This window comes from Niveispirillum sp. FG148 (assembly GCF_057809655.1).
This window is the reverse complement of record NZ_JBMDKJ010000003.1, coordinates 1-114,227: the sequence shown is the minus strand read 5'-3', so window position 1 is coordinate 114,227 and position 114,227 is coordinate 1. Positions and strand designations below refer to the sequence as shown.

Genomic DNA, 114,227 nt, shown 5'->3' with positions numbered 1-114,227 from the left:
TGCGCCTTGATGCGGTCCAGGACGGGCAGCGACCAGGCCGCCGCCAGCAGCCCCGTCCACAGGGCGATCGTGACCGCACGCTCCTTGACTGTTTGTGCCATCGCGGTGAACCGGGACATTCTTGCCTCCATCCTTCCCTGGTTGCTCCAGGTCATGCATTAACTGTACCGCTTGATCTTTGCCGGCTTCTTAACGACGGGGTGCCAAACCCGCGTCAGGGCTGTGACATAGTGAGGGCAAAGGGATAGGAAGGGGTTTCCAAGTGCGGATTGTGGTAACGGCCCTGGGATCGCAGGGGGATGTGCAGCCATTCGCGGCGCTTTCGGCGGCATTGGCGGCCCGGGGGCATGACCTCGTTCTGATCACCCATGGCGAATTTGCCCAACTTGTGGACGGAACCGCGATTTCGGTCGTGTCCGTGGCGGGCGATATCCGCAAGGATCTGGGTGAGGCCGGCAAGCAGATGTTCGCCGAGGGGGCCAGCCCGCGCGTGGTCGCCAAGGCCGTACGGGACATGAGCATGGAATATGCTGAATCCTGGACTCGCACCGGCCTGGACGCCTCCCGCGGGGCGGACGTGCTGGTGCCGTCGGGGGCTTCGGCCTTTCTGGGGGCCAGCCTGTCGGAGAAGATTGGCATCCCCTATGTCCAGGCCTATGCCCAGCCCAGCATCCCGACGCGGGCCTTTCCCAGCCCGCTGGGCCCGCCACCGCCGGCCAATCCCAAGGCGTTCGGCAACTGGCTGGGGTCCTGGTTGATCGGGCTGATGTTCTGGCAGGTGTTGCGGCCGGCGGTGAATAGCGGGCGCCGGCTGCTGGACCTGCCGCCTTTTCCGTTTGCCGGTCCCTATTGGCGCATGCGCCGCGAAGGCTGGCCCGTCCTGCTCTGCCACAGCCCGTCCGTGCTGCCGCCGGCACGCGATTGGCCAGCGCAGGTGAAGGTTACGGGCTATTGGTGGCTGGATCATCCTGACTGGCGCATGCCGGACGATCTGGCACGCTTCCTGGCGGATGGACCGCCCCCCGTCTATATCGGCTTCGGCAGCATGATGCCGGGCGATCCGGCCGCGACCACGTCCATTATCCTGGAAGCGGTGCGGCAGGCAGGATGCCGGGCCGTGCTGGCCGGTGGCTGGGGTGGGTTGCGACCCGACAATCCGCCCAGGGAAGTCTTTGCCCTGGACGGTGCCCCCCATGACCGGCTCCTGCCCCACATGGCCGCCGTGGTCCATCATGGTGGGGCCGGTACCACGGCGGCAGGGTTGCGGGCGGGCGTGCCCGCGGTCGTCGTGCCCTTCCTGGCTGATCAGTTCTTCTGGGCCTGGCGCCTTGAAAAGCTGGGTGTGTCGGGCGGCACCATCCGTCACCGCGATCTGGATGCGGACACGCTGGCCGCCGCCATCCGCCGCACCCTGGACGATTGCGACATGCGCCGTCGGGCCGCCTCCTTGGGTGCCAAGGTCCGGGCAGAGGATGGCTTGGGCGAGGCGGTGCGGATCATTGAGGGAGTTGATGCAAACCGCACCTAACCTCCTGCTGACGGGACCGGACCTTTACCCCTTCTTCGCCAGCTTCGCCTTCAGGGCCAGCTTGGCGGCGCGATAGCGGCTTGCCCAGCCGGGCTTTTCTTCCTGCGGGGCGCGGCTGATGGCCAGGGCGTCGGGGGCGACGTTCCGGGTCACCACGGTACCCGCGGCCGTATAGGCGCCATCGCCGACGATGACGGGAGCTACCAGGGTGGAATGGGTGCCGATGAACACGCCTTGGCCGATGGTGGTCCGGTGCTTCAGCACGCCGTCATAATTGCAGGTGATGGTGCCCGCCCCGATATTGGACCCGCCACCCACATCGGCATCGCCCAGATATGTGAGGTGGTTGGCCTTGGCGCCCGCCCCCATGTTGGTGTTCTTCAGTTCCACGAAATTGCCGATATGGGCGCCTTCACCCACATCGGTGCCGGGGCGCAGGCGGGCATAGGGGCCGATGATGGCGCCCTTGCGCACGATGGCCCCTTCCAGATGGCTGAAGGGCTTGATCTCCACCCCGTCCTCCACCGTCACGCCGGGGCCGAACACGACATGCTGGCCCACGGTGACGTCGCGGCCCAGTTTGGTGTCTGCCGCGAAATAGACCGTGTCTGGGTCCAGCAGGGTGGCGCCATTGGCCATGGCGGCCAGGCGCAGGCGAGCCTGGAAGATCTTTTCGATGCCGGCCAGCTCGGCCCGGCTGTTGACACCGGCCGTATCCTCCACCGGGCCTTCGACCACGGCACAGGCAAACCCCGTGGACCGGGCCACGGCCACGGCATCGGTCAGGTAATATTCACCCTTGGCGTTCTGATTGCCGATCCCGGCCAGAAGGTCGGCCATCCGCGCCCCGTCAAACGCCATGAAGCCGGCATTGCACAGGGTGACGGCGCGTTCGTCGGGCGTGGCGTCCAGGAATTCGACGATCTTTTCCAGGCCCCCGTCGGCACCCAGGATCAGGCGGCCATAGGCACCGGGATCGGCCGGGCGCATGCCCAGCACGACGACCGCCGGATCGGTGTCGCCATGGCGGGCGGCGATCATGGCCGACAGGGTGGCCGGCGTAATCAGGGGGCTGTCGCCATACAGCACCAGCACATCGCCCGTGAAGCCTGTCAGCTGGCCCATGGCGGCCATGACGGCATCGCCGGTGCCCAGCTGCCGTTCCTGGACCATGGTCACATGCGGGGCGACGGCGGCGGCGACATTGTCCATGCCGGGCCCGACGACGACGACGATCCGTTCCGGCGACAGGCTTTGCGCGGCATTGACCACATGGTTGACCATGGGCAGCCCGCCCAGCGGGTGCAGCACCTTGGGCAGGTCGGACTTCATGCGCGTACCCTTGCCGGCGGCAAGGATGATGCAGGCGAGCGGACGGTGGGTCATTCGTGTCGGGCCGGTCGGCAAGGGTGGACGTGGCTGCCGCTGTATCCTACAGAACCGGAGCCAAGCCAAGCGGAAGCGATGGAGAACAGGACTGTGACCACCCGATTTCCCACCCTGATCTTCGATTTCGATGGAACATTGATCGACAGCGCCCCCGATATCGCCCTGGGCCTGAACCGCCTGCTGGCGCAGGAAGGGCGGGCGTCACTGGCCTTGCCGACCGTGCATGGCTTCATCGGCGACGGGGCGGCACGGCTGGTCGAAAGGGCTTTTGCCGCCACCGGCCCGGCGCTGGCCGCCGATGGCATAGCGGAGATGACAGCGCGGTATCTGGCGATCTATGGCGCGCTGCCTGCCGATCCGGCCTGCCTCTATCCGGGTGTGGTGGCGACGTTGGGGGCATTGCAGGCCGCGGGCCACCGCCTGGGCCTTTGCACCAACAAGCCGGAAGCCATCAGTCACGATCTGCTGGCGGCGCTGGGGCTGGCCCGCTTCTTCACGGCCGTGGCCGGCGGCGATACGGTGGCGGAGCGCAAGCCGCACCCGGCGCCGCTGCTGTGGGTCATGGACCGGCTGGACGCGGATGCCGCCGGCACGGTGATGGTCGGCGACAATGCCAATGATGTGGGGGCGGCGCGCGGGGCCGGGGTGCGGGCCGTGGCCGTCGCCTATGGCTATCCCCGCATGCCGCTGGACCAGCTGGGGGCCGATCTGGTCATCGACCGGTTCGCTGACCTGCCGGCGGCGCTGGATCGCCTGCGCTGACCTGTTCCACCTGCTGCATCCCGGTCAGGTGCAGCTTCACGGCCCCCAATGGGCTTTCCATCTCCAGCCGCACCGGCACAGGCGGGCCGCCATCGGCGACGGGGGCGATGTAGAGCATGACGGGGACATCCTTGCGGGTCGCCCCCTCCCGGTCGCGGTCACGTTGCGGCCGGGCCTGCTTCCAGCGGCCGGCCAGCGGCTTGTAGCGGACGCTGCAGGTCAGGGCGCGGCCGGCATGGATCGACAGGTCGCTGGCGTCCAGCACGGTTTCCCCGGCCGTGGCGAACACCAGATCGTAACGCTGGCGTCCGTCATAGACCGGCACTGTCAGATCGCAGTCGCCCTGCCTTGCCACCCGGTCCAGAACGGCGACGATGGCCGATACCGGGTCGACGGTGCCACGGCGCAGGTCGTCGGGCACGGGTTCACGCTCCTTCTCCGGCGCCGGATCGGCCAGGGTCAGGACCGGAAGTCCGTCGGCGTTGTAATCCACGGTGGTCAGGCGCGGTTCGTCCCGCCAGCTTCCCTGGGCGGTAAAGCGGTGCGGCCGGGGCAGGGCGCCGGCCCAGCCGCCCTGGGCCTGGATGTCGGTCTTCCAGGCGGCGAGCTGTCCCAGGATTCCGTCCGTCTGCATCGCCATGCCCGCCTGATAGCCATCGGGGCCCAGTCCCAGACGGGCGTCGGCGTCCAGCACATGGACGCCCCCCACATGCAGACTGTAGGTCAAGGCCATTTCCGCCGCGGCGGCAGGGCCGGCGGCCAGGATGGCAAGGGCCAGAAGTGTCAGGCGGGCGCTGGGCTTTCGCATGAAGGTCGGCTCCTTGGAGATGGCGGCGGCTGGCCCCAGCCAGATGGTCCGCAACAGGGGCGGCCGCAAGGGCTGCGGCAGGTGATGGCGGGAAAAAACCGGGCGGCTGGAAATTTTCCCTTTGACAGGTCCCGATTGCCCCCTTATAAGCCCGCTCCACCGACGACGGATGGGCGCGTAGCTCAGCGGGAGAGCATCGCCTTCACACGGCGGGGGTCGCAGGTTCAATCCCTGCCGCGCCCACCATCCTCCGGTCCCAAAAAGCCGCTGGCTCCTTATGCCAGCGGCTTTTTTGCTTTTGGGCCAAGGTCTTGATCCGCGCTTACGAAGGGGGCGTCTTGCCCTTGCGCGCGGCTTCCAGCTTTTCCTCCTCCTTGCGGGATCGCCATAGCCAAGGCGCCTCCACCCGCCCGGCCCACAGACCCCGGCGAAACGAGGTGGCCCGGGCTTCGATCGATACATATTCCGGCGTCAGCGCGCGGTAGGCCAGGGCGTAACCGCGTTCGACCATGGCATAGGCAAGATCGTCGCCATTTTCCGCCCGGCACAGCGCCGTCTTCGCCCCCTTGCCGGCCACCTTGTCCTGAACCGTGCAGGAGATGGTGCGGTCATTGATCAGGCGCCGCAGCATCTCCGTCGACAGGGCGAAGCAATCGTAGGAGGTCCCCCTCACATTGACGCAGGTTTGGCCCTTGTCAGGGGCGTCGATGCCATAAAGGCGGAACTCCTGCCCGTTGACGCTGACCAGATCGCCTTCGATGGCCCGGCCCGGCCCTGTGACAGGGGCGCTGGTCTGGGCGTCGGCCGTGGTGACCGACAGCAGGAACAGCAGGAGTAAGGGTGTCACGATCCTCACAGCAGGCTTCCCCCGCCGGTGGCCGCAACGGCCGGGTGCAGCAGTTCTGGACCGTCATGGCGCACAGCATTCACCGCCTGGGATACAGGTGTCAGATTCAGGCTGCCATTGGCGGGGGAGCGCATCAGGGTGTGACGCGCCGCGTCCGGCGTGGCCGGATCCAGCCAAAGGGCGATGGCGGCATCATCGGGCAGTAGGACCGGTGTGCGTTCATGGATGCGTGCCAGGTCGTCGTTGGCGGCCGTCGTCAGGATGGTGCAGGTGAACAAGGGATCCCGGCCACCGCGCCAGATATCCCACAGGGCGGCGAAGCCCATGGGGCGACCGTCGGTGCGGGCTATGTAATAGGGTTGGCGACGGTCGCCCTGCTGCGGCCATTCGTAGAAGCCATTGGCGGGGATGACGGCGCGGCGCCGCTGCCAGGCCTCGCGGAAGGACGGCTTTTCCGCCGCAGTTTCACTTCGGGCATTGATCATGCGGGCGGCACCGGCCATATCCTGCGCCCAGGATGGAACCAGCCCCCAGCGCATCGCCGTGACCGACCGGCTGCCATGGCGATCCAGGCCGATCACCCCGATCTCCGCCGTCGGCGCAATATTGAAACGTGCCTCCAGCAGTCGGGGCGGCAGGTCGGCGCGCAGCCGCGCGTCGAAAGCATCGGCCAGGTCTTTCAGGTTTTTCTGTACAAATCGTCCGCACATGGCGGCATCAATCCCTTCTCCGTCGGTCGGGCAGCTTATACCATGTCCCGGTGATCGCAACCGATCCCCGGGCTTCAATCGCCGGCGCCGCCGGCTCGGCGACGCCGCATGTACGGTGCTGTGGCAGTCGCCGCCATACCCATTCCCGATGAGACCGGCTCATCGGGAATGGGCATTGCCCGCTGTCTTTCGGGGGCGAAAGCGGGGTTAACACCATCGCGACCTTGCCCTCGCGACGGGTGTTTCCAATATGGTTCGTGAAGGAAAGGTCACAGGACGGGAATGGGAACCCGCTGGTGGACCGTCCGTTGGCGGAAAAGGGGGCGTGGACAGGAGCCGGCATCGGGCCGGCGGGAGGTCGCATTGTCATTCTCTTCCAGCATTCTCATCACCCCGGCGGAACGCGCCGCACTTCTGGGCCTGGATCGGCCGTTGTCGCCGTCGCGCAGCCTTTGGCCGCGTCATCGCGCGGCGCGTGGTACCGAACGGCAGGAGGTGACCCTGCGCCTGGATGCCGATCTGGTCGAATGGTTCAAACGCGATGGTGGCGGTCCGCGCGGTATGCAGGCCCGCATCAACGCGGCCCTGCGCGCCTATGTGGCCGACCGAGAGGATAACCAGTAGCGCGTTCGGCAACGGAAGGGTTGCCCCCGCCGCTCCATCGCCTATGATCCGGCCGGACAGCCAAGGCGAGGAGCAGGCGCGCATGACCAAATTCGGCTTCGGACAGCCCGTCCCCCGCAGCGAGGATGCCCGCCTGTTGCGCGGCGAGGGCCGCTATACGGACGATGTCCGCGCGGCAGGGCAACTGGCCGCGTTCGTGCTGCGCAGCCCGCACGCCCATGCGCGAATCCTGTCCATCGATATCGCGGACGCCGCCGCCATGCCCGGTGTGCGCCTCATCATCACGGGGGCGGATCTCACCGAAGCCGGGATCAAGCCCATTCCCTGTGTCGTGCCCCTGAAGGTGCGGTCGGGAACGACGCTGGCCATGAAGCACCGGCCCGTCCTGGCTGTGGATGTGGTTCGCCATGTCGGCGAACCCGTGGCCTTCATCGTGGCCGACAGTCTGGCGGAAGCGATGGATGCGGCGGAAGCCGTGATGGTCGATTACGATCCACTGGACGCTGTGGCGGAGGCTGGTGACGCTCTGACCCACGCAGCGCAGGTGCATGGGGATGCACCAGCCAATCTTTGCTTCGACTGGGAAAAGGGGGATCCCGCGGCGACAGAGGCTGCCTTTACCCAGGCCGCCCGTATTGTCCGTCTGGACCTGGTCAATAACCGACTGATGGCCAATCCGATGGAAGGCCGCGCCTGCATCGCCGACCATGACGGGGAGGCCGGGGTGACCCGCCTGACCGTGGGCAGTCAGGGCGTGCATGACATGCGCGACATGTTGGCCGGCATCTTTTCGGAGCCGAAGACGAATTTCCATGTCCTGACCCATGATGTCGGCGGCGGATTCGGGATGAAGCTGTTCTGCTATCCCGAATATGTGCTGGCCTGCTTCGCCGCCCGTCGCGTCGGTGCGCCGGTTTCCTGGACCAGCAGCCGGGCGGAGGCATTCCTGTCCGACGATCATGGCCGGGACAACCTGACCACCGCTGAACTGGCGCTGGATGCCGATGGCCGCATCCTGGGTCTGCGCGCCGACATCATCGCCAACATGGGCGCCTATCTGTCCAACTATGCCACCTATATCCCGACGGAAAGCCAGGTGCGCATGCTGTCGGGCGTCTATGCCATTCCGGCCCTTTACGCGCGGGTCCGGGGTGTTTTCACCCATACCCAGCCCGTCGACGCCTATCGTGGTGCGGGCCGGCCGGAGGCGGCCTATCTGGTGGAACGGCTGATCGATAAGGCAGCGCGCGAAATCGGCATGGACCCGGCGCAGTTCCGCCGGATCAATGTCATCCCGCCAGCGGCCATGCCCTATGCCACGCCCTTGGGCCATGTCTATGACAGCGGCGATTTCGCCGGCACGCTGGATGCGGCCCTGGCCCGGGCCGACCGCGACGGATTCCCGGCCCGTCAGGCCAAGGCCCGGACGCAAGGCCGGTTGCTGGGCCTGGGCATCGCCACCTATATCGAGGCCTGTTCGGGTGGCGCGCCGGAGGCGGCTGAACTGCTGGTGAAGCCCGACGGTACGGTGCTGCTGCTGATCGGCACGCAGTCCAACGGCCAGGGCCACGAAACCGCCTATAAGCAGGTCATCGCCGAGGTGCTGGGCATCGCCCCGGACCAGATCACCATGATCCAGGGTGACAGTCAGCGCGTGAAGACAGGCGGCGGTACCGGCGGGTCGCGCAGCGTGCCCGTGGGCGGTGTGGCCGTGCGCGACGGGGCCGCCAATGTCATCGATCTGGCCCGCCCCGTGGCGGCCCGCCTGCTGGAAGCGGACGAGGCCGACCTGCGGTTCGAGGTTACGGAGGAAGGCGGGGGCTTTGCTGTCGCCGGCTCCAACCGCTTCGTGCCGTTCCGGGATGTTGCGGCTGCCGCCCCGGTCGATGATGACGGTTATGCCTTCAAGGGCAAGGCCCGCTGGGCCCCGCCGGCCAATACCTTTCCCAATGGGACCCATATCGTTGAAATCTCCGTGGAGATCGACACGGGCCTGCCGCGGATCGAGCGCTATACGGTGGTCGATGATTTCGGGACGGTGCTCAACCCCCTGCTGCTGGAAGGGCAGGTGCATGGCGGCATCGCCCAGGGGTTGGGACAGGCCCTGTTGGAGAAGGTGCGGTTCGATCCCGACAGCGGGCAATTGCTGACCGGGTCCTTCATGGATTACGCCATGCCGCGGGCCGACCATCTGCCCATGATCGACTTCTCCCTGCGTCCCGTTCCCTGCACCACCAACGCCATGGGCATGAAGGGTGCGGGGGAGGCCGGTGCCATCGGTGCCTGTCCCGCCATCATCAACGCCCTGGTCGACGCCCTGTCGCCCTGTGGCGTTGCCCATGTCGACATGCCGGCCACGGCACCCGTGCTGTGGCGGCTGATCCACCAATCGAAGGCCGCAGCGGCGGCATGACGAAAGCCATCATGAATTCCGAAGATCTGGCCGGGCTGCTGCCGGCCGTGCGCGCCGCCGCCGAAAAGGCCTCCGCTGCCATCCTGTGCCATTACGAGGCTGGGGCCGAAGCCACCACCAAGGCCGATGGCAGCCCCGTAACCGCGGCCGATAATGATGCCGACGCCATCATCCTGGCCGCCCTGCGCGCCCTGACCCCGGATATTCCCGTGGTGACAGAGGAGGAGGTGGCGGCCGGCCGCATTCCGGATATCTCCGCCGGCACCTTCTGGCTGGTCGATCCGCTGGACGGCACCAAGGAATTCATCAAGCGCAATGGCGAGTTCACGGTGAATATCGCCCTGATCCAGGATGGCGTGCCAGCACTGGGCGTCGTCATGCTGCCGGTGGGCGGCACGATCTATGCCGCCGCCGGCCCCGGCACCGCCGTGCGCGGTCGCCCAGGCCACCCCGACGAGCCCATCAAGGTCCGGGCGGTACCGGCCGTGGGCATGACCGTCCTGACCTCGCGCAGTCATGCCGACAACGCCGCCGTGGATGAGTTCCTGACGGGACGGCGGGTGGCCGAACGGGTGGCCGCCGGCAGTTCCCTGAAATTCTGCCGGGTGGCGGAAGGGGTGGGCGATGTCTATCCCCGTCTGGGTCCCACCTGCGAATGGGATATCGCGGCAGGCCACGCCGTGCTGCTGGGGGCGGGCGGCAGCCTGACCCTGCTGGATGGGGAACCCTTCCCCTATGGCAAGGCGCCCACCTTCCTGAACCCGCATTTCGTCGCCTGGGGTGGGGCGTGAGGGGCTGACGGCCGCCGCCATGGCCTGCGATGGCCATCACTGATGCCCTTGCCTGGATTATGTAGAAACATTCCAGATGTTCGATTTACTTCATCAGCAGGAAGGCACCCCCCCATGTCCCAATATGATTTCGACCTGTTCACCATCGGTGCCGGTTCCGGCGGGGTGCGGGCGTCGCGTATCGCGGCAGGACATGGCGCCCGCGTGGCGGTGGCGGAGGAGCGCTATTTCGGTGGCACCTGCGTCAATGTTGGCTGTGTGCCGAAGAAACTGCTGGTCTATGGCGCGGAATATGGCCAGGCGTTCCAGGATGCAGCCGGGTTCGGCTGGCATGTGGAGAATGTCCGCCATGACTGGAACGCCCTGATCGCCGCCAAGGACAAGGAGATTACGCGCCTGAACGGCATCTATCGCCGGCTGCTGGACGGGGCGGGTGTCACCATCTTCGAAGGGCGCGCCACCATTGTTGATGCCCATACTGTGGAGGTGAACGGCCAGCGTGTGACGGCGGAGCGTATTCTGATCGCGACGGGCGGTTGGCCGGAACTGCCGGACGAGCCGGGAGCCAAGGAGTATGGCATCACCTCGAACGAGGTGTTCTATCTGAAGACCTTTCCGCGGCGTGTCGTCGTGGCGGGCGGCGGCTATATCGCGCTGGAATTTGCCAGCCTGTTCAATGGGCTGGGCGCCAAGGTCACGCAGCTATACCGTGGGGAGCAGATCCTGCGCGGCTTTGACAGCGACGTGCGCGACTTTGTGGCGGACGAGGTGCGCAAGGCCGGCATCGACCTGCGCATCCGAACCATCATTACCCGGATCGAGAAGATGGAAGGCGGCCTGCTGGCCCATCTGTCGGACGGAACCACCCTGGAATGTGATGCCGTCGTCTATGCCATCGGCCGCAAGCCGATGAGTTACGGCCTGGGCCTGGAAGCGCTGGGCGTGGAAAAGGACGCGGCCGGCGCCATCAAGGTCGATGATGAGTACCGCACGTCAGTGCCCAGCCTCTATGCTCTGGGCGACGTCACCAACCGCGTGAACCTGACGCCGGTCGCCCTGGCCGAAGGCCATGTGCTGGCCGACCGGCTGTATGGCAACCGGCCGCGTGACGTGAATTACGACAATATCCCCACGGCCGTCTTCTCCATTCCGCCCGTTGCCACGGTCGGCATCACGGAGGAACGGGCCCGTGCCACGTTGCCGGGCGGGGTCGATGTCTATCGCACCAATTTCAAACCCATGCGCCACCAGTTGTCGGGCCGCGACCAGCGCAGCTTCATGAAGCTGGTGGTGGATCGTGCCACGCAGAAGGTGGTGGGATGCCACATGGTGGGGGCCGACACGCCGGAAATGATCCAGGGTGTGGCCGTGGCCATGAATGCCGGTGCCACCAAGCAGGTGTTCGACAATACCATCGGTCTGCACCCGACGGCGGCGGAGGAATTCGTCACCCTGCGCACGAAGTCGCCCGACCCGGAGTGAGCCGGGCGGGCGCCCTCGGCCTCGTCAGCCCCACATCCCGGTATCCCGGCGCAGCTGCGGCGGGATGCCGTAGCGGTAGGCCTCGCCGGCCAGCAGCTCCGTCAGAACAGACTGGAGCTGTCCGGCCAGACCTGCGAGACCGGTCTGGCGCCGCGACGGCGGTATGGTCTGGACGAGACGAAGGGTCTGGGGCCGCGAGGCTGCCCCATGGGCCAAATTCAGCTTTTGCATTTGATGGGTTCCTTTACCCGGTAGCGGCGTTGATAGGTTCCGTTACATGTAGTCTCTGGTATTCCTGCCTGGACGACAAACGAGTAATCCCGATAGGATGCAAAAGCAGATTTGATGCATAAGGGGTTTTGCGTATGGACAGGCGTCTTCCCCCCTTGAACGCGCTGCGTGCCTTTGAATCGGCCGCGCGTCATTTGTCCTTTACCAAGGCTGCGGATGAACTGGCGGTGACCCAGGCGGCCGTTTCCTATCAGATCCGGCAGTTGGAAGAGCATATAGGCCGGGAGCTGTTCCGTCGCCTGACGCGGAAGCTGGAACTGACCCCCGCGGGTCTGGAGTTGCAGGTGGCAGTGGAGGATGCGTTCGACCGCATCCGGTCCACCATGCACAAGCTGACGGACGCGGCGGAGGACAAGGTGCTGTCGGTGACGACGCTGCCGACCTTCGCCTCGCATTGGCTGGTGCCGCGCCTGGGGCATTTCCAGCTTCGGCATCCCGATCTGGCGGTACGGCTGGACAGTTCCGTCGGTCTGTGTGACCTGAACAGCCAGTTCGACATCGCCATCCGGTCCGGCATGGGGCAATGGCCGGGCATGGTGGCGGAACCGCTGGTGGAATATACGCTGACCCCGGTTCTCAGCCCGATCCTGGCGGAAAGGGTAGGCGGCATCCGGCATCCGTCCGATCTGGCCGGGTTACCATTGCTGGATTATGCCCATCACGAAGATGTCCGTTACTGGCATCTGTGGTTTGCATTGGCGGATGTCGCAGTCGACCGGCTGCGGACCGGGCCGCAATATGATGTCCAGGCCATCACGGGGCAGGCGGCGGTGATGGGGCAGGGCGTGGCTCTGGTCTGCCCGGCCTTTTTCGCCGCTGATATCGCTGCCGGAAGATTGGTCGTACCGTTTCCGGACCTTATTCTGCGAACTGATCGGTCCTACTGGCTGGTCTGTTCGCAACGGCGCATCGACGAACCGAAGATCAAGGCCTTCCGGGACTGGATATTGTCGGAAGTGGCGGCCTGCACCGGTCAGTGCGGCGCGCTGGGCGGGATGTTGAACGTCCTGCCGCCGATCCCGCTCCGCGTCCCGGCTTGACTATACTTTCGGACAGGTATTGCATTTATATACGAAGGGGTAGTTGCGTCCTGCAATCGGCGCTGTTGCAGAAATCCACTATTCCAGGCGCCAGCCCAGGAGGACGGCCGTGCGGGCGGCAAGAATGCCGATCAGGGCGCCGATGGCGGCGGGCAGGGTGGCAACGGCGGCCGCGATCAGGCCGCGCTCGATCCCGGGCATGGAACTGCCAGGCGGCGGATGGGCCAGCAGATGCGCTAGCAGCACGCCTCCGGCCAGGCCCAGAATGCCCAGGACGGCGAGGCGCGGGATGAACAGGGCCAGCAGGAAGGCCGAGGCCGCCAGGATGGCCAGCGTCCCGGACAAGGTGTCGGCGGTCAGATCCCACAGCCCGGCACAGGCACCCATCAGGGCGGCCAGACCCGACACCATCAGTAATTTCGTCGTGGCCATCATGCGATCGGCCCTTTCCTTCAACTCCGCAATCGCCCTTCGGCGTATGGGATGAAGATGGGCGTCGATTGCGGCGAAAGCCGGTCAAGGGCCGGGCGGCGGCGGGGCGGGCCGACGGTGATGCCAAGGCCCGACCCGTTCCACCGGTCTTTGTCACAGCAGGACGGCGGGTTATTCCGCCGCCATGGCCTGCCGCATGGGTGGGGTGAACAAGGCCACCTTGGGCAGGGGACGGTCGGCATGCAGGCCGGCCATCGCTTCGCTCTGCTTCGCGGATGCGCGCGTCAGTTCGGCATGTTCGCGGACCAGGTTACGCAGCACGGCCCAATGGCGACGGATGCTGTCCTCCACCTCCCGGATTCGCATGTCCGGGGCGGCAGGTTCTGCCGTCAGGGCGGCAAGAATTTCCGAGAGACCAATGCTGGATTGGGGTTCATCCAGCAGGCGCAGCCCGGCGGGCAAGCCGTCATTATTGCTGGAGGCCTTGGAATCCTTGGTGCGCAGGAAACCGCCGGAGGACTTGCCAGCGGTGGGGCGGTGAAGTCGGTCGTGCATGTCTGACCCTCCCGGTGAAACGGATAGGGACGGGGGAAGCAAAGACCGTGCCGAATACAACCGGGCGTTTTCTGCCTCTCTCTTTCGGGTGGAGAGCGGGTGAAGTGAGGCTCAGCGCCGGCCAAACAGCCGCTCGATATCGCCCAGTTTCAGTTCCACATAGGTGGGACGGCCATGGTTGCACTGTCCGCTGTGCGGGGTGGCTTCCATCTGGCGCAGCAGGGCGTTCATCTCCTCCACATTCATGGGCCGCCCGGCGCGGACGCTGCCATGGCAGGCCATGCGCGAACAGATGGATTCCAGCTTGTCCTTCAACGCGTGGGCATCGCCCAACTCGGCCAGCTCATCGGCGATATCCTTGATCAGGCCGCGTATATCGGCGCGGTTGCCCAGCATGGCCGGTGCCTCCCGCACCACCACCGCACCCGACCCGAACGCCTCCAGCCCCAGCCCCAGCTCTGCCAGTTCCGGTGCGCGTTCGCCCACCCGTTCTGCGTCGGCCGGGTCCAGTTCCACCACTTCCGGGATCAACAGCATCTGGCGTTTCACGCCCTCGCCCAGCATCTCCTTCTTCATCCGTTCATAGACCAGCCGCTCATGGGCGGCATGCTGGTCAACGATGACGATGCCATTGTCGGTCTGGGCGACGATGTAGGTGGCGTGCAACTGCGCCCGTGCGGCCCCCAGCGGGAAATGGACCGGCGTGGCGGCGGTGGCGTCTGCCTCCTCCATGCGTGCGGCGGGGGCAAAATCGACGGGTGCTGTGGCCGCGGGGCCGGTGACCGGCTGTGGGGACTGGAACCGGAAGGCCGCTTCGGCCATCTCCCGTGCCACCGGCGGCGGGGCATGGTGCTGACCATAGGGCGTGGGCAGCCAGGGCCGGGCTGGCTGTGGTTCCCAAAGCAGGTTGGATTGCGGGGCCACGCGCGGGGTCAGGCTGGCCAGCGTGTCGGTGGCCACCGTCGTGCTGGCGCGGTGTCCGGCGGCGGCCAGGGCATGCTTCAGCGCGCCCACGATCAGGCCACGGATCAGCGCCTGATCGCGGAACCGCACCTCCGTCTTGGCAGGGTGGACATTCACATCCACGTCGTGCGGGTTCAGCGTCAGAAACAGCGCCAGCACGGGATGACGGTCACGGGCCAGGAAGTCGGCATAGGCGCCGCGCACGGCCCCGACCATCAGCCGGTCCTTCACGGGACGGCCGTTGACGAACAGATATTGGCCGGCGGCCGTGGGCTTGTTGTAGGTGGGAAGGCCGATATGGCCGACCAGCCGGACGCCGGCCCGGTCGGCATCGACGGGGATGGCGTTTTCCTGGAATTCCCGCCCCAGGACCGACCCCAGCCGGACCAGCCGGGCCGCCTCTTCATCCCCTGAACTGGCGGCCAGGCGCACGGGTGTGCGCCCATCGTCGGTAACGGTGAAGGCCACGCCGGGATGGGCCATGGCCAGCCGTTCCACCACATCGATGGCATGCTGGCTTTCCGTGCGGCTGCCCTTCAGGAATTTCAGCCGGGCCGGGGTGGCATAGAACAGGTCCCGCACCTCCACCCGCGTGCCCAGCCCGCCGGGGGCGGGGCCCACGGGATGGACGGCGCCGCCTTCCACCAGAATGGCGCTGGCATGGTCGGCATCTTCGGTGCGGCTGGTGATGGTAAGCCGGCTGACGGCCCCGATGCTGGGCAGCGCTTCACCGCGAAAACCCAGGGTGCGGATGTCTGTCAGGTCGCCATCGGGCAGCTTCGACGTGGCATGGCGTTCCACGGCCAGGGCAAGCTGGTCCGGGTCCATGCCGCAGCCGTCATCGGCGACGGACAGCAGCGCCTTGCCGCCATCGCGCAGGGTCACATCAATGCGCCGCGCCCCGGCATCCAGCGCGTTCTCCACCAGTTCCTTCACGGCGGCGGCGGGTCGCTCCACCACCTCGCCGGCGGCGATCTGGTTGACGAGATTGTCGGGAAGGCGGCGGATGGTCGGCATGGCTTGGTCATAGCACCGATGGGGGCTTCGCGCCAAGTCACCCACAAGTTATGGCATGGTCGACCGGGATGATGGTCAGCCCGGCAGCCTAAGCCCCTCCACCACCGCCAATTGTTCACGCCGGACCTTCGTGGCGGCCAGCCGGACATTTGTCAGGTCCGCCCCCTTCATGTCGGCCTGCATCAGGTTGGCGAAGGACAGGTCGGCGCCGGTGAAATTGGTCTTCACCAGCCGGGCGCCGGACAGGTTCGCATAGCGCAGCTTCGCACCGGCCAGTTCGGCCCGGACGATGCGGGTATCGTCGATCTTCAGATAGCCCAGATTGGCACCCGACAGGTTGGCGTTGGCCAGATGCGCGTCGGTCAGGTTGACGCCGCGCAGGTCGCAGCCGGACAGGTCGGCGCCGCGCAGATCCGCACCGGCCAGATTGCCAACCTGGATTTGCGCGCCCGACAGATCGACGCCATAGAGGATGGCCTGTGGCGCGTAAAGCCGGGTCAGGCAGGCGTGGGAAAGGCAGTTGGCCCCGCGCAGGTCATAGCCCTTCAGGTCCAGTGCCAGTCCCGCCTGACCCGCCGTGCCCACCCATTCGGCATGCAGCTTGATCATCTCTTCCAGCGGCCTGGGCAGATCGCTGACGGGCTTGCCGGCTGGCTTGTCGGTCAGGGCGCCCGCCATGTCCGTCCCGCCCAGTTCCGTCATGACCAGCAGGGCGTTGGTCAGCACGGCCCCCTTCAGGCTGGCGCCGCGCACATCGGCGCCGGACATGTCGGCCCCCTCCAGGATGGCGCCGTCCAGGGTGGCGTTGCGCAGGTTGGCGCGCACCAGTTTGGTTCCGCGCATCACCGCATCCGTGAAGTCGGTATGCATGGCGACGGCGCCGGACAGCTTGGCCTGCGACAGGTTGGCATTGGCCAGTTTTGCGCCCTGCATGTCGGCGGGGCTGGCGTCGCTTTCCACGACGACGATCCTCAGGCTGCCATCGGCGCCGCGTTCGGCCAGGGATCCGTCGCGCAGGTCGGCGCTGACCAGATTGGCGCCCGTCAGGTCCGCCCCGCGCAGGCTGGCGCCGCGCAGGTCGACCTTGACCATGGAGGCGCCGGTCAGGTTCGCTTCCCGCAGGTCGGCGGCGAACAGGGTGCAGCAATCCAGCGTGGCACCCGCCAGATTGGCCCGGCGCAGGATGCAGCCCGTCAGGTCGGCGTGCGCCAGATCACGACCCGCAAGGTTCAGCCCCGCCAGATCGTAATTGGCCAGCACGGCGCGGGCACCGCCCATGCGGGCATTGCGGAACATCTCGTGCCGCTTCAGCAACGCATCAAGCTGTTCCTGTGTAACCTTATGGAAGGAGCGCTGTTCGCCCACCCTGGTCTTCCCCTGTCCGTCCCGGTGCGGGACTTCATACGGGGATATTACCGGCCTTGGCCCGACAGATGAAGTCCCGCATGGGGGCTATTCTTCTGGATGGTTGGGGGGGGGGGGAAAGCCTTTGCTTGCGGCCATGCAGCGAAACCGGCCGCCCGATGAGGCGGCCGGCATGGACATTCACGATTGGAAAGGGCGTCAGGGGCTCGTCACCCCACCTTGCCGCCATTCACCAATCCGATCAGTCCGGCCGTGCTGGCATCATGCGACTTGGCCGCGTCGCCTTCCAGTTCCGGCAGGATGACCTTGGCCAACTGCTTGCCCAGTTCAACCCCCCACTGGTCGAAGCTGTTGATGTTCCAGACGATGCCCTGGACGAACACCTTGTGTTCATAAAGGGCGATCAGCATGCCCAGGCGATAGGGATCGATCGCGTCGACCAGGATGGTGTTGGTGGGGCGGTTGCCGCTGAAGACCTTGTGCGGCAGCAGGGCTTCCAGCGCCGGGCCCGCCTTACCCTCCTTCACCAGCTCCGCCCGAACTTCGTCGGCATTCTTGCCGCGCATCAGCGCTTCGGTCTGGGCCAGCGTGTTGGACAGCAGCATGGCATGGTGCCGGCCCGTCGGGTTCTGGCTGGTGATCGGGGCGATGAAATCGCAGGGGATCAGATGCGTGCCCTGGTGAATCAGCTGATAGAAGGCATGCTGACCGTTTGTCCCCGGCTCCCCGAAGATGATGGGGCCGGTGGCATAGTCGACCGCATTGCCATCGCGGTCCACCGACTTGCCGTTGCTTTCCATGTCCAACTGCTGGAGATAGGCGGGCAGGCGGGCCAGATATTGGTCATAGGGCAGGACCGCATGGGCCGCGGCACCCCAGAAATTGCCGTACCAGACCCCCAGCAGGCCCAGGATGACCGGCATATTGGCCGCCAGCGGGGCGGTCCGGAAATGCGCGTCCATGGCATGGGCGCCGTCCAGCAGTTCCCCGAACTTCTCCGGACCGACCATCAGGGCGATGGGCAGGCCGATGGCCGACCACAGGCTGTAACGGCCACCCACCCAGTCCCAGAAGCCGAACATGTTGTCGGTGTCGATGCCGAACTTCGCCACCTCTGTGGCGTTGGTCGACACGGCCACGAAATGCTTGGCCACCGTTTCCGGCGTGCCGCCATTGGCCAGGAACCAGTCGCGGGCCGTATGGGCGTTGGCCAGCGTCTCCTGCGTGGTGAAGGTCTTGGACGCGATGATGAACAGGGTGGTGGCCGGATCGACCTTGCGCAGCACCTCGGCAATGTGGGTGCCATCGACATTGGAGACGAAATGCGCCTGCAGATGCGGGTGGTGCCAGGGCGTCAGGGCCTGGGTCACCATCACGGGGCCCAGGTCGGATCCGCCGATGCCGATATTGACGATATCGGTGATGGGCTGGCCGTCATACCCGCGCCAATCCCCGTCGCGCACCTTGTGACAGAAGGCGTAGAGGCGGGCCAGCACCTCCTGCACGCCGGGCATCACGTCCTGCCCGTCCACCAGGATGGGCTGGTCGACACGGTTGCGCAGCGCGATGTGCAGCACGGCACGGTCTTCGGTGATGTTGATGCGCTCGCCCGCGAACATGGCGTCGCGCATGGCTTCCACCTTCTGCTGACGCGCCAGGTCGGTCAGCAGCGACAGCGTCTCGTCGGTGACGCGGTTCTTGGCATAATCCAGCAGCATCCCGTCGAAGGCGATCCGATAGCGGTCGAACCGACCGGGATCGGCGGCGAACAGGTCACGCATGCCCGTGCCTTCCAAAGAGGCACGATGGGCGGCAAGCGCCTTCCAGGCGGGGGATTGGGTCAAGGCGGACATGGGATGGTCTCCGGCGCGGGGCGGGCGGGTGCGGGCAAAGTGATAACACGATCCGTGGCAGGGACAAGTAATCCTGTAACGGAAAAATTCAAAAAATCCGGTTATTCTGCAACATCACGGAAAGGCATCAGAAGGCTTCCGGGTCGCCATCGAACGGCACAACGGTACCGACGCGATAGCCCTTGTCCTGGTTGAAGCGCATGCTGGCCTTGGCCAGGGCCATCTTTTCCGCGGCGGCCCAGACCAGATATCGCCGACCGACCTTCCAGGACTGTGTCACCTCCTCGGGGGCGCCGCGGGCCAGACTGTTGAAATCCGGATGGCTGATCGGGATCAGGAAGGCGGTGTCGCCGACATTCTTGCGCTCGTCAAAGACATAAAGCTGGGTGTCTGCCACCTTCTCATGGGCGGCCTGCTGCTCACATTCCTGGATGATACGGTCCAGCTCGGCCAGTTCATGCTCCATCTGCCGTGCCTCGCGCTTCAGCGCCAAGGTTCCGGCCGCTTGCTCACGCACGACACGGCTGGCGGCGGTGACACGATTCTGCTGCCCGTTCTGGCGGCGCTGGGCCATGCGCATGCGCTTGCGCACGTTGGTCATCATCTGGATGGCGACCACCCCGCCGCCGAGAATGCCGAACCAGAGGGGCAGGCTGTCGAACAGGCGGTCGGGTATCATCCCGTCACCTTTTCGTTGGCAGCGGTTTCCATGGCGGCACTTTCCAACGCGGACAACTCGTCGGCCTCGCTCTGTGGTTCAGAGATTTCGGCGATGAAGAAACCCGTGGCCGGCGGGAAAGACCGCTCTGCCAGGATCTTGGCATCCCCGATGGTGGGGGCCCAGATCACCACCTGTTGTGTGCGCGACCAACTCCGCGACAGGAACGGGTGTTCCTTCTGATCCATCTGCGCACGCTGGACATGGCGGTTCACCACATGGGCGATGAATTTCCGCGCCGGCCGCTCCGACCGCAGGAACGCATCCTCCTCTCCCAGAACGCGCATCAGCTGCGACCGGGCGATCTTCAAATCCATGATCTTCTTGTTGATCATGTAATGGCGCCGGCGGGCCGATTTTACCTTGGCATCCAGCTTCACCAGAATGGGCAGCATCTTTTCCCGTCGCGCCTGCAGGCGCTGGGCGATGATGCCCATACGCTGCATGCGCCCATCCAACCCGGCACTTTCCTGCCGTCGACGGACGGCCGTTTCCGCCATATGGGCGATGGCCGCCCCCAGCAGATATGCAATGCCGCCGATCATGAAGAAGGCGATGCCAGCCTCTGTCAGCTTTTCGAACATGGGTGGCGGCACCGGTGCGTTGCGGGGGGCAGCGATCTAGCTCGCCGCATTATAGATCGAATGACCGCCACGCGGGAAGCGACCTGGCGATGGCCTTGATGGAGGGCGTAATGACAAAGAAAACCCGCCAGCCCGGGGGCGGGCGGCGGGTCAGGGGAATGGTCGTCGGTGGTCGGAGCTTGGCTGCTTCCCCGAACACCACTGAGAGGGTGTGTCAGTCCAGGCAGGTTAATCAGGATTTTCCCGCCTGGATGTGACGTGTGTCACGCGGGGTTCAGGTCGATCAGTTCCCCATGCAGGGCACAGGCCGGTACCGTGAATTCGACGATGGCGCGTGCCACCTCGTCAGGCTGGCGCAGGGTCGCGGGGTCTTCGCCAGGGAACGCCTTGGCGCGCAGGCTGGTGGCCACGGGGCCGGGGTCGACCAGATTGATGCGCAGGTTGGTGTTCAGTGTCTCCGCCGCCCAGGTCCGGGCCATCATGTCGATGGCGGCCTTGGACGCGGCATAGGCCGACCAGTAGGCCGTGGCTTCGCGCCCGACGCGATCGGTCAGGAACAGGGCGCGGCCGGCATCAGATCGGCGCAGCAGCGGATCGGTCGTGCGAATCAGCCGCATGCCGCCAGCCACCGCCGTCCCCATGACCCTGTCCCAATCCTTGGGGTCGGAATGTGCAATGGGGCCGAGCGTGCCGAGCTGGGCCGCAGCATGGACCAGAATGTCCAGCCGGCCGAACCGCTCGTACAGGGCCGGGCCCAGATTATCGAGCTTGGCGCCGTCGGCCAGATCCTGGGGGACCAGGGTGGCAGCACCACCCAGGGCCTTGATCCGATCATCCATTTCCTCCAGCGCGCCGACCGTGCGGGCGACCAGCACGACATGCGCACCCTCCCGCGCCAATTGTTCGGCCACGGCGGCGCCGATGCCGCGCGACGCCCCTGTCACCAGGGCTACGCGGCCGGTCAGCCGCGGAGAGGGGGTTTGAGTGGAACCGGTCATGACGGATCTCTGATTGGGAACAGGCGCCGTTACCTAGCGCATTCGGCTTCGCAGGGAAAGCGACGGATCGCCGCCCCGCCGGCCATCGGCAATTCGTTTCGGCTGCAAAATAAAAAAAGGGGAGGTGCCGGAACACCTCCCCTTTCATTTCTTAACCGGAATAAGCCTTACGACTTCCGGCTCCACCAGCCACGCTTGGGCTTTTCCACGGGCGGGTTGACCTCGGTGGCCAATTCCGCGGGCGAGGGGGCCTGCTCCGGCTCGGCTTCGGCTTCCGCGGCCGGCTCGGCGGTGACGGCCGGGGCGGCTTCTGCCACGGCTTCGGTCACCTGCTCCGCCGGTGCGGCTTCGGCCTCCACGGCCTTCTTGCGGCTGCGGGTCGCGCGCTTCTTGGGGGCGGGCGCCTCCTCGACAACCGGCTCGGCGATGGGGGCGGGTGCCTCCACGACGACCGGGGCCGGCTCCGCAGCGGCAGCTTCGACCGGTGCGGCTTCGGCTTCCACGACCTTCTTGCGGCTGCGGGTCGCGCGCTTCTTGGGGGCGGGTGCCTCCTCGGCGGCCGGCTCGGCGATGGGGGCGGGTGCCTCCACGACGACCGGTGCCGGCTCGGCGGCGGCAGCTTCGGCCGGTGCGGCCTCGGCTTCCACGGCCTTCTTGCGGCTGCGGGTCGCGCGCTTCTTGGGAGCGGGGGCTTCCTCGGCGATCGGCTCGGCGGCCGGTGCCTCCACGACAGCCGGGGCTGCCTCAGCGGCTAAAGCGTCGACCGGGGCGGCTTCAACCGGTGCAGCTTCGGCCGGAGCCTGCGCCTGGACGGCGGCGGCTTCTTCGCCTTCGCCTTCACCGGCACCCTCGCTGTCGTCCTCGTCGCCGGCATCCTCGCCGTCGGCGCTGCCATCGCCCGTCAGTTCATCGCCACGACGGCTCCGGCGGCGCCCGCCACGCTTGCCGCGACGGCGCTTCTTGCGGGAACTCTCGTCCTCACCGGACTCGGGCGATTCCGCAGACGTGCCTTCGGCATCAGTGTCAGCGTCGGTATCGCCGTCCGTCTCAGGGGCAGCTTCCTCGCCCTCGGGCAGGGGTTCGCCTTCCTCATCGCCGGTCTCGTCGGCATCACCCGCCTCGGCGGAGCCATTTTCACCACGTTCGCCACGACGGCGGCGCCGACGGCGACGGCGTCCACGACCCTCCCGATCCCCATCGCGATCGCCACGGCCTTCACTGCGGGCCTGCGGCTTCTCAGCGGCGGCGGCTTCCTCCTCTTCGGTCTCAATGACCTCCGGTTCGGCTTCGGCCTCCTCGATCTCCATGGCGCGTTCGGTCTGGGCCATGACGCGTTCGGCACTGACCGGGGCGGCAATGGCCAGATCATCGGCCGGGGTGCGGGCCCGCAGACGGTCCAGACGGAAATCCGTACCCAGCATGTGATCGTCGGCCTGCAGGTAGACCCGCAGACCATGGCGCCGCTCGATATCGGCCAACGCCTCGCGCTTGTGGTTCAGGATATAGAGGGTGACGCGGGTCGGGCAGGTCATGGTGACCTCGGCCGACCGCTTGCGGATACCCTCTTCCTCCACGGCGCGCAGAACGGCCAGGGCCGCACTTTCCTGGCTGCGGATCATGCCCGTGCCCTGGCAATGCGGGCAGCGCTCGAAATTGATCTCCTGCAAGGAAGGACGCAGGCGCTGACGCGACAGTTCCAGCAAGCCGAAGGCGGAGATGCGGCCCAGCTGAATGCGGGCACGGTCCGCCTTCATGGCGTCCTTCAGGCGCTTCTCGACGGCCGCGTTGTTGCGCGGGTCTTCCATGTCGATGAAGTCGATCACGATCAGGCCGGCCAGATCGCGCAGGCGCAACTGGCGGGCCACTTCCTCGGCCGCTTCCAGATTGGTGCGCAGCGCCGTCTCTTCGATGTTCCGTTCCTTGGTGGAACGGCCGGAATTGACGTCGATGGCGACCAGTGCTTCGGTCTGGTTGATGACGATGTAGCCACCCGACCGCAACTGGACGATGGGGTTGAACATGGTCTCGATGGCGCCTTCCACCTGGAACCGGTGGAACAGCGGGATGCTGGGGTCGTTGTAAAGCTGGATCTTCTTGGCGTGGCTGGGCATCAGCATGCGCATGAAGTCCTTGGCCACACGGTACCCGGCCTCACCCTCGACATGCACTTCGTCGATGTCGCTGGAATAGAGGTCGCGGATGGTACGCTTGATGAGGTTCGCTTCCTCATAGATCAGCGCCGGGGCGACGGATTGCAGCGTCGTCTCGCGGATGCTGTCCCACAGGCGCATCAGATATTCAAGATCGCGGCGGATCTCCGGCTTTGACCGTTCGATGCCCGCGGTGCGCAGGATGACCGACATGCCCGAGGGAATGTCGAAATCTTCCAGCATCTCCTTCAGGCGCTTGCGATCAGCCGGGTTGGTGATCTTGCGGCTGATGCCGCCGCCGCGCGGCGTATTGGGCATCAGCACGGCATAGCGGCCGGGCAGCGACAGATAGGTAGTCAGCGCGGCACCCTTGTTGCCGCGCTCCTCCTTCGTCACCTGCACCAACAGGATCTGGCGGCGCTTGATGACTTCCTGAATTTTGTAGGATTTCAGCGGCCGGCGGCGCGGCTGATGCTCGCGGCGCTCCTCCACCTCTTCCTCGACGCTCTCTTCGCTCCCCTCAACCTGGGCGGCCTGGGGGCGATACCGGCGGGAGCGTTCGCGACCGGAACTATGGACGAAGGGCGAAGCCTCGCCCGTATCACCCGTTTCCCCGTCCGCGTCGCCAGCGATGGCTGCATCTTCGGCCAACACGCCTTCGGCATCGCCGGCGTCCACCACCTCGGCCACGGCGTCGATCACCAGCGGGCCGGCATTGTCATCGGCTTCCATCGGGCCCGGCGCGGCGTCGCCAATCTCTTCCGGCGCGGGGGCGACATCATCGCCATGCCCGTTATCGTCGCCATTGGCGTACACGTCCTCGCCCCGTTCGGCGCGGGCCTCCCGCTCTTCCGCCAGCTCCTGCTGCTCACGCAGCAGCGCTTCGCGATCGGCGACCGGAATGCGGTAATAGTCGGGATGGATTTCGGAGAAGGCCAGGAACCCGTGCCGGTTTCCGCCATACTCGACGAAGGCCGCCTGAAGCGACGGCTCGACCCGGATGACCCGGGCCAGATAAATATTGCCTTTCAGCTGCTTCCTGGAGGCGATCTCGAAATCAAGCTCTTCCAGGCGGTTACCATTGACCACGACAACCCGGGTCTCTTCCGGGTGCGTGGCGTCCACAAGCATACGCTTGGCCATATGTCATCCCCGTGGCACAGGGCACCGCCCCTCCGCGCGACGGGACGGAAGACGGACCTTGCCACCATTGCGGTGCGGGACGTACGGCACGGGCGGGGAGGTTCCATCGAACAGCGCCTGCCCCGGTGAAGGGGAAGCAGCCAGGACGGATCGACGCCGATGCCGGGCCCGTTCCGGATGAACCGGGCGGGCCAGCCCCAAGGTTTCCACTGCAACCGCATCCCGTTGGGGTGTCCCATGTGACAGGGAAACCTGTGACATGGGTGTCCCTTGTGGCGTCACGCCAAGGGGTGCTACAGCACGGCGATCACAGCCGGCAGGGTTCCCCAAGGGCGACGCCGAAGCCCGTTTCAGGGCCCTGGCGGGGCGCGGTTTGTCGCGACCGCCACCATAAACACTCCGCCCCCCATTCCACAATGGAAGAATTGGGTTGGCGACTGCCGTGCCGTCGATTCCCGGTCCCGGGCACAGGATGTAGCGGAGATCGCCAGGGTGCGTTTGAAGCGATTTCTGATCATATCCGTTGAAGCCACTGATTCGCTGGGGCTATAATGGTTAGATCAAATTTGATCCTTCTGAACGGATGGTGGGGCGGGGTACGTGTCGTACCGGGGGGAACCGATCGGCATCGCCGGAAAGCTGGCGTCTGTGGCCCGCGGGCTGCTGACGGTGGCGGGGTTTTGCCTGTCCCTGACCATGCCCGCCATAGCGCAGGCGCCCGTGCAGACGGCCGCCATCATCGGCGATCCGGCCGGGGGGATGGCCGCAACGACGCATATCCTGGCGGCGAGGCTGGGCGACCATGGCAATAAGACGCGGTTCGTCCTGGAACTGACCCGTGCCGCGCCATTCACGATCAACGCCGCCCCGCCGGGCCAGCCACAGGGGCTGGTGGTGGAGATGGAGGCGGCGCTGGATGTCGCGTTGCCGCCGGGCAAGGGGCTGGTGCGCGATGTGCAGCTTCTGCCCGGTTCGCGCCCCGGCCTGCTGCGGCTGGTGCTGCCGACGACGGGGCCAGTGCAGGCCCAATTGGCGGAGATCATTCCCCCGCGTGACGGCATGCCGCCACGCTTCCTCCTGGATATCGTTCCAGGCGCGGGCGGAACGGGTGGGACGGTGGAGGCGGGGCGTGCTGGTGCCGTGGTGCCGGCCAGTGTCAGCACCATGACCCCGCCTGTGCCCCGGACCAAGCCGACGCCACCTCTGCCGATGATCGTCATCGATCCGGGCCATGGAGGGCAGGATCCCGGCGCCATCGCCGTGGGCGGCGGGTATGAGAAGGCGATCACGCTGGCCATGGCGCGGGAAGTGGCGCGACAGTTGAAGGCCAGCGGCCGTTACCGCGTGGCCCTGACCCGCGATCGCGACATCTTCATTCCGCTGCGTGAACGGGTTGCCATTGCCCGTGCCAAGGGGGCCGACCTTTTCATCTCCCTGCATGCCGACAGCATCACTTCCCAGCAGGTGCGGGGCTTGTCGATCTACACCCTGTCGGAAAAGGCGTCGGACCGGGAAGCCGAGATGCTGGCCCAGCGTGAAAACCAGTCGGACGCCATCGGCGGTCTGGACCTGACGGGGCAGACGGCGGATGTTGCCAGCATCCTGATCGGCATGTCCCAGCGCGACACGATGAACCGGTCCCGCCGGTTCGCGGCAACCCTGCTGAAGAGCCTGGACCCCAACATCGCCTTGCTGCCGGGGCCCTTGCGTTCGGCGGGTTTCGCCGTGTTGACGGCGGCCGATGTGCCGGCGGTGCTGGTGGAGATGGGCTACCTGTCGCATAGCCAGGACGCGCGGCTGCTGACCAGTGACATGCATCGCAAGCGCATGGCCGGGTCACTGCTGCGTGCCGTGGATGGCTACTTTTCCGGCAACGCGGTGTCGTCGCGGCCATGACCGCGACATAATCAGCTCCATCCTGTTATGGTGAAGTGACGGTGCCATCCCCCTGGATCGGCGCCGCCTTGTTTTATGCGGCTCTGCCGGGCCGTGCGGATGGGTTGGAACAGATGAATCGCGTTGTGAAGGGCTTGTTGATCGCGGGTGTCTCGCTGGGCGTGCTGGGGGCCGCCGCGGCCGGCGGGGCCTGGGTTTATTTCAGCAAGGAACTGCCCGACCATACGACATTGGCCAATTACAACCCGTCGGTCGCGACGCGCGTGCATGCCGGCGATGGCCGCCTGGTGGCGGAATTCGCCAGCGAACGCCGGGTCTTCGTGCCCATCGCGTCGATTCCCAAGCGGGTCAGCAGCGCCTTCATCTCCGCCGAGGACCAGAATTTCTACACCCATCATGGGGTGGACTGGTTCGCTGTGCTGCGTGCCCAGGCGCAGAATGTGAAGAATCTGGGCCAGGGCCGCCGTCCCATCGGCGCCAGCACCATCACCCAGCAGGTGACGCGCATCTTCCTGTTGTCGAACGAGGTCTCCTACGTCCGCAAGATCAAGGAAGCCATCCTGTCCGGCCGCATCGAGGAAGCGATGGGCAAGGACAAGATCCTGGAAATCTATCTGAACGAGATTTTCCTGGGAAATCGGGCCTATGGCGTCGGTGCTGCCGCGCTGAACTATTTCAACAAGTCGCTGGGCGAACTGACGGTGGCGGAAGCCGCCTTCCTGGCCAGCCTGCCCAAGGCGCCGGACCGCTATTTCCGGGAACGTCACCGTGACGCCGCCATCGCCCGCCGGAACTATGTCATCGGTCGCATGGAGGAGGATGGCTATATCAGCAAGGAGGAAGCGGAGACCGCGCGCAACGAGCCGCTGACCTTCGCCGACCGTTCCAACGACAGCAATGTCCGCGCGGATTACTATGTCGAGGAGGTGCGTCGCGAACTGGCCAAGCTGTACGGTGAGCAGATGCTTTATGCCGGCGGCCTGTCGGTGCGCACCTCGCTGGACCCCGATCTGCAGGCAGCGGCATCGACGGCGCTGCGCAACGGGCTGATGGCCTATGACCGCCGCGACGGCTGGCGTGGCCCGATCACCCGCTTCGACAGCCTGGACGGCTGGCAGGAACAGCTGGAAGACGTGCGGGCGCCTGTCGGCGGCGAGGAATGGGATCTGGCGGTCGTTCTGTCCACGTCCGCCGACAATGTGGAGGTCGGGCTGGCCGATGGCAGCCATGGCCGCATTCCGCTGGCTGAGCTGAAATGGGCGCGCAAGGTCAAGGACGGCAAATTTGTCGGCCCCAGCATCCAGAAGGCATCGGACGCCCTGTCGGTGGGCGAGGTCGTGTTCGTCGAGCCCCTGGACAACAAGGCCGAGACCGTAGCCCTTCGCCAGATTCCGGAGGTGCAGGGATCGCTGGTCGCCATGGACCCGCATACGGGCCGTGTCCTGGCCATGTCGGGTGGGTTCAGCGCGCGGATGAGCGTATTCAACCGCGCCACCCAGGCCTTCCGTCAGCCGGGCTCGGCCTTCAAGCCCTTCGTCTATCTGGCCGCGCTCGACCAGGGTTTCACGCCCAGTACGCTGGTGCTGGACGCGCCGTTTGCCCTGGATCAGGGTGGTGGGCTGGGCAAGTGGAAGCCTTCCAACTACACCGAAAAATATTACGGTCCCACCCCGCTGCGCGTCGGTATCGAAAAGTCGCGCAACGTCATGACTGTGCGTCTGGCCCAGTATATCGGCATGGAGCCGGTGGTGGAGATCGCCAAACGCTTTGGCATCAACGACCATCTGCAGCCAACCCTGTCCATGGCCCTGGGGGCCGGGGAAACCAGCGTGCTGCGCCTGACCACAGCCTATTCCATGCTGGTCAATGGCGGCCGGCGGATCGAGCCCAGCTTCATCGACCGCGTGCAGGACAAGAACGGCAAGACTGTCTTCCGCCATGACACGCGCGACTGCGCAGGCTGTCAGACCGTGCTGGAGCCGGCGGTGCCGACGGCGGAAGGCACCATCCCGGTGCCGTCCACGGTCCCGGCCGTGGTGGCCGATCCGGCCAGCATGCCCCTGATCCCTGACACGCGCGAACAGATCGCCGATCCGCGCACGGTCTATCAGATCGTGTCCATGCTGGAAGGTGTGGTCCAACGCGGCACGGGGGTCAGACTGCGGGAGGTGGGTAAGCCGCTGGCCGGCAAGACCGGTACGACCAACGACGCCATGGATGTCTGGTTCGTCGGCTTCTCTCCCGATCTCGCCGTGGGCGTGTTCGTCGGTTATGACACCCCGCGTTCACTGGGGGATCATGAAACCGGGACCAGTGTGGCTGTGCCCATCGTGAAGGAATTCATGTCGTCCGCGCTGAAGGATGCGCCGGCCACCCCGTTCCGCGTGCCGCCGGGCCTGCAACTGGTCCGCGTCGATCCGGAAACGGGCCGCCCCGCCGCGCCGGGACAGCGCAACGCCATCTGGGAAGGCTTCATCCCCGGTACCGAGCCGAAAGGCAGCGAGGGTGTCCTGGATGGTGGTGACGCCGGGGCGGGCTTCGTCCAGGGTGCGCCGGGCCAGCCCGCTGTCCCGACTCCGCAGCAGCCGGCAGTCGGAACGGGTACAGGCGGCGTCTATTGAGGTCGTTCCTTCTGCGCAGTACGGACAAGAAAAAGAAGTGCTGCGCGGGGATTTGATCGCTTTCGTTGAAATCCTGTTGTTGACGGGGGCGATTTCTGGTCTGGGCGTTTCTTTCTCGTTTTCACGGGTGATTGCCGGTTGGAGGCTGGAGGGCACCTTTAGTATAGTGCCGATATATCTTTGGACTTATATGCTCTGTCCCGATGGCCACCGATCCCACCAAGCTGTCATTTGCCCGCGTGCAGGCCGTGCGAACGGCGGGTGGGGCCGATTTATTGAGGCGGACCCTCGCCGATTTATCGGATGCTGACATTCGGCATCTGGCCCGATCACTGGAGTTCCAGGCTATCCTGGACGGAGCCCAGTCCGAGCTGCTATCGCGCCTTCGGCCCCGGCTGCGGCAGTTGCGCCCGATGCGCGTGGCCTCGGTGGAGCGCATGTGCTGGCAGCCCTTGCAGCGGTTCCTCACTGACCAGCCGGAGGCGGTGGCGGGCGCTCCCTGGATCGTGCCGCGCCGATTGCTGCGGCCGCTATGGCAGCTGATCGAAAAGGCCAATGCCGATCTGGTGGATCAGTTGCGTCGCCGGCATCTGACGGCTGTATTCGATCGCGACATGCTGGAGCTGGAGCAGGTGTCCGACCAGGTGGTCGATCTGGCGGCCTTCATCTTGAACAACGCGCCGAACATCCCCGCTCGCCTGCGTCTGTCCGCGGCGGAGACGGCGACGGTCCGTTTCATGGCGCGCGTCTTGAAGTGGCATCGGCTGGTCGTGCCCAGCGTCCAGCATTTCCAGCGCCTCATGACGCGGCAGACCGACGAGGTACAGGCGCTTCGTCTTCATTCCAACTGGTTCACGGTGATTGAACAGCTGGATACGCAATTCGATCTCTACGCCCTGTACCTGTTCGAGATCATGCCGCATATGGTCTCGGTCATCGATGCGTTTCCCTTCTATTTCGATACGTTGACGGAAACGCAGGGACTGGCCGTACAGTGGCTGTGTCACCGTGTGGACCATGAGGCCGCGGAGGTGGCGACATTGCTGGGCCGGCCGCCGCGGACAGTTCCCACCGACACCCTGTTGTCATTGGCCGATCGTGTATCAGCGCTCAACCAGTTGATCGAGCGGCTGCGGCATGTGCCCCTGTTCGGCTCCGACGGGGCTGCTGCCGGGCATCTGGATGATCTGTTGCAGATGCGTCTCGGCTTTGGGGCTATCGAGCAACTTGGCCAGGGGCTCTATGAATGGCTGCACGATGCCACGATGGGAACGACGGAAGAGCGGATGGGGGCCGCTACGGTGCTGGCGCCCTTGTCCGCCGCCTTCACGACATTGCTGTCCCTGGTTGACACCGGGGAGGCGGACAGCCGCGTGGCCAAGCTCCGCCACCGGTTTGCGGAACGGGTGGTGGAGGAGGTGGAGCGCTTTCTGCGCAGCCACTCCATGGCCCCGAACGCCCGTCTGGCCACTGCCAATGCGATTTCGCCACTGCTGGCCCTATGCCATGAATTCGGCCAGGCCGACGCGGTCAAGAACCTGGAGCGACGGCTGAGGCGATAGCGGACGCCGCTGCCTCATACGCGATAGGCCAGACGCACGGCGCCCCAATGTTTGCCGGCCACGATGATGGGGGCCGAACAATCCTTCATCAGGGCGTAATTGCCATTGCCCATGTCGCGTCGATAGGCCTGCAACAGGAAGGGCTTGGCATTCTTGCCGGCAGCCAGCCCCACGCGATCATCGAAAATGCGGCGGTTGCGGCAGTTGGCAGCATTCCAGGTCGCGTCGCCGCTGCGCTGCGGCAGGCTGAACTTGCGGTTATGCGTGGGCAGATAGCCGTTGCGGTCCACCGACGCGCAGAACACCACCTTGTCCGACAGGGTCAGCGCAGGTTCCTGGATGTCTGGCAGAATCTGATCGGTCAGCGCTGTGAAACGCGTTGTGTATTGCACGGGGTCACTGCCGGGCACGGGCTTATAGTGATCGTCAAACAAGTCCGTGATGGAAATGGCCCCATCGGCCAAGGCGCGTTCGAAGGCGGCGGCGATGCGGGTCGCGACAGAGCGTGCCGTACGGATATAGGGCGTGTCGACGGTTTCAACATCCAATTCGGCGCTGTGCCCGATCAGCCGCTCGCTCAGCGACAGCAGGTTGTTCAGCCGTTCACCCGCAACCCTCAGATTGCCCGAACTGTCCTTCACGTCGACGGCCAGTCCGCCGATACGTTCTTCCACCCCGGCGATGTTCGTGGAAATGGCCTGTGCGGCGTTGTCGATGCGGCCCTGCTGATCATCCACCTCCACCATGGCGGTGGCCAATGTCTGCATTACTTCGCCGATCCGGGTCGTGTCGTTGCGCACGGCGGTGGCCTTGGCGGCCCCTGCGGCCCCCCGCGCGGACAGGGCCTTCACCTGCTCCGCCAGGTCACGCATGGTGGCATCGATCTCCTGCGTTGCGGCGGCCGTCTGGTTAGCCAGCGCCTTCACCTCCGTCGCCACCACGGCGAAGCCGCGCCCGGCATCACCGGCCCGCGCTGCCTCGATCGTGGCGTTCAGCGCCAACAGGTTGGTCTGCTTCGCGATGGTGTTGATCTCCGCCGCGACGCGGCCGACGCGGGTCAAGGCATCCGTCAGGCCGGCCAGTTGCCTCTCAATGCCATTCACATCCTCTGCCAGCGCACGGATATCGGCCAGGGCATGGTCGATCTGGCCGCGGCTGTCGGCCACCTCCCGCCGGGCCTTCGATGCGACTGCGCGCGCCGCGGACGCCGCCTCCGCCACACGCGTGTTGCCGACGGCCATGTCGTGTGCCTGACGACGCAATTCTTCGAATATGCTCGCCTGCCGGGCGATACGGGCCGATACATCACCGACATGACCGGTGATGTCGGCGATGGACACACCCAAAGTACCGACTTCCTGTGCAAGTTCGGCAATCGCGTTGCGGGTACGCTGTGCATCCAGGGCATTCTCCCGCCAAGTCGAGGCGTGGTCCATGTTCCCTCCCAACTCTTTATGTCCGGACATAGACCTTTGTCGGTCTCTGCGGATGCCATTATTTGGATTATGATCGTCCCATCGTTTCTGTACGGAAGATACCTATCCTTTAGTCGGTTATTGCCGGCTAACTTGAACCGGTGTTCAGTTGTGCCGGCACATCAGTTGAGCCGGCACAATGGCGCGCTCCGTTCAGCCATGTGCGCGGGCGGCATCTGTCCCCAGGGGCTCGCGATGGACAGGGGCGCCCGGGATTGCCATAAAGTCGGGCGACATGAACCCAAGACCCTGGACGGGGTCGCACAAAAACGGATGGTCATTCAAATGGCTGATACGCAGTTCGACCTGGTCGTCATCGGTGCCGGTCCCGGCGGTTACGTCGCCGCCATTCGCGCTTCCCAGCTGGGCATGCGCGTCGCTGTGGTGGAGAAGCGCAAGACGCTGGGCGGCACCTGCCTGAATGTCGGCTGCATCCCGTCCAAGGCTCTGCTGGTTGCCTCTGAAAAGTATAGCGAGGCCAAGCACCACCTGGGCGCCTTCGGCGTGAAGGTCAGCGGCGTAGAGCTGGATCTGGCCGGTGTGATGAAGCACAAGGACGAGGTGGTGAAGTCCAACGTCACGGGCGTGGATTTCCTGTTCAAGAAGAACAAGATCACCCGTTTCACCGGCCTGGGTTCCATCAAGGCCGCCGGCATCGTCACCGTCACCAAGGATGACGGCGCGACGGAGGATGTGGCGACCAAGAACATCCTGATCGCCACAGGATCCGACGTCGCCCCCCTGCCGGGCGTCACCATCGACGAAAAGCGCATCGTTTCCTCCGACGGCGCCATCGCGCTGGACAAGGTGCCGGGTCGTCTGGTCGTCATCGGCGGCGGCGTCATCGGCCTGGAACTGGGTTCTGTCTGGCAGCGCCTGGGGGCGCAGGTGACCGTGGTCGAATTCTTCGACCGCATCCTGCCGACCATGGATGGCGAAGTCTCCAAGCAGATGCAGCGCATCCTGGGCAAGCAGGGCATGTCCTTCAAGACCTCCACCAAGGTCACGTCGGCCGTGAGCGAGGGTGAGACGGTCAAGCTGACGATCGAAGCCGCCGCCGGCGGCAATGCCGAAACGGTCGAGGCCGATATCGTGCTGGTCGCCATCGGCCGTCGTCCCTTTACCTCCGGCCTGGGCCTGGAAGCCGTCGGCGTGGCGCTGGACGAACGCCGTCGCGTCAAGATTGACGGTCATTTCCAGACCAACGTCCCCGGCATCTATGCCATCGGTGACGTCGTGGCCGGCGCCATGCTGGCCCACAAGGCCGAGGAAGAGGGCGTGGCCTTCGCCGAGATTCTGGCCGGCCAGCATGGTCATGTGAACTATGACGCCATCCCCGGCGTCGTCTATACGTGGCCGGAAGTGGCGTCGGTCGGCAAGACCGAGGAGCAGCTGAAGGCCGAGGGTGCCGTCTACAAGGTCGGCAAGTTCCCCTTCACCGCCAATGGCCGCGCCCGTTCCATGAACGCCACGGATGGCTTCGTGAAGATCCTGGCCGATGCCAAGACCGATCGCATCCTGGGCGCCCATATCATCGGCGCGTCTGCCGGCGAGATGATCGAGGAGCTGGGCCTGGCGATCGAGTTCAGCGCATCCGCGGAGGATGTGGCTCGCACCAGCCACGCTCACCCGACCCTGACCGAGGCCATCAAGGAAGCAGCCCTGGCCGTGGATGGTCGCGCCCTGCACATGTAAGGGCGTTGGATCGCGGATTGACAGGGGGCCGGGACGGCGATGTCCCGGCCCTTTTTCTTTGTCGTGGCGACATGTTCGCTGTTGAGCGGTCCCGGCGGTCACCGCACCCTGCGCACCAGCACAGAGGAGGGATGGTATGGACCGGATCGGCATCATTGGCGGCATGAGCTGGGAATCGACCCAGCTTTATTATCGTCTGATCAATGAGAGGGTGCGGGCCATCCGGGGCGGCCTGTCATCCGCACCGCTGCTGATCCATTCCCTGGATTTCGCACCGGTGGCCGCCTTGCAGGCCGCGGGCGACTGGTCGGGGCTGACGGAGATGATGGTCGGGGCGGGGCTGGACCTCAAGGCGGCGGGGGCCAAGGGGCTCGCCATCGCCACCAACACCATGCACAAGATGGCCGACGTCGTGGCGGACCGGACCGGCCTGCCGTTGATCCATATCGCCGAGGTCACGGCGGCGTCGGTGCGGGCGGCGGGTCTGTCGCGTGTGGCCCTGCTGGGCACCCGCTTCACCATGGAGCAGGATTTCTATCGCGACCGCCTGGTGGCCGGCGGCCTGGACGTGTTGATCCCCGATGAAGCGGCGCGCAGCGAAATCCACCGGATCATCTACGATGAATTGTGCCGGGGTGAGGTACAGCAGCCATCGCGCGCTGCCTATGTCCGTATCATCAAGGTATTGCAGGAACGGGGCGCGCAGGGGGTGATTCTGGGTTGTACCGAAATCACCATGCTGGTGCGGTCGGCGGATACCGACCTTCCGCTGTTCGACACCACCGCGATCCATGCCGCTGCCATTGCCGACCGGGCGATGCGGGTCGGCTGATCCGTCGTTTTCCGTTTCCCTTCGGCCCCTTCCCGACTAGATTGCGGCGGACCCATGGAAAAGGGGGCACCCGTGCAACTGTCGGGCGGGCTGAAATTGACGGTGGCGACGTTCCTGTGCGTGATCGCTGCTGTGATATTGTCTTATGGACTGACCCTGCTCCTGGTCCTGTTCTCCTTCTTCCTGGATGAAGGGGTGCGCCACCTGGGTTCGGATTGGGCCGACATGGGTGTCTATACCGTGCCGGCCGCGGCGGGCACCGCGCCCTTCTGTGCGTGGGTCTATTACGGCATCCGCAAGCGGAGCCGGTCGCTGGCCCCCTATGCCGGGCTGGGGATGGCATTTCTGTGGGCGGTCGTGCTGAACCTGATGATCGGCGACATGCATAATTTCGACGACCAGTTCAACTGGGCCGTCAATTCCGTGGTGGGCATGGTTTTCCTGACGGACGTCCTCGTCCTGGCCGGTTTCGCCGCGTTCACCAGACGGACGCGCGGGCATGGGCACGGCCGGCATCGTCGACATCGGACGTCAGCCAGCAACCGCCCGCTGGTGTAACGCCTGCAAACTATCCGCGGGCGCGGGGATGCGCGCTCTCATAAACCGACAGAAGCTTTTCCGTGTCCACGTCGGTATAGCGCTGGGTCGTCGACAGGCTGGCATGGCCCAGCAGATCCTGAATGGCCCGCAGGTCCGCCCCGCTGCCCAGCAGATGGGTGGCGAAGCTGTGACGCAGCGCGTGCGGCGTGGCGCTGTCCGGCAGGCCCATCTGACCCCGCAGGGCCTGCATCTGCTTGCGGGCCACCGACGCGTTCAGCCGGTCGCCGCGTGCGCCCAGGAACAGGGGCGCGTCATCCGGAAGGCGCCAGGGGCAGGCGTCCAGATAGGCCGTGACGGCGTCGTGAATGGCGGGCAGGACCGGTACCTGCCGCTGCTTGGCTCCCTTGCCCAGCACGCGCACGGTCGCCGATCCGGCCGGCAGGTCGTTCCGGTTCAAGGCCAGCGCTTCTGAAATACGCAGGCCGCAACCGTAGAGAAGAGTGAACAATGCCCGGTCGCGCAGACCGATCCAGGGGGCGTCGGGCAGGCCGGCAGCCTCGTCCAGCAGGGCGGCCGCATCCGGTGCGGTCAAGGGGCGGGGCAGGGGACGCTTCACCTTGGGGCTGCTCAGTACGCCCATGGCCGGATTATGCAGAATGCCTCCCCGGTCCAGCCAACGGAACAGGTTGCGCACCCCCGCCACGCCGCGTGCCCGCGTGGCGGCACCGGCGCCATCACCCGCCCGCGCAGACAGCCAGGCCCGGAAATCCGACAGCTTCAGTGCCGACAGGTCGTTCAGCCCCGGCGCCCGGCCGCGATAATCCGTGATGAAGGTGAGGAATCCGGCCAGATCGGCATTATAGGCCCGCAACGTGGCCTTGGACGCGCCCTTTTCGGTCGCCAGCCAGCGTTGCCATTTGCCGATGGCGTCCTGAAGGTCGGCCTGCGCCGCAAAGCCCAGGCTGACGGTTACCATGCCGGGTCCAGATATGACGCGATGACCCGCTCCACCACGCCCGACAGAAACAGCAGCAGGTCCGTAGCCTGGCCGGGATGGAACATCTCCGGGTCGGCAGACCCGAAGGCCAGCAAGGCGGGCGTATCCTCCTGTCCCTCAACGCCGATGCGCAGGCGGACCAGCGCCTGGCTGCGCACCAGGCCAGCCTGATGGCCCCAGACCTCAACCGAACCCAGGATGTCGGATTGCAGGGCGACGTCGGCCCTGCCCATGACACGGTTGATGGTCCCGTGATGGGCCATGCCCAGGCCTGCCGGGCCGATGCTGGCGACGGGACCGGCAGGCTGCTCCACCACCAGGGCGGCGGCATCCAGATCCAGCAGCACGGCCAGATCGCCGGTAATGGCCTGCACCATCGCCTCCAGCCCGCGGCAGGACAGCAGGTGCAGCACGGCCGCATGGACGCGGCGAAGGTTCATCATGTTGGCGCGGGTCGTATCCACCAGCAATTGCTGCTGATCCGACAGGCGCCCAACCTCGCCCCGCAGCTTCTCCAGGATGCGCTCGCGGATATCGACGATCCCCTGGCCCCGATCCGGCCCCGTCGGGGCCAGCAGGTGACGCAGCAGGTCGGGGCGCCGCGCCAGAAAGTCCGGGTGTTCCAGCAAAAAGGCCGCCACATCATCGGCCGTCAGTTCATCCATCGGGTTGGTGGTGATCTGTCCGGGTCCGGTGCTCATGGGCGGCCTTTCTTTATTGTTATTGCTGCAAGCCCTGATGTGCGGGATCAGCCGCGCTTGGGCAGGGGCTGATCCAGGATGGACTGGCCGGTCTTGGCCCAGTCGGCGACGAACTGCGCCAGGCCCTTGTCGGTCAGGACGTGGCCGGCCAGCTGGCGGATGACGTTCGGCGGCATGGTGGCGACATGGGCGCCCATGCGGGCCGATTCCACGACATGGATCGGATTGCGGACCGACGCGACCAGCACTTCGGTCGTGAAGGCCGGATAGTTGGAATAGATCTCGACGATTTCCTGGATCAGGTTCAGGCCGTTCTGCCCGATATCGTCCAGCCGGCCGACAAAGGGCGAGATGAAGGCGGCGCCGGCCTTGGCGGCCAGGATTGCCTGCGCGGCGCTGAAGCACAGGGTCACATTGACCATGGTGCCTTCATTGGCCAGCGTGCGGCAGACCTTCAGGCCGGCCGGCGTCAGCGGCACCTTGACCGCGACATTCGGGGCGATCTGGGCCAGATAACGGCCTTCCTTCAGCATCGTGTCGAAGTCGGTGGCGGCCACCTCGGCGCTGACCGGGCCTTCGACCACGTCGCAGATTTCGGCGATCAGCTCGACGAAGTTGCGGCCGGCCTTGGCGACCAGCGACGGATTGGTGGTGACGCCATCCAGCAGGCCGGTGTCGGCCAGATCGCGGATTTCGGCAAGGTCGGCGGTGTCGACGAAGAACTTCATGGGAAAAGGTCCTGAAGGGCGATGAACGGGGTGACCGGGCGGGCGCCCGATCGTGGGCCGGAAACTACCAATATCCCGCTCGCGTCGCCAGCGCGGCCAGGGCCGCGCGCGCGCATGGGTGGGCGGCGATGCGGATTCTGACAAAGCTGCGGGTTTCCTTCAAGGGGCTGTCGCCGCCAAAGGTCAATTCAGAAGGTTGTTTTTCAAAGATGAATCCAGTCCCGTCCCCCGCATGGCCGTTGACCGCCCTCTGGCGGGCGGGCGTTCCAGCCATTATCCTGCCCGCACGGAGCAGCAGGGGGACGGATCATGGTCGGAAGCAAGCGGTTGCGAGCATTGGATGCGGAGGATCTCAAGATCATTTCCGCGTTGCTGCAGGACGCGATCATTCCCGTCGGCGAGATCGCCTGGCTGCCGGAAGATCGGCTTTTTGCGCTGATGGCCAGCCGCTTCCTATGGGAGGGCGCGCGCGACGATGGCGGTCCGACCCCCGACGAGGGGGGCGAGGCACCGGAACGGATACAGTGCGCGGTCAGCTTCCACGGCGTGGAGTCAGTGCGTCGTCGCAGTCTTGACCTGACCCGCCGCGAACAGTTCCTGTCGCTTCTGTCGATCGAATCCGTGGACGGTGCCATCCTGCTGCACCTGTCCGGCGGGGCCGATATCCGGCTGGAAGGGTCGGCATTGGAATGCCGGCTGGAGGATCGCGGTATGCCATGGCCTGCAATACGGCGGCCCAGTCACGATTCCGGAAAATAGAGGCGTTGTGGCAGCAGCAGGGCATAACTGGAATAATAGTGCGCCCAGTATTTGATGATCTCGGCAAATCAACTCAATTTTATTGAGTTCCTGCATCTCTGGCCGAAAGGTTACATATCCCATCGGCCTGCCCACACCAGTGAGGGGACTGGTTAATCTCTCTCAAGCAGAAGCTTGTGGGCGTTGCGCCCGGGGCTTTGGTCTCCACGGGGGAGGTAACGATGGGTGGAATATTCACGACGCTTTGGGCCAGGGCGAAAGAACGGGCAATTCCCGTGAAGCTCTATGCCATCGCGGGGAGTCTGATGCTCCTTGCGGGGTTCGTCGGCGCAAATGGTCTGACCACACTTCATGACGCGATGGAGACGGAGCGGATCAACTCCATCCGCCAGATGGTCGAAGCAACACACTCTTTGGCGCAAATGCTTGAGAAGAAAGTCGCGGCTGGGGAAATGACCCGTGACGCGGCGATATTGCAGTTCCGGCAACTCGCCCGAACCATTCGATACAATGACGGCAAGGATTACGTCTTCGTCTACAAGATGGATGGCACCTATCTGGCCAGTCCAAAGCCCGAGGAAGAGGGAACGAACCGCATTGGCCTGACCGACCCCACCGGCAAGCTCCTTATCAAGGCGATGGCCGATGTTGCCGCCGCGCAGGGCAGCGGGCAGGTCCCCTATATCTATCCCCGGCCGGGGACCACGGTGCCCGTGCCCAAGGTTTCTTACGTTATCGGCTTCAAGCCCTGGGACATCTTTATCGGCACGGGCGTCTATACCGACGATATCGATCAGGCTTTCCAGGACAAGGCGATGATACTGGGCGGTGTGCTGCTGGCCATCCTGGCCGTCGCCTTCCTGGTCGTCCACCTGACGGCGCGTGGCATCACCCGCCCCTTGAGCCATCTGGAACAGCAAATGACCCAGCTTGCCGACGGCGACCTGGAGGTTGCGGTGCATGGGGCAGATCGGTCTGATGAGGTCGGCCGCATGGCGCGGGCCGTGGAGGTGTTCAAGACCAACGGGCTTGAACGTCGTCGCCTGGAACGTGAGCAGGAACTGGCCAAGGAAGAAGCGGAAGCCAAGCGCAAGGCTGCGTTGATGGAGATGGCCGACCGGTTCGAAGCCAGCGTCGGGTCCATCGTCGCGGCTGTCTCCCAGGCGGCGGAGGAAACCGAAAAGGCGGCAACCTCCATGTCCGCCATCGCGGAGGAAACCAGCCGCCAGTCCGCCGCCGTGTCCAGCGCGTCGGCCGAAACATCGGTCAATGTCAATGTTGTGGCCGGTGCTGCCGAGGAACTCTCCTCCTCCCTGGATGAGATCAGCCGCCAGGTCGATGCCTCGGCCCAGATCGCCAGTGCCGCCGCCACCGATGTCACCCGCGCCACCGGCATCATGGATGCCTTGCAGGGGGCCGCGCAGCGCATTGGCGACGTTGTGGCCCTGATCAACGCCATCGCCGGCCAGACCAACCTGCTGGCCCTGAACGCCACGATCGAGGCGGCGCGGGCCGGGGAAGCCGGCAAGGGCTTCGCCGTCGTGGCGTCGGAGGTCAAGGCCCTGGCTACCCAGACGGCGCGCGCCACCGGCGAGATCGAGGACAAGGTGGACGAGATCCGCCAGGCCACGGGTGATGCGGTGACGGCCATCCAGGCCATTGCCGCTACGGTGATGCGCATCAACGGTGTGTCCAGCGCCATGGCTGCTGCCGTGGAGGAGCAGTCCGCCGCCACGCGGGAAATCGCCGGCAACGCCCAGAGTGCAGCCCGCGGCACGCAGGAAGTGTCCAGCAACATCGCCGGCGTCAACCATGCGGCGGGTGAGACGGGGCAGGCCGCGACCAACATGCGCAATGCTGCGGGCGAACTGGCCCGCGATGCCGGCCAGCTGCGCCGCGAAGTCGGGACCTTCCTGTCGACCGTGCGCGCGGCCTGATAGCCGGTGCTGCCGCCGGGCGGTGGGGCGGAGCGTCAGAGACGCTTCGCCCCCCTTACCGGCAGCAGCACCGCGTAAAGGCCTCCTGTCGCACAGATGAACAGGCGGTTGCCCCGCGCGCCGCCGAATTCAATATTTGCGACGCCTTCCGGGACCAGCACGCGGGCGATCAGGGTTCCGTCCGGCGCGAAACAATGGACGCCGTCATCCTCGGCCGCCCAGATGTTCCCCAGTTCGTCGCAGCGGATGCCATCAAACCCGGCATTGTCGGAAGCGGCGAAGACCTCGCCACCCGACAGCCCTCCGTCCTCTGCCACGGCGAAGCGCCGGATATGACAGGGCCCGTCGGGCGAATGGGTGCGGCCGGTATCGACGATGTAAATCAGCTTTTCGTCCGGAGAGAAGCAAAGCCCGTTCGGTTTGACGAAATCGCCCGCCGCAATGGTGACGGCGCCCGTCGTCGGGTCCACGCGGTAGACATGGCTGGCGCCGATTTCACTGTCGGCGCGGTGACCTTCATAATCGCTGTCGATGCCATAGGTCGGGTCGGTGAACCAGACCGAATTGTCCGATTTCACGACCACATCGTTGGGGCTGTTCAGGCGGCGGCCCTGGTACCGGTCGGCAAGCACCGTGATGCTGCCATCATGTTCTGTCCGCGACACACGGCGGCTCCCATGTTCGCAGGTGACCAACCGGCCCTGACGGTCAAGCGTATTGCCGTTGGCATAGGCTGACGGCAGCCGGAATTCACCGACATGCCCCGTCGCCTCGTCGAAGCGCAGCATGCGGTTATTGGGGATGTCTGACCAGACCAGCGTACGATGGACGGGAAACCAGACCGGTCCTTCCGCCCAGCGGCAATCACCGTGGAGCTTTTCCACCCGCGCGCTGCGGCGGATGATGGCGCGGGCGCGGACGGGGTCGTGGATGATGAAATCGGCGTCGGACATGGTCGCTTTCCTGTTTGGCGGAACGTCTTGGCGCTGATGCTACATCGCCGCCTTCGCTGCGGACCGGCGTTTTTGGTGGCGATGGCGCCGTTGCGCGGCCTTGTGCGGGAATGCGGCGCCGCTATGCTGCGATCCATGACTGAACTCGACCCCTTCGATATCGCCATTCTGGCCTGCGTGCAGGACGATGCCCGCATCAAGTCCGAGACCGTGGCGGAGCGGGTCGGCCTGTCGCCGACCGCCGTGCAGCGCCGCCTGCGCCGCCTTCGTGCCGACGGGGTGATCCGGGCGGAACCCAGCCTTCTGGCCCCTGCGAAGGTCGGCTATCCGCTGACGGCGATTGTCAGCATCACCCTGGCAAGGGGCGGCAGCGCCGCCATCGATGATTTTTCGCGCCAGATGCGGATGGCCCCGGAGGTGCAGCAGGTCTGGTACACGGCAGGGGAGGCGGATTTTGTCGCCATCGTGGTGGCGCGCGACATGGCCGATTACGACGGCTTCACCCGTCGCGTGCTGATGGACAATGCGCTGGTCCAGAAATTCTCCACCATCTTCGCGCTTTCATCGGTGAAATCCGGCCTGTCCGTTCCCCTGGCTTGACGGTTCGCGCAACCCCGCCCTTACCTCCCGGCGGTGGACGCCCGGCATCCGGCATGCCATGTAAACAGCCCGGTTTACCCCTGCTGGAGCGCACAAGGCATGTCGTCGCCCGCCGCCGCCGCCAATGATCTGCTGGTCCTGGCCCTTCCCAAGGGCCGGATTCTGGATGAGGTGAGGCCGCTGCTGCATCATGTCGGCATCGAGCCGGAGGCCGATTTCGACAATCCGAAATCCCGCGCCCTGAAGTTCGATACCAACCTGAGCCATGTGAAGATCATCCGTGTGCGCAGCTTCGATGTTGCCACCTTCGTTGCCTTCGGGGCAGCCCATCTGGGCGTGTGTGGCAGCGATGTGCTGATGGAATTCGACTATCCGGAGATCTACACGCCGCTGGACCTGGGTATCGGCAAATGCCGCATTGCTGTGGCCGAACCGGTGGACCTGTCGGAAAAGGATGACCCGTCCCGCTGGTCGCATGTCCGCGTGGCCACCAAATATCCCGACATTACCCGCCGGCATTTCGCCGCGCGCGGCGTACAGGCCGAATGCATCAAGCTGAACGGCGCCATGGAACTGGCGCCCAATCTGGGCCTGTGCTCGCGCATCGTCGATCTGGTCTCTACCGGCGTGACCTTGAAGGCCAATGGTCTGGTGGAGATCGAGCATATTGCCAACATCTCCTCCCGTCTGGTGGTGAACCGCGCCGCCTTCAAGACTCGTCACGCCGAGATCCAGGGCTGGATCGACCGTTTCCAGGAGGCCATCGGCAATGCCGGTTAAGTTCTCGACCCGCGACAGCGATTTCGAAGCCCGTTTCCAGGACCTGCTGGGCGCCAAGCGCGAAACCCAGGAAGACCTGAACAACGCCGTCACCGCCATCCTGAATGATGTGAAGGCGCGCGGCGATGCGGCCGTGCTGGACTATACCAAGCGCTGGGACCGGCTGGACCTGACGGCGGACCGTCTGGCCTTCACGGTGGCGGAGATCGATGCTGCTGTGGCGCAGTGCGATGGCGCCACGCTGGACGCGCTGAAGCTGGCGGCGGGCCGGATCGAGGCGTTCCATCGCACCCAGACCGTGGAAAGCAGTTTCTACACCGATCCCGCCGGCGTGCGGCTGGGTGCCCGCTGGACCCCGGTGGGGGCTGTCGGCATCTATGTGCCGGGCGGGCTGGCTTCCTACCCATCCTCGGTGCTGATGAACGCCATCCCGGCCAAGGTGGCGGGCGTGCCGCGCATCGCCATGGTGGTTCCCGCGCCCGACGGGGTGATCAATCCCCTGGTCCTGGCCGCGGCCAAGCTGGCTGGTGTCACGGAGATCTACCGTATCGGCGGGGCGCAGGCTGTCGGCGCGCTGGCCTTCGGCACGGCCACGATCCGGCCGGTGGACAAGATCACCGGTCCCGGCAATGCCTTCGTGGCGGCCGCCAAGCGTCAGGTCTTCGGTACGGTCGGCATCGACATGATCGCCGGTCCGTCGGAAATCCTGGTCGTGGCCGACGGGCAGAACGACCCCGCCTGGATCGCCGCCGATCTGCTGTCGCAGGCTGAGCATGACAACTCGGCCCAGAGCATCCTGATCACCGATGATGCCGGCTTTGCCGATGCCGTCGCGGCGGCCGTGGATGCCCATCTGGCCACCCTGCCGCGTGCGGACATTGCTGGGCAGAGCTGGCGTGAGCATGGCGCCATCATCCTGGTGGATGACCTTGAACAGGCCGTGCCGCTGGTCGACCGTATCGCGCCCGAGCATCTGGAACTGGCCGTGTCCGATCCGGACGCCCTGGCCGCCAAGGTGCGCAATGCCGGGGCTATCTTCCTGGGCCGGCACACGCCGGAAGCCATCGGCGATTATGTCGCCGGGCCCAACCATGTGCTGCCCACGGCGCGTTCCGCCCGCTTCTCCAGCGGCCTGAATGTGCTGGATTTCATGAAGCGCACCACGCTTGTCGGCTGTACGCCCGAAAGCCTGGGCCGTATCGGCCCGGCGGCCGTGGCGCTGGCCAATTCTGAAGGGCTGGGCGCCCACGCCCTGTCGGTTGCGATCCGGCTTGCCAACCCCGCCTCCTGACAGGCAGGGTAGTTGTCAAAGCAGGCGGCCGTCAGTAACGGCGCCACCAAACGGGGAGGGATGATGGACGCGCCGAACCACCGTATCGTCCATGTCGAGCTGGTGGAGAAGAATGTCATCCGCCGCAACATGGAGGTGGAGCATGAGCGCGCCGTCGCCCTGTTCGACCTGCTGGAGGAAAACCGTTTCGCCCTGGTGGAGACGCCGGAGGCGGGGCCCTTCCGCCTGTTCCTGTCGACGGAGGATAACCGGCTGGTCTTCGATGTGCGTCGCGCCGATGATGAGGCGCTGACCCGCATCACCCTGCCGCTGACGCCGTTCCGCACCATCGTGCGCGACTATTTCATGATCTGCGACAGCTACTACAAGGCCATCAAGACGGCATCCCCCTCGCAGATCGAAGCCATCGACATGGGCCGGCGCGGCCTGCACAACGAAGGATCGGAACTGCTGCGCGAGCGGCTGGCCGGCAAGGCCGAAATGGACCTGAACACGGCCCGCCGCCTGTTCACCCTGATCTGCGTATTGCATATCCGTAGCTGACGGTCCCGTCGATGGCAGAGACCAGCCCGACCCGGATCACCAGCGTTCTGTTCGCCTGCACCTATAATTCCATCCGCTCCCCCATGGCCGAAGGGCTGTTGAAGATGCTGATGGGCAAGTCGATCTATGTCGACAGTGCCGGCGTGCGGGAAGGGGAACCGGACCCGTTCGTCACCGCCGTCATGGCGGAACTGGGGGTCGACATGTCTCGCCATCGCTGCAAGACATTCGAACAGCTGGAAGATGACAGTTTCGACCTGGTCGTGTCCCTGTCGCCGGAGGCGCAGCACCGGGCCGTTGAAATGACCCGCACCACGGCCTGCGACGTTGAATTCTGGAACACGTTTGACCCCACCCTGGTGGAAGGCAGCCGCGAGGCGCGACTCGATGCCTATCGTCAGGTTCGCGACACCTTGCTGAAGCGGCTGAAACAGCGCTTCGTGCCCGACAGGACATAGGGTTGCGGACGTTTCAAGGCTGTTGCGGGCCTATGGCCGGTCCAGCCATGCCCTTGGTGGGGAACGCCTCTGCTTTCCTTGAAAAACACTTGACCCGGGCAGTCGACGCTATCACCTATGTGCGCGTTTTACCCTCCCGAAATCAGGAAAACATGGCCAAGGAAGATCTGATCGAGTTTTCCGGCACGGTTACGGAACTGCTGCCCAACGCGATGTTCCGCGTGAAGCTCGACAACGAACATGAAGTGCTCGCCCACACCTCGGGCAAGATGCGCAAGAACCGCATCCGCGTGCTGGCTGGCGACCGCGTCAATGTCGAAATGACGCCGTACGACCTGACCAAGGGTCGGATTACCTTCCGCTTCAAGTGAGCGGCGGGAACCGAACCATGAGCATGCGCGCGGCGGCCCCGTCCGACCCTTCCGGCATTGACCGTCCGCGCCTGATCCTGGCCTCCGGTTCTCCCCGGCGGCGGGAATTGCTGGCCCAGATCGGGCTGGTGCCGGACGTGATTGATCCGGCCGATATCGATGAAAATCCCCAGGATGGCGAACTGCCGCCCGGTCATGCCCAGAGGCTGGCACGGGAGAAGGCGGACATTGTCGCGGCGCGCCATGAGGGCGCGCTGGTGCTGGCCGCCGATACGGTGGTGGGGCTGGGCCGGCGCATCCTGCCCAAGGCTGATGATGTGGACACCGCGCGCCGTTGCCTGATGATGCTGCAGGGCCGTCGCCACCGGGTCTATACCGGCGTCGCCCTGGTTGGTGCCGACGGGAAACGCTGGGCGCGGACCGTGGAAAGCCAGGTGATCTTCCGCACCCTGTCGCGGGATGAGATCGACCAGTATCTTGTTACGGGCGACTGGAAGGGCAAGGCCGGCGGCTATGCCGTTCAGGGGCTGGCCAGCCTGTTCGTGCGGCAGCTTTCCGGCAGCTACAGCAATGTCGTCGGTCTGCCGCTGACGGAGGTGGCGGGCCTGTTGCGCGCTGCCGGGATCGACGCGCTGGCACTGGCCGCCGCGCAAAAAGCCGCCGGGGGCTGATGCGCCGGCGGCTGCTGATTGACCAACGTGGGCCGCTTCGGCGCTGCGCCATGCTGTCCGACGGCATCCTGACCGACCTTGCCATCGACCATGATGACCGGCCCGTCTGGCAGGGCGCGATCGTCCAGGGCCGGGTGATGCGTCTGGTTGCTGGCCTGGATGCCGCCTTCATTGAATTTGGAGATGCAGTTCCGGGTTTTCTGGGCGCTGCGGACGTACGCCCGGCGCGGCGCGATGCCCGTATCGGGCAGGTGCTGCGCACGGGCCAGATGGTGCTGGCCCAGGTGAAGGCCGATGCCCATGACGGCAAGGGGGCGGTCCTGACCATGGACCTGTCGCTGCCCGGCCGTTTCCTTGTCCACAACCCGTTGGGCGACGGCATCCATATTTCCAAGCGCCTGGGCAAGGGCCCGGAGGTGGCGAGCTTGCGTCAGCGCCTGTCTGACAGCCTGCCCAACCAGGGCGGATGGATCGTGCGGGCCGAGGCGCTGCATGCCGAACTGTCCCTGGTGCTGGGGGAGGCGGAGGGGTTGCTGGCTGATGCGCATCGCGCGCGTGCTGCCGCTGGCGGCACCGGACCGGCGACGCTGCTGGCCCCGCCCGATGCCATCCGCCGCGCCCTAGTGGAACTGCCCCGTGATGGGCTGGCGGAGATCCTTGTCGATGGCGCAGAGATGCTGGCGGCCGTCAAAACGGCCTGCCTGTCCCTGGCACCCGACCTGCTGCCGATCCTGTCACTGCACAAGGGTGCCCGGCCGCTGTTCGACCAATGCGATCTGGATGGCGCCATTGCCGCCCTGGCGGAACGGCGCGTGCCGTTGGGGCAGGGTGGTTCGCTGGTCATCGACCGGACGGAGGCCCTGACTGTCATTGATGTGAACGGGGGAGAGCGGGGCAATCCGCTGGCCACCAACCTGGATGCCTGCCTGGAGATCGCCCGGCAGCTGCGCCTGCGCAATGTTGGCGGCATCGTGGTGGTGGATTTCGTCAACATGGCGCGGGCCGGGGATCGAGAGGCGGTGATCCAGCGCCTGTCCTCGGCTGTGGCCGATGATCCCGTGGCCACCCATGTCTATGGCATGTCGCGGCTGGGCCTGGTGGAGGTCACCCGCGCCCGCCGCGGCCCGCCGCTGGCCGATCTGTTGAGTTGAGGTGTTTTTCCATGAGTGATGAGCCCATCGATCTGTCTGCCGCCCGCCGTCCGAAGAAGGCGGCCGGATGCCCCATCTGCGGTCGTCCGCCCGTCGCCGAATTCCGCCCCTTCTGCTCCAAACGCTGCGCCGATGTGGATTTGTCGCGCTGGCTGGGGGAGGTTTATCGCGTGCCCGTGACGGATGGGCCGGGTGATGAAGAGGTGTGAAAAAAATCGTCACAAGGCGCAATTCAATGCTTTACAGCCCCGAACGCCTTGTCTATAAGGCGCACCACACCGGGCGGCGGTGACCGAAACGCGCCGGTGGTTGTGAAGTACGATGTGCCCAGGTAGCTCAGTCGGTAGAGCAGGGGATTGAAAATCCCCGTGTCGGCGGTTCGATTCCGTCCCTGGGCACCACTTCAAAAAGATCAATGAAATCAAATAGTTAGCGGCGCAATGCGCTGGTGTTTTCCGGCGGAACGCACGGTGAACATACCAACCGGGCTTTACCAACCCGTACCAACTTCGTTCTGGTGCCGTGTCAAGGCACAAAAAAAGGCGGCACCAGGTGGGCCGCCTTTCGTGTTTCCGGCTTTGGTCATGTCGATTCGGGGTCGTCGCCATCGTCACGGCCGCCGCCATTCGCTTCCATCTTCATTCGCAGGCCAAAAGCGTTATCAGCCTGGATATTGGTCACGATGTTGTAGCGGCCGAGGATCAACGTAATCGATTTCAGGCTGTGGCCAGAGATGGCCGCGATTTCCTGCGGCGTGCAGCCCGCTTCGCCCAGCCGTGTCACGGCCGTGTGACGCAGGTGCATCATGTCCAAGGCGGCGATGCCGGGACGCAATCCCGCCGCCTCGGCGCGCACGCGGTTGAAGGCGTTGCGCATGGTGTTTTCCGTGAACGGCAGGCCATCGGCCCCCGTTATCAGCCTCGTGCTGGCAATCTCCAGCCGCCCCTGTCTGCCCGCATCCTCTTCCAGCCGTCGCATCAATGCCGGCACGGCCTGGACGGGGAGGCCGACGCGGGCGCCGGTCTTGCGCTGCGTAACCCATAGGCGCCCGCCCTTCATCATGCGGCGGTCCCAGTCCCGCACATCCGATACGCGCTGGCCCAGCCAGGCGTTCAGCCTGACGGCTGTGCCGATGCCATGCTCCCCCATCGCGTCGGCGACCTGCACAAACAGATCCACATCGTCATTAGTCCAGAGTTCGGGGAGTGCCGGCGTCGGCGTTTCGGTCTCAACAGCCATCCAAGGGTTGGTTGTCGCCAGCTCTTCCGACAGGCCCCATTTCCAGACGGTCCGGCCCATGATGATGATTTTCTGTGCGCGACGCGGCAGGCCGGGCACCGCCTCTTTCCCCTTGCGGGCTGGCAGCCCGTCGAACAGCGTCTCGTACAGCTTCTTGCACGCCTTGGGGGTCACGCCCCCGACAGGCAAATCACCGCACCAGCGGCGCAGGAATTCGCAGTCGGAGCGGTATGATATGCGCGTGGCCTCGGCCAGCTTCTGATATTTGCGGCTGGACAGGTACGCGTCGATCATGTGGGCGCAGGTGCCCGGCGGGGCCTTGGCGCGTGCCAGCCGCTTGCCGGCGGGTTTGCCCGGGGTGGCCACCAGCTTCAGGTTCAGGATGACATCCGGCACCTGCGTAATCTTCCCGTCGCGCCAGTCCTGGACCATGGCGTTGATGCGTGCGGCCAGATCCCGCGCGGCACCTTCCTTGACCTGGTTGGACATGCCCAACGGAACGGTAGGCCATCCGGCCTGTTGCAACGTGGGTGCCGGTTCCCAGCTGAAGCGTGTCAGGCCGCCAGCGGCCGGCCGGGAACGGAAGTGGGGGATGCGGTGGGTGGGCATGTTCATCCTCGCTGGGGCAGCAGCGGTGAGGGGATAGCGTAGGTCAGCTGGTGTCAGGGCGCAATGCGGGAGCTTTGCACCAGCAGTTGGCCCTTGGCGGTGGTGCGCCAGTGGACCATGGTGCGCGTCCGGCCGGTGCCGTCGGTGTCGCGTACCACTTCGTTGGCGGTGCTTTCGCACAGGCGCAGCTTGGCCAGCCGCTTTGACCGCCGGTCATTGTCCGCGCAGCGCCAATGGCCCAGGCGCAACAGGGCCAGATCGGCGGGTTCGATCTGGACGGGGGCCCTATTCGTCATCGCCGGCCCCATCAAGGATGGCGTTGACCAGATCGGCAGCCGGCGGCGCGACCGATGGCGGCGCCGGCGCGGCCGTTACCGCATGCGGGGCGAGGCAGGCCAAGTGCAAGCTGTAGATCTGGCGCAGCCTGACCGCCCGTTCGGGCGATCCCGCCGACAGCGCATCAAAGGCCGGCTTGTTCTGGCCGATCCAACCGCGCAGTTCGGCCGGGTTGGACAGGCTGGTGATGCAGCTGGCCAGGACGCAATAGAGCGACAGGTAGGGCCGATCCGGGTCGGCCGGCGCCGGGGCGTCTTCCTTCATCGGCAGGCGGCCGCGCGCCGGACGGTCATTGTCCGGCGCACCCAGGCCAAGATAGCGCTGATAGAGGCCCACCGCTTACCCCCTGTCCGGCCAGATGGCCGCCAGCAGGAACGGTCCCATCAGACAAAGACCGATCAGCAGCAGGCGCAGGCGGTGGGGCGCGCGGCGGGGCATGGCTTTATTCCGCGGCCTGTGCGGCTGGGCGAACGCCGTTCGCCGCCTCCTCCCGCATTGCCGCTTCGATTTCCTTGCCATCGCCAAAGCGGAAGATGGCGGGGATGTACGCGGCCTTGTCGGGGTACCCCGCCAGATAGCACGAGAGGCCATTACGCTTTTCCTTCTGCGTGGCCTCTTTCCAGCGGGAGCCGCCCATGCCTTGATAAGCGACTGGCATGCCAAGTTTGGCATGCACGACATCCAGCGCCGGCCCGTTCAGCTTTTCTAGGTAGCCTGGCCAGTCGATGGCGCCGGCATCATCCGCCACGGCATGGGTGAGGCCAAGCTGCTTACAGGCCGCCAACGCCTCTGCTTCATCCCCGAGATCTGGTTCGGCGTTGACGCCGTTCCCGTACCAGGAGCCAGAGCGCGACGCCAGCAGGGCCATAGCCAGCTCAAGCAGATAGCTGTCTTCCTGCTCGTACAGCGCTTCCAGCACGATTGCGCCGGTCCGTCCCTTGCTGCTGCCGTACTTGCCTTCCGGCTCGGAGCGCACGCGCACATGGGGGTCGCTGTCATCGGCCTCGGTGAACAGTTTTTCCCCTGTGGTGAATTCCAGGTTCTCCCGAAAATCGTTGATGACATCCAGCACCTCCGGATCGACGGCGCGGCGATCCGGCTGGCGATGTTCCGCGCGAACCGCCAGCATGGGGGAATTCACCAAGTTGCCTTCCAAGAGGTTCAGGCAGAGATGGGCCAGCAGGGTGCGATACCCCGCCTCCCGGAACAGGGCCCGTTGCAGGGCCATGGTGCGGCCGCGCCGTGCATGCATCTTTGCCCGGCTGGGGTAGTCTGCCAGCATATCGCCGCTGGCCTTGGCCGCCTGCTTCTTGCCGGCTGCGGTGGTGGGTGCCGCCGGCAGCTTAATCAGGTCGTCATAGATGGAGACGGACAAGTCGTTTTTCAGGACCAGCACCATCGCGGCTTGTGCATCGTGCGGTACAACCGCCAGGCTGCCCTTGCGGTAAAATCCTTCCTGACTTGCCCGATAGCTATCGGGATGCCAAACAGGGTCATCCAGGATAACCTTTACCGCATGGTGCGGATAGGCGCCGCGCCGGCTTTCGGCCCGTTCCTGCATGGCTTCGATTTGCAGTATTTTCACCATACCCAGATCGACAAAGAATACCGCGTCGCTGTCCGGGTCCTCGACCACGGGGCCGTTATATTTCAGCCGACCAAACAGCGCCTTGGTTGCAGGAAAATTGCCCGCCTGCATGCGTTCCCGTAGTTGCTTTCCGTTGGCGATATGTCCCATACGGACCAACGCCAACAGGTTCGCTTGCCGTTCAGGGCTGGCGACCGTCAGTTGCCGCGCCATTTCCTTGTTGATTGTGCCGTCGGCAAGCGCTTCCTGTACCGTCGGCGTCAACTTCTCCACCAAGTTCAGCGCGATTTGCACAAACCGTTGCCCCGACTTGCCAGTCTTGCCGATGGCGTGCGCGGCGGCCGCTGTGTCGCCATCATAGTCTGTGACCAGCTTGGCGATGGCCTTCGCTTCTTCCAGCGGGGCCACATCCGTGCGGTGCATGTTTTCGATCAGTGCGATTTCCAGATGCTCACGGTCCGACATGGCGCGGATGCGCGCGGGGATGCGGACGGGGTCGGTCCCGCGCTCCCCCAGCAGGCAGCCGGCGCGCCAGCGGCGTTCCCCCACCACGATCCAAAAGCGGCCCGGCGCATCGTCGCGGGGGCGCAGCATGATGGGTTGGATGAAGCCGTGTTCTTCGATGCTGTCCGCCAGCGTGGCGATGCTGTCGGCATCGAAGCTGCGGCGGGGGTTCAGATCGCTGCGGTCGATCAGGGCGCAATCCACAGTGGTCAGCACCTCGCCTCCGAGCGGTACGGGAAGGGCGGCGGGTTCGTCGGTCGGCGCCACCACGGGCAGGGCCAGGACGGCGGCCGGATCGGCGCCGAGGGCGGTAGCCACGGCGGCATAGATGACATCGTGGATATTGGTACGTTTGCCACCTTCGATATGGGAGATGGTGCCCTGACTGACCTGGGCGGCGGCTTCCACGTCGCGGGTGGAGCGGCCGGCGGTGGTGCGCAGCAGCTTCAGGTAAGAGCCGCGCGTATCGCCGGCGGTGGGATGAAGGAACGTGGACATGGGCGGTGTCCTTCTGGTCAGCCACCCAGCAGCGTTTCAGCGCGGGCAGCGAGGATGCGGGAGGTGGAGACGTTGGAGAGGCCGGCGGCTTCCAGAATGGCGACACCATCCAGGCGCTGGCCTGTGCTGGCCTGGTATTCCCACGCGATGATGGCGAGGGGCGAGTAAAGGCGGGTGTGCGGGATCGGCGAGGGGAACCCCTGCTGTTCCAGCGCCGGCCGGCGCCGGTAGAATTCCGTCCGGCTGATCTGGAGATGCGCGGCAACGGCCGCGCAGTTCCAGAGGGTGGCAGCCAGGGGGGCGGCGTCAGTAGGGGAGATCATAGATCATCGCCCCTCTGTGCTTGAGCGCCTCGCTTCCGCCAGCCCTATGGAACAGCATCATGCAAAAATTGGCGACGTCGACAGCGTCACCCTTGATCAGGTGATTGATCAGATATTGTGCGAGATGCTCGACGGGGCAGCGGGCGGGATCATCCCATCCGCCAGCTCCATCGGCCCGCTTCCTGGCCAATTTGGCCTTCATCGCTGCGGCGAACGCATCAACCGCATGATCATCGGCATGTGCCAATGCCCTTGCCGCCGCATCATTGAGCGTGACGGATATCAATCGGGCCCGATCCGCGGCTCCCTCATCGTCTCCGCAATCGGCAATGAAGAATTCGCCTTGGTACACGATGGCGTCACCCAAAGGACCGACGGCAACGTGATAGGGCTTCGTGGCCCCCGGATCAGCGCCGCAGTCGCAAGGGCCGGGCGGCAGGGCGGGGCCGTTGTGCATGGCGCAGTCGGAACGATGGTCAACCATTGGCCACCCCCTCCTGTCCGCCCAGGCCGGGGGCGAGCGACCAGGTGTAGGGGGTGAAGTCCGGCATGGGGACGCGGGCGATGATGGTCAGGGTTCGCGCGCGGTGCGGCAGGCGGGCGATATAGCCGCGGGCTTCCAGCCCTTCGATCAGGCGATGGACACCCGACCGCGAGCGCATATCCAGTTCCCGGCCGATTTCGGCGTAGGACGGGGCCGCGCCGGCGGCATCGGTCAGTTCCTGGATGACCTGCATGCAGGCCAGTTGCTTGCGCGTCAGGCTGTAGGCGGGGCCGTCAGACATGGGCAGGGACCTTTCCACGGGCCAGAGGGCGGGACAGGCAGGCGGGCAGCGCCGGGGCGGACGGGTCGGACGCCATGGAGCGGCCGCGCGTGCGCAGATGCATTGCGGCATCCCATTCCCGCCAGCGGCGGGTGAAGGTGGCGATCTGCGACAGGTCGGATTGGGTCAGGCCCAACTGCTTCGCGGCACCCAGGGTGACGTTGTACCCGCAATCCAGGTCGTTGAAGGCGGCGATGGTGGCGCGCAGGTCAAGCATGGCCGGCCTCCGTCTGAGCCAGTAGGCGGGGCACGGCCATCAGTTGCGGGGCCGGCGCCGGGCTGCCCTCTTCGAGTGCGTCATGAAACGCAGCAGAGAGGGGGCGTATCCCCAGCAGGTCGGCATGGGCGCGGATGGCGTCCAGCAGCGCACGGGCCCCCGGCCCCTGCGCGGTAATCGTTAACAGCAAGCTGTCCTTGTAAGACATGCTCATCCCCCTTGGGCGGTGGCGAATGACGTTCGCCATCACAATGTAGGAAAATCCTACATATCGTCAAGAGCGGATGTAGGGCTTTGCTGCGTGACCGACCATGGGGTGCGTGGTTTTGTGGTGGTGCATAAGTACATGCCACCTGTCCATATAAGTGCATTCCACAGTATGCGAGGAAGGCGATGTCCTGGCTGTTGGCGCCCGCGGGGTTTTTCGGTGGACTTTTTGCAGGATGGATTTTGTACGGGATGCTGATTGGCGGCGGGCGCCACATGACCATCGGCCGCAATCCTGTGGTGCGCCAGGTCGGGGGACTTGTCATTCTTGCCCTTGCAATCGCCGGGGCTATTTGGGGGTGGAAGCTGGGCGCATGAACCCGTTGCCACCCAAATGGGAGGAACTGGCCGGTTGGGCGATGTTGGAGGCCGAATTGCGCGGCGCCGGGAGCAGCGACGCCTTCATTGATCATGCGCGGAACCGATACCGGGCAGCCATCAATAGCCGCGATCCGGCCTATCTCAGCAATGTGACTGCGGAAATCAAGTCAAGGTCAGTAGCGTCCTCGCGCCCGCCGTCGGTGGAACCGCCGAGCTCAATTGCACCGTCTATAGCCCCCAATACCACCCCGCCCCAGGCCACCGTGATTGAGGCCGTGCCGATGGCGGGGGGCGACAAAAAGCCCAAACCGATCAAATGGGATTGGATCGGTTTGGCCATTATTTTGATATTAATCATGAGCTATTTTGGCAGCGCGGCCCAAAGATCGTACCGAAATGATAGGGACGCTTACATTATTCAAGGTATGGTATTGTGCGTATCGGTCGTGTTGGCATTCTGGATGAAAGTACATAGAAATATTTACTTTGCGCTTAGGCTAGATAGATTTGATATTTTTATGGCTGTGTCGTGGTGGATTTTTGTATCGACTTGGGCGCTTTCGATATCGTCAAGAAGTTATCGGTTCCATGATTACGTCGATAGAAACTGGTGGAAATATTTGCTGCCAGCGGTGGCCATGGTGGTGATTAGGCGTCTGTATCACTGGGCAAAGCAAAAATAGATGAAGTTGTTTCATTCTTTGGGCCGGCCGGCGGTGCCATGAAGTGTGAAGAATTGTGCTGCGGCCCTGGTGGCAGAGCGAATATCCGGTAAGCGCAGCGGTGCAGATGGGCCAGCAGATATTCGGCCATGGGCAACCAATCATCCTGTTCCAGCCGGTGGCGGTCACGTTTCACGACAGGCCAGTGCTTGCGACTGCGGGCCAGTGCGTAGGTCAGGCAGATGCGAAGATCCTGCGCATCCTGCTCTGTCAGCGGTGCGGGCGGTCGGTCAGGGTGGTCCATGGGCGGCATCCTTTCATGCCGATCATGGCTTTCTTCGTGGAACAAAACAAGAACATGCAGCGCGCGCCCCTTAGTCGCGCGCCTGGAATGACAAGCGAAGGTCGAGGGCATCCGCGATCGACATCAAGGTGGAAAGGGTCGGATTTCCCCCGTCGCCCAAAGCCTTATACAGGCCTTCGCGTGTGACGCCCGTGCGGCGCGCAAGGTCCGCCATGCCGCGCGCCCGTGCGGCGATGGACAAGGCCCGGACCAGGAATGCCGAATCGTTTTCTTCCGCGGCAGCTTCAAGAAACGCGGCGATGCGGGCGGGCGTATCCAGATGCTGGGCCGGATCGAAGGGAGAGGTTTCGGTGATTTCACCCATCGGGTGTCTCCGTCAGTTGGGAAGGCAGGTTGGCGGCCAGCTTGCGCGCCGTCGTGATATCCCTGGACTGCGTGGTCTTGTCCCCGCCGCAGAGAAGGATAACCAGAACGGGGCCGCGCTGGGTCAGATAAACGCGATAGCCGGGGCCATAATCAATCCGCAATTCCGAGATGCCGCCGCCGACCGACTTGATGTCGCCGGCGTTGCCATCGGCCAGCCTGACCAGGCGGGTGATGATGCGCGCATGTGCCCGGTTGTCCCGCAGGTCGGCGAGCCATTTGGCGAATTGAGTGGTTTGGCGGATCGTGATCATGGGAGAATGTGTAAACTATAGTTCACAGTTTGGCAAGCGGTTTTTTAGGTTGCGAGGCGCACACTATCGTAATCAGCCTAAGACTATTGGTATAATGCCCGCAAAAGAGGTGACACCCGTTTGGATGCGTCCTATTGTAGTAATAGGCAGCCGGGTCATATCAGGCCGGGTCTGCCTCCTGGACGCCAATCCAGGGGCAGCATGGGTGTTGACGCACCCAAGGGACAAGCGCGCGCTCGATGCCGGTTCCACCCGGCCCGGCCGGCATCTAAGGATATGCAGGAAAAGGTTGAAGAAAAAGACATCAAGCGGATAGCCAATGACAATCATTCAGAATGGCGCCGGGAGCGCCAAGCGGAGCTATGCGCGTTGTTGGACCAGCTATTTCCGGCGGGCAGTGGCGAAATCCGCCAGCATGGCCGCGCCGGACGCCATGGCGTCCGGGGCACGGAACCGATCATCGGTTGATGCGTGGGTGTAGAGCGTCGCGGCCATATGGGCCGCCTCGTCCGGCTGTATGCCGGTAATCCCCAGCCGCTGGAATACCGCCACCAGGCAATCGGCCAGCAGGGTGGTGTTGATGGAGGTCGTGCCGGGATCAATGCCCAGGCCCCGTAGCAGATCAACAACAGGCACCTGGAGAAGTTGGGCAGTAGGTTCCAACTGATCCAGCCTTAGTTGCTGCTGCCCATTGACGATGGCTGTTGCCTGCACCCGCACGCGATTGAGTGCGGTGGCGAGATCCTGATGGGTCAACCCCCGCTCGCGCATCTGCTCTCGGAGCCAGTTATTTTGTGTCGTCTCCATGTGTAGATAATCCGTGAGGTCGAGCTTCAAAGCATGCCGTAAGTGCCTACCGTTACAGTTGACATAAGGTAGGAATTTCCTACATGTTGGGGCCATGACGAACGATGCCCCCCTTCCTGTCGCCCGATCAGTCATCCAGAAGCTGGGTGGCGTCGGCATAACTGCGGCCGTTTGTAAGCTGAAACACCCGACGGTTTGCGCGTGGGATCGGCCAAAGGACCGCAAAGGCACCGGCGGCTTGATCCCCGCGCGCCATCACGCGCCGATCCTGGCCTATGCCCGCGCGCACAATATCCCCCTGACAGCGGCCGACCTGATCCCCGATGCGGGGGAGGTGGCGGCATGACCCGATGCGGGCTGGCTCCCTGGACGCGTGTGTACATCGCGGGCTTGCTGGCCTTGCGCCCTCGCCGCCGACGGCCTGCCCGACATCGCGCATGGGGCCAGCGGGCCATGACGCTGGCCGCAAAGCATATATGGCCCCGTCTTCGGGACCAAAATCCGTGGGTGACGCCATGAGCGCGGTCCATCCAGTCTCCATCGTCGGCGATATAGGGTCCGCGATGGTGGCGCGCGGTGGGGAAAGCGGCCGATCTCCGGGTCGTCTTTCCCCGCCGCATGCGCCCATGGATTGGATCGACGCCCGCGCCTTCGCCTTCACCCTGATCATCGCATCGGCCAAGCCGCACGGGCAGGTGTGGCACGAGCTGCGGCGTGCGCAGGGGTTCCCCGGCCGGCGACGGCGGATCGATCCGCCCTTTTCGGTGGTGCTGGACGCCGTGGCCGCCCTGGTCCTGTCCGCCAACCAGCCGGGCCCGGATCAGAGCCGTGAATTTGCCGTGCTGGTCATGTTGTACCGGCCGGCGATGGAGGGGGCGGCATGAAGCAAGCATGGTCCCCATCCGCGAAATCCTTTTTCGCCCGACCCAAGGTGGCCGGAGCGGCGATCCCCACCGCCGCCCCGGCCTTGCCGTTTGTGGAATTGCCCCGGTGCCAACCAGCGACATCCAACCGTCCGGCGGGATCAGCATCTCGCCATGGGGTTGGACAAAAAATGGGGCAGATCACCCAAGAAATTCGCGCGGCTGTTGACGCGGCGCGCCCGGAAGATATCGCCGCCCGGTGGCGCGGCTTCCTGCGCTTGCAATATGCGGAGGGCCATAGGGCCAAAGCCATCGCGCGGGATTTCGAGATCCCAGTGAAGACCGCAGAACGCTGGCTGGCCCCCGATGGCCCGGCGCCCAGTGCCGTCAACCTTATGCGCGCAGCGCTGATCTTTGGCTATGGCGCCCTGGAATGCGTCCTGATGCCGGCGGCCCAGGCAGCGCCCGCGCGGCGCACCACCATAACCGACATCGCCGCCAAGCTGGACGATCTGGCCGTCCAGATGGCGCGGATAAGGGAGGTCACATGTCCCCCATCCTGACCATATCGCGTGCCGTCAGCATTGGCGGTCGCATGGCCCTGCTGTCGGCGCCGTTCGACCGGCAAGGGCGCATCGTGCAGGGCGTCGGCATCAACCCCATGGCGCCCGAGTGGTACGAGCCGTTCCGGCGGGTCGTGCGCCTGTTCGCCGGGCTGGCCAGCACCGTGGAGTTGCCGGCCGCCGTGCGCCGGGAGGCCGACGCGGACAGGGTGGGCGCGCAGATCGCCGAGCATCTGGCCCAGATGGAGCATGCCTATCGGTGCGCGGCGATCGATGCGTACCGCGCCATGGATGCGGCGCAGGGTCCGGCCGGGGAGGGCGGTGGCCATGCCGTCCTTTGATCCCCAGGATTTTCCGGCCGATATCGAAATGATGGTTGCGGCCGCCAATTGGTGCCTGACCCCGACCCCGCAGGCGTGGGCGCGATTGTGCGCGGCACGGAATACGCCGATGGCGATGCCGGCGGACATGGGGCCGATCATCGACGCCATTGACGAGGTCAAGCGCGCGTGTGACGGGCAGGCGCCGCGCATGGCCGTGGCGCAGGCCGCCCGCGCGCGGCTGTCGGTCGCCCTGGAAAAGGCCGCGCATGATCGACGCGCGGCGAATGGCATTCGCCGGAAGCCGGTGGGGACGAAGACCGCCCGGCCGGTGTCGCCGCCTCCTCCCTCAGCTGATGCCTTTCCGGAGGATGGTGCCGGACAATGGTGGCAGCGATGAGCCAGGGGCCAACGACACAGCAGATATCCGACCTGTTGCGCGACCGTATCGCGGAACTGCCGGCGGTATGGGGCCTGTCGGGCGAGCTGCGGCACAATGATTTCGTCTGCCTGTCGCCGTTCCGCGATGACCGGCATGCCGGCAGTTTCCGCATCGCCGTCCGGGGCAAGTGCCAGGGGCTGATCAAGGATTTCAGCGAGGGCAAGCAATGGTCGGCCCTAAGCTTCACGGCCGATCTGTGGTTCGGGGGCGATGCGCGCCAGGCGGTGGCATGGGCCAAGGCCTGGCTTGGCCTGGACGGGACGGACCCCAACAGTTTCGCCCGTACCATCGCCGCGAAGGAGGAACGCGCCCGTCAGGACCAGGATTGGGAAGCGCAGGTCGAGAGAGCGCGGCGGAAGGCCCAGGCCATGTATCTGTCGGCCATGCCCCAGGTGATGGACACGCCGGTGGATGCATATTTGCTGGGACGTGGCATCGATCTGGCCCGGCTGCACTTTGCGGACCGATGGTTTCGCGGGGTGCGGTTTCACCCCGCGTTGTGGAACAAGGAAGCCGGCCGTGAGCTGCCGGCCATGGTCGCCGCCATCACCGCCGATGACGGCACTTTCCTGTCCGTCCATCGCACCTGGCTGGCGCCGGACGGCAAAGGAGGGTGGGGCAAGGCCCCCTTGGCGGAACCCAAGCTGAGCTTTGGCAGCTTTGCCGGGCGCAATGGGTTGATCCGTCTTTGGCGCGGGGTGCGCATCAATGCGGAGACGGGACAGGTTAACCGATTGCCGGCATGGCGGGACATGCGGCACGGGGAAATGGTGCATATCACCGAAGGGATCGAGGATGCCCTAAGCGTGGCCGTGGAGATCCCGGAAGCACGCTGCGTCGCCGGCGTCAGCATCGACAATATGGTCGGCCAGCAGTGGCCCGATCCCATAACCCATGTGGCCGTTTGGGCGCAGAACGATCCGCCGGATAGCCCGGCGGCCGCGCGCATGGCCATGCTGGTCAGCAAATACCGGGCGCAGGGGAAAACCGTGCTGTTGCCCCGCCCGCCGGAAGGAACCAAGGACGTGAACGACGTGCTGAAACAGGCGCGGGGTGCAGCAGTGCAGCCGGACCGCCGTGGGAGCCATGCCGCATGAGCCCGCCCCCCGATGACGGCAAGGTCGTGCATATGTCGGAAGTTCGCCGCATGCTGGACGAGGCGGAGGCGCGGTCGCCGGGCCAGGCGGACCAGCTGGCCCAGGCCCTGACCCAGCCGGGGGCGGGAGCGCCGCCGCCGGCCGAACCGCCGCCACCGCACGAAGATGACGGGGATGGCGAGGGGGATGGCCCTGTGGATTATGACGGGCACCTTCCGGCCGGGTGCCCTGTCACGGCGCTGGGGATCTATGGCGATGTCTATTGGTACCTGGACGCGCTCGGCCAGCTGCGCAACCTGAAGGCCAAGGATCATAGCCGGCTGAATATCCAGGCGCTTTTCGGGGAGGAGGCGGCCGACTACCTGCGCCGGCATTGGGCCAGCCTGAAAAAGACCGTGGTGGAGACGCCCGGCGGCCTGGTTGAGAAATGGATCGTGACCGGGTGGAAGCCCGAGCTGGTCGCCGAAGCGCTGATGGCGCAGGCGGCAAAGGCCGGCGTGTGGAGCCCACAGGACCGGGTGCGTGGTACGGGCGCATGGCCCGGCAAGGATGGCGGGATCATCCTGCATCTGGGCGACGCCCTGCTGTGTGTCGATAAGACGGGACGGCAGTGGGAGGAGGCGCCGGGATTGGTGGACGGCTATGTCTATCCGTCCGGCCGGCGCGGGCTGCGGCCAGCCGCCAAGGCCCAGCCCGCCGGTGACAAGGGGCCGGCGGCCTGGTTGAAATCGCTGTTCATGCGCTGGACGCTGGAACGCGGAGAGACAGACGCGCATCTGATGCTTGGCGTCTGTGTGGCGGCCCTCATTGCCGGTGCCCTGCCCCGACGCCCCGTGCATTGGACCACGGGCGGATATGGCACGGGCAAAAGCGCCCTGCAGGATGCACAGCGGTGGCTGCACGGCCCCGGCGGTGCCTTGCAGACAGCGGACGGCACGGCGGCCGGCATCCGGCAGGCCCTGAAATATTCATCCTTCCCGATCTGGATCGACGAGGCCGAAGCCAGGGAGGATAACCGCAAGCTGGCGGCCCTGTTGGAGCTGGCCCGATCGGCGCATACGGGCGCCATGGCCGTGCGCGGTGGGTCCGACCACGAGAACGCAACCTTCAATTTGTACTCGGTCGTGGGCTTCAGCTCGATCCTGATGCCGCCCATGAAGCCGCAGGACATGAGCCGCATGCTTGTGTTCCGGCTGGGGCCGCTGGCCAAGGGGGCGAAGGCGCCGGATATCTCGGAAGAGAAGATGGCCACCATCGGCGCCCGCCTGTTGCGACGGGTGATCGACCGATGGCCAGCCTTTCCGGAGACGCTGGCCGCCTATCGCGGGGCCATGGAGCGGGCGGGGCATGTGGCCCGTGGCCAGGACGTGTTTGGCACCACGCTGGCGCTGGCGCATCTGGCGTTACAGGACGATGAGCCAAGCGCGGAGCATGACCTGGACCCGTGGACGGCGCGCTTGCCCGCATCGGCCATCGCCGAGGCCCAGCCCGACGCGGACGAGTACAGCTGTATCACGCATCTGATGACCAGCGTCGTGGAGGACCCGCACGACCGACGACGGTTGACCGTGGCCGATTGGGTGCGCATGGCCGCGGCCGAGGCGACCAGCAGCCACACGGCCGGCGAGATGGACGACATCGCCGCCAAGATGGAGCGGGCCCAGGCCGTGCTTGGCGGCATCGGCATGCGGGTGCATCGCCAGTATCTGGTGCCCTATCTGGCGGTGGCCAACCAGTCCACCGGGCTCAACAGGCTGATGCAGGGCACGCACTGGCACAGCGCGGCCGACACGAAAGGCGTGTGGGTGCAGACGCTGGAGCGATTGCCGGGGGCGATCCGGCCGGAGCCGGGGGGCGACGGCAAGCCCAAGAAGATACGCATCGGCGGCTATCCAAGCCGCGCCTTGCTTGTCCCCGTCTCTATCTGTCTGCCGGATGGCGACAGCCATCCACACGCACAGCATCCACCAGCCGCCCCGACCCGCCCGCCGGACCAGCCACCATGGCCCGGGGCGGATGGTGGGGCCGCTGCACAACCCCGCCTGGACGTGGACCGTGGGCCGCCCGACCCCGGCCCCGACCCATGGCCCCTGGACGATGGCGATCCCGGCCCCCTTTAGCCCCGCCCCGACCCGCGTCGCGCAGACATGAATAAACGCGGGTTGGTGTTGGGCGGGATGGGTCGGGGGTGGGTGGTACGGGATAACGGTACGGCAGTGGTACGGAAAACGTCAGCGTTTTCAATGCTGTACCACCGTGCCACCGGTACCACCCGCGACGGTCAATGTATGTGCATGGGCGCGAGTGTGCGCGTGGTTGTGTGGTGGTACAGGTGGTACGGTGGTACAGATAGGTAGATATACCTTTGTTTCCAAAGGGATAGACCGTACCGCCAGCCGTACCGCCGCCAGTACCACCGCCAGGGATTAAATAGGGGGGTGATATGGGTGCTGGGAGCGAAGATCGGGTGACGGGTATCGCCGCCGCGCTGGCGGAGGTGGCGACAGGACCACTGTCCGCTCCCGCCGATGGGGGCCAGCAGGCGGACCTATGGGAGGATGGCGAGGGCGTGGGTGCGGGGCCGCTGGACGATCCCTTGACGCATCTCGGCACCGACCTATTCCAACGGCCGCGTCGGGGCGGGGGCAGGCCAAAGGGCAGCCAGAACCGCAGCACCGAGGCTTGGCGCGCGTTCTTCCTGTCGCAGCGACGTGACCCGGCGTTGGTGCTGGGGGACGTCTACAGCATGTCGGTGGAGGAACTGGCCGGGCGGCTGGGCTGCGATCGGCTCGACGCCATCAAGGTGCAGATGCGGGCGGCCGAAATCCTGATGCCCTTCCTGCATGCCAAGCAACCGCTCGCTATCAAGGCCGAGGGCAATCTACCGACCCTGCACCTGCACATGCCCTACGTCCCGGCATCGGCCAGTGGTGCCGCGAACGACGGCGGGGTGTTGGACTTGTTCGCCAGTGAAATGCAGCAAAATCAAGGGCTTGGCTTACCGCCCGCTGACCCGGTTGGTATGGCACAGTTGGTAGGCGGTGAAATGATAGAACAATATCAACATGTTACCGCATCGCCGCAGGGGATTGAACATCCGGCAGCGGGCGACGATGGGCGCGATATGATCGCGCACGATGCATCGCGCAAGCCCCCCCCGACCGCGACATGGGGGGCACCCCCCCCAGCCGATGTGCCGCCCGTCTCTCCCCTATCGGATCAGCAGGTTCACAAAGTTTGAATTCTGGTCCGGCCAGATCAACAGGCGCGGCGGGCCAGGGTAAGGGAAACTTGAAGGTCAGGATGCTGGCCACAACGGGGCGGGAAGGGGTCAGGGATGGGGTTCGAGGTCAGATATGAGGCGCCGGGGAAGGTGAGCGCGCGGTTCCTGACGGACCGCAGCTTTATCCACGGGATTATCGGGCCGAACGGTTCGGCCAAGACCACCACCGCCCTGATGAAGTTTTTCTACATCGCCTGTGAACAACGGCCGAGCCCCGTTGACGGCGTGCGCTACACCCGCTTTGTCGTCATCCGCGACACCTACCGGCAGATGGCGCGCTCCACCCTGAAATCCTGGCATAAGCGCGTGCCCAAAAGCATGGGCCACTATCAGGATGGTGGCCAGAATGGTCAGACCACCCACCATCTGCGTTTGCAGGTGCCGGGGGTGGGCATCATCGACATGGAGGTGATTTTTGCCGCCATCGGTGACAATGACGTTGAGGATTTCTGCCGGGGCTTCGAACCCACCGCCGCCTATGTGAACGAGGCGGATCGATGCGCCCGTGAAGTCATCACGCACTTGTCCGGCCGTTGTGGACGCTATCCCGACGCCCTGCATGGTGGATGCAGCTGGTACGGGCTGTGGTTTGACATGAACGCGCCCGATGTGGACCATTGGGCCTATGAGGACATTTACGACCCGGCCACGCGCCTGCCCGGATACAGCGTTCATATCCAGCCAGGCGGCCGGACGCCCGAGGCGGAGAATGTCCCCAACCTGCCCCCCGGTTACTATGAGCCGCGCAACCGCCCGGATTGGTGGGTGCGTCGCTTCATCGACAATCTTCCCGGCTATTCCCGTGCCGGCAAGCCGGTCTATGAAAAGGAATACCATGATCAGATCCATGTCGCGTCCGAGGTGATCGAACCCCGCCGCTATCTGTCCCTCTATATCGGGTTGGATCAGGGGCTGTTCCCGTCCGCCATCATCACCCAGCGCTTGCCCCAGACGGGTCAGCGCCTGGTGCTGGCGGAACTGGTACTGGAAAATGTCGGATACAAGACGTTCGCGGCCGCGCTGAACCGCTTGCTGGCCAGCGAACGGTTCCGGGGCATACGCGTGGACAAGGCCTTCGTTGACCCCGCCGGCCTGGCACGTTCCGCCGCGTCGGAGGAAGGCGGGGAAGCGCAGCATTGGGCCGCCCTGGTGGCGCGCGAATGCCGGATTACGGTGGTGGGGGCCCCCAGCAATGCCCCCGGCGTGCGTCAGGAAGCCGTGCGGCAGGAGCTTGGCACGGTGGCCATGGACGATCCGCATCGCCGCAACATGCTGATCGATCCGGTTCATTGCCCCATGCTGAGGCGTGGCTTCAACAGTGGGTACCATTACCGCAAGCGCCGGGCCAGCGACGGCGACACATACGAACCGACCGTCAACAAGAACAAGTTCTCCAATCCCCATGACGCTCTGCAATACGTCGTGTTGGGCGATGGCGGGTATGAACTGGTCAGCAAAAAGAACGGAACCAACGATAGGGCCGATGGCGACGACGGCCCTTCCCGACATGGAAGGCGGAACGGACAGCCCCCTTCCGGAAACTACAACCCCTTGACCGATTTCTGAGGTGCATGATGAAGGTGAAGACGACAAGCCGGAAGGTTGCCGACACGCTGTCCGCCATGCATGGGCGGGGCAGTATATCGCCGGAGATGGTGGAGGCGGGACGGCGTTTCCAGCAGCAATGGGACGCGGCGCACGGGTCCGCCGGCATCATGCGCTATGACCGGTTGGAACAGTGCATGGCGAATGGCGTTCGCCCACAGCATGGCGCGGCGCATGGCGGTGGCGATCCGCGCGGGCGCATCGATGCGACTATGCGGGCGCTTGGCGGGTCTGATCAGCCGGCGGGTCGTGTCGCGTGGTACGTGCTGGGCAGGGGGGAGACCGTGAAGGAATATGCGGCATGGACAAGCCAGCGCCCCCAGGACGCGGCGGCCCATCTTGTTGCGGCCTTGGGCGTGCTGGTTGCGCACTTCAATCTGGGGACGGTGGCCACGGCCCCGGCAGCAGCATAATCCCCCTTGACAGTTGCAACTCACCACCCCCATGGTTGATATGCTGGCGCGACAAGCGCCCCACCCCGAAAGCCGCCGGTCCCCACCCGGCGGCTTTCGTCGTTTCTGAGGAACCGGTGCCCGCTGCGTTCGATCTGTTCCCCTTGTCTGAGGACCTGATTTATCAGGTGGCCAAGCTCGCCCGGTCCTGTGACCAGCGGGAGATCGGGGCGTGCCAGCCGGACGGATATGACCCGGCCAGCCTGTCCGCCGAAATGGCGCAGGCCTGCGAACATGGTTTCGTGGCGACGGCCCATGGAACACCGGTGGCGGTGGTGGGGCTGTGCCCCGTCATGCCGGGCGTATTTTCCGCCGGCATGTTCGCCACCGACCAATGGTCGGACGTGGCCTTTTCCGTGACCCGCTTCCTCCGCACCATCTTCATCCCCGAACGGCGGGCGGAGGGGATGCGCCGCATGGAAGCGCGCAGCATCGACGGCCATCCGCTGTCGGGCCGCTGGTTTGAGCATCTGGGCTTCGTGCGCGAGGCGACATGCCCGGATTTCGGCATGCGGGGGGAGACGTTCCACCTTTATGCATGGCGTGCGTCCGACCACGGGCCCAGCGTCGGGGGCGCACATGTGTAAGATCATCAAGAAACTGGTGTCGTCGCCGTTCAAACTGTTGGGCGGCATCCTGGCACCCGGCGGCGGTGGCGGCGGATCGGATCAGACGCCGGTGGAACAGCAGGTGCCGGCGCGCACCGATGCCGTGGCCCAGGCCGCCGGTGATGCGGCACGCCGGCGCCTGACCAACCGTCGCGGCTTCATGGCATCCATGCTCACGGGCGGGCAGGGGGTACCCCCGATGCCGTCGGCCGTGAACACGCTGTTGGGTGGCGGTGGCTGATACCCGCGTCACCGAGGCGAAACGACGCCTCGGTGATCTGAAGACCAAACGCGCCCCGCGCGAAGCGCATTGGCGGGAACTGACGCGCCTGACCCGGCCGCTGGCCGATGAACTGTTCAGCGGCGCCGTGCGCGGTGACCGGTCCGGCCGGGCGTCGGGCGAGCTGTACGACATGACGGCGGGCCACGGCGCCACCAACCTTGCCGCCGGCCTGTGGGGCATGGGCACCAACAGCGCCACGGAATGGTTCGCGATCCAGGCGGAAGTTGAGGAATTGAACGCCGACGCGGAGGTGGGCGCCTGGTGCCGCGCCGTGACGCAACGCCTGTTGCGCGCCTTCGCGGCCGGCGGCGGCAATTTCTATGCCGAGGCCATGACCTATTTCCTGGATCTGGCCAGCATCGGCACGGCCATCATGTATTCGGACGAGGATGCGACCCAGGGCCGTCTATGGCACGCCACCATCCCCCTGTCCGAATGCTATCTGGCCCAGAACCAGCGCCGTCAGGTCGATACGCTCTACCGCGTCTTCACGCCGACCACCCGGCAGGCCGCCCAGGAATTCGGCGCCGAGACGCTGCATTCGGCGATGCGCAAGGCGCTGGAAAAGGAACCAGACCGCAAATGGCAATTCCTGCACGCGGTGGAACCCAACGACCTGTACGACCCGACGCGCCGGGGCAGCAATGCCATGGCGTTCCAGTCGCTCTACGTGGACCTGGAAAACGACCATCTTTGTGAAGAGGGCGGATATCAGGAATTTCCCTACCATGTGACCCGGTGGTGGTGCCAGGCGGGCGAGGTCTATGGCGATGGTCCGGCCGCCCTGGCCCGCGCCGACGCGCAGACGGTTAATGTCATGGCCAAGACCACGTTGGAGGGGGCACAGGCCGCGGTGCGGCCGCCGATGGCCACCACGGACGAGCTGGCCATGCGGGGCATCCAGTTCCGCCCCGGCCAGGTGATTGCCGGCGCGATCGACCCTTGGTCCGGCCGCGATCTGGTCAAACCCCTGGCCAGTGGCGGGGCCATCGGCCTTGGCCTGGAAATGGAAGAACAGCGGCGCAAGGCGATCAAGGACGCCTTCTATTGGCAATTGCTCGTCCTGCAGGCGGGCGACCGCGCCACGGCCACCGAGGTGCTGGCCAGGCAGGAAGAACAGCTGCGCCTGATGGGCCCGCATCTTGGCCGCATGAACGCGGAATTCCTGGACCCGGTGCTGTCCCGCGCCTTCCTGATCCTGTTGCGCGCCCGTGCCCTGCCACCGCCGCCCCCGGCCCTGTTGGCGGCACCGGGGCTGAAGGTCACCTATGTGTCGCCGCTGGCCCGCGCGCAGAAGATCGCCACCGCCGGCACCATCCTGCGCTTCCTGGAAGGCGCCTTGCCGCTGGCCCAGGCCAAGCCCGAAGCGCTGGACGTGATCGACGAAGATGCCGTGATGCGCGAGCTGGCGGGCGCTTACCACGTCCCCGGCACCCTGATCCGCGATCCGCGCCAGGTGGCGGCCCTGCGCCAGCAGCGCGCCGAAGCCCAGCAGGCCGCCCAGCAGGCAGCAGAGATGCAGGCAGGGGCTGCAACCCTGCGTGACCTTGGACAGGCGGCACAGGCCGCAGGGGGCAGCCAATGAGCGCCATGAACCCGGTGGGCTGGTTGATGGGCCGGTGGGGTGCGAAGCGATCCCTGCGTATCCAGGGCGCCTATCGCCGCCTGTTCCGGGGGGAGGATGCGGAACTGGTCCTTGCCGATCTGGCGGCCTTCGCCAAGGCGGGGGAAAGCACCTTCGTTGCCGGTCACCCCGATCTGTCCGCCCACTTGGAAGGGGCGCGCCGCGTCTGGCTGCACATTGCCGCGATGCTGGACCTGGACCCGCGCACCATCCCCATGCCCCCGCCCGAGGAGTAAATCATGCACAAGGTTCCTGGCTTCTGGATCGAGTTCGCCCGCAACGCCGATGATGGCGGGGCGGGTGGTGGTACGGCCGACACCAATTCGGGCGGGAATGGTGGCGGCCAGGGGGGCGGCGCAGGCTCCGGGGCGCCGCCCCCCGACTTTGATTGGGCCGGAACGCTGGGGGACCGCCATGCGGAATTCGCCCCGGTTCTGACGGCCAAAGGCTGGAAAGGTCCCGCCGACCTTCTGTCCGCCTATTCATCCCTGGAAAAGGACGCCGCGGGGCGGCTGGCCATTCCGGGCGAGGCAGCGACGGATGAAGAGCGCGCTGCCTTCTATGCGGCGTTGGGCCGGCCGGCGACGGCGAAGGATTACGGCCTTGCCAAACCCGACGGCATGCCCGACGCCGAATGGGATAGCGAGCGCATGGGCCGCTTTGGTGACGCCGCCCATGCCTTGGGCCTGTCGGCGGCCCAGGCAAAGGGGTTGATCGATTGGCTGGCCAAGGACACCAACGACCAGATTGTGGCGTTTGAGGCGGATTTGCCCAAACGCCAGGCCGAACATCAGGCCAAGGTGACGGCCGGGTTGCAACAGGCATTCGGGGCCGAAGCGCCCGCCGCCCTGGAACGGGCCAAGCGCGCCTATGCCACCTATGTCACCGATGACAGCGCCAAGGCCGGCATCGACATGCTGTCGGAAAAGCTGGGCGAGGTCACCGTCATCAAAATGTTCGCCGCCATCGGCCGCGACATCGGCGAAAGCCGCCTGAAGGGTGGTGGCGGCGGTGGCGGCTTTGGGGCGGGCACGCCAGACCAGGCCAAGGCGGAACTGGCGACGAAAATGCGGGACGAGGCCTTCACCAAGGCGCTTTTCAACACCGATCATCCCAACCATGCGAACGCCGTGGCCGAGCGCCTGCGGCTGCTTGAACTGGCCAATCCGGCCATCTGACACCGGCGTTTAGAGAGAGGGCGCAATCATGTACGACATCACCCAGGCGCAGAAAGTCGCTTTCCAGGATGGATTGACCCATGCCCTTCAGCAGAAGAAATCCAAGCTGGAGGCTACGGTTCGCGTCATTGAGCAGAAGGGCAAGGAAACGTCTATCGACCGGATCGGAGCGACCAAGCCGGTCAAGAAGACAAAGCGTTATGCCGATACGCCCTATATTCCGACGCCGTTTGACCGGCGTTGGATCATGTCGGACATCTGGCATTGGGCGGACATCGTCGATGATGACGACAAGCTGCGGATGATCCATGACCCGACCAGCGAGTTGGCGATTGCGGCCGAGATGGGCATGCAGCGCACCAAGGATGACGTGATTATCGAAGCGGCGTGGGCGACCGTGCCGGCGGGGGAAAAATCCACCGACGGCAGCGTCGCCTTTCCGGCCGAACAGGTGATTGCCCATGGTGCCACCGGCTTGACCTTTGACAAGATCAATCTGGCCCGTGAGATGCTGGACGAGGCGCAGGTGCCTGAGGACGACCCCCGTTACTGGGTTTGCACGGCGCAGCAGATCACCAACCTGATGAACGAACCCAAGGCCACGAACGCCGATTGGGTGGCCATTGGCGCCATCCAGAATGGCAAGTTCGAGGGCACTTATATGGGCTTCATCTGGATCACCCTGCCGGCGCTGAAGCTGCCCAAGACGGGGCAGGTCAGGTCCAACCTTGTCTATACCAAGCATTCGCTGGGCATGTGCAAGCCCAAGGACATCAGCAGCAGGATGGATCAGCTGCCGCAGAAATCTTATGCCACGCAGCTTTACACCGAAATGCGCATCGGCGCCGCCCGGTGCGAGGAAAAGGGCGTGCTGAGGGTCGAGGTGCAGGAACGCGCGTAACGCGGCGACCGCGCGCCCATAACCCCTGGATTGGAAAGACAGGATCATGACCGATTACAAAGGCGTCAATTCGACCATCGCCGGGCAAAAGAATGCCTTGGTGCAACATGGCATGTGGGATGCCGTGGTGCATGCGCATCACGATACCTATGTGACAGTGGGGGAGGCGGTGGCCGACCGCATCTTTGTCGGCCGGCTGGAACCCATGTCGGTGTTCCTGTCGGCCGACATCGTGTTTGAGGCCCTGGGCGCCAACACCACCCTGTCCCTGGGCGATGCCGGATCGGCGGCCCGGTACATGGCCGCCACCAGTACGGCCGGCGCAGGGGCCGTGAGCGCCCAGGCGCTGGCCGGCGTCGGTTATCGCAATGCCACGCAGGAACCCATTGACCTGTTCTTGACAGTCGGGGGCGCCGCGTTGACGGCGGCGAAGGCCATCAAGTTCACCATGTATACCGTGCGCGCGTAAGCGAACGGCATTCGCCATGGCGGCCAATGATGTGACGGTGGCGGTGTGGAACCAGGCGCTGATGTGCCTGGCCATGCCGCTGCTGACCAGCCCCGACGATGACACGGAGACGGCAGCGCGTGTCCGGGCATCGTGGTCGATCGTGCGGCCGGCGGTCCTGCGCTCCTATCCCTGGAATTGTGCGATGCGCCGTGCCGCCCTTCCGCGTCTGGTGGAGACGCCGGAATGGGGTTACGCCAATGCCTATCCCTTGCCGCCGGGCTGTCTGCGCCTCTGGGAAGTCAACGGCCAGAAGTGCGGCGCGTGGAGCGTGGAAGGGCGGCAAGTTCTGACGGACCTGCCCGGCCCCCTGCGCGTGCGCTTCGTGGCTGACATCGAAGCGCATGAAATGGACCCGGCCTTGCGCCGGCTGGTGGCGTTGGAGATGGCCACCGATCTGGCCCTGGCCCTGACCAACAATGCGGCCCTGTCCCAGCAGCTGATGACGGACAGGTTGCCACGCGAAAGGGTCACGGCGCGCGCGACCGACGCGCAGGAAGGCAATGAACGACAATCCTATGATCGGGATGACATCCCGGATTGGCTGGACGCGCGCCGATGAAACGCGCCGTCGCCTATGCCCATCTGAGTGGTGGCATCTGGTCGCCGGAACTGCGGGGGCGGATCGATCTGGCCCGTTATCCCGCGTCCGCGGCCGACAGCCTGAATTGCCTGCCCCTGACCCTTGGCCCCGTCACCCGCCGGCCGGGCACCCACGATCTGGCGGGCACGCAGGGCAATGCACCCGCCATGTTGGGGCGGTTCGTCTATAATTCCGATCAAGCCTATATCCTGGAATGGACGCCGGGATGGTTGCGCTTTTTCCAGCGTGGCGGCCTGGTCATGGCGGGGACCGACCCCTATCGGGTCGCCAGCCCCTATCAGGCTTCCCACCTGTCCGCAATCCGCGCGGCCCAAAGCGCCGACGTCATCTATCTGGCATGTCGCGATGTGCGCCCGCACAAGCTGTCACGCTATGGCCAGACGGATTGGACGCTGGAACCCATCGTGTTCCGCGACGGCCCGTATCGCGACCCGTGGCCGGAGATGCCGGCGGTCACGCTGGCGGGTGATACCTTGACGTTCGGCGCGGCGGTGGCATCCCCCGACTGGATCGGACAGTGCATCCGATATCAGGTCGACGGGTCATGGTATTGGCGCCGCGTGACGGCAGTGGCCAGCCCCACCAGCATCACGGCATTGGTGGAGCCAGGGGCCGCCGTGCCCGGCCTGACGGGTGAAACGCAGGCCAGCATCTCCGTTGTCGTCAACGCCGACGCCAGTAACGGGGAGGTCATTCCCCTGCCCGCCGCCTGGCACCCGATCTTGAGTGCCGACAATCTGCGGGTGACGGTCAATACCCTGACCCTGACACCCACCCTGCATTTCACGGTGGAAGGCGGTTCGGCGGTGCGCCTGGTGCAGCCGGCGCGGCCACATGTCACCGTGACGGTGGTCAACCTGATGCTGGCGGCAGAGCCGGTGGACGTGGAAACCGGCATCATCGCCAACTGGCGGGCACCGGCATGGGGCGGGGCACGCGGGTGGCCATCCTGTGTCGCTCTTTTTGAAGAGCGCACCTGGTGGGCGGGCACCACGGCCGAACCGCTGTCGATCTGGGCTTCGGTGACGGGCGACTATGAGACCTTCAGCCCGACGGAGACCGACGCCAAGGTTTTGGACGATAACGGCCTGTACCTCATCGCGGCGGATCAGGAGGTCAGCCAGATCCAATGGATGATGCCGGGAGACAATATCTGGCTGGGCACGGCCGGGGGCGAATATATCTGCCGTGCATCCGAACAGTCCGAGGCGTTGACGGCCGCTAATGCCAATATCCGGCCCCAGACCACGGAAGGTGCAGCCCCGGTGGAGCCGATCCGTATCGACAGTGCCGTTGTGTTCGTGTCGCGGGGCCGCAAGGGTGTGCATGCCCTGACCTACGATCCCGACAGCGACGGCATGATAACGCCCGATCTGGCCCAGCTGGCGCCGGAGGTGATGGAAGCCGGGGTGGTGCAGCTGGCCTGGTGTCGGCTGCCCAACCGCCTGCTGTGGTGCCTTCTGGCCGATGGCAGCCTTGCCAGCCTGACCTATTCCCCCCGCGACCAGGTGACAGCCTGGGGGCGCCACATCATGCAGGACGGCAAGGTTCTGTCCATCGCATCGGTGCCGGAGCCGGGCGGGGATGCCCTGTATCTGGTGACGGAACGGACCGGCCCCGACAATGTCACGCGGCGACGGGTGGAACGGATGGCCGATCGCTGGACGCCGATGCGCGGCGAAACCGACGCGCGGCGCGCCATGTTCCTGGACGCGGCGCGCAGCCGTGCGGGAGATACCGCCGTGACCAGCCTGTCTGGCCTGGACCATCTTGAAGGGCGGACCGTGCATGTGATGGCCGATGGTGCGGCCATTCCGCCGCGCATGGTCACGAATGGCGCCATCCATCTGGAGGATGCGGCCAAGGTCATCCATGCCGGTCTGCCCGTGGCCTATTTCCACGAGACCAGCGACATCGATACCGGGGGCCCGATCGGTACCGGCCAGGGCCGCAACAAGTCGCTGGCGGGCTTGGAGGTGCTGGTGCATGCGACCGTGGGCGCATCGATCCAGGTGATCGTTGACGGCAAGCCATCCGGGCGCCCGACGCCCGTACCGCTGCGCCAGGCGCAAGACCCGCTGGATACTGCCCCGCAGCTGGTCAGCGATTGGGTGCCCGTCGATATCGCCAATGCCGTGGGCAAATCCCTGCGCCTGCGTATCCAGGGACAGGACGCGCTGCCGGCCACCATCCTGTGTCTGGCCATCCAGACCAACGTGCACGAGCGCTGACATGTGCGATCCGTTGACCATCGCCGCATCCGCCGCCGCCGTGGGAACGGGCATGTCGGTCTACGGCCAGGTCAAGGCCGGCAAGGCCGCCAAGCGCGCGGCCGAGGCGGAAGCGGCCAGCATCGAACGGCAGGCCAAATACCAGGAAGGCGACATCCGCGACGCCTTCCAGCGCTATATGGGCCGCGCGACCACCCAGGTGGCGAAGTCCGGCCGGGCGATGGCGGGCAGCGCGCTGGACGTCATCGCCGACAGCGCCATTGACGCAGAAAAGCAAATCCAGGCCGTGCGCAGCGGTGCCGCCAGCCAGGCCGACGCCACGCGCACCGCTGGCCGGAATGCCAAGAGCCAGGCCTACTGGAATGCGGCCGCAACCGGCATCAGCGGTGTATCTTCCATCCTGTCGATGGCCAACAGCTGGGGCGGTTCCGGTGGCACTCAGCCATGGTCGACCGCCGCCGGGACCAGCACCGGCCGCGTGGCGGGGCCCGTCTGATGGCCACCATCGACCGTTGGACGAACCAGGGGCCCGTCCTGCCCGTGGTGCGCCAACCCAGCCCCGGCCCAGGCATCGCCGTCGCCGGCGAGGCGCTGGCCCGTGCTGGCCTCTCCGCCATGCAGGACATCAGCCAGGAACAGCGCCGGGCGCAGATGGAAGCGCAGCAGCGCGCGGAAGAGGCGCAGCGCCAGCGCGACACGTTGGGCGTGGAACGCACGGTGGCCGAGGCTGAATTGTGGGCCGACCAGACGTTCAAGGACATGGCGGCCCAGGCCCCGGAAGGGGCGGACGGGTTTGAAAAGCAGGTGGGCGAGGCCTGGACGGCGCGGCGCGGCGACATGCTGGCCAATGCACAGGGCCTGTCGCCCTATGCGCGCGATTTGCTGGCCACTCGCCTGGATACGCGCGTGGGTTCCCGCCTGTCCGCCCAGGCCGCGGATTTCGCTACGGGGTCGCGCGTCGCCAAGCAGATCAGCGATTTCGACGTCATCATGAATGCGCGGGCCAACCGGGTGATTTCCGACCCGGCCGTCCATGACGACGAAGCCGCCGATCTCGCAGGACTGCTGACCCAACTGAACCTTCCGGCCGCCAAGCTGGCCACCGTGGCGAAATCGGCGCGGGCCACCCTGGCAAAGGCCGCGGTTTCCGGCCAGATCGACCGCGACCCGGCCACGGCATTGCAATGGCTGGACAAGGGCCGGTTCGACAGGGCGTTGGACCCGGATGACAAGGTGCGCCTGCGCAACGGGGGCGAAGCCGCCTTGCGTCAGCGCGAGGGCGAAGCACGCCAGCAGGCGGCCCTCAGCAAAGCGGAGATGCGGGCGGATATTGCCGACATGCATGCAGCATTGCGCAGTGGGCGCATGGTGGATTACGACCCCGGGCGGATCATGGCCACGCTGGGGGAAAAAGCCGGTCGGGAGGCCCTTGACGGTCTGGCGGCGGCCGGCCGCTACGGGGCCGACGCCGCCGCCATCCGCTATGCCAGTCCGGACGAGATTGGCCAGATCATGGTGCAGCGGCGCGACCAGCAGGCGGCGAATGACGTTCGCGGCTTTGCCGACCGACAGCAGGAACTGGCGGCGCTGTCCGGCATGGTGGCGGAACGCAACCGACAGCTTGCCGCCGATCCCGCCGCCTATGTCGCGGAAGCCCCCGCCGTGGCCGCGCTGTGGCAGGCAGCGGCGCAGGGCGATGCCCAGGCAACGAAGGCGGCGGTCAATGCCAGTCTGGCCGAACAGGAACGGCTTGGCGTGCCGGTGCCGCTCCGGCGGGTGCTGACCAAAAGCCAGGCATCCTTGATTGTCGCTGACATTCAGTCTCCGGACGGCATGTCGCAGGATATCGGCGACCGCATGGCGCAGATGCAGGAAGCCTATGGGGCACAGTGGCACCGCGCCTTTGCGGAATTGAACGATGCCGGCCTGCCACCGGCCGCCTATCTTATCGGCACCATGACCAATTCTGGACAGGAGGCGGCCCGCGCCGCACTGTCCGATGCCATGCGCACGGGCGACAAGGCGCTGCGGTCCATTGTCTCTCCCGATGACCTGACAGACCTCCGCAAGAATGTGCAGGAGAAGATGGCCGATTTCACGGTGACGATGGTCCATGCCGATGGTGGCCGGGACGTTGCCGCCAAGTTGTCCCAAGGCGTGGAACTGCTGGCCCTGCACAATATCAGCAAGGGGCAGGACGCAGACGACGCCATCAAGAACGCCTATGCCGACGCCATCGGCAAGCACTACACCGTGGCGGACACGTACCGGGTTCCCAAGGACTATGACGCGAACCTGGTGGAAGATGCCGCCGATGCCATGAAGTCGGCACTGTCCAAGGTGGACGCCCCCCCAAGCCGTTACGGCGACATCTGGGCCAACCAGACCACCAGCTACCTGCGGTCCGTCAAGCGTAATGGCTTTTGGGTGACCAATGGCGATGAAACGGGCCTGATCCTGATGGACCAGACGGGGGCGGTGGTGACCATGGACGGACAGCCCGTCACCCTGTCCTTCGCCAAGGCGGTGGGCGCGCAATGATCCCCAGCCGTGATCCGGTGGCCACCGGCCGCCGGACCTATCTGGAGGATTACGATATCGACCTTGGCGAGTGGGTGGGGTCGGATGTCAAGACCGCCCTGCGTGAGGGACCGACAGCGGGTGCCGCCGACATTGCGACCGAAGCCGTGGCCAGCAATGAATTCACCGCCGATGAAGGGCCGCGCGCCGTGTTTGGCCAGACCGGTGCCGGGGCCGGCGCCATGGGCCTGCTGGCCCTTGCCGGGATCGACACCAAGGGGCCGGCATGGGATATGCCGGCATGGGACAATCCCGAACTGGCGCCCGACATCGCCAATCAGCGCTATGGCCATCTGGGTCTGAAATTCGCCAGGCCTGTCCGGCAGCAGGTGGCCGAACTTCTGGCCGATCAGAAGCGGCGGGAGGCGGAACGCGCATCCGTCAATGAACGCTGGCGGCGGGATGCCGGTTTCTGGAAAGGGGCGGGCAGCCTTGCCGCGATGTTTGTCGGCGGTGCCCTGGACCCGCTAAACCTGGTTTCCGCCCTGCTGCCCGTGGTGGGCGAAACCCGCTATGCCGCCATGGTGGGCAGCATTGGCAAGACCGGCGCCAACGCCGTCAAAGGCGTGGTGGAGGGGGCGGCAGGGGCGGCCGTGCTGGAACCGCTGACCTATGCCGGGGCCCAGGCCAGGGGGCAGAATTATGGGCTGGCCGACAGCTTCGCCAATATCGGCTTGGGCGGGCTGTTGGGTGGCGGGCTGCATCTGGCGGGGCAGGCGGCCGGGGCCGGCATGGATGCGGCCGCGCGGACCATTGCGGAGCGCCGTGAAGCGAAATGGCGGCAGCAGGCCAACAGCCTGTTGGACAAAGAGGCCCCGGAAGCGACTCCCGAACAGCGCGCCGAGCTTCTGGCCGCGGCCGTCACACAGATGCAGGCCGGCCGCCGGGTTGATATCGCAGCATTGGCCGAAGGCGACGGCATGCTGATCCGGCAGGCAGACCGGGACGCAGACGCGGAATTCAACGCGCTGTTCAGTGCTGTCACGGAAGAGGCATCGCGCTCCGTGACCCTTCCCGAGGGAACGCCGTTGTCGGAGGCGCCCAGCAGCCGGTGGCGGCCGGGAGAGGCGGGCGCCGATGGGCGCTATGTCGCCTATGACCCATTGCGCCCGGCCGACCGCATCTGGCTGGAGGGGGAGGTCTACGCGCTGGAGAATGCCGCCACGGGCAGCCGTTTGTTCCGGGAGGTGGATGGCCAGGGATCGACACCGGATGTCATCGGCCAGAAGTCAGAGGCACCGGCCTGGTTCCAGTCCACCAACCGCGAGGCGAAGGCCAATGCCAGCTATCGCCGGCGCAAGGGGGAGGCGGCTGCCGAAGGGTTACGGACGCGCGGCATCACCAAGGCGGAGGTACGCAAGGTCACCGACAAGCTGTTGGCAGGAGCGCCGCTGACCCGTGGTGAGGCGGACACCGCCGAATTGCTGATGGATGTGGCACGCGGCAAGCGGGCGGAACAGGCCGGGCAGCGGCTGGCCGACCGGCAGCGCCGGCGCGATGCCTACCGCCAATGGCTGGACGATTTCGCGCGGGCGGAGGCGGCGGATGGTTCGCCCCTGTCCGCCATGGAAGCGCTGTCGGTGCCGGAGAAAGTGCCGGCGCGGGGCGTTCTGGCCGAACAGGAATGGGGCCCGTTCGGGCCCGTGTTCCGGGAAAAGAACCTGGAGGCTGCCATCAAGCGCCTGATGCGCGAACAGGATGGGGAGGTGCCGGGCGCGTTGCATCACCCGGAGACGGGGCCCATCGATCTGGTGTGGGGCGAAGCCGGCAAGGGCGACAAGGATGGCCATGGCCTGGCCAAGATCATCCGCAAGCACCCCGAGGTCATGGACGATCTGCAGGGACCGTTGAACGACATGCGGGTGAAATCGGCGTCACCCAATCGCATCATCCTGGAAAGCGCCACGCACAAGGCCGCCATCCGGCTGGATGCCAATGGCAAGGCCAAGACCTGGCTGTTATCGGAATATGAAAAGAAGAGCCCGGCCGGCGGGGGCAGTACGACGAACATTGCCCCCGATGGCGGGAAGGATGGCTCCCCTTCCCCCGGCCGGGACGGTGCCGATGGCGGGGGGCGGTCTACCTACATTCCCCCCGATGACGGGGCGGCTGGCTCCCCGCCCCCCACCGGAGATGACAATCTACCGCTGATCCGAGAACCGCGCAACAAGCCGCCCCCGCCCGGTCCGCTGGCCAGCGACGCAGCGGACGCCTTGGCGGGGGCGGAAGCGCGGTTCGGCGCCGTCGCGGACGGGCTGGACGATCCCGCCATTCGCGCGGAAATCGACCGCGCCGACGCCTTGGCGCGCGTGGCGGATGGTGAACATCAGGCGGCGGAAGCGGCCGCGGCCTGCCTGCTGAAGGCCATGACATGACCAGCACGCAAGAATGCATCGCCCGCATTGCGGCGGCAGCCGGCAACAAGCTGTCGACCGAACAGGTGGCGGATTTCACCGACCGCATCGAACGGCGATATCAGCACCTGATGCAGCGTGACCAGGTGACGGACGGGGCCGATGTGATGCTGCGTGCCGCGCGGGAAGTGGCGGACGAAGCCAAGGCGGCGGCCATCCTGGAACAGCGCAACGCCCGCATCAATGCGGCCCGTGCGGCCGAACGCCGGGCGTTCCTGGACCGTATCGATGACAAGGCCATGGGCATTTCCATGTTGAATGTCGGCCGTAACCGTCCCGTGGAAGGCGGGCGTCTGTCGGTTGATGCGCGGCAGAAGGGATGGCGGCTGAAATTCCAGGGCAGCCTGATCGGCACTCTTCGCCAGGAAGGCTTGCTGGAACTGATGGTGCGGGGCAGCCGGCTACGTGACCTACTGCCGCGGATTGAAGGCGGCAGAGTGCGGGCAGGTGATGCCTTCCGCCGCAACCCCATGGATATCGAAATCGCACGGGAACTGTGGGAGATCGGGCGCGAGGGCGGCCAGCCGGGCGTGACCGGCATCCCCCAGGCGCGGCGCATCGCCGAGATTATCCAGATCCATCAGGAGGCGGCGCGTAACGCACAGAACCGTGTGGGTGCGTGGATCCGCAAGATGCCCGGCTATATCGTGGCGCAGAGCCATGACCAGACGAAAATCAGGTGGGCGGGTGGCACCAAGCTGGCCCATGACGACCCCGCGCATTTCCAGGCATGGCGTGAATTCATCCTGCCCCGCCTGGACGCGGAAGCCACCTTCGGCGACCTGCCCGCCGCAGAGGCCACCCAGATGCTGGAGGGCATCTATCACGGTCTGACCAGCGGGCTGCACCATAAGCCCGATGTCAGCGGCGAAGCCTGGATCAAGGGATTTCAGGGCCCGGCCAATATCGCCAAGAAACTGTCCCAGGAACGCGTGCTGCATTTCGCCAGCGCCGAGGCCTGGCACGAATATCATCTGCGCTTCGGCCATGGCGACGGTTTGCTGGAAAGTGTCGTGGCCGGCCTGTCCAAGGCGGGGGACGCCATCGGCCTGATGGAAGTGTGGGGCACCAACCCGCGCGCGGCCTTTGATGCGGAACTGTCCCGGCTGGGCTGGGAACAGCGCAAGGACTGGAAGGCGGCGGGAAAGCTGAATGCGGAGCTGCTGCAATGGGAATTCGCAGAGGTGGACGGCACCACGCGCATCCCCGGCAATGTCACGCTGGCCAAGGTTGGCAGCGTCGTGCGCGCCCTGGAAGGCATGACCAAGCTGGGCGGCTCCGTCGTGTCCAGCATCACCGACATTCCGACGCTGGCCAGCGAGTTGCAGTTTCAGGGCGACAACCTGGTTTCGGCCCATCTGGACACCATGGCGAATGTCATTCGCGGGCGGCGGGCCGGTGACCAGCGGGCCATGGCGGATATGATCGGCGCCGGCATCGACGGGATCATCGGGGATATCGCGTCGCGTTTTGATGCCGGTGACGCAGCGCCCGGATGGATCAGCAAGGCGCAGCGATACTATTTCAAGGCCAACCTGCTGACCTGGTGGACGGACAGCCTGCGCACCGGGGCGGGCCTGTCCATCGCCCATCGGTTGGGCCAGATCGCCGACAGGGCCTGGACCGCCGTGAATGACGAAATGGCGCGGCTGTTGCCCCAATATGGCATCGGCCCCGCGGAATGGGAGATGTTGCGCCGGCATGTCGTGCGCGACGCCCCCGATGGGCGGCGTTACATGCTGCCCGATATGGTGCAGGCCATCCCCGATGCGGAGCTTGACGCCTATGCCGCGTCGGGGATGGCCGATATCCAGGACCGCTATGCCCAGCGCATGGACCGCATGGGCCAGCGCTATGCCAATCTGGTGCAGAAGCTGGAGGCGTTCCAGACGCTGGCCGATAAAAGCCAGGCGATTGAACTGTCTGCCACTGTCCGCGCCTGGCGTCGGATGGCCGGCGTTGCGGAGACAGGCGCAGATGGCAAGCCCGTCCGCAAGGGCGGGGCATTCGGGATCGAAGCCATCCGCGACGCGATGGTGAAGGCGCGCGATGGGGAGCGGGCGCAGGGCCGCCTTGCCGGCATCGCCCAGGCCACGGGCCAGACCCTGGAAACCGTCCGCGCAGCCCATCCTGATCTGGCCCGCGCGGCCGATCTGGCCGGGACCAACGACGCGCTGGCCACCATGCGGTTCCAGCTCAATGAATTGTCGCGTGACCAGCGGGCCCTTGCGGCCAAGGCCGCAGTGCAGATCGACCGTTTGCAGCGGGAAATGAAGCGTCTGGGCAAGAACGCCGATCCGCTGGACGGGGCGGCCAATCTGATCCGGGACATTGACGAGCTGGTCAATGACGCGGCCGCCCTTCCGGACCGGATGGCGCGGGAGATGGCGACGGCGCGGGAAGATGCAAGAAGCCGTCTGGAAATGCAGCTTCGCGCCTATCTGACGGACCGGACCCATACGGCCGTGATCGAACCCGGCGCGCGCGAACGGGCCTTGCTGAACCTTGGCACCCAGCGCGGGACCGTGATGGGCGAAGGTCTGCGCTTCATCATGCAGTTCAAGAGCTTCTCCGTGGCCTTTTCCACCAAGGTGCTGGGCCGGGAAATCTATGGTCGGGGTTCGAACAAGCTGGGCCAGGCCCTGCTGAACGGCAATGGCGAGATGCTGGGCTTGGCCAAGCTGATTGTCGGCATGACGATCTTCGGCACCATGGCCTATGCGTTGAAAGACATCACCAAGGGCCGGGAGCCGCGCGATCTGGCCGATGCAAGGACATGGGCGGCCGGCTTCGTGCAGGGTGGTGGTGCCGGCATCTACGCCGATTTCATCTTCGCCGATTACAACCGCTTTGGCGGCGGCGGCATCGAAAGCCTGTTGGGGCCAACCATGGGCACGGTGGGCGATATCGGCCGGCTGTGGGCCAAGGCGCGGGAAGGCGAGGACGTGTCGGCGAGCCTTTTCCAGTTCGCCAAGAACCATACGCCCGGCGTGAACCTGTTCTACAGCCGCGCCGCGCTCGACTACCTGATCCTCTATGACGTTCAAGAAGCCCTGAACCCCGGCTATCTGCGCCGCATGGAACGGCGCCTGAAGCGCGAGAACAACCAGGAATTCCTTCTTTCGCCACAGGACCGGCTGACGCCGGTGACGGGAGACTGAACAGATGGCCATCGAAAATACGGCCAGCCAGGTCGCGTACGTCTGCGACGGTGTCAGCACCGCGTTTCCCACGCGCTGGCCCATCCTGGACGGGGACAGCGTGCGGGTCATTGAAGAGGTGGTGGAGACGGGCGCCGCCACCGAACTGACCCTGAACACCCATTACACGATATCGGTCCAGACCGACGATCTGGCCACCGGGCAGCCGGGGCCCGGCCTGGTGCTGGCCATCGGGGCTGCCCCGGCTGCCGGCCGGCGCTGGCACCTGTTGCGTTCGACGCGACCGGTGCAGCCGGTGCAATTGCCCACGGCCGGACAGGTGCCGTCCAAGCGGCTGGAACGCACGGTGGACCGCCAGGCGATGGTTGCCCAGGAAAGCCGCCGTGATGCCGGCAAGGCCGTGCGGGTGCCCGACCATGAGACCGTCGACATGGCGTTGCCCGTCGCGCGTCAGCGGGCGGAACGTCTGATGGCGTTTGATGCGGACGGTCGCCCGGTCGCCCCCAATTTCACGACCGAACAGGTCGCGGCCGTCATCGACAATGCGACCCTGCAATTGCTGGCCGGGACAAGTCACGCATTCGTGACGGACGGGACCAGCACCGTCTATCCCCTGCCCGCCGAATGGGGACTGATCTATGCATCCCTGACCTTGACGGTGAATATCGGCGGGGTGGGCGGACAGACGGCGGGATACAGCCTGACCAACGGGACAGAGCATGGCCATCCAGGCCGTACCGTCATCATCTTCACCAGCCCCTTGCCGGCGCATGTGCGGGTGGAGGTGCGCATTCCGCCGTCGGCAGCCCAGCCCATGGTTGACGACACCACGCAGATCGTGGCGCGCCGCAGCGACACGCCGCGCAGCCTGCGCGACCGTGCGGGGGATGTGGTCAATGTGCTGGACCATGGGGCGAGGGCTGACGGCCTGACAGATATTCGGCCTGCCATCCTGAAAGCCATTGCCGTGGCGGCCGAGATCGGGGCGGCGGTGTGGTTTCCGCCCGGCCCCTATATCACCTCGCCGTTTGCCACGCCGGTGTCGCTGTTCATTGACGCCGGCGCGACGCTGAAGGCGGTGAATGGTCTGACCACCCATCTGGTCACCATCACCGCGCATGGTGTCCGGATCTATGGACGCGGCATCATCGACGGCAGCAAGGCGACGGCCATCGGTGAGAATGTCAGCTGCATTGCCGCCTATCAGAAGCACGGCCTGGTGATCGAAGAGGTGACGATCATCAATGCCGGCCAGAACGGCCTGCATCTTTACGACGCGTCGGGCCTGCGTGTCCGCCGGGTGAAGGTCAGGGACAGTGCCGCGACGCCCGTCCAGATCTATGTGCAGATGGAGGACCTGTCCGATGTCCGGATCAGCGATAGCGACGCGGCCGGCGGCCCGGCCGCGTTCGTGGTGTCCAACATCAGCGAAGGGGCCAGGAAGGTCGACGACGTCAAAATCGAAGGCTGCCGGGGCACTGCGTCAGTCGCGGCCCCGGTTGTCTTTGAAATCTGGAACGGCGATGCGCCGGTAGCCACCAACTGCGTCTTTGAGCGCAACACGGCGGTCGGCGGACAGTTCCAGTACAGCTTCAATGGCGTCGTCGGCGGGCGGATGGAGCTGAACAATGCATTGGGGGGCAGCGTCATTGCCTATGAGGCCGCGTCGTCGCCCAATGCCCAGATCATCAACAACACCGTCGACACGATGGGGCTGGACGGGCTGACGGCGGTATCCGTCTCCGGGACCTCCCCCGATGCCAAGATCAGCGGCCTGCTGATGGTGAATTCAGCCGGCACTGGCCTGGCTGCCCTTGGTGTGGGCATCCAGGATGCGTCTGCCCGGGCCACCGTCGAGAATAACCGGATCATGGCCCGCGTTGTCGCCGGCATCATGGGCAATATCGTTACCGGCCTGAACGTCACGGGACGCAACTACATCCATAACGCCGTCAACGAGGCGGCCGCATTCTTCGCGTGCCCCGGGCTGCGGGTGGTCAATGGCGTCGTCGTCGGCAATGCCGGCGGCACCGCCAGCGGCCCCACCAATGGCATTTCGATGACCAGCGATGGTACGACCAACGACATCGTGATTGCGCGCAATGACCTGTCCCGCGCCGCTGTGAACCAGTACTGGACCGGCGGAACATTCGGATCGAATGTCTCGATCTTTGAGAATGAGGGGCTGCAAGATTTCCGCCAGCCGCTCTATCTGGCGCCCACGGGCGTGTCGCCCTCGCGCCAGGTGCAGATCGATGCCGTTCCGTTGGCCAACCGGTCCCTGCTTTTCGGCGGCGCCAACGCCGGAAATCCATATATCGACACGTCGGCCGGTGGGCTGGCCCTGAAGGCGGCGGGAACCACCGGCCTGCTTATCGGGACTGATGGGGGCGTAACTGCCTATGGCCCCCTGTCCGTGGTCAGGTCCAGCGATGCGATTGCAAAGCTGACCTCTACCGGTACGCAACAATCGGCGGCCCTGGTCCTGACGGCGCGCCAAACGTCTGTCGACGCCATCTGGTCAATGGTCGCGGCCGGGTCTGGATTGGGCGGGGACCGCCTGCAACTGCGGGACGGCGATTGGGCGACGGGCACGGTCCGATTGTACGTTCAACGGTCCGACGGTGCCGTGGGCCTTGGCGGACCTGCCGGCAGCGAGGCGCTGCGTGCGGTGCCTGTGGCGGCGGGCGCGAACCGGGTGGAGGTCACGGCAGCCATCGCGGCCAATGCGCCCAGCATAGCCTTTACCGGGTCCGCCGCGAATGTCGCCGGCGTGTACCTGACCAAGGGAACCGGATCGCATTACTTTTCCGCCGACGCATACGTGCAGTTCATGGTGTCGCCAACGGTGTTGGCAAACCGCAACGTCTTTGTCACCGCATCAAATGCCGGCAATCCGATGATTTCGACGACGGGGGGCAATCTGCTGCTGTCGCCGGCTGGCGGCACCGTGAACGTCAACGGCAATCTCACCGCCGATTACGTGTGCACCAACGGCAAGACGTTTGCCGATTTGCCGGCACCGGGCGCCCTGGGTGCCGGCGTGCGCGCGTACATCACCGATTGCAACACCAACACCTGGGACGCCATCGCGGCCGGTGGAGGTGCCTACAAGAAATCACTCATCAGCGACGGCACGAATTGGCGTGTCGGATAATTAGGAGAACAGCCATGGCACTCACGCTTCCCGCCGAGGACCCGCGTTGGTCCGATCCGCTGGCCCTTAAATACGCGGCCGTCACGAACTACGCTGGCGACAAGGGCAGCGGGCGCACCACGGTCAATGTGGGCCTCTGGTTTTCGCCCGCCGATCGATGGGCAAACATCGGGGAGGGGGAAACCGTGCCGCCTGCCCGGGACCGGAAGATCTATACGCTGGCCGGATATGACCTGTCCCTGGCCACCATTTACGCGTCGCTGGCCCCCCATCGGGATTGGTCCGGTTGGGTAAGCGACCTGTGACGGGGGCGGACATGCAGCCTGAATTTCTCATCCGCATCAGGGCCGGCGACGTCGCCCTGATGAGCGCGGCCATGGCGGCCCTGGGGGAGCAGATGGCCGAGTTCTCGGCCCGCCTGAACAGCCAGTTGGCCACGCAGCAGACAGGAACGCCCTCTGCCCCGGCACCGCCGGCGGAAGAGGTGATCTCCGTCATCCGCGCCGAACAGGAAAAGTGAGGATCTGACATGGCTTATCCCTGGCCCCAAATCGCTGTCCGCCCGGAGATGCTGTTGGGCGGACCGAACACGCTGGCCGGTCTGGCTGCGGATGGCACGATTGATTTTGGCCCTGTGGCGGCCGGTTCGCCCGTGGATTTCACGGTCTTCCGGGGCGTGCATGAGGTGGCGAATGATATCGTCATTTCCCGCAACATCCGGTTCGAACAGGGCGGCATGCTCCGGCCCGTGGGCGGGGCCAAGATCGAAATCAATGGCCGTATCTGGGCCGATCCCACTCAGCATATCTTCGATATCAGCGATGGCAGCGTCGTGGGGACCTTCGGCAACTGTGCCCGTACACCCAATTGGTGGGGGGCCGTCGGTGACTATGACGGCACGGACGGGACCAACAATTACGCGGCCTTGATCGCCTGTGCCCAGGCCAGCCATCACCGGGTTGGTGTGCGTTCGCGCGTGGTGGTGCCGACCGGGAACTATTTCGCGGAAGGACCGATCCTGCCCGCGGTGCCCAATCCCGCCTACGGCTTGCCGAACGAGCCGGCCAACCTGTCGGAACCCGGCATTATCCAGATGTATATCGGTGATGTCTGGGAAGGCGACAGCATGGGCGCGTCATACATCACCATCGGCAATGGTACGGCCGGCGCCGGCCGCATCGTGGCCATGGCAGGCGCCGACAGCAGCGGCCCGCCGACTGTGTTGCGCAATCTGTTCATTGTCGGGGAATTGGGCGGCGCTTACGCGGTGGCCGGCGCCATCGGCGCCTACGGCAACGGCGCCTTTGTGTCCGAGATGTGGACGAATGGCTTCGTGCAAGGTCTGCTGATGGCATCCACCGACCAATTCGTGACGCGCTGTGTCTTTGAGTACTGCACCGAGGCTGTGCGCCTGACCCGCGGGGCAAACAACCTCTCCGATTGCACGATGTACCTGTGCGGCAACGGCATCATCCATGACCCGGCGGTGGATCATGGGGAGACGGTGATTTCCGATGTGCGCATCAACAACCGCAATGGTGGCCTGCCCGGCGGATACGGTGTCATCGCCACCGGTCTGTATGCCCGGGTGAAACTGTCGAACGTGGACGTGGAGGCAGCGCCCGGCGGCGGCGAATGGACCTATGCCTTCGGCGCCTTCTATGCGCCAGGCACGCAATGGGTGAATTGCCGGGCCAAGATCATCGGCGATCATGCGGCCTATACGTTTGCCCATGTGCCAGAGGCGCAGATCGTCAATTGTACCGCCCGCCTGCTGACTGGCGTCTCCAACTCGCCGGGCCTGCATATCCATTCGGATGCCACGGCCGTGAGCGTCACGCAGTTCAAGTCGGCGGGCGCGTTCCAGGATCATATCCTTGTCGATACCGCCGGCCGCGATATCAAGATCCTCGCGGCCGATTGTTCGGGTGCCACCCGCAATGGCCTGCGCGTCCTGCGCTGCACCAGCCTGCAGGTCACCCACTCCAGTTTCGTCAACAATGGCGCTGCTGGCATCTACGACCGTATCGCCGCGGGGGAGGCCGGAACGCACCTTTACACCGCCATTACGGCAGACCGTGGCGGGGCTGGCACGCAGGCCTGGGGCATCATCACCGATATCAACGATGCCGCCGGGCGGTTCGTCGTGTCGGGCGCGTGCAGCGTGCTGGACAACGGCACGGGCGCCATCAGCCATATCGGTGCCTACAACCCCGCCAACAACAACACCAAGATCAAGATCGGCGCAGAAGTGCTGGTCGCGTAAGAGGGGGCAACAAATGACGATTCTGAGCTTTATCGCCCAGGGGCGCTATTGCGCACAGGAAGCCGGCTGCAACCGGCTGCGGTACCCGGAAGGGGCGCAGCCCCCGCCCATCATCTTGGAAGCGGCCGGCTTCGATCCCCGTACCAAGGGCCGCACCTATGTGTCGGGCTGGCCGGCCGAAACATTCGCGCAATTCGCGGTCCGCGTCGCGGGCGAGGCAGGCGAAGGCCCGCACACCGCCCGGATCAGTGCCGACGACGCGGCCCGCAATATCGCCCCGCGCCGACAGGAACCCCTGACGGCGCTGTCCGCGCTGCAAGCTGCCGGCTTCACCGTGGAGGTGATGTAATGGAGACGGCGACGCTCATTGCCTTGGGCAGCTTCGGCATCGCCGCGGCCGGGGCCGTTTGGAACCTGCACAGGCTGCTGGATACCAAGGTCGACGCGCTGTCCAAGGATCTACACGCACGCATCAGCGATCTGCGGGAGGACACGGCCAAGAACTACCTTCGGTCGGACCTGTGGCAGGCCCATTTCGGCAACCTGGAAAAGCAGTTGTCCGACATTCAGAAGGACATCAAGGCGCTGTTGCGCCAGGCAGCGGAGTGACGATCATGCAGGACATTATTACTGGCACCTTGTCGACCGTGTTGGGTACTGGTCTGGGCTTTATCGCCCGCCTGGCCCCGGAGGTCATCAAGCTGATGACGGCCAAGGGCGACCGCGATCATGAATACCGCATGGCCCAACTGTCCGGACAGCAGGCGCAGGCGGGATACGATGCGAGGCGCGATGACGCGCGCGCGGCCTATGATCTGGCCGACCTTCAGGCGCTGATCCAGGGCGCGCAGGCACAGGCCAAACGGACAGGGATCAAGATCATCGATGCCCTGTCCGCCTCTGTCCGGCCGGTCACGACCTATTGGTGGATGGCGCTCTATACCAGCGTCAAGGCAGCGTCCCTGTCGATCGCCGTGACCGACCACGGCATTACAGCGGCTGCCGTGCTGGCGTGCTGGGATGCGTGGGATCAGACGGTGCTGGCCAGCATCCTCGCCTACTGGTTCATGGACCGCTCGTTGCGGCGGGGTGCATGATGCTGACGGTCGCTGATTTCGTGCGGCCGTTCGAACAGATCCACGACGGGGACCGCTCCACCCCGGCGCTGGAACCGCAGCGGGACTTTCGTGGAACGTGGACGCTGGCCTACGGTTCTATCTATGACCTGGACGATAGGCCGGTGGTTGAGACCACCCCACCCATCACCGATGACCAGGCCGAAACCCTTTTGGCTCGCGATGCCGGCCGCGCGACGGCGAACGCCATTCGCTTGTGCGGACCGTTGCCGCCATTGTGGCAAATCGCCATCGGGGATTACTGCTTCAACATGGGCGCCGGCCGCCTCTACGGTTCCACCTTGCGGGCACTGTTGCGCCGGCAGGATCTGGACGCCGCCGCGCCTGAGCTGGAAAAGTGGGTGTTCGCCGGCGGACAGAAGGCCCGTGGTCTGGTCATCCGTCGCCGCGTCGCCCGGTGGCTGATAGAAGGCAGGATCGAACCGACAGCCGCTGCGGTGGTCGCCGCGCGATCTGCCCTGCTTCGGACGGTCAGGGTCTAAATCGCATTGCATGCGCACACGCAGCGCATATAGCGGTGCTTAAGTGTTTGATTTTGTTGTGTTACCAAGGAATTGAAAATCCCCGTGTCGGCGGTTCGATTCCGTCCCTGGGCACCACTTCACGAACCTGGATAGAAGTTGAATTTACTGGGCCTCTTCACTGATCGTGAGGGGGCTTTTTGCTTTTATACTTTATTTTGTTTCAGGTGCGCTCAGGCCCGTGCGGGGCGGGCCGGCAGGGTCATGGCGATGACGGCGGCCAGCACGCAGGCCAGACCGATCCAGGCGGTGGGTGACAGGCTTTCGCCGAGCACGACCATGCTCAGCCCGACGCCGATGGGCACGCGCAGATAGGCCTGTGCCGTCGTGCCGATGGACCCCAGGGTCTGCATCAGCCGGAAATAGATCGTAAAGGCGATGGCGGTGGAAAAGACCGACAGGCAGATCAGGGCCCCGATGGAGGCGGCCGAGGGCGTCAGGGTCCAGGGATGGTCGATGACCAGACTGGCGGGGATCATCAGCGCCGCGCCGCACAGCAGCGATCCCGCCGCGGGCATCATTGGCGACAGGCCTTTGAAATTCTTTCCATAGATGGCGGCGCCAGCATAGGAGATGGTGGCCGCTACGACGGCCAGTTGCGGGATCAGCTGGTCACCCAGCCCATGCAATGCCTCCATCCCGATGATCAGGCAGATGCCCACCATGCCGGCCGCCACGCCGAACAGCTTGCGCATGGTCACCGGCTCATGGCGGGTGATCAGGGCCGTCAGCAGAAAGGTGAAGATCGGCGTCGTGGAATTCAGGATGGCGGCCAATCCGGCATCGACCGACTTCTCTGCCCAGGCGACCAAGGTGAAGGGCAGGGCGCTGTTCATGGTGGCCTGGAACAGGAAGCGTCGCCAGACGCTGCGGTCGGCGGGCAGCCGCTGCCCGCGCCAAGCCATGACGCTTACCAGGATGAGCCCGGCGATCAGCGTGCGTACGGCGATCAGGGTTATCGGCGGGATGGTGGCCACCCCGATCTTGATGAAGGTGTAGGACGATCCCCACAGTGACGCCAGCAACAAAAGCAGCGCCAGATCCTTCAGCAGATGCCGCCTGTCGGCCATGTCGGTGTTCCGTTTTCTATTTGGTGCCAGAGACCCTGCATAGCAGGAGGCGGTGACGGCACGCTTCGGCCATGATCGAACCATGCCACGCATCCGGCGCAGGGCGGCGGCTCAGTGCGCGGCCACGGCCTGGAAGAAGGCCAGCGTCTCCATCTCCAGCGGTTTGATCCAGGAACTGGGCCAGTGCGACAGTTTCACGATGACGGTGCGGCTGGCCGGGTCGATCCAGATGAACTGGCCGTGTACGCCTTTGGCCATATAGGCGTCGCTGTCCGGCAGGGTCCACCAGAGATACTGGTAGCCCTGACTGCGCCCCGGCTCGGCGGGTTCGGTTCCCTGCGGGACGGTGGAGGCGGTGATCCAATCGGCCGGCACCACCTGCCGCCCGTTCGCCTTGCCGCCATCCAGCATCATCTGGCCCAGCCGTCCGTAATCGCGCAATGTGGCGTTGAAACCACCGCCGGCAAAGGCCTGTCCGCTGCCCGGCGGACCATCCAGCAGCCAGTATCCCGGCGTTTCCATGCCCGCTGGCCCCCACAGCTTTGCCGCCATGTAATCGGCCAGCGGCATGCCCGTGGCGCTTTCCAGCACCCAGCCCAGCACGCTGCCCTCCAGCGTCGAATAGTTGAAGAAGGCCCCGGGCGGATGGGCGCGGCCCACATTGCGGGCCAGCCCGGCGAAATGCATGTCCTGGCGGATGAAGGACTTCTCGTAGAGGTCGGCCAGCTGGCTTTTATTGTCCGTGCCATAGACCTCGCTGAAAGCCGCACCCGACCGCATCAGCAGGGCCTGGCGGATGGTCACGTCATCATAGCCACCACCCGCCAGTTCCGGCACATAGCGGGTCAGCGGATCGTCAATGCTGTGGATGTGGCCGTCTTCAACCGCGATGCCGATCAGGATGGAGGTGATGGACTTGGCGATGGACCAGGAGATGAAGCGCGTGTCGGGTCCGGCCTTGTCGCGATAGATCTCATGGGTGATGCGTCCGTCGCGGATCACCAGCAGGGCGCTGGTGAAGGTCCGCTCCAGAAACTCTGCCGCTGTCCGGCGCTGCCCGTCATAGTCGTAGGTGATGTCCAGGGGACGGATATCCGTCGGCAGTTTCCAGACGCTGCGCCCGGTTGGAACCGGGGCCGTGTCGAAAATTTCGTCCATATGGCGGAAGGTCAGATAGTTCAGCTTGCCGTCATAAAGGGCCAGCCGCGCCTGTTGCTGTGTCGGACTGACCGTGCCCTCCGCATGCACTGGAACTGCCAGGGCAAGCAGAGCCAGGGTGAGGGACAGGACAGTCAGGTCGGGGCGGCGGATCGGCATGAATGACATCCTTCGCGAAGGGCGATCCGACAGCCATAGCGCAAGGCGGCGGCGGCGTCACCAGGGGGGGATGCCATCCTCATTTCCCCCAACATGAACGAATGGACCGTTTCTAAAGCCACAGGAATCCATTACAGTAATCTGGCTAAAGGCCGTTGGAGACCCAAAATGGGCATGTTTGACTTTCTCAAAGTGGATGTCATCGAGAAGGTCAAGGTGCCCAAATTCACCGCTCACCTTAATATCGATGGTAAACAGTTAACCGTCGCGAACCTTGGGGTTGGCAGTGTTACTGTTTCCGGCGCGAAATTAAAGGTGGGGCAGTCGGTCACTTTCGATCTGTCGCTGAAAGACCCCAAGCAGAACTTGTCCCTGAAGGGGGCGGGTACCGTGGCGTCAGTGGACAAGAAGACAGCAAAGATCAATTTCACCAATTTGCCGGAAGAAAGCCGTAAGGCCGTCGCGTTGTTCCTGGCCCGTTACGCCATCAACCGGTGAGGCTTCTGCCCGTGCGTTCCCTGCTTTTGGCGATCGCGCTGATATGCGCGTCGGCTGCGCCTGCATTGGCGGATCGTCCGGTGCCTGCCCAGCCGGAGGCTGGACACGGTTTCCGCCGCTTGCCCTGGCAAAGCTGGATCGACCCGGCTGTGGCACCGCCGCGGCCGGCGCCACAGCGTTTGATGCGCATCGTCTATGCCTTTGACGCCCCGTCCAGATCGCGGATGACGGCTGATCTCACCCTGTCGAAAATGTGCCGCACCGGCCAGTTCATGCAGATCGTCAATTACCATTACCGCGCATTCGGCCCGACGGAGGAAGCGCTGGGCGTTGCCTTCGGGCGCATGTCGGTCAACCTCTATGACCCCACGCGTCGACGTCAGGAAGACACTGTCTATTTCTTCCGTGACCAGGGGACGACGCGCTGTGCGGTATTCACGGCCAAGCAGGCCGATCTCGTCCGGTTCTATATCGGGCCGTAAGGGGGCAACCGAATAATCGGGAGGTGCGTCCCGCCGAACGCATCCCAGCGCCCCAAGCTGGGCACTTCATTTCCGGGACCGACCCCTCTATATAGGCCCCTCAGCCGGGCGCCCCCCGCACCCATTGTGGAGCGGGGGGCGTTTTGCCGCGACCACATCGCCCTTTCCCGCCCGCAACGACGGTCCGACTGATCATGCCGAAACGCACCGACATCAAATCCATCTGTATCATCGGCGCGGGTCCGATCATCATCGGACAGGCCTGCGAATTCGATTATTCCGGCGTCCAGGCCTGTAAGGCGCTGAAGGAGGAAGGCTACCGCGTCATCCTCGTGAACTCCAATCCGGCCACGATCATGACCGACCCCGGTCTGGCCGACGCGACCTATATCGAGCCGATCACCCCTTCCATGGTCGCGAAGATCCTGGAAAAGGAACGGCCCGACGCCCTGCTGCCCACCATGGGCGGTCAGACGGCCCTGAACACGGCGCTGGCCCTGTTCCGCGACGGTACCCTGGACCGGCTGGGCGTGGAGATGATCGGCGCCAAGGCCGATGTCATCGAGAAGGCCGAGGATCGCCTGAAGTTCCGCGACGCCATGGACAAGATCGGGCTGGAAAGCCCGCGGTCGCGCGTCGTCAAGAATTATGACGAGGCGCTGGATGCGCTGGCCTTTGTCGGCCTGCCTGCCATCATCCGCCCGTCCTTCACGCTGGCCGGCACCGGCGGCGGCATCGCCTTCAACCGGGCGGAGTTTGAAGAGATCGTCCGTGGCGGCCTGCGCGCCAGCCCCGTGCATGAGGTCCTGATCGAGGAATCGGTCCTGGGCTGGAAAGAGTACGAGATGGAGGTTGTCCGCGACCGCAAGGACAACTGCATCATCATCTGCTCGATCGAGAATATCGACGCCATGGGCGTGCATACGGGCGACAGCATGACCGTCGCCCCGGCGCTGACCCTGACCGACAAAGAATACCAGATCATGCGCAACGCCAGCCTGACGGTGCTGCGCGAGATCGGTGTGGATACGGGTGGGTCGAACGTGCAGTTCGGCATCCATCCCGACACCGGCCGCATGGTCGTGATCGAAATGAACCCGCGCGTGTCGCGTTCCTCCGCGCTGGCATCGAAGGCGACGGGCTTCCCCATTGCCAAGATCGCGGCCAAGCTGGCCGTTGGTTACACGCTGGACGAGCTGGACAACGACATCACCGGGTCGACGCCGGCCAGCTTCGAGCCGACGATCGACTATGTCGTCACCAAGATTCCGCGCTTCGCGTTCGAGAAGTTCCCCGGCGCCGACAATACCCTGACCACCAGCATGAAATCGGTGGGTGAGGTGATGGCCATCGGCCGCACCTTCGCCGAAAGCATGCAGAAGGCCCTGCGCGGTCTGGAAACCGGTCTGACCGGCTTTGACGAGATCGACCTGTCCGACGCCAGCGGCAATCTGGATGAAGGCCGCCTGCGCCATATGCTGAGCCGCCCGACCCCGGAACGCCTGCTGATCGTTGCCCAGGCCATGCGCCATGGCTGGACGGTCGAGCAGATCTACGAAGAGTGCAAGTACGACCCCTGGTTCATGCGCCAGATCGAGGCCATCGTGAAGGAAGAGGCTTCCATCAAGGCGGCCGGCCTGTCGGGCATCGACGCGCAGTATATGGCCCGTATCAAGGCCATGGGCTTCAGCGACACCCGCCTGGCGACCCTGACGGGCCAGCCGGAATCGGCCGTTGCCGCCCATCGCCGCGCTCTGAATGTGCGCCCGGTGTTCAAGCGCATCGACACCTGCGCCGCCGAGTTCGCCAGCCGCACGCCTTACATGTACTCCACGTACGAGGGCAATGGCCTGGAGCCGGCGGAATGCGAGAGCGCGCCGACGGACAAGAAGAAGGTCGTCATCCTGGGCGGCGGTCCCAACCGCATCGGCCAGGGTATCGAGTTCGACTATTGCTGCGTCCACGCCGTCTATGCCCTGCAGGAAGCGGGCTATGAGACGATCATGGTCAACTGCAACCCGGAAACCGTCTCCACCGACTATGACACGGCCGATCGCCTGTATTTCGAGCCGCTGACGGCCGAAGACGTGATCGAACTGGTCGAGAAGGAAAAGCAGAATGGCGAGGTCGTGGGCCTGATCGTGCAGTTCGGCGGCCAGACCCCGCTGAAGCTGGCGAACGCCCTGGAACAGGCCGGTCTGCCCATCCTGGGCACCACGCCGGACGCCATCGACCTGGCGGAAGATCGTGAACGGTTCCAGCAGCTTCTGATCAAGCTGGACCTGCGCCAGCCGGCCAATGGCCTGGCCCGGTCGCTGGAAGAGGCGGAGGCGGTGGCCAACCGCATCGGCTTCCCCGTCGTCATCCGCCCGTCCTATGTGCTGGGCGGCCGCGCGATGGAGATCGTGCACAACATGGCCGGCCTGCATCGCTACATCGCTACCGCGGTGAAGGTGTCGGGTAAGAATCCGGTGCTGATCGACAGCTATCTCCAGGACGCCATCGAGGTGGACGTGGACGCCGTGGCCGATGCCGACGGTCAGGTCTATGTCGCCGGCATCATGGAGCATATCGAGGAAGCCGGCATCCATTCCGGCGACAGCGCCTGTGCCCTGCCGCCCTACACTCTGTCCAAGGCCGTGGTGGATGAACTGACGGTCCAGGCCGTGAAGCTGGCCAAAGGGCTGAATGTCGTCGGCCTGATGAATATCCAGTTCGCGGTCAAGCAGTCGGCCGATGGTTCCGGCACCGACGGTTTCGACATCTACATCCTGGAAGTCAATCCGCGTGCCAGCCGTACCGTGCCCTTCGTTGCCAAGGCCACGGGTACGCCCATCGCCAAGATCGCCGCGCGCATCATGGCGGGCGAGAAGTTGAGCCAGTTCAAGCTGTCCGGTCCGTTCCCGCCGCACACGGCGGTGAAGGAAGCCGTGTTCCCGTTCAACCGCTTCCCAGGCGTCGATATCCTGCTGGGGCCGGAAATGCGGTCGACGGGCGAGGTGATGGGCCTGGACAAGAACTTCGCCATGGCGTTTGCCAAGAGCCAGCTGGGCGCCGGCGTGACCCTGCCTAAGGAAGGCACCGTGTTCATTTCCGTGCGCGAACGCGACAAGCCGGCCATGGTGCCGCTGGCCGCCAAGCTGCTGGAAATGGGCTTCAAGGTGGTGGCCACCCGTGGCACGGCCAAGCACATGGCGGAAAAGGGCGTGAAGGTCACCCCCATCAACAAGGTGGTGGAAGGCCAGCCCCACATTGTCGACCGCATGATCAATGGCGATGTCCAGCTGATCTTCAACACGACCGAAGGGTCGCAGGCGGTATCCGACAGCTTCAGCTTGCGCCGCACCGCGCTGACCAATAACATCCCCTACTACACCACGGTGGCCGGGGCTGAGGCGGCGGTCGAAGCCATCTCGGCGTTGAAGGTCGGCGGTCTGGACGTGGCTCCGCTCCAGTCATACTTGAGCGGCTCTTACTAAGGACGGTCTGGTCTGCGGGGCGGGAAACCGCCCTGACAGGCTTATTTTATTTCTGGGCTACCTTTACTGGGATAGGGCACGATGGAAAAAGTTCCCATGACGGCTCGGGGGTACAACCGGCTGCAGGATGAGTTAAAGCACCTGAAGAGCGTGGAGCGTCCGGCCGTGATCAAGGCCATCGCGGAAGCCCGCGAGCATGGCGATCTGTCTGAAAACGCTGAATACCACGCGGCGCGCGAGCGCCAGTCCTTCATCGAAGGCCGCGTGATGGAGCTGGAGGACAAGATCAGCCGGGCCGAGGTCATTGATCCGGTCAAGCTGACCGGCAATGCCGTGAAGTTCGGCGCCACCATCACGCTGGCGGATGAGGATACCGACGAGGAAGTCACCTACCAGATTGTCGGCCAGGACGAGAGCGACATCAAGCAGGGTCTGGTCAGCATCACCAGCCCGCTGGCCCGCGCCCTGATCGGCAAGTCCGTCGGTGACAGCGTTGAGGTCACGACCCCCGGCGGCTCCAAGAGCTATGAGGTCGTGAACATCGCCTTCAAGTAAGGCGCTGCCGCAGGACCAAAGGGTCAAGAGCCTATGAACCCGCCCGGCCCACCGCCGTGGCGGGTTCGGCTTTTCTAGGGCTCTTGGTGCCGACGCGTGAGCCAAGCCGCCGGATGGCGGCGCCCGACGCGTGAGGGCTGCATGGATCAGGGCCGTAGGTTCTGATCCATGCAAATACGTATTATGCCGACGCGGCCATCCGGGGGCGGCTGAAATCCTCCAGATGGCGGCGGACAGCCTGCTGCGGGGTGTCGATCCACCCGCCGATCAGATCGCCCGACAGGAAAGTGATCTGCGCATCCTCGCACAGATGTTCCATATTGAGGTCGCCCACCCCTTCAACCGAACTGCAGAGACGGTTCTTGGCAGCCGACATGCCGAAACGCAGCAGGTCGGCGCGGTGGCGTTGAGCGCCCGCACCCGGCGGCAGCAGGATGCAGGCTACTTTGGCGCCTGCTTCCGCCACGACCTTCAGGTCGTGGTCGGCAGGGTCCACCACGACCATCGTCGTGCGCCCCAGGGGGCGCAGAATGCTGACCATTTCTGCCAGCCGCCCGACGGGAATGCCCGTCGGCAGGCCGTAGAGGTGATAGGTCATCAGCGGCCGCATGTGTGCCGGTATGGCCTGCAAACAGGACAGAAGGGCGCGGCGCCGCGCCTGGACGGCCAGGCTTTCGAAATGGATCGGGACTGACAGGAAGAAGCGGAAGCGGTTGTCATAAAGCTCCAGTGCCGTATTCACCGCTTCTTCGATGACCTGGATATCCAGGTTCAGAATCTGGTTGGGGTCTTCCGGATTCTCCAGGCATTCATAGGCCCAGAGCGGTGCCCGGCCATAGCGCTGCCGGCAGGCGCGGGCGATGAAGACGGAGACGACCTGCTGCTTCACGTCCCAGACGGGCCGGTAGCAGACCTGCAGCGGTCCCGCCTCTTCGATGGATCGTGCGGCGATGCCGGGTTGCGACGGCTCCGGCACTTCGTCCGCCGCCACCTCCTTGGACAGGGTCCGGGCCGTATCCTGAAGCAACCTGTTCAGGCGGGACGGGGCGGACAGGGTATCGGACCCGATCTGATGGACGGATGCCCGGACCTTGATGCTGTCGGTATCCGTCGAGCCCAGTAACAGGCGCTGCAGCTCCTCGACCATCGTGTTGCAGATGATTTCCGCCTGGGAGGCTGCCAGATGAGCGAAGACAACCACATAGGTGTCGCCGCTCTGCCGGAACCAGGTGTCGCTGGGTGACAGATACTGATTCAGCAGATGGATGGTCAGCAGATGCACGCGATCGGCGATAGCCGGCCAGTGGCTGCCCAGCCGGTCCGCCAGACTATCCAGGCCCATCAGGTGAATGGAACCGGCCGGCGTCGGGTCGCGCCTGGCCAGGATACGCCGCAATGCATCCACGACATTATCATCGGCCAGCGGGGCCGCGTCGCCAGTGGTGCGGGTCGCAGCGCCGATCGCGGTCGCCGCCAGTTCCCGGTCGCGGGGGGAACTGCCCCGGAAGCTGGCGATCAGCGATTCCACCATCTTGAACATGACCGGCCCCCTTTTGGAAACTTCAGGCAGCATCCTAATCCGAACATGTCACCCGTGGTCGCGAGCTTAAGGTCACATAACCGAAAGCTTAGCGCGGCTTTCCCCGCGATTTTCGCCCGCAGGCGGCAAGCGTTTCCGTACCCCCACTGCGGGAAATGCCGCCTGCCTTTGGAACGGATGCGGGACGCTTGCTGCCTGGCCATGGCAGCCCAGGGGGCGTGAGGCCATGGCCGGTCCGGCCGCTGCGGCTGGTCAAGAGCACCGCACCCGGTCATGGCGGATGTCCGGTTCTGGAAAGGTCACTCTGTTCGCAAACGGACACTGTCCGGAAATGTACAAAGGAGTCGCAGGCATAAATCCCGCAATATCAATGCGCTGGGACTTGGCATGGGCCTTGCGAAACATCCTTCCGAAAGCCGGTGGCAGCACCGGCGGACCGATGGGGACGAAGATGCGCCAGACATTCGACCAGGGGAGTGAGGCCCACGCCGATGACATGCTGATCAACCGGATCGAGGATGCGCTGCTGAGCGTGCATCCGGATCTGTGGCTGGTCGGCGTCGTGCTGGTGGCGGTGGCCCATATCCTGGGCCGGATCGCCTGACGCACGATTGGCCGGTAAAGGCAGGGGAGCTGGATATCATGGCGATGGATCGCCGCATCGAAAAGACGGGTTTCAAGAAGCACAAGAAGGCCATCATGGCGGCGGGTGTGGCCCTGCTGGTTGGTGCCGGGGGTATCTATCTGGCACTGGGTTCGACGGGCGGACAGACCGTGCGCGTGGCGCAGGATCGTCTGATCGTGTCCGCGGTCACCCAGGGCCAGTTCGAGGATTTCATCCCTGTTCGTGGTTCCGTGGAGCCCTTGACCAGCATCTTCCTGGACAGCGTCGAAGGCGGCCGTGTCGAGCGGCGCCTGGCAGAGGCCGGGCAGTTCGTGAAGGCCGGCCAGCCGCTGCTGGAACTGACCAACACCGACCTGCAGCTGGAAGTGATCAGCCGGGAGGCCCAGGTGATCGAGCAGCTTAATCAGCTGCGTACGGTCGAGCTGAACCTGGAAACCTCACGCCTGTCCAACAAGCAGGCGTTGGTGGAGGTGGAATACAAGCTGGTGCAGCTGAAGCGCACACTGGAACGCCGGGCGGAGCTGATCAAGAACAAGACCGTCAGCCAGGCGCAGTTCGACGAGGCGCAGGACGAATATGACTATCTGCTGCGCCGCCGTGAGGTGCTGCGCGAGACGCAGGTCGTCACTGACCGGCTGCGGTCCGAACAGTTTGGCAAGCTGAAGGAAAGCACGGGCAAGCTGCAGGAGAACCTGGAATTTGCCCGGCGCAATCTGGATAACCTGATCGTCAAGGCGCCGGTCGATGGCCAGTTGACCGCCCTGGAAGCAGAGGTCGGCCAGAACAAGACGCGCGGCGAGCGGCTTGGCCGCATCGACCGCATGGACGGGTTCAAGGTGGTCGCCCAGGTCGACGAATTCTACCTGCCGCGCCTTGCCACGGGCCAGACGGCCGAGGCGACCATTGGCAACGGCACGTTCACCCTGCGCGTTGCCAAGATCTTCCCGCAGGTGCGCGATGGTCAGTTCAAGGTGGAACTGGAATTTGCCGATGCCGCGCCCAAGGACATCCGTCCGGGCCAGAGCCTGCAACTGCGTCTGAAGCTGGGCGACACGACGACCGCCCTGCTGATCCCGAACGGCGCCTTCTATCAGGACACGGGCGGGGCCTGGATGTTCGTCGTCGGGGCCGATGGCCAATACGCCACCAAGCGCAATGTGCAGCTGGGCCGCCGCAATGCCCAGGTGATCGAGGTGAAGGCCGGGCTGGACAAGGGTGACAGGGTCGTCACCTCGGCCTATGGCGACATGATCCGCATGGATCGCATCCAGTTGAACTGAAACGGTTTTTCCAAGGGATAGCAAAGGGGAGTGGAAAATGTTGAAGCTGGTTGATCTGGTCAAGGCCTACCGTACCGAAGAGGTGGAGACCACCGCACTGAATTCCGTGAATATCCATGTCCGGACCGGCGAATTCGTGGCCATCATGGGCCCGTCGGGCTGCGGCAAATCCTCACTGCTGAACATTGTCGGCATGTTGGACACACCCACCGGCGGCCAATATTGGTTCAACGGAGAGGATGTGTCGAAGTACGGGGAGCGCAAGCTGGCCGATATCCGCAAGAAGAATATCGGTTTCATCTTCCAGAGCTTCAACCTGATCGACGAACTGACCGTGTTCGAGAATGTCGAGCTGGCGCTGCTCTATCACGACATCCCCGCGCGCGAGCGCAAGGAGCGGGTGAAGGCGGCGCTGGAAAAGGTGAATATCGCCCATCGCGAGGGCCACCTGCCGCAGCAGCTTTCCGGTGGTCAGCAGCAGCGCGTGGCCATTGCCCGCGCCGTCGTCGCCCGGCCCAAGATGCTGCTGGCGGACGAACCGACCGGTAACCTGGACAGCGCCAATGGCGACGAGGTCATGCGCATGCTGACCGACCTGAATGCCGAAGGCACAACGATCGTCATGGTCACCCACTCCATGCCGCATGCCCAGTACGCGACGCGCATCATCAACCTGTTCGATGGCCAGGTCGTGGCCGAGAACCTGCGCGCAGCCTGATGATCCGTGCCGGGGGGCGCTTGCCATGCTGAAGAACTATCTGATGGTTGCGATACGCAACCTGCTGAAACACAAGCTTTATTCGGCGATCAACGTCACCGGGCTGGCTGTCGGCCTGGCGACATGCGTGCTGATCCTGCTGTTCGTTCGCAACGAAACCTCCTACGACCGGTTCTTCGCCGACAGTGACCGGCTGTATCAGGTGGCCTTCCGGGCCCAGCTGCCGGGCCGTCAGGTCGATCATTTCGCCGTTTCCATGCTGCCGCTGGCTGCCGCCATGAAGGAAGGGCTGCCGGAAGTGGAGATGACGGCCCGCGTGGTCCAGAACAGCCTGGTCATCAAGCATGGCGGGGAAAGCTTCTCCGAAATGGGCCGCGCGGTCGACCCCGACTTCTTCCGCATGTTCGATTTCACGTTCCTGCGTGGCGACCGGATGACGGCCTTGGATGAACCCAACAGCATCGTCCTGACCGAGAGCGTCGCCCGGAAATATTTCAAAGACCAGGAAGCGCTGGGCCAGACGCTGGACATTGACGGATATGGTCCGGTCAAGGTCACGGGCGTCATGCAGGACATGCCGTCGAACACGCATTTCAATCTGGAGATTGTCCGTCCCTATGCGGCGGTCAGTCAGGCCATGCGGGCGATGGAGACCAATTGGGGTGGGGTCTGCTGCGAAACCTATATCCGCCTGAAGCCGGGTGTCGACGGAGCGGCCCTGAGCGCGCGCATGCCGGCCTGGTTCAAGGCGACGGCGCCGACCCTGAATTCCCCGACCGGAAATGTCGTGCTGGGTGAAATCTTCACGCCGCGGCTGCGTAATGTGAAGGATATCCATACCGAACCGGTCATGTCCTCCATGCGGCCGGCCACCTCCTACGCCGAAATCCTGACCTTCGCCGCCGTGGCAGTGCTGGTCCTGGCGATCGCATCGATCAATTTCATGAATCTGGCCACGGCCCGCGCCACCCAGCGTGCCCGCGAGGTCAGTGTGCGCAAGGTGGTCGGTGCCAGCCGTGGCCAGATCATCATGCAGTTCATCGGTGAATCGCTGCTGTTGACGGTTGTCGCCCTGGTCCTGTCCATCGCACTGGTTGAACTGGCGTTGCCGGCCTACTCCGCCTTCCTGGACAAGAAGCTGACCTTCAATCTTTTCACCGATCCCGTTCTGGGGCCGGCCCTGCTGGGTCTGGCCGCTGTGGTCGGTGTCGCGGGCGGCGCCTATCCGGCCTTCTTCCTGTCCTCTTTCAACCCCGCCGCTGTACTGAAGGGCTCCTCTTCCGGCGTTGGCGGCGGCTCGGGCCGGCTGCGCATGGCTTTGGTGGTGGTGCAGTTCGCCATCTCCATCTCGCTGATGGTTGCCACGGCCGTGGTCTATGGCCAACTCCTCTACGCCCAGAACAAGAATCTGGGTTTTGAGAAGGAAAACACCCTGATCGTCCGGGGCTTTCCGCGCGCCACTGAACGGGAACGTCAGAAGACGCTGACCGATGCGCTGGCCAAGCTGGATGGTGTCAGTGCGGTCGCCGGGACCAACGTGACGCCCGGGGACGGTAACGAAAACAACACCAATGTACGCCTGCCTGGGGCCAACCCGGACCAGATGCTGGTTCTGCGACAGGCCACCGTGGACTGGGATTTTGTCAAGGCGCTGGGGCTCAATCTTGTCGCGGGCCGAGATTTCGATCGTTCCCGCCCGGCCGATCAGCTGCCGCCGCTGGCCGATCCGACCCAGGCCGCTGCTGCCGATGCCAAGGTCTATTCGGGTTCGATCATCCTCAACGAGGCGGCGGTGAAGCGTCTCGGCTTCACCAGCAACGAAGAGGCGCTGGGCAAGCAGTTCGAAACCGGTGCCGACGATGATGGTACCAACAAGTTCACCATCATTGGGGTTGTTGCCGACTTCCATTTCCGTTCCGTCCACGACCCGATCCCGCCGGCGATGTTCTTCATCGACCGCGGTGCCTTCTCCGACGTGCTGGTTCGGTTGCGTCCCGGTGATGTCCAGAAGACCCTGGTCGAGGTGGACCGTGTCTGGCGCGACATGTTTCCGAACCGGCCCATTCGGCGTGAATTCCTGGATACCCGCATCCAGGGGCTTTATGAGCGGGAGGCCAAGACTTCGCAGATGTTTGCGGCCTTCTCGGGTCTCGCCATCCTGATCGCCTGCCTGGGCCTGTTCGGTCTGGCTTCCTTCACGGCTGAACGCCGGACGAAGGAGATCGGGTTGCGCAAGGTGCTGGGGGCTTCGGTGCCCGACATTGTCCGGCTTCTGGTCTGGCAATTCTCCAAGCCGGTGCTGATCGCCAATCTGATCGCTTGGCCTGTCGCCTGGTACTTCATGAATGACTGGCTGAACGGCTTCACCTTCCGCATCGATCTGAACCCGCTGCTGTTTGTGGCGGCTGGTGGTGCGGCCCTGCTGATCGCCTGGTTGACGGTCGGTCTGCATGCCGCTCGCGTGGCCCAGGCCAAGCCGGTGACGGCGCTTCGGTACGAGTAAGCGACGCGCCCTTGCGGGTCCGGTGGGGACCGGGTCCGCAGGGGCGCCCTTGTTCAGGGACGGGGTTGCCAAGAGGGGGGAATAAAATGCTTCGTAACTGGATGATGGTGGCGCTGCGCAATCTGCTGCGCCATCGCCTGCACGCCGTCCTGAACCTGTCGGGCCTGGCCGTGGGGCTGGCCGCCTGCCTGCTGATCCTGCTGTTTGTGCGGAATGAGACGGGCTACGACCGGTTCTTCAAGGATGCCGACCGGATCTATCAGGTCACCCTGGAATGGCGGGTGCCGGGCCGCAAACCGGAACGCGGCGCCTATACCCAGATGGGGTTCGGTCCCGCCTTCAAGAACGCCCATCCGGACGTGCAGGATTTCACCCGCTTCATCCAGAGCCGGGGCATCATCTCTACCGGCGACCGGCAATTCTATGAATGGACCCATACGGTCGATGCCAGCTTCCTCCTGATCTTCGATTTCCCGTTGCTGGCGGGGGATGCCGCCACGGCGCTGACCGATCCCTATTCCGTGGTCCTGAGCGAAGACATGGCCCGGAAGTATTTCGGCGATGCGCCGGCCCTGGGCCAGACCCTGACCCTGGACCACAAGCATGCGCTGAAGGTGACGGCGGTGGTGGCCCGCCTGCCGGGCAACACGCATCTGGATTTCGGCGTGCTGCTGCCCATGGGCCATCCCGCCGGCACCTGGATGATCGACCAGGAAAAGAACTGGGGCAATTCCAGCGGCATGACCTATTTCCGGCTGAAGCCGGGCGCTTCGGTGGAGCCGCTGCGCGCCGGCATCCCGGATTGGGTGAAGCGCACCTTCACGCCGATCCAGACACCGGATGGCCCCATCGATCTTTCCACCCTGGCCTTTCCCGATCTGCGTCCGCTGACCAGCATCCATACCGATCCGACCGCTGGCGACGTGACGCCGGGTATCAGCGGTACGGAACTGACCACCTTCACGGCGGTCGCTTTTCTGGTGCTGGTTATCGCCTGCATCAACTTCATGAACCTGGCCACGGCGCGGGCCACCCAGCGGGCGCGGGAGGTCAGCGTGCGCAAGGTGGTGGGTGCCAGCCGGGGCCAGCTGGTGACGCAGTTCCTGGGAGAAAGCGTGCTGATGGCGCTGCTCGCCCTCATCATGGCCGTCGCGCTGGTGGAACTGTCGCTGCCGGGCTTCAACGGCTTCGTGGGCAAGCAACTTGTCCTGGATTTTCGGGGTGACCCCGTGCTGTTGCCCGTGCTGCTGGGGCTGGTCCTGTTGGTGGGTGTCGGTGGGGGGGCCTATCCGGCCCTCCTGCTCTCCTCCTTCAGCCCGGCCCAGACGATGAAGAGTGCCGGGGCAGGGACCGGCGGCGGGTCCGGCCGGCTGCGTTCCATGCTGGTGGTGGTGCAGTTTGCCATCTCCATCGCCCTGATGGTCGCCACATCCGTTGTCTATGGCCAGTTCATCTATGCCCAGCACAAGAACCTGGGCTACGACACCGAAAATGTCGTGATCATCGGCCATTTCCAGGATGAAGGCGTGCGGGAGAAGACGCAGACCTTCATGGACATGCTGCGCGCTGATCCCAATGTCGCCGGTGTCGGCGTGGCTGGCCATATCCCCGGCGATGGTGGCGAAAACAACACCATGATCACGCCGCTGACCGGGACCAAGCCCGAAAACCATGTCATGCGCCAGGACAGTGTCGGCCCCGGCTTCTTTGAGGCACTGGGCATGCGCATGGTCGCCGGCCGTGCCTTCGACCGGACCCGGACCACCGATCTGGTCCAGCGTCCGGATTGGATGAAAGAGAACAAGCCGCCGCCGGAAGGCACCAAGGAACTGCTGCTGCCCATGGGCGTCGTGCTGAATGAAAGTGCCGTCAAGACCCTGGGCTATGAAAGTCCGGCGGCGGCGCTGGGTCAGCAGGTGAAGATCATGGATAACATGACCACTTTCCTGATGGGCACGGTCATCGGCGTGGTGGCGGATTTCCACTACCGCTCCGTCCATGAACCGATCCGCGCCGTCATGTATATCAGCGACGAAGGCCGTCACCATGCCATGGCCGTTCGCGTCAAGGCCGGGCAGATGCAGGCGGTCGTGGACAGGATCGATCATATCTGGACCGAACTGGTCCCCGACCGCCCGATCGAGCGCAGCTTCTTCGACGTCAACATCGCCAGCCAGTACCAACGCGAGCAGAAGACCTCGCAGATGTTCGCTGCCTTCGCAGGTCTGGCCATCTTCATTTCCTGTCTGGGCCTCTATGGCCTGGCCAGCTTCACGGCCGAACGCCGCACCAAGGAGATCGGCCTGCGCAAGGTGCTGGGTGCCAGCGTGACGGACATCGTCCGGCTGCTGGTCTGGCAGTTCTCCAAGCCCGTGCTGGTGGCGAACCTGATCGCGTGGCCGGTGGCCTGGTTCTGCATGGATCGCTGGCTGTCGGACTTCACCTATCGGATCGATCTGAACCCGCTGCTGTTCCTGGCGGCCGGATCGGTGGCGCTGGCCATTGCCTGGGTCACGGTCGGCCTGCACGCAGCGCGGGTGGCCCAGTCCAAGCCCATAACGGCATTGCGGTACGAATAAGAAGGGGGAGGGGAACATGCTGCGCAACTGGATCATCGTCGCCGTCCGCAATCTGCTGCGGCACAAGGCCTATACCGCCATCAATGTCCTGGGTCTGGCCATCGGTTTGGCCAGTTGCCTGCTGATCCTGTTGTTCGTGCGGGACGAGCTGTCGTTTGACGCCCAGGTGCCGGATGCCGACCGCGTGGTGCGCGTCCACAGCACCTATAATGTGCCGGGGCGCGCGCCCTTCCGCACGGTACGCTCGGCGGGCCGCATGGCGGAGGCCTTCGCCAACGCCTACCCGGAACAGGTGCAGGCGGTGGCCCGGCTGGCGTCCTTCGACACCTCCATCCTGCGTGATGGGCAGGCCATCGCCCAGCAGGTCACCTTCGCCGATCCGGCGGCGCTGTCCATGTTCGGGTTCCAGTTCCTGGCCGGCGACGCGTCCACGGCGCTGGCCGACCCTTCCGCCCTGGTGCTGACGCAGAGTGCGGCCCGTAAATATTTCGGTGATGCCGATCCGATCGGCCGCACCCTGACCCTCTGCTGCATCGCAGAGGAACGCTATGAACACCGGGTGACGGCTGTCATCCATGACCTGCCGCGTGCCAGCCATTTGCAGATCGAGATGCTGGTGCCCATCGTGACGACGCGTTGGGCTGCCTTGCCCAACATCTTCGACACCTGGACCTCGGTGAATGTTTATACCTATCTGAAGCTGCGCAATGTCGGCGACGTGGCCGTGCTGGCCGCTGACAATGCGGCCTTCCTGGATCGGCTGATGCCGCCCAACGCCCAGGGGGTGCGCACGTCGGACAGCTATTCCCAGTCCTTCATGCCTGTCCGGGACATCCGCCTGCAGGCAAGGCAGCAGGCGGGTGACATGGGTGACATGAAAGCCCCGGGCGATGCCGGCCTGGTGGCGGCCCTGTCGCTGGTGGCGCTGCTGATCCTGGCGCTGGCATCGGTCAACTTCACCAACATGGCCATCGCCCGCTCATCCCTGCGCGGGCGCGAGGTGGCGGTGCGCAAGGTGCTGGGCGCGCGCCGCGCCGGGCTTGTGGCGCAGTTCCTGACCGAAGGCGGGCTGCTGGTGCTGGCCGGCATCGTCGCGGCCCTGGTGCTGATGGAAGTGGCATTGCCCGCCTTCAACGGGGTGACAGGCAAGGAACTGTCCTTGCCCTTGACCGATCCGTCGTTCCTGGTGTCGCTTTGCGGTCTGGCTTTGCTGGTGACCTTGGCGGGCGGCGCCTACCCGGCGCTCTACCTTTCCGGTTTCCAGCCGGCCCGCATCCTGAAGGGCGAGGATGCGGCCGATAGCGGCGGCTCACGGCTGCGCGGTGTGCTGGTGGTGATGCAGTTCGCGGTCGCCATCGGCCTGTCGATCATCACCCTGGTTGTCTATCGCCAGACCATCTTCGCCACGGTGGCCGATCTGGGTTTCGACCGCACGCATGTGCTGGCGCTGCGTAATCTGGGTGGGGCCGGCTTCGAACCGACCCGCCAGACCCTGATGGAAGAAATCCGCCGGCTGCCCGGCGTGCGGGAGGTAGCCCTGTCGTCGGACGTGCCCACCGACAATTGGGAAAACAATACCGGCTTTACCCTGGCCGGTGCCGGTGAGCAGCAGAAAGTCCTGAATTATCAGAGCCTGGGTGATGGGTTCCTGGAACTGTACCGGGTCGCACCCGTGGCCGGCCGCCTGTTCAGCCAATCCTTCGGTGCCGATCAGGCTCGGATGCCGGAGGCCGGCAAGGCCGGGCATGCATCGGCCATTGTCAACGAGGCGGCGGCGCGTGTCCTGGGGATCACCGATCCGCGACAAGCGGTGGGACGGACCCTGCTGACCAGTTTCGGCCCCAACCTGCCATTCGAACTGACCATTGTCGGTGTTATCCCGGACATCCGTTTCCGATCCCTGAAATATGGCGTGCAGCCGACGGTGATGTTCCAGAACGAGCGGCAATATCGGGTCATGTCGGTCCGCTTCGATGGACGCGACCCGTCGGCGCTGCTGACCCAGGTTCAGGGCATATGGGGGCGCCTGATCAGCGACCGCCCGTTCGACGCCGCCTTTGTCGAGGATCTGATCGCCGCCCAGTACAATGACGAGCGGGTGCAGGCGACCATCTTCGCCGCCTTTGCCGGTCTGGCCATCCTGGTGGCGTGCCTGGGTCTTTATGGCCTGTCGGGCTTCGCCGCCCGGCGGCGGACCAGGGAGATCGGCTTGCGCAAGGTATTCGGCGCCACGGTGATGCAGATCGTGGCCCTGCTTGTCTGGCAATTCTCCCGTCCCGTCATGCTGGCCAACCTGCTGGCCTGGCCCGTGGCCTGGTGGCTGCTGCGGGAATGGCTGAACGGGTTCGACCAGCGGGTCGATCTGTCCCTGTTCTATTTCGCGTTGGCTGGCGGCGGGGCCCTGCTGATCGCCTGGGCGACAGTCGCCGGTCATGCGGCCATGACGGCCATGGCCCCGCCCATCAAGGCGCTGCGGCACGAGTGAGCGATACAATCGGCCGGTGAGGGGCAGGGGCCATGGTGGGGAACTGGATACTGACCGCGTGGCGCCATCTGATGCGCCACAGGCTCTATACGGCGATCAACGTCCTGGGGCTGGCGGTCGGCATGGCTGTGTGCATGATCATCGCCACGCTGGTCCGGTTTGAAACCAGTTTCGACGGTTATCACCGCCAAGCCGACCGCATCGTGCGTGTCAACCGGACGGACCAGATCTCGGGCATGCCGCCCTGGCGGGGGAGTGCCACGGGCCTGCCGGTCGGGCCCGCCCTGCTGGAACATCTGCCGGGTGTGGAGGAGATGGTCCGCGTCGAGAGGTTCCAGGCGATGATTGATCGGGACGATGGTCAGCAGTTCGTTGAGAACGCCGTCCGCGTGGACCCCTCCTATCCCCGCCTGTTCGACCTGGATTTCCGCAGGGGCGACCCGACCCTGGCCCTGGCCCGGCCCGGCGACACGGTCATCACCGAAACGGCGGCCCGCAAATTCTTTGGCGAGGCCGACCCGATGGGCCGGACCCTGAAACTGAAGAGCGGCCGCATGCTGACAGTGACCGGGGTTATCGCCGATCCGCCACGGAATTCCAGCCTGCGTGCGACCGTACTGACCAACATTGCCACCAGCACCAGTGACCAGGGCGACAGGGATTACCGGGAGCGCCAGCAATCCTGGCATAACTCCTGGCTGACCACATATCTGCTGCTGTCACCCGGCATTGATCCGGCGGATATGGAGAAACGGATACAGGCGGCGCTGCCGTCCATCGTTCCCGACTATGTGGTGCCGGAAGAAGCCAAGGGTCGCTTCTCCTTCACTCTGAATCTTCAGCGCCTGACCGATATCCGCATGCACCCGATCGGGGGTGAGGCGGGGATGCCGGTTGCCATGGTGCAGGCACTGGCGCTGATCGGGACGCTGGTGCTGCTGATCGCGGGCATCAATTTCGTGAACCTGACCACGGCCCGCTCCGCCCTGCGCCTGCGGGAGATTGGTATCCGCAAGACCTTGGGCGCGGGGCGCTTCGCCCTGATCATGCAGTTCCTGACGGAATCCGTGCTGCTGGCGATGCTGGCCGGGCTGCTGGCCTTGCCCGCGATGGAACTGGTCCTGCCATTGCTGTCCAGACTGGACGTCGACGTGCCCGGCGACCCATTTGCCGATCCGGTGTTGTTGCTGGGACTGGCGCTGTTCCCGCCGCTCCTGGGCCTGGCCGCCGGACTTTATCCGGCCATCGTGCTGTCGCGGGTGGCACCGGCAATGGGGGCCCGTGGGCAGATGGCAGGCGGCGGGCGATTGCGCGCCGCCCTGGTCGTGCTGCAATTCTCCATCGCCGTCGCCCTGACCATCGGGGCCCTGGTCGTCTTTTTGCAGACAAGGCACGCCGCCACGCAGCAACTGGGATTCGACCGCGAGAATGTGCTGTTGATCCATGATGATCGGGAGGGCGCCGCCGCCCCTCTGGACCGGATGCGTGACGCGATGCTGCGCCTGCCGGGCGTGCGGTCGGCCGCATTGGCGGCCTGGGCCCCGGCCGACGGGTCGGTGGGGGTCAGCGAACTCCGCCTGCCGGGGCAGGGCACACCGACCCATCTGCGGGTGGAGCCGGTGGATTTCGGCTATCTGGAAACGCTGGGCGCCACCCTGCTGGCCGGTCGCCTGTTCGACCCCGCCCATTCCAATGATATCACGCGGTTGATGACGGATAGGGCCAACCGGCCGGCCGCCAATATCGTCATCACCCGCGCCATGCTGCCGAAGCTGGGGGTGCAGGACCCGGTGGCGGCGCTGGGTCTGCAAATCCGGGGAAGTGTCTCGAAAAATGGTGGGAGAGAAGAGGTGCTGACCATTGTCGGTGTGGTGGCGGATATCCGGTTTTCCACGGCCCATTTTGAACCGGACGCGGTGCTGTTCACCATCGACCAGAGCCAGCGGGGCGTCCTGATCGTGCGGCTGGCACCCGGCGACCAGAAGGCCATGCTGGCGATGATCGACCGGAAATGGGCGGAGATGGTGCCCGACAAGCCCATCCGCCGCAGCTTCCTGGACGAAAATATCGACCGGCTTTACGAGGTGGAGAAACGACAGGGCACGGTCATCGCCGTCTTCGCCGGGCTGGCGGGCGTCATCGCCTGTCTGGGCCTCTATGGTCTGGCGGCCTTCACGGCCGAGCGCCGCACGAAGGAGATCGGCATCCGCAAGGTGCTGGGGGCCAGTGTGGCCGATATCGCCCGCCTGCTGGTCTGGCAATTCTCCCGCCCTGTCCTGATCGCCAATCTGATCGCGTGTCCATTGACCTGGATCGCGCTCCATCACTGGCTCGAAGGGTTCGCCTTCCGCATCGCACTGAGCCCGCTGCTGTTCGCGGCGGTTGGGCTGGGGGCGCTGATGATCGCGTGGGTGACCGTGGCCGGTCATGCGGTGCGCGTGGCTGCGGAAAAGCCTGTCAATGCGTTGCGTTACGAATAATTCCGGGCGTCATAAACATGCAGCCCGTGGGAAGCGGAGGGGATCATGCTGTGGAACTGGCTGATGGTGGCACTGCGCAACTTGCTGCGCCACCGCCTCTATACGGGGATCAACATTGTGGGCCTGTCGGCCGGGCTGGCGGCGGCGCTGCTGATCCTGCTCTTCGTCCGCCACGAACTATCCTATGACCGGATGTTTAGCGGTGCGGACCAGGTATGGCGGATGGTGCGAACCGAATATCTGCCGGGGCGGGAACCCTCCCCGACCAGTGCTCAGTCCATGCCGTTGACCCCTGCCTTGAAACAGGCATTCTCCGAGGTGACAAGGGTCGTTCGTGTCGGCCGGTCGCGGGAAATCGTGCGTCGTGGGGATGAGAGCCTGTATCAGCTGTTCAACCCCGTCGATCCTGACTATCTGGCGATGTTCAACTGGCCTTTGCTGGCGGGTGACCCGGACACAGCCTTGACGCAACCCAACAGCACGGTCCTGACCCGCGCTGTGGCGAACAAGCTGTTCGGTGATGCAGATCCCATGGGACGAACCCTGCAACTGGAGTCCGGTCCCGTGCTGACGGTCACGGGCGTGATGGCTGATCCGCCTGCCAATGTGTCGGATCAGGTGGAAGCGCTGGTTTCCATCTCGACGCCGCTGCGGCTTCTGGAACGGAACCGGGAGAGCTGGAACAACCATTGGATCACGACCTATGTGCAGCTTCAGCCCGGCACCGATGTGGCCCGATTGCAGGCCGATCTGAAGGACTTCATTACCCGCACACGCCCGTCACAGAGTGACGGCACAGGCTATCGGGTCGAGCTGTCGCTTCAGCCGCTGTTGGAGGTGCACACCCATCCGCTGCGCGGCGAGCCCGGGATCAGTATCGCCGTCCTGTCGGGGCTGTCGGCACTTGCCGCACTGATCCTGGCCATCGCCGCCATCAATTTTGTCAATCTGGCGACGGCGCGCGCCACCATGCGGGCACGGGAAGTGGCCTTGCGCAAGACGCTCGGTGCCCGGCGATCGCTGATCATTGTCCAGTTCCTGGGTGAGTCGCTGATGCTGACGCTGCTGGCCGGTCTGATGGCCCTGGCTGTGGTGGAACTGGCATTGGCTCCGTTCCAGCAGGCGCTGGGCGTGAAGATCGATCCGGCCTTTTCAACCATGCCGCTGATGGCGGGCATGGTTTTGTCCATGTCCGTGGCGCTCGGTCTCCTGGGCGGGGTCTATCCGGCCGTGGTGTTGTCCGCGTTCCGGCCGGCAGAGGTTCTGCGCGCCAACAAATCTGCGGGTGTGGGTGGCGGCCGCCTGCGCACCGCCCTGGTGGTCGCACAGTTTGCCGTGGCGATCGGTCTATCGGTGGGAACCCTGGTCGTCTTGCAGCAGACCCGCTTCGCCAGCAGTCAGCAATTGGGCTTCGACAAGGAGAATGTCGTGCTGCTGCGCGGCGTTGGCAATCCGGCCGTTCTGCCCCAGCTGGAGACGATGAAGAACCGGTTGCGCGCAGATCCCGGCGTGGTGGCGGTCGCCGGTGCACCCTGGGCGCCATCAGACAATTCGGAACGCACCTCCACCTATGTGCGCACCGACGACGGACGGGGGGAACAGTTGACCATCCGTACGGATCCCGTCGATTACGGCTATTTCGAAGTGCTGGGAGCCCGCATGCTGGCGGGCCGTTCCTTCGACCGCGCCTATGGCACCGATGAAGCCAAGAATGTGCCGGAGGGCAGTGCGCCGGTGGAAGGCAGGACGGCCGCGGCGGTCATTTCGGAGACGGCGGTGCGGCAATTGGGCTGGAACACGCCGGATCAGGCGATTGGCAAGACCCTGCTTTATCCTGAGGATCAGGGCGACATCACGCTGCATGTGATCGGTGTGGTGGCCGACCTGCAATATAAGTCGGCCCGCAACAACACCGTGGCCAGCATCTATCAAGCGTCCCCGACGGAGGCGGATACGCTGATGGTCCGCATCCGGTCCGATGCCGGGCCCGCCGTCCTGAACCGCATCGACAGCCTGTGGCGGGAGATGGTGCCCACGGTGCCGGTGCGCCGCCAGTTCCTGGACGAACGGGTCGATGCGCTTTATGCCGATGATATCCGACAGGGCAAGCTGTTCGCCGCCTTCGCCGGTCTGGCTGTCATCATCGCCTGCCTTGGCCTGTTCGGCCTTGCCAGCTTCACAGCCGAGCGCCGTACCAAGGAAATCGGCATCCGCAAGGTGCTGGGTGCCAGTGCGCCGCAACTGGTCCGGCTGCTGGTCTGGCAATTCTCCCGTCCGGTCCTGATCGCGACCGTGATCGCTTGGCCCTTGTCCTGGTATTGGCTGTCGCGCTGGCTGGAAGGATTCGCCTACCGGATCGACCTTGACCCTCTGGTCTTCGTCGCCGTCGGGGCCGTTTCCCTGGTCATTGCCTGGGGTACGGTGGCCGGCCATGCGGCCCGTGTTGCCGCGGCCAAGCCGATCACGGCCTTGCGCTACGAGTGATGTAAACGGCCCGGGCGAGGTCGTCCGGGCCGTTTACATTGAAGAACGGATCGATACCCCCCGGTCCCGGGGGGAACCGTACCGGGGCCGCACCATGGCGGTCCGCATAAAGTCCAAGGCGGCGCAAATTCTCCCCGGTCAGGGCCTGGCGTAGGTCATCGCGCAGATCGACGGGCCAGAGTCCGATCGTGGGGTGTCGCCGCCATTTCCCCGTTTCGTCCATGCTGGCGGCGATGGCGACGCGGGTGCCCGCCGCCATCCGGCCCGCTGACAGGTGGGCGAACAGATCGGAAGGCAGGAAAGGGGTATCGCATGGGACGCACAGGATATCCGTGCGACCCGGTTCATTTGTCGCCGCCCAGTCCATCGCTGCCAGAATGCCGGCCAGCGGCCCCGGCCGGTCGGGCAGGTTGTCAGCAAGGATGATGGTGTCGGACAACCAGGGCTTTTCATCGAAGCGGCCAGGCGGTCCATTGGCGCTGACAACCACGCGGTCGGTACAGGCAGTCAATACGTCAAAGGCCCGCTGCATCAAGGGCCGGCCATCGATTTCCCGCAGGCCCTTGTCCCCGCCACCCAGACGGCTGGCCCAGCCGCCGGCCAGGATCAGACCGACGGGCCCTAGTCTCTTTTCAGCGTCGGCGTTCATTCTCAGGTTCCCGCTGCCCGGTAACAGTGAGAAACACCAATCGGTAACAAATCTGAGATGTATGGCAAATCCACTACCTCTAATTTAACGGAATGCATTCGAGCCCTGAATGCGATAGGGTCTTGTCGCCTTTTGGCGTAGCCCATTTGGAAAGCCCGTCAGCGTCCGCCGTCCATCCAGAGGGAACCTAACGATGCCCAATTCCATTGACCTGTTCAAACCCCTTGTCGCCGGTCAGACCCATGGCAGTCTGACCGTGGTCGGTACTGGAATTCGTTCTATTTCCCACTTCACGCAGGAGGCGATCGGGCACATCCGCGACGCCGACGCAGTGTTCTTCGGGGTTCCCGACGGTGTGACGGCCAGTTTCATCCGTGAATTGAATCCGAACGCATATAATCTTGCACTGCACTATGGCGAGGATAAGCGCCGTATGGTGACATACGTGCAGATGGCCGAGATCATCCTGCGCGCCGTGCGTGAAGGTAAGCGGGTCACGGCCGTTTTCTACGGTCACCCGGGCTTTTTCGTTTCGCCGGCCCGTCGTGCGCTGGCGATTGCCCGCAAGGAAGGCCACCGCACGCAGATGCTGCCGGGGATATCCTCGACCGATTATCTGTTCGCGGACCTGCGCATCGACCCGTCATTCAATGGCTGCCAGATCCTGGACGCCACCGATATGCTGCTGCGCAACCGGCCGGTCGTGACTTCCAGCCATGTGGTGGTGTTGCAGGTCGGTTCGGTCGGTGACCGGTTCTATTCGGTCAAGGGCTTCAAGAACAATAAGCGCGCCATCCTGTTTGAACGCCTGATCGAACTCTATGGCGAGGACCACCCGTCCTACCATTATGTCGGTGCCACCTTCCCGGGTCTGGACAGCCAGATCATCCGGCGTCCGCTGAAGGCGTACCGCAACCCGGCTGTACGCGCATCCGTGCATCCGGCCTGCACCTTGTATCTGCCGCCCAAGGATATGCTGCCGCTTGATCAGGATATGGCGGAAAAGATGGGTATGTCGCCGGCGGGCGGCATGGCCAGCAATCCCGGCGATGTCCGTCCTGCCGCCTCTCCCACCGGATACGGCCCGTTTGAGATTGATGCCATTGCCCGTCTGGAGCGGGAGCCGTTGGGTGGCTATGAACGCCGGACCTCCAAGATCCTGTACCGCATGATGACGCAAATGGCGTCCAATCCGGATGCAGAGGACGCCTATCGTCGTGACCCGGCCACGTATGTCAGCCTTTATGCCGGTCTGACCGACAAGGAGAAGGCGGCGCTGACCGGCCGCACGGCGGCCCCCCTGCATGCGGTTGCCCTGCAGATCGTTCGTCAGGCGGATCAGGTTCAGGCCGTCCCCCTGTCCAGCGTGCCGGTTCGCGCCGATGCGGCAGAACAGAATGATGCAGCGGAACAGAACGACGCCGCAGAGCAGAACGAGCCGTCGGAGCAGAACGACGTTGCGGAGATGAACGAGCCGTCGGAGCAG

At 65.0% G+C, this 114,227-nt stretch carries 106 protein-coding genes and 2 tRNA genes (1 of these 108 running past the window's edge); 71 read left to right on the top strand and 37 right to left on the bottom strand.

All coding sequences use genetic code 11. From position 1 onward, the window contains the following. Positions 1–119, bottom strand: partial view of a hypothetical protein gene (locus tag ACODTW_RS04095; RefSeq protein ID WP_488944638.1) — the 5' portion only. 97 nt of this gene lie to the left of the window's left edge; only the first 119 of its 216 coding nucleotides appear in the window; its start codon is at positions 117–119; its stop codon lies beyond the left edge, outside the window. A 143-nt stretch (positions 120–262) separates the two neighbouring features. On the opposite strand from ACODTW_RS04095, the gene ACODTW_RS04090 reads away from it, so the two are divergent. Then, on the top strand, positions 263–1,528 hold the full coding sequence (locus ACODTW_RS04090) for a glycosyltransferase (RefSeq protein ID WP_488944637.1): 1,266 nt from the start codon (positions 263–265) through the stop codon (positions 1,526–1,528). A 24-nt stretch (positions 1,529–1,552) separates the two neighbouring features. Here ACODTW_RS04090 and glmU read toward each other — a convergent pair whose 3' ends face one another. After that, positions 1,553–2,914 (bottom strand): bifunctional UDP-N-acetylglucosamine diphosphorylase/glucosamine-1-phosphate N-acetyltransferase GlmU, encoded by a 1,362-nt coding sequence (gene glmU, locus ACODTW_RS04085; RefSeq protein ID WP_488944636.1) that lies wholly within the window; start codon positions 2,912–2,914, stop codon positions 1,553–1,555. A 93-nt stretch (positions 2,915–3,007) separates the two neighbouring features. Between glmU and gph the strand changes: the two genes are divergently transcribed. Next, entirely contained in the window at positions 3,008–3,679 is a 672-nt protein-coding gene (gph, locus tag ACODTW_RS04080; RefSeq protein WP_488944634.1) for a phosphoglycolate phosphatase, read from the top strand. Here the strand turns inward: gph and ACODTW_RS04075 are convergent. Continuing rightward, on the bottom strand, positions 3,630–4,487 hold the full coding sequence (locus ACODTW_RS04075) for a DUF3108 domain-containing protein (RefSeq protein WP_488944633.1): 858 nt from the start codon (positions 4,485–4,487) through the stop codon (positions 3,630–3,632). The two genes, gph and ACODTW_RS04075, sit on opposite strands and share 50 nt — an antisense overlap. Positions 4,488–4,658: 171 nt before the next feature. On the opposite strand from ACODTW_RS04075, the gene ACODTW_RS04070 reads away from it, so the two are divergent. Then, a tRNA-Val gene (locus ACODTW_RS04070) sits at positions 4,659–4,733 on the top strand. A 76-nt stretch (positions 4,734–4,809) separates the two neighbouring features. Here the strand turns inward: ACODTW_RS04070 and ACODTW_RS04065 are convergent. Together ACODTW_RS04065 and ACODTW_RS04060 are read right to left on the bottom strand one after the other, a co-directional pair. Continuing rightward, positions 4,810–5,334, bottom strand: a complete 525-nt coding sequence (locus tag ACODTW_RS04065; RefSeq protein WP_488944632.1) for a thermonuclease family protein — start codon at positions 5,332–5,334, stop codon at positions 4,810–4,812. Positions 5,335–5,339: 5 nt separating this feature from the next. Next, positions 5,340–6,044 carry an SOS response-associated peptidase gene (locus tag ACODTW_RS04060; RefSeq protein WP_488944631.1) on the bottom strand — a complete coding sequence of 235 codons (705 nt, stop codon included), beginning with the start codon at positions 6,042–6,044 and terminating at the stop codon, positions 5,340–5,342. Between the two features lie 363 nt (positions 6,045–6,407). Here ACODTW_RS04060 and ACODTW_RS04055 point away from each other — a divergent pair, with 363 nt between their 5' ends. From ACODTW_RS04055 to gor, 4 genes are all read left to right on the top strand, one after another. Then, on the top strand, positions 6,408–6,668 hold the full coding sequence (locus tag ACODTW_RS04055) for a BrnA antitoxin family protein (protein WP_488944630.1): 261 nt from the start codon (positions 6,408–6,410) through the stop codon (positions 6,666–6,668). 82 nt (positions 6,669–6,750) lie between these two features. Then, the gene (locus ACODTW_RS04050) at positions 6,751–9,081 is read left to right on the top strand and encodes a xanthine dehydrogenase family protein molybdopterin-binding subunit (protein ID WP_488944629.1); all 2,331 of its coding nucleotides are present in this window, start codon (positions 6,751–6,753) and stop codon (positions 9,079–9,081) included. A gap of 11 nt (positions 9,082–9,092) precedes the next feature. Then, positions 9,093–9,872 (top strand): 3'(2'),5'-bisphosphate nucleotidase CysQ, encoded by a 780-nt coding sequence (cysQ, locus tag ACODTW_RS04045; RefSeq protein WP_488944628.1) that lies wholly within the window; start codon positions 9,093–9,095, stop codon positions 9,870–9,872. A 114-nt stretch (positions 9,873–9,986) separates the two neighbouring features. Beyond that, on the top strand, positions 9,987–11,354 hold the full coding sequence (gene gor, locus ACODTW_RS04040; protein WP_488944627.1) for a glutathione-disulfide reductase: 1,368 nt from the start codon (positions 9,987–9,989) through the stop codon (positions 11,352–11,354). 24 nt (positions 11,355–11,378) lie between these two features. Here gor and ACODTW_RS04035 read toward each other — a convergent pair whose 3' ends face one another. Next, positions 11,379–11,585 carry a hypothetical protein gene (locus ACODTW_RS04035; protein ID WP_488944626.1) on the bottom strand — a complete coding sequence of 69 codons (207 nt, stop codon included), beginning with the start codon at positions 11,583–11,585 and terminating at the stop codon, positions 11,379–11,381. Positions 11,586–11,719: 134 nt separating this feature from the next. Here ACODTW_RS04035 and gcvA point away from each other — a divergent pair, with 134 nt between their 5' ends. Further along, positions 11,720–12,685, top strand: coding sequence for a transcriptional regulator GcvA (gene gcvA, locus ACODTW_RS04030; RefSeq protein ID WP_488944625.1), 966 nt, complete (start codon positions 11,720–11,722; stop codon positions 12,683–12,685). 78 nt (positions 12,686–12,763) lie between these two features. On the opposite strand, the gene ACODTW_RS04025 is transcribed toward gcvA, so the two are convergent. From ACODTW_RS04025 to ACODTW_RS03985, 9 genes are all read right to left on the bottom strand, one after another. After that, positions 12,764–13,120 (bottom strand): hypothetical protein, encoded by a 357-nt coding sequence (locus tag ACODTW_RS04025; protein WP_488944624.1) that lies wholly within the window; start codon positions 13,118–13,120, stop codon positions 12,764–12,766. Positions 13,121–13,288: 168 nt separating this feature from the next. Continuing rightward, complete coding sequence (locus ACODTW_RS04020; protein ID WP_488944623.1) at positions 13,289–13,672, bottom strand: hypothetical protein; 384 nt, start codon at positions 13,670–13,672, stop codon at positions 13,289–13,291. Positions 13,673–13,783: 111 nt separating this feature from the next. Beyond that, entirely contained in the window at positions 13,784–15,652 is a 1,869-nt protein-coding gene (gene mutL / locus ACODTW_RS04015) for a DNA mismatch repair endonuclease MutL (protein WP_488944622.1), read from the bottom strand. A 75-nt stretch (positions 15,653–15,727) separates the two neighbouring features. After that, the gene (locus tag ACODTW_RS04010) at positions 15,728–17,017 is read right to left on the bottom strand and encodes a pentapeptide repeat-containing protein (RefSeq protein WP_488944620.1); all 1,290 of its coding nucleotides are present in this window, start codon (positions 17,015–17,017) and stop codon (positions 15,728–15,730) included. A 209-nt stretch (positions 17,018–17,226) separates the two neighbouring features. After that, complete coding sequence (pgi, locus tag ACODTW_RS04005; RefSeq protein WP_488944619.1) at positions 17,227–18,870, bottom strand: glucose-6-phosphate isomerase; 1,644 nt, start codon at positions 18,868–18,870, stop codon at positions 17,227–17,229. 127 nt (positions 18,871–18,997) lie between these two features. After that, positions 18,998–19,549 (bottom strand): hypothetical protein, encoded by a 552-nt coding sequence (locus tag ACODTW_RS04000; protein WP_488944618.1) that lies wholly within the window; start codon positions 19,547–19,549, stop codon positions 18,998–19,000. Next, entirely contained in the window at positions 19,546–20,172 is a 627-nt protein-coding gene (locus ACODTW_RS03995; protein WP_488944617.1) for a hypothetical protein, read from the bottom strand. The genes ACODTW_RS04000 and ACODTW_RS03995 overlap by 4 nt, the downstream gene beginning before the upstream one ends. A 263-nt stretch (positions 20,173–20,435) precedes the next feature. After that, positions 20,436–21,170 carry an SDR family NAD(P)-dependent oxidoreductase gene (locus ACODTW_RS03990; protein ID WP_488944616.1) on the bottom strand — a complete coding sequence of 245 codons (735 nt, stop codon included), beginning with the start codon at positions 21,168–21,170 and terminating at the stop codon, positions 20,436–20,438. Positions 21,171–21,337: 167 nt separating this feature from the next. Further along, entirely contained in the window at positions 21,338–24,463 is a 3,126-nt protein-coding gene (locus ACODTW_RS03985) for an Rne/Rng family ribonuclease (RefSeq protein ID WP_488944615.1), read from the bottom strand. A 600-nt stretch (positions 24,464–25,063) separates the two neighbouring features. On the opposite strand from ACODTW_RS03985, the gene ACODTW_RS03980 reads away from it, so the two are divergent. From ACODTW_RS03980 to ACODTW_RS03970, 3 genes are all read left to right on the top strand, one after another. After that, entirely contained in the window at positions 25,064–26,359 is a 1,296-nt protein-coding gene (locus tag ACODTW_RS03980; protein WP_488944614.1) for an N-acetylmuramoyl-L-alanine amidase family protein, read from the top strand. Between the two features lie 113 nt (positions 26,360–26,472). Next, positions 26,473–28,980: a penicillin-binding protein 1A gene (locus ACODTW_RS03975; RefSeq protein WP_488944613.1), complete on the top strand. Its 2,508-nt coding sequence runs from the start codon at positions 26,473–26,475 to the stop codon at positions 28,978–28,980. Positions 28,981–29,183: 203 nt separating this feature from the next. After that, positions 29,184–30,542, top strand: coding sequence for a hypothetical protein (locus ACODTW_RS03970; RefSeq protein ID WP_488944612.1), 1,359 nt, complete (start codon positions 29,184–29,186; stop codon positions 30,540–30,542). Between the two features lie 14 nt (positions 30,543–30,556). On the opposite strand, the gene ACODTW_RS03965 is transcribed toward ACODTW_RS03970, so the two are convergent. Beyond that, complete coding sequence (locus ACODTW_RS03965) at positions 30,557–31,978, bottom strand: methyl-accepting chemotaxis protein (protein WP_488944611.1); 1,422 nt, start codon at positions 31,976–31,978, stop codon at positions 30,557–30,559. Between the two features lie 324 nt (positions 31,979–32,302). Here ACODTW_RS03965 and lpdA point away from each other — a divergent pair, with 324 nt between their 5' ends. The 3 genes from lpdA (at position 32,303) to ACODTW_RS03950 (ending at position 35,102) form a co-directional block, all read left to right on the top strand. Next, positions 32,303–33,712, top strand: a complete 1,410-nt coding sequence (lpdA, locus tag ACODTW_RS03960) for a dihydrolipoyl dehydrogenase (protein WP_488944610.1) — start codon at positions 32,303–32,305, stop codon at positions 33,710–33,712. 136 nt (positions 33,713–33,848) lie between these two features. Then, entirely contained in the window at positions 33,849–34,544 is a 696-nt protein-coding gene (locus tag ACODTW_RS03955) for an aspartate/glutamate racemase family protein (protein WP_488944609.1), read from the top strand. A gap of 54 nt (positions 34,545–34,598) precedes the next feature. Then, positions 34,599–35,102, top strand: a complete 504-nt coding sequence (locus ACODTW_RS03950; protein WP_488944608.1) for a hypothetical protein — start codon at positions 34,599–34,601, stop codon at positions 35,100–35,102. 10 nt (positions 35,103–35,112) lie between these two features. Here ACODTW_RS03950 and ACODTW_RS03945 read toward each other — a convergent pair whose 3' ends face one another. From ACODTW_RS03945 to fsa, 3 genes are read right to left on the bottom strand one after another with little or no spacing between them, the layout of a single operon-like run. Continuing rightward, on the bottom strand, positions 35,113–36,060 hold the full coding sequence (locus ACODTW_RS03945) for a tyrosine recombinase XerC (RefSeq protein ID WP_488944607.1): 948 nt from the start codon (positions 36,058–36,060) through the stop codon (positions 35,113–35,115). After that, on the bottom strand, positions 36,054–36,782 hold the full coding sequence (locus ACODTW_RS03940) for a DUF484 family protein (RefSeq protein WP_488944606.1): 729 nt from the start codon (positions 36,780–36,782) through the stop codon (positions 36,054–36,056). Before ACODTW_RS03940 ends, ACODTW_RS03945 begins: the two co-directional genes overlap by 7 nt. 47 nt (positions 36,783–36,829) lie before the next feature. After that, a complete protein-coding gene (fsa, locus tag ACODTW_RS03935) occupies positions 36,830–37,510 on the bottom strand; it encodes a fructose-6-phosphate aldolase (RefSeq protein ID WP_488944605.1) in 681 nt (226 codons plus the stop codon). Between the two features lie 309 nt (positions 37,511–37,819). Here fsa and ACODTW_RS03930 point away from each other — a divergent pair, with 309 nt between their 5' ends. Together ACODTW_RS03930 and ACODTW_RS03925 are read left to right on the top strand one after the other, a co-directional pair. Continuing rightward, positions 37,820–38,269, top strand: coding sequence for a DUF2948 family protein (locus tag ACODTW_RS03930; RefSeq protein WP_488944604.1), 450 nt, complete (start codon positions 37,820–37,822; stop codon positions 38,267–38,269). 221 nt (positions 38,270–38,490) lie between these two features. Continuing rightward, positions 38,491–40,206 carry a methyl-accepting chemotaxis protein gene (locus ACODTW_RS03925; RefSeq protein WP_488944603.1) on the top strand — a complete coding sequence of 572 codons (1,716 nt, stop codon included), beginning with the start codon at positions 38,491–38,493 and terminating at the stop codon, positions 40,204–40,206. 35 nt (positions 40,207–40,241) lie between these two features. Here the strand turns inward: ACODTW_RS03925 and ACODTW_RS03920 are convergent, their stop codons facing one another. Next, on the bottom strand, positions 40,242–41,159 hold the full coding sequence (locus tag ACODTW_RS03920; protein WP_488944602.1) for an SMP-30/gluconolactonase/LRE family protein: 918 nt from the start codon (positions 41,157–41,159) through the stop codon (positions 40,242–40,244). 135 nt (positions 41,160–41,294) lie between these two features. Between ACODTW_RS03920 and ACODTW_RS03915 the strand changes: the two genes are divergently transcribed. The 10 genes from ACODTW_RS03915 to ACODTW_RS03870 all read left to right on the top strand — a co-directional run bounded on the left by ACODTW_RS03915 (position 41,295) and on the right by ACODTW_RS03870 (position 47,425). Continuing rightward, a complete protein-coding gene (locus ACODTW_RS03915; RefSeq protein ID WP_488944601.1) occupies positions 41,295–41,759 on the top strand; it encodes an Lrp/AsnC family transcriptional regulator in 465 nt (154 codons plus the stop codon). Positions 41,760–41,858: 99 nt separating this feature from the next. Next, positions 41,859–42,539 carry an ATP phosphoribosyltransferase gene (gene hisG / locus ACODTW_RS03910; RefSeq protein WP_488944600.1) on the top strand — a complete coding sequence of 227 codons (681 nt, stop codon included), beginning with the start codon at positions 41,859–41,861 and terminating at the stop codon, positions 42,537–42,539. Continuing rightward, positions 42,529–43,830 carry a histidinol dehydrogenase gene (hisD, locus tag ACODTW_RS03905; RefSeq protein WP_488944599.1) on the top strand — a complete coding sequence of 434 codons (1,302 nt, stop codon included), beginning with the start codon at positions 42,529–42,531 and terminating at the stop codon, positions 43,828–43,830. Before hisG ends, hisD begins: the two co-directional genes overlap by 11 nt. A gap of 63 nt (positions 43,831–43,893) precedes the next feature. Continuing rightward, entirely contained in the window at positions 43,894–44,373 is a 480-nt protein-coding gene (locus tag ACODTW_RS03900; RefSeq protein WP_488944887.1) for a UPF0262 family protein, read from the top strand. An 11-nt stretch (positions 44,374–44,384) separates the two neighbouring features. Continuing rightward, on the top strand, positions 44,385–44,831 hold the full coding sequence (locus ACODTW_RS03895; protein ID WP_488944598.1) for an arsenate reductase ArsC: 447 nt from the start codon (positions 44,385–44,387) through the stop codon (positions 44,829–44,831). A 152-nt stretch (positions 44,832–44,983) separates the two neighbouring features. Then, positions 44,984–45,202: a translation initiation factor IF-1 gene (gene infA / locus ACODTW_RS03890; protein ID WP_028097283.1), complete on the top strand. Its 219-nt coding sequence runs from the start codon at positions 44,984–44,986 to the stop codon at positions 45,200–45,202. A 17-nt stretch (positions 45,203–45,219) separates the two neighbouring features. Continuing rightward, a complete protein-coding gene (locus ACODTW_RS03885; RefSeq protein WP_488944597.1) occupies positions 45,220–45,873 on the top strand; it encodes a Maf family protein in 654 nt (217 codons plus the stop codon). Further along, the gene (locus tag ACODTW_RS03880) at positions 45,873–47,024 is read left to right on the top strand and encodes a ribonuclease E/G (RefSeq protein ID WP_488944596.1); all 1,152 of its coding nucleotides are present in this window, start codon (positions 45,873–45,875) and stop codon (positions 47,022–47,024) included. Before ACODTW_RS03885 ends, ACODTW_RS03880 begins: the two co-directional genes overlap by 1 nt. Positions 47,025–47,035: 11 nt before the next feature. After that, positions 47,036–47,233, top strand: a complete 198-nt coding sequence (locus tag ACODTW_RS03875) for a DNA gyrase inhibitor YacG (protein WP_488944595.1) — start codon at positions 47,036–47,038, stop codon at positions 47,231–47,233. A 116-nt stretch (positions 47,234–47,349) separates the two neighbouring features. Further along, a tRNA-Phe gene (locus tag ACODTW_RS03870) sits at positions 47,350–47,425 on the top strand. 181 nt (positions 47,426–47,606) lie between these two features. On the opposite strand, the gene ACODTW_RS03865 is transcribed toward ACODTW_RS03870, so the two are convergent. The 9 genes from ACODTW_RS03865 to ACODTW_RS03825 form a co-directional block, all read right to left on the bottom strand. Next, complete coding sequence (locus ACODTW_RS03865; RefSeq protein ID WP_488944594.1) at positions 47,607–48,752, bottom strand: site-specific integrase; 1,146 nt, start codon at positions 48,750–48,752, stop codon at positions 47,607–47,609. 173 nt (positions 48,753–48,925) lie between these two features. After that, positions 48,926–49,168 (bottom strand): hypothetical protein, encoded by a 243-nt coding sequence (locus ACODTW_RS03860; protein WP_488944593.1) that lies wholly within the window; start codon positions 49,166–49,168, stop codon positions 48,926–48,928. Continuing rightward, positions 49,158–49,544, bottom strand: a complete 387-nt coding sequence (locus ACODTW_RS03855) for a hypothetical protein (protein ID WP_488944592.1) — start codon at positions 49,542–49,544, stop codon at positions 49,158–49,160. The genes ACODTW_RS03860 and ACODTW_RS03855 overlap by 11 nt, the downstream gene beginning before the upstream one ends. 106 nt (positions 49,545–49,650) lie before the next feature. Then, the gene (locus ACODTW_RS03850; RefSeq protein WP_488944591.1) at positions 49,651–51,798 is read right to left on the bottom strand and encodes a ParB/RepB/Spo0J family partition protein; all 2,148 of its coding nucleotides are present in this window, start codon (positions 51,796–51,798) and stop codon (positions 49,651–49,653) included. A gap of 17 nt (positions 51,799–51,815) precedes the next feature. Beyond that, on the bottom strand, positions 51,816–52,121 hold the full coding sequence (locus ACODTW_RS03845) for a hypothetical protein (protein WP_488944590.1): 306 nt from the start codon (positions 52,119–52,121) through the stop codon (positions 51,816–51,818). Next, positions 52,105–52,605, bottom strand: a complete 501-nt coding sequence (locus tag ACODTW_RS03840; protein WP_488944589.1) for a hypothetical protein — start codon at positions 52,603–52,605, stop codon at positions 52,105–52,107. Before ACODTW_RS03840 ends, ACODTW_RS03845 begins: the two co-directional genes overlap by 17 nt. After that, positions 52,598–52,906 (bottom strand): LexA family protein, encoded by a 309-nt coding sequence (locus ACODTW_RS03835; protein ID WP_488944588.1) that lies wholly within the window; start codon positions 52,904–52,906, stop codon positions 52,598–52,600. The genes ACODTW_RS03840 and ACODTW_RS03835 overlap by 8 nt, the downstream gene beginning before the upstream one ends. Continuing rightward, on the bottom strand, positions 52,899–53,162 hold the full coding sequence (locus tag ACODTW_RS03830; protein ID WP_488944586.1) for a hypothetical protein: 264 nt from the start codon (positions 53,160–53,162) through the stop codon (positions 52,899–52,901). Before ACODTW_RS03830 ends, ACODTW_RS03835 begins: the two co-directional genes overlap by 8 nt. After that, a complete protein-coding gene (locus ACODTW_RS03825) occupies positions 53,155–53,370 on the bottom strand; it encodes a hypothetical protein (protein ID WP_488944585.1) in 216 nt (71 codons plus the stop codon). The genes ACODTW_RS03830 and ACODTW_RS03825 overlap by 8 nt, the downstream gene beginning before the upstream one ends. A 185-nt stretch (positions 53,371–53,555) precedes the next feature. Here ACODTW_RS03825 and ACODTW_RS03820 point away from each other — a divergent pair, with 185 nt between their 5' ends. Together ACODTW_RS03820 and ACODTW_RS03815 are read left to right on the top strand one after the other, a co-directional pair. Beyond that, positions 53,556–53,747 (top strand): hypothetical protein, encoded by a 192-nt coding sequence (locus ACODTW_RS03820; RefSeq protein WP_488944584.1) that lies wholly within the window; start codon positions 53,556–53,558, stop codon positions 53,745–53,747. Next, positions 53,744–54,433, top strand: a complete 690-nt coding sequence (locus ACODTW_RS03815) for a hypothetical protein (protein WP_488944583.1) — start codon at positions 53,744–53,746, stop codon at positions 54,431–54,433. The genes ACODTW_RS03820 and ACODTW_RS03815 overlap by 4 nt, the downstream gene beginning before the upstream one ends. Here the strand turns inward: ACODTW_RS03815 and ACODTW_RS03810 are convergent. From ACODTW_RS03810 to ACODTW_RS03795, 4 genes are all read right to left on the bottom strand, one after another. Beyond that, the gene (locus tag ACODTW_RS03810) at positions 54,399–54,716 is read right to left on the bottom strand and encodes a hypothetical protein (protein ID WP_488944582.1); all 318 of its coding nucleotides are present in this window, start codon (positions 54,714–54,716) and stop codon (positions 54,399–54,401) included. The two genes, ACODTW_RS03815 and ACODTW_RS03810, sit on opposite strands and share 35 nt — an antisense overlap. A gap of 70 nt (positions 54,717–54,786) precedes the next feature. Continuing rightward, a complete protein-coding gene (locus ACODTW_RS03805; protein WP_488944581.1) occupies positions 54,787–55,080 on the bottom strand; it encodes an addiction module antidote protein in 294 nt (97 codons plus the stop codon). Beyond that, positions 55,073–55,393: a type II toxin-antitoxin system RelE/ParE family toxin gene (locus ACODTW_RS03800; protein ID WP_488944580.1), complete on the bottom strand. Its 321-nt coding sequence runs from the start codon at positions 55,391–55,393 to the stop codon at positions 55,073–55,075. The genes ACODTW_RS03805 and ACODTW_RS03800 overlap by 8 nt, the downstream gene beginning before the upstream one ends. Before the next feature lie 381 nt (positions 55,394–55,774). After that, positions 55,775–56,200 carry a hypothetical protein gene (locus ACODTW_RS03795; RefSeq protein WP_488944579.1) on the bottom strand — a complete coding sequence of 142 codons (426 nt, stop codon included), beginning with the start codon at positions 56,198–56,200 and terminating at the stop codon, positions 55,775–55,777. A gap of 626 nt (positions 56,201–56,826) precedes the next feature. Between ACODTW_RS03795 and ACODTW_RS03790 the strand changes: the two genes are divergently transcribed. The 30 genes from ACODTW_RS03790 to ACODTW_RS03645 all read left to right on the top strand — a co-directional run bounded on the left by ACODTW_RS03790 (position 56,827) and on the right by ACODTW_RS03645 (position 87,958). After that, positions 56,827–57,084, top strand: a complete 258-nt coding sequence (locus ACODTW_RS03790) for a hypothetical protein (RefSeq protein ID WP_488944578.1) — start codon at positions 56,827–56,829, stop codon at positions 57,082–57,084. Positions 57,085–57,398: 314 nt separating this feature from the next. Then, positions 57,399–57,626, top strand: coding sequence for a hypothetical protein (locus tag ACODTW_RS03785; protein ID WP_488944577.1), 228 nt, complete (start codon positions 57,399–57,401; stop codon positions 57,624–57,626). Continuing rightward, complete coding sequence (locus tag ACODTW_RS03780; protein ID WP_488944576.1) at positions 57,611–57,967, top strand: hypothetical protein; 357 nt, start codon at positions 57,611–57,613, stop codon at positions 57,965–57,967. The genes ACODTW_RS03785 and ACODTW_RS03780 overlap by 16 nt, the downstream gene beginning before the upstream one ends. A 109-nt stretch (positions 57,968–58,076) precedes the next feature. Further along, a complete protein-coding gene (locus ACODTW_RS03775; protein ID WP_488944575.1) occupies positions 58,077–58,346 on the top strand; it encodes a hypothetical protein in 270 nt (89 codons plus the stop codon). Beyond that, a complete protein-coding gene (locus tag ACODTW_RS03770) occupies positions 58,343–59,485 on the top strand; it encodes a DUF7146 domain-containing protein (RefSeq protein WP_488944574.1) in 1,143 nt (380 codons plus the stop codon). The genes ACODTW_RS03775 and ACODTW_RS03770 overlap by 4 nt, the downstream gene beginning before the upstream one ends. Then, positions 59,482–61,605 carry a hypothetical protein gene (locus ACODTW_RS03765; protein WP_488944573.1) on the top strand — a complete coding sequence of 708 codons (2,124 nt, stop codon included), beginning with the start codon at positions 59,482–59,484 and terminating at the stop codon, positions 61,603–61,605. Before ACODTW_RS03770 ends, ACODTW_RS03765 begins: the two co-directional genes overlap by 4 nt. Before the next feature lie 347 nt (positions 61,606–61,952). After that, the gene (locus tag ACODTW_RS03760; protein ID WP_488944572.1) at positions 61,953–62,726 is read left to right on the top strand and encodes a hypothetical protein; all 774 of its coding nucleotides are present in this window, start codon (positions 61,953–61,955) and stop codon (positions 62,724–62,726) included. Positions 62,727–62,858: 132 nt separating this feature from the next. Continuing rightward, entirely contained in the window at positions 62,859–64,334 is a 1,476-nt protein-coding gene (locus tag ACODTW_RS03755; protein WP_488944571.1) for a hypothetical protein, read from the top strand. A 14-nt stretch (positions 64,335–64,348) separates the two neighbouring features. Next, on the top strand, positions 64,349–64,786 hold the full coding sequence (locus ACODTW_RS03750) for a hypothetical protein (protein WP_488944570.1): 438 nt from the start codon (positions 64,349–64,351) through the stop codon (positions 64,784–64,786). Positions 64,787–64,902: 116 nt separating this feature from the next. Next, positions 64,903–65,412, top strand: a complete 510-nt coding sequence (locus ACODTW_RS03745) for a hypothetical protein (RefSeq protein ID WP_488944569.1) — start codon at positions 64,903–64,905, stop codon at positions 65,410–65,412. Further along, on the top strand, positions 65,405–65,674 hold the full coding sequence (locus tag ACODTW_RS03740) for a hypothetical protein (RefSeq protein WP_488944568.1): 270 nt from the start codon (positions 65,405–65,407) through the stop codon (positions 65,672–65,674). The genes ACODTW_RS03745 and ACODTW_RS03740 overlap by 8 nt, the downstream gene beginning before the upstream one ends. Continuing rightward, on the top strand, positions 65,667–67,301 hold the full coding sequence (locus tag ACODTW_RS03735; protein WP_488944567.1) for a portal protein: 1,635 nt from the start codon (positions 65,667–65,669) through the stop codon (positions 67,299–67,301). The genes ACODTW_RS03740 and ACODTW_RS03735 overlap by 8 nt, the downstream gene beginning before the upstream one ends. Continuing rightward, entirely contained in the window at positions 67,298–67,576 is a 279-nt protein-coding gene (locus ACODTW_RS03730; RefSeq protein ID WP_488944566.1) for a Bbp19 family protein, read from the top strand. The genes ACODTW_RS03735 and ACODTW_RS03730 overlap by 4 nt, the downstream gene beginning before the upstream one ends. 3 nt (positions 67,577–67,579) lie before the next feature. Then, positions 67,580–68,518: a hypothetical protein gene (locus ACODTW_RS03725; protein WP_488944565.1), complete on the top strand. Its 939-nt coding sequence runs from the start codon at positions 67,580–67,582 to the stop codon at positions 68,516–68,518. A gap of 28 nt (positions 68,519–68,546) precedes the next feature. Further along, positions 68,547–69,419 carry a phage capsid protein gene (locus ACODTW_RS03720; protein ID WP_488944564.1) on the top strand — a complete coding sequence of 291 codons (873 nt, stop codon included), beginning with the start codon at positions 68,547–68,549 and terminating at the stop codon, positions 69,417–69,419. 46 nt (positions 69,420–69,465) lie between these two features. Beyond that, positions 69,466–69,888, top strand: a complete 423-nt coding sequence (locus tag ACODTW_RS03715) for a hypothetical protein (RefSeq protein WP_488944563.1) — start codon at positions 69,466–69,468, stop codon at positions 69,886–69,888. 16 nt (positions 69,889–69,904) lie between these two features. Next, positions 69,905–70,489, top strand: coding sequence for a phage connector family protein (locus ACODTW_RS03710; RefSeq protein WP_488944561.1), 585 nt, complete (start codon positions 69,905–69,907; stop codon positions 70,487–70,489). Further along, on the top strand, positions 70,486–72,762 hold the full coding sequence (locus tag ACODTW_RS03705; RefSeq protein WP_488944560.1) for a phage tail protein: 2,277 nt from the start codon (positions 70,486–70,488) through the stop codon (positions 72,760–72,762). Before ACODTW_RS03710 ends, ACODTW_RS03705 begins: the two co-directional genes overlap by 4 nt. A gap of 1 nt (position 72,763) precedes the next feature. After that, complete coding sequence (locus ACODTW_RS03700; RefSeq protein WP_488944558.1) at positions 72,764–73,258, top strand: virion core protein, T7 gp14 family; 495 nt, start codon at positions 72,764–72,766, stop codon at positions 73,256–73,258. Continuing rightward, complete coding sequence (locus ACODTW_RS03695; RefSeq protein ID WP_488944557.1) at positions 73,207–75,303, top strand: hypothetical protein; 2,097 nt, start codon at positions 73,207–73,209, stop codon at positions 75,301–75,303. The genes ACODTW_RS03700 and ACODTW_RS03695 overlap by 52 nt, the downstream gene beginning before the upstream one ends. Continuing rightward, on the top strand, positions 75,300–77,717 hold the full coding sequence (locus tag ACODTW_RS03690; RefSeq protein WP_488944555.1) for a hypothetical protein: 2,418 nt from the start codon (positions 75,300–75,302) through the stop codon (positions 77,715–77,717). The genes ACODTW_RS03695 and ACODTW_RS03690 overlap by 4 nt, the downstream gene beginning before the upstream one ends. Next, on the top strand, positions 77,714–80,917 hold the full coding sequence (locus ACODTW_RS03685) for a hypothetical protein (protein WP_488944554.1): 3,204 nt from the start codon (positions 77,714–77,716) through the stop codon (positions 80,915–80,917). Before ACODTW_RS03690 ends, ACODTW_RS03685 begins: the two co-directional genes overlap by 4 nt. 4 nt (positions 80,918–80,921) lie before the next feature. Next, positions 80,922–84,074, top strand: coding sequence for a right-handed parallel beta-helix repeat-containing protein (locus ACODTW_RS03680; protein WP_488944553.1), 3,153 nt, complete (start codon positions 80,922–80,924; stop codon positions 84,072–84,074). A 14-nt stretch (positions 84,075–84,088) separates the two neighbouring features. Beyond that, entirely contained in the window at positions 84,089–84,379 is a 291-nt protein-coding gene (locus ACODTW_RS03675; RefSeq protein WP_488944551.1) for a hypothetical protein, read from the top strand. 11 nt (positions 84,380–84,390) lie between these two features. Beyond that, positions 84,391–84,594 carry a hypothetical protein gene (locus tag ACODTW_RS03670; RefSeq protein ID WP_488944550.1) on the top strand — a complete coding sequence of 68 codons (204 nt, stop codon included), beginning with the start codon at positions 84,391–84,393 and terminating at the stop codon, positions 84,592–84,594. Between the two features lie 9 nt (positions 84,595–84,603). Next, a complete protein-coding gene (locus ACODTW_RS03665; protein ID WP_488944549.1) occupies positions 84,604–86,340 on the top strand; it encodes a hypothetical protein in 1,737 nt (578 codons plus the stop codon). A 13-nt stretch (positions 86,341–86,353) separates the two neighbouring features. Then, on the top strand, positions 86,354–86,689 hold the full coding sequence (locus ACODTW_RS03660; protein ID WP_488944547.1) for a hypothetical protein: 336 nt from the start codon (positions 86,354–86,356) through the stop codon (positions 86,687–86,689). Further along, positions 86,689–86,949, top strand: coding sequence for a hypothetical protein (locus tag ACODTW_RS03655; RefSeq protein WP_488944546.1), 261 nt, complete (start codon positions 86,689–86,691; stop codon positions 86,947–86,949). The genes ACODTW_RS03660 and ACODTW_RS03655 overlap by 1 nt, the downstream gene beginning before the upstream one ends. Before the next feature lie 5 nt (positions 86,950–86,954). After that, complete coding sequence (locus tag ACODTW_RS03650) at positions 86,955–87,437, top strand: hypothetical protein (RefSeq protein WP_488944545.1); 483 nt, start codon at positions 86,955–86,957, stop codon at positions 87,435–87,437. Next, entirely contained in the window at positions 87,434–87,958 is a 525-nt protein-coding gene (locus ACODTW_RS03645; RefSeq protein WP_488944544.1) for a lysozyme, read from the top strand. Before ACODTW_RS03650 ends, ACODTW_RS03645 begins: the two co-directional genes overlap by 4 nt. Positions 87,959–88,170: 212 nt before the next feature. Here the strand turns inward: ACODTW_RS03645 and ACODTW_RS03640 are convergent, their stop codons facing one another. Both ACODTW_RS03640 and ACODTW_RS03635 read right to left on the bottom strand, forming a co-directional pair. Continuing rightward, positions 88,171–89,067, bottom strand: coding sequence for a DMT family transporter (locus tag ACODTW_RS03640; protein ID WP_488944543.1), 897 nt, complete (start codon positions 89,065–89,067; stop codon positions 88,171–88,173). 111 nt (positions 89,068–89,178) lie between these two features. Continuing rightward, positions 89,179–90,384: a serine hydrolase domain-containing protein gene (locus tag ACODTW_RS03635; protein ID WP_488944542.1), complete on the bottom strand. Its 1,206-nt coding sequence runs from the start codon at positions 90,382–90,384 to the stop codon at positions 89,179–89,181. A 168-nt stretch (positions 90,385–90,552) separates the two neighbouring features. On the opposite strand from ACODTW_RS03635, the gene ACODTW_RS03630 reads away from it, so the two are divergent. From ACODTW_RS03630 to greA, 4 genes are all read left to right on the top strand, one after another. Then, positions 90,553–90,882 carry a hypothetical protein gene (locus ACODTW_RS03630; RefSeq protein ID WP_488944541.1) on the top strand — a complete coding sequence of 110 codons (330 nt, stop codon included), beginning with the start codon at positions 90,553–90,555 and terminating at the stop codon, positions 90,880–90,882. A gap of 80 nt (positions 90,883–90,962) precedes the next feature. Continuing rightward, positions 90,963–91,364 (top strand): hypothetical protein, encoded by a 402-nt coding sequence (locus ACODTW_RS03625; protein WP_488944540.1) that lies wholly within the window; start codon positions 90,963–90,965, stop codon positions 91,362–91,364. 194 nt (positions 91,365–91,558) lie between these two features. Next, on the top strand, positions 91,559–94,843 hold the full coding sequence (gene carB / locus ACODTW_RS03620) for a carbamoyl-phosphate synthase large subunit (protein ID WP_488944539.1): 3,285 nt from the start codon (positions 91,559–91,561) through the stop codon (positions 94,841–94,843). 81 nt (positions 94,844–94,924) lie between these two features. Next, complete coding sequence (gene greA / locus ACODTW_RS03615) at positions 94,925–95,398, top strand: transcription elongation factor GreA (protein ID WP_488944538.1); 474 nt, start codon at positions 94,925–94,927, stop codon at positions 95,396–95,398. 181 nt (positions 95,399–95,579) lie between these two features. Here the strand turns inward: greA and ACODTW_RS03610 are convergent, their stop codons facing one another. Then, on the bottom strand, positions 95,580–96,938 hold the full coding sequence (locus tag ACODTW_RS03610) for a hypothetical protein (protein ID WP_488944537.1): 1,359 nt from the start codon (positions 96,936–96,938) through the stop codon (positions 95,580–95,582). Between the two features lie 451 nt (positions 96,939–97,389). Here ACODTW_RS03610 and ACODTW_RS03605 point away from each other — a divergent pair, with 451 nt between their 5' ends. The 8 genes from ACODTW_RS03605 to ACODTW_RS03570 all read left to right on the top strand — a co-directional run bounded on the left by ACODTW_RS03605 (position 97,390) and on the right by ACODTW_RS03570 (position 112,092). Further along, positions 97,390–97,542: a hypothetical protein gene (locus ACODTW_RS03605; protein ID WP_488944536.1), complete on the top strand. Its 153-nt coding sequence runs from the start codon at positions 97,390–97,392 to the stop codon at positions 97,540–97,542. 38 nt (positions 97,543–97,580) lie between these two features. After that, the gene (locus tag ACODTW_RS03600; protein WP_488944534.1) at positions 97,581–98,843 is read left to right on the top strand and encodes an efflux RND transporter periplasmic adaptor subunit; all 1,263 of its coding nucleotides are present in this window, start codon (positions 97,581–97,583) and stop codon (positions 98,841–98,843) included. Between the two features lie 37 nt (positions 98,844–98,880). Next, positions 98,881–99,561 carry an ABC transporter ATP-binding protein gene (locus ACODTW_RS03595; RefSeq protein WP_488944533.1) on the top strand — a complete coding sequence of 227 codons (681 nt, stop codon included), beginning with the start codon at positions 98,881–98,883 and terminating at the stop codon, positions 99,559–99,561. 25 nt (positions 99,562–99,586) lie between these two features. Further along, on the top strand, positions 99,587–102,064 hold the full coding sequence (locus tag ACODTW_RS03590; protein ID WP_488944532.1) for an ABC transporter permease: 2,478 nt from the start codon (positions 99,587–99,589) through the stop codon (positions 102,062–102,064). An 86-nt stretch (positions 102,065–102,150) separates the two neighbouring features. Continuing rightward, entirely contained in the window at positions 102,151–104,643 is a 2,493-nt protein-coding gene (locus ACODTW_RS03585) for an ABC transporter permease (RefSeq protein ID WP_488944531.1), read from the top strand. Between the two features lie 16 nt (positions 104,644–104,659). After that, entirely contained in the window at positions 104,660–107,128 is a 2,469-nt protein-coding gene (locus tag ACODTW_RS03580; protein ID WP_488944530.1) for an ABC transporter permease, read from the top strand. Between the two features lie 32 nt (positions 107,129–107,160). Continuing rightward, positions 107,161–109,608, top strand: a complete 2,448-nt coding sequence (locus ACODTW_RS03575) for an ABC transporter permease (protein WP_488944528.1) — start codon at positions 107,161–107,163, stop codon at positions 109,606–109,608. A gap of 45 nt (positions 109,609–109,653) precedes the next feature. After that, the gene (locus ACODTW_RS03570; protein ID WP_488944526.1) at positions 109,654–112,092 is read left to right on the top strand and encodes an ABC transporter permease; all 2,439 of its coding nucleotides are present in this window, start codon (positions 109,654–109,656) and stop codon (positions 112,090–112,092) included. On the opposite strand, the gene mobA is transcribed toward ACODTW_RS03570, so the two are convergent. After that, the gene (gene mobA / locus ACODTW_RS03565; protein ID WP_488944525.1) at positions 112,070–112,741 is read right to left on the bottom strand and encodes a molybdenum cofactor guanylyltransferase MobA; all 672 of its coding nucleotides are present in this window, start codon (positions 112,739–112,741) and stop codon (positions 112,070–112,072) included. The genes ACODTW_RS03570 and mobA overlap by 23 nt on opposite strands. A 193-nt stretch (positions 112,742–112,934) precedes the next feature. Between mobA and ACODTW_RS03560 the strand changes: the two genes are divergently transcribed. Then, on the top strand, positions 112,935–114,227 hold a 1,293-nt coding region (locus ACODTW_RS03560), incomplete at its 3' end, for an SAM-dependent methyltransferase (protein WP_488944524.1).

Excerpts from the sequence above, each read along its gene's own strand:
- glmU (WP_488944636.1), bottom strand. The coding sequence starts at position 2,914 with ATGACCCACCGTCCGCTCGCCTGCATCATCCTTGCCGCCGGCAAGGGT.
- ACODTW_RS04075 (WP_488944633.1), bottom strand. The coding sequence starts at position 4,487 with ATGCGAAAGCCCAGCGCCCGCCTGACACTTCTGGCCCTTGCCATCCTG.
- ACODTW_RS04060 (WP_488944631.1), bottom strand. The coding sequence starts at position 6,044 with ATGTGCGGACGATTTGTACAGAAAAACCTGAAAGACCTGGCCGATGCT.
- ACODTW_RS04050 (WP_488944629.1), top strand. The coding sequence starts at position 6,751 with ATGACCAAATTCGGCTTCGGACAGCCCGTCCCCCGCAGCGAGGATGCC.
- cysQ (WP_488944628.1), top strand. The coding sequence starts at position 9,093 with ATGAATTCCGAAGATCTGGCCGGGCTGCTGCCGGCCGTGCGCGCCGCC.
- gor (WP_488944627.1), top strand. The coding sequence starts at position 9,987 with ATGTCCCAATATGATTTCGACCTGTTCACCATCGGTGCCGGTTCCGGC.
- ACODTW_RS04035 (WP_488944626.1), bottom strand. The coding sequence starts at position 11,585 with ATGCAAAAGCTGAATTTGGCCCATGGGGCAGCCTCGCGGCCCCAGACC.
- gcvA (WP_488944625.1), top strand. The coding sequence starts at position 11,720 with ATGGACAGGCGTCTTCCCCCCTTGAACGCGCTGCGTGCCTTTGAATCG.
- ACODTW_RS04025 (WP_488944624.1), bottom strand. The coding sequence starts at position 13,120 with ATGATGGCCACGACGAAATTACTGATGGTGTCGGGTCTGGCCGCCCTG.
- ACODTW_RS04020 (WP_488944623.1), bottom strand. The coding sequence starts at position 13,672 with ATGCACGACCGACTTCACCGCCCCACCGCTGGCAAGTCCTCCGGCGGT.
- mutL (WP_488944622.1), bottom strand. The coding sequence starts at position 15,652 with ATGCCGACCATCCGCCGCCTTCCCGACAATCTCGTCAACCAGATCGCC.
- pgi (WP_488944619.1), bottom strand. The coding sequence starts at position 18,870 with ATGTCCGCCTTGACCCAATCCCCCGCCTGGAAGGCGCTTGCCGCCCAT.
- ACODTW_RS04000 (WP_488944618.1), bottom strand. The coding sequence starts at position 19,549 with ATGATACCCGACCGCCTGTTCGACAGCCTGCCCCTCTGGTTCGGCATT.
- ACODTW_RS03995 (WP_488944617.1), bottom strand. The coding sequence starts at position 20,172 with ATGTTCGAAAAGCTGACAGAGGCTGGCATCGCCTTCTTCATGATCGGC.
- ACODTW_RS03990 (WP_488944616.1), bottom strand. The coding sequence starts at position 21,170 with ATGACCGGTTCCACTCAAACCCCCTCTCCGCGGCTGACCGGCCGCGTA.
- ACODTW_RS03985 (WP_488944615.1), bottom strand. The coding sequence starts at position 24,463 with ATGGCCAAGCGTATGCTTGTGGACGCCACGCACCCGGAAGAGACCCGG.
- ACODTW_RS03975 (WP_488944613.1), top strand. The coding sequence starts at position 26,473 with ATGAATCGCGTTGTGAAGGGCTTGTTGATCGCGGGTGTCTCGCTGGGC.
- ACODTW_RS03970 (WP_488944612.1), top strand. The coding sequence starts at position 29,184 with ATGGCCACCGATCCCACCAAGCTGTCATTTGCCCGCGTGCAGGCCGTG.
- ACODTW_RS03965 (WP_488944611.1), bottom strand. The coding sequence starts at position 31,978 with ATGGACCACGCCTCGACTTGGCGGGAGAATGCCCTGGATGCACAGCGT.
- lpdA (WP_488944610.1), top strand. The coding sequence starts at position 32,303 with ATGGCTGATACGCAGTTCGACCTGGTCGTCATCGGTGCCGGTCCCGGC.
- ACODTW_RS03955 (WP_488944609.1), top strand. The coding sequence starts at position 33,849 with ATGGACCGGATCGGCATCATTGGCGGCATGAGCTGGGAATCGACCCAG.
- ACODTW_RS03950 (WP_488944608.1), top strand. The coding sequence starts at position 34,599 with ATGGAAAAGGGGGCACCCGTGCAACTGTCGGGCGGGCTGAAATTGACG.
- ACODTW_RS03945 (WP_488944607.1), bottom strand. The coding sequence starts at position 36,060 with ATGGTAACCGTCAGCCTGGGCTTTGCGGCGCAGGCCGACCTTCAGGAC.
- ACODTW_RS03940 (WP_488944606.1), bottom strand. The coding sequence starts at position 36,782 with ATGAGCACCGGACCCGGACAGATCACCACCAACCCGATGGATGAACTG.
- fsa (WP_488944605.1), bottom strand. The coding sequence starts at position 37,510 with ATGAAGTTCTTCGTCGACACCGCCGACCTTGCCGAAATCCGCGATCTG.
- ACODTW_RS03930 (WP_488944604.1), top strand. The coding sequence starts at position 37,820 with ATGGTCGGAAGCAAGCGGTTGCGAGCATTGGATGCGGAGGATCTCAAG.
- ACODTW_RS03925 (WP_488944603.1), top strand. The coding sequence starts at position 38,491 with ATGGGTGGAATATTCACGACGCTTTGGGCCAGGGCGAAAGAACGGGCA.
- ACODTW_RS03920 (WP_488944602.1), bottom strand. The coding sequence starts at position 41,159 with ATGTCCGACGCCGATTTCATCATCCACGACCCCGTCCGCGCCCGCGCC.
- ACODTW_RS03915 (WP_488944601.1), top strand. The coding sequence starts at position 41,295 with ATGACTGAACTCGACCCCTTCGATATCGCCATTCTGGCCTGCGTGCAG.
- hisG (WP_488944600.1), top strand. The coding sequence starts at position 41,859 with ATGTCGTCGCCCGCCGCCGCCGCCAATGATCTGCTGGTCCTGGCCCTT.
- hisD (WP_488944599.1), top strand. The coding sequence starts at position 42,529 with ATGCCGGTTAAGTTCTCGACCCGCGACAGCGATTTCGAAGCCCGTTTC.
- ACODTW_RS03900 (WP_488944887.1), top strand. The coding sequence starts at position 43,894 with ATGGACGCGCCGAACCACCGTATCGTCCATGTCGAGCTGGTGGAGAAG.
- ACODTW_RS03895 (WP_488944598.1), top strand. The coding sequence starts at position 44,385 with ATGGCAGAGACCAGCCCGACCCGGATCACCAGCGTTCTGTTCGCCTGC.
- infA (WP_028097283.1), top strand. The coding sequence starts at position 44,984 with ATGGCCAAGGAAGATCTGATCGAGTTTTCCGGCACGGTTACGGAACTG.
- ACODTW_RS03885 (WP_488944597.1), top strand. The coding sequence starts at position 45,220 with ATGAGCATGCGCGCGGCGGCCCCGTCCGACCCTTCCGGCATTGACCGT.
- ACODTW_RS03880 (WP_488944596.1), top strand. The coding sequence starts at position 45,873 with ATGCGCCGGCGGCTGCTGATTGACCAACGTGGGCCGCTTCGGCGCTGC.
- ACODTW_RS03875 (WP_488944595.1), top strand. The coding sequence starts at position 47,036 with ATGAGTGATGAGCCCATCGATCTGTCTGCCGCCCGCCGTCCGAAGAAG.
- ACODTW_RS03865 (WP_488944594.1), bottom strand. The coding sequence starts at position 48,752 with ATGTCCAACCAGGTCAAGGAAGGTGCCGCGCGGGATCTGGCCGCACGC.
- ACODTW_RS03860 (WP_488944593.1), bottom strand. The coding sequence starts at position 49,168 with ATGACGAATAGGGCCCCCGTCCAGATCGAACCCGCCGATCTGGCCCTG.
- ACODTW_RS03850 (WP_488944591.1), bottom strand. The coding sequence starts at position 51,798 with ATGTCCACGTTCCTTCATCCCACCGCCGGCGATACGCGCGGCTCTTAC.
- ACODTW_RS03845 (WP_488944590.1), bottom strand. The coding sequence starts at position 52,121 with ATGATCTCCCCTACTGACGCCGCCCCCCTGGCTGCCACCCTCTGGAAC.
- ACODTW_RS03840 (WP_488944589.1), bottom strand. The coding sequence starts at position 52,605 with ATGGTTGACCATCGTTCCGACTGCGCCATGCACAACGGCCCCGCCCTG.
- ACODTW_RS03835 (WP_488944588.1), bottom strand. The coding sequence starts at position 52,906 with ATGTCTGACGGCCCCGCCTACAGCCTGACGCGCAAGCAACTGGCCTGC.
- ACODTW_RS03830 (WP_488944586.1), bottom strand. The coding sequence starts at position 53,162 with ATGCTTGACCTGCGCGCCACCATCGCCGCCTTCAACGACCTGGATTGC.
- ACODTW_RS03825 (WP_488944585.1), bottom strand. The coding sequence starts at position 53,370 with ATGTCTTACAAGGACAGCTTGCTGTTAACGATTACCGCGCAGGGGCCG.
- ACODTW_RS03820 (WP_488944584.1), top strand. The coding sequence starts at position 53,556 with ATGTCCTGGCTGTTGGCGCCCGCGGGGTTTTTCGGTGGACTTTTTGCA.
- ACODTW_RS03815 (WP_488944583.1), top strand. The coding sequence starts at position 53,744 with ATGAACCCGTTGCCACCCAAATGGGAGGAACTGGCCGGTTGGGCGATG.
- ACODTW_RS03810 (WP_488944582.1), bottom strand. The coding sequence starts at position 54,716 with ATGGACCACCCTGACCGACCGCCCGCACCGCTGACAGAGCAGGATGCG.
- ACODTW_RS03805 (WP_488944581.1), bottom strand. The coding sequence starts at position 55,080 with ATGGGTGAAATCACCGAAACCTCTCCCTTCGATCCGGCCCAGCATCTG.
- ACODTW_RS03800 (WP_488944580.1), bottom strand. The coding sequence starts at position 55,393 with ATGATCACGATCCGCCAAACCACTCAATTCGCCAAATGGCTCGCCGAC.
- ACODTW_RS03795 (WP_488944579.1), bottom strand. The coding sequence starts at position 56,200 with ATGGAGACGACACAAAATAACTGGCTCCGAGAGCAGATGCGCGAGCGG.
- ACODTW_RS03790 (WP_488944578.1), top strand. The coding sequence starts at position 56,827 with ATGGATTGGATCGACGCCCGCGCCTTCGCCTTCACCCTGATCATCGCA.
- ACODTW_RS03780 (WP_488944576.1), top strand. The coding sequence starts at position 57,611 with ATGTCCCCCATCCTGACCATATCGCGTGCCGTCAGCATTGGCGGTCGC.
- ACODTW_RS03775 (WP_488944575.1), top strand. The coding sequence starts at position 58,077 with ATGGCGATGCCGGCGGACATGGGGCCGATCATCGACGCCATTGACGAG.
- ACODTW_RS03770 (WP_488944574.1), top strand. The coding sequence starts at position 58,343 with ATGAGCCAGGGGCCAACGACACAGCAGATATCCGACCTGTTGCGCGAC.
- ACODTW_RS03765 (WP_488944573.1), top strand. The coding sequence starts at position 59,482 with ATGAGCCCGCCCCCCGATGACGGCAAGGTCGTGCATATGTCGGAAGTT.
- ACODTW_RS03740 (WP_488944568.1), top strand. The coding sequence starts at position 65,405 with ATGTGTAAGATCATCAAGAAACTGGTGTCGTCGCCGTTCAAACTGTTG.
- ACODTW_RS03730 (WP_488944566.1), top strand. The coding sequence starts at position 67,298 with ATGAGCGCCATGAACCCGGTGGGCTGGTTGATGGGCCGGTGGGGTGCG.
- ACODTW_RS03725 (WP_488944565.1), top strand. The coding sequence starts at position 67,580 with ATGCACAAGGTTCCTGGCTTCTGGATCGAGTTCGCCCGCAACGCCGAT.
- ACODTW_RS03720 (WP_488944564.1), top strand. The coding sequence starts at position 68,547 with ATGTACGACATCACCCAGGCGCAGAAAGTCGCTTTCCAGGATGGATTG.
- ACODTW_RS03715 (WP_488944563.1), top strand. The coding sequence starts at position 69,466 with ATGACCGATTACAAAGGCGTCAATTCGACCATCGCCGGGCAAAAGAAT.
- ACODTW_RS03710 (WP_488944561.1), top strand. The coding sequence starts at position 69,905 with ATGGCGGCCAATGATGTGACGGTGGCGGTGTGGAACCAGGCGCTGATG.
- ACODTW_RS03705 (WP_488944560.1), top strand. The coding sequence starts at position 70,486 with ATGAAACGCGCCGTCGCCTATGCCCATCTGAGTGGTGGCATCTGGTCG.
- ACODTW_RS03700 (WP_488944558.1), top strand. The coding sequence starts at position 72,764 with ATGTGCGATCCGTTGACCATCGCCGCATCCGCCGCCGCCGTGGGAACG.
- ACODTW_RS03695 (WP_488944557.1), top strand. The coding sequence starts at position 73,207 with ATGGTCGACCGCCGCCGGGACCAGCACCGGCCGCGTGGCGGGGCCCGT.
- ACODTW_RS03690 (WP_488944555.1), top strand. The coding sequence starts at position 75,300 with ATGATCCCCAGCCGTGATCCGGTGGCCACCGGCCGCCGGACCTATCTG.
- ACODTW_RS03685 (WP_488944554.1), top strand. The coding sequence starts at position 77,714 with ATGACCAGCACGCAAGAATGCATCGCCCGCATTGCGGCGGCAGCCGGC.
- ACODTW_RS03680 (WP_488944553.1), top strand. The coding sequence starts at position 80,922 with ATGGCCATCGAAAATACGGCCAGCCAGGTCGCGTACGTCTGCGACGGT.
- ACODTW_RS03675 (WP_488944551.1), top strand. The coding sequence starts at position 84,089 with ATGGCACTCACGCTTCCCGCCGAGGACCCGCGTTGGTCCGATCCGCTG.
- ACODTW_RS03670 (WP_488944550.1), top strand. The coding sequence starts at position 84,391 with ATGCAGCCTGAATTTCTCATCCGCATCAGGGCCGGCGACGTCGCCCTG.
- ACODTW_RS03665 (WP_488944549.1), top strand. The coding sequence starts at position 84,604 with ATGGCTTATCCCTGGCCCCAAATCGCTGTCCGCCCGGAGATGCTGTTG.
- ACODTW_RS03660 (WP_488944547.1), top strand. The coding sequence starts at position 86,354 with ATGACGATTCTGAGCTTTATCGCCCAGGGGCGCTATTGCGCACAGGAA.
- ACODTW_RS03655 (WP_488944546.1), top strand. The coding sequence starts at position 86,689 with ATGGAGACGGCGACGCTCATTGCCTTGGGCAGCTTCGGCATCGCCGCG.
- ACODTW_RS03650 (WP_488944545.1), top strand. The coding sequence starts at position 86,955 with ATGCAGGACATTATTACTGGCACCTTGTCGACCGTGTTGGGTACTGGT.
- ACODTW_RS03645 (WP_488944544.1), top strand. The coding sequence starts at position 87,434 with ATGATGCTGACGGTCGCTGATTTCGTGCGGCCGTTCGAACAGATCCAC.
- ACODTW_RS03640 (WP_488944543.1), bottom strand. The coding sequence starts at position 89,067 with ATGGCCGACAGGCGGCATCTGCTGAAGGATCTGGCGCTGCTTTTGTTG.
- ACODTW_RS03635 (WP_488944542.1), bottom strand. The coding sequence starts at position 90,384 with ATGCCGATCCGCCGCCCCGACCTGACTGTCCTGTCCCTCACCCTGGCT.
- ACODTW_RS03630 (WP_488944541.1), top strand. The coding sequence starts at position 90,553 with ATGGGCATGTTTGACTTTCTCAAAGTGGATGTCATCGAGAAGGTCAAG.
- carB (WP_488944539.1), top strand. The coding sequence starts at position 91,559 with ATGCCGAAACGCACCGACATCAAATCCATCTGTATCATCGGCGCGGGT.
- greA (WP_488944538.1), top strand. The coding sequence starts at position 94,925 with ATGGAAAAAGTTCCCATGACGGCTCGGGGGTACAACCGGCTGCAGGAT.
- ACODTW_RS03610 (WP_488944537.1), bottom strand. The coding sequence starts at position 96,938 with ATGTTCAAGATGGTGGAATCGCTGATCGCCAGCTTCCGGGGCAGTTCC.
- ACODTW_RS03605 (WP_488944536.1), top strand. The coding sequence starts at position 97,390 with ATGCGCCAGACATTCGACCAGGGGAGTGAGGCCCACGCCGATGACATG.
- ACODTW_RS03600 (WP_488944534.1), top strand. The coding sequence starts at position 97,581 with ATGGCGATGGATCGCCGCATCGAAAAGACGGGTTTCAAGAAGCACAAG.
- ACODTW_RS03595 (WP_488944533.1), top strand. The coding sequence starts at position 98,881 with ATGTTGAAGCTGGTTGATCTGGTCAAGGCCTACCGTACCGAAGAGGTG.
- ACODTW_RS03590 (WP_488944532.1), top strand. The coding sequence starts at position 99,587 with ATGCTGAAGAACTATCTGATGGTTGCGATACGCAACCTGCTGAAACAC.
- ACODTW_RS03585 (WP_488944531.1), top strand. The coding sequence starts at position 102,151 with ATGCTTCGTAACTGGATGATGGTGGCGCTGCGCAATCTGCTGCGCCAT.
- ACODTW_RS03580 (WP_488944530.1), top strand. The coding sequence starts at position 104,660 with ATGCTGCGCAACTGGATCATCGTCGCCGTCCGCAATCTGCTGCGGCAC.
- ACODTW_RS03575 (WP_488944528.1), top strand. The coding sequence starts at position 107,161 with ATGGTGGGGAACTGGATACTGACCGCGTGGCGCCATCTGATGCGCCAC.
- ACODTW_RS03570 (WP_488944526.1), top strand. The coding sequence starts at position 109,654 with ATGCTGTGGAACTGGCTGATGGTGGCACTGCGCAACTTGCTGCGCCAC.
- mobA (WP_488944525.1), bottom strand. The coding sequence starts at position 112,741 with ATGAACGCCGACGCTGAAAAGAGACTAGGGCCCGTCGGTCTGATCCTG.